We start from the raw sequence: 115,343 nt of genomic DNA, 5'->3' as shown, positions 1-115,343 counted from the left end.
GATTTTCGAAATATATCGACTTACCGACAAAAAACGACAACAAGCGTGACTCCCTCTTCAAACACAAAAAAACCTTGATCCACGCCACGTAGAACCAAGGTTTATCTTATTATCATTGATTAAATGAAAAAACTATGTTAAATTAGAACAGAAACACGTTTTACAAAACAAAAGGAACGTATTTATCCGTATCTTAATTGTACACCAAAACACATCTTCAGTCAACCTCTATTTTTCACTTTTAAAGGAGTGCTTACCGTATGAACAAAAAACTTGATCTAGAGCAAAAAAGATTGGATACCGTAATTGAAACAATTACGGAGCAAATTGATAAACTGGAAAACGAAACTGGCAGACGCCGAGCAGAAGTAATCAATATTCGTAAACACTTTTGGGATGATGTGAAAGTGAATACTGATACTTTCGATGATTATCTTGAAACAGTTATCAACTTAAGACAACAAGCTCAGTCACTAGCTGTCACACAAATTACCCATAAGCACACCTTTAATCGACTTGCCGCATTAAGACGCATGCATAAAGCACCTTATTTCGGACGAATTGATTTCAAAGAAGAAGGAGAATCTGCCGCGGATCAAATTTATATCGGCGTCGCTACACTTACTGATGCAAGCGGAGAAAACTTCCTTATATATGACTGGCGCGCACCTATTTCGAGTGTGTACTACGATTATCCACCAGGACCGGCTGAATACAGTACACCAGGCGGCGTAATCCACGGTAATGTGGAGAAAAAATTACAATACATTATTCAAAATGGCGAGATTGATTCTATGTTCGATACGAGCCTTACAATTGGTGATGAAATCTTGCAGCAAGCGCTCGGAAAAGGGACGAATAAACATATGCAGAGCATCGTTGCTACAATTCAGCGCGAGCAAAATGAAATTATTCGTCACGATGAAGGCCGACTCCTTATCGTGCAAGGAGCTGCTGGTAGTGGTAAAACGTCAGCTGCCCTGCAACGAATCGCCTACTTACTATATAAATATCGCGAATGGTTAAAAGCAGATCAAATTATTCTCTTCTCCCCTAACTCTATGTTCAACAGCTACGTTTCTAACGTACTACCTGAACTCGGCGAAGAAAATATGCAGCAAGTGACTTTCCAAGAATATTTAAACCATAGACTAAGTAAGTCATTTGACGTTGAAGATCCTTATGAACAATTGGAATATATGTTAACTGAAACGAATAGCCCTACCTATAAAACGAGAAATGCGAGCATCCGATTTAAAGCATCCACTCAATTTTTCGAGATGATTAGAGCGTACAGACAATCTCTTGAATCTTCAGGCATGCTATTTAGAGGAATGAAATTTAGAGGGAAACTAATCGCCTCAGCTAAAGAAATTACAGAGCAATTTTACAATACAGACTCCTCCCTCCGTTTCAATAATAGAATTGAAAAGTTAACGGATTGGCTAAATAAGCAAATAGATGCACTTGAAAAAGCAGAACTGAAAAAGCCTTGGGTAGAAGAAGAAATTGAACTACTTAGTAAAGATGAATATCAAAAGGCTTATAAATACTTGCAGAAAAAAGGCGAGTTTGACGATAACTCCTTTAATGATTTTGAGAAAGAAACAAGAGTACTTGGACGTATGATTGTCCGTAAAAAAATGAAGCCACTTCGTAAAGGCGTTCAAACATTGCGTTTCATCAATTTTACAGGCATATATAAACAACTTTTCACAGATGCATCATGGGTTACTGGGGAAAAACCGAAAGAATGGGATGACATTTGCTCATTAACAGTAAACATGCTTGATGAAGGAAAGCTATATTACGAGGATGCGACTCCATTTTTACTTTTAAAAGAATTAATTGAAGGCTTCCAAACGAACAGATCGATTAAACACGTACTCGTAGATGAAGCGCAAGATTACTCTCCGTTCCAGTTCGAGTTTTTAAAACGTCTCTTCCCTGCTGCAAGAATGACGGTACTCGGAGACTTTAACCAAGCGATATTTGCCCATGCGAGTGAAACGGTGAATTTCGATACACTTACGAATTTATACGGGCCAGACGAAACAAACGGCATTAACTTAACTCGTAGCTATCGCTCAACAAAACCGATTATTGAATTTACACGTGCTCTCGTACCGGAAGGGAAGAACATTCACGCCTTTGAACGTGACGGCGCGAAACCTACAGTGACGAAAGTAGCTAATCACAACGAACTACACGAACATATTACTGCTAAAGTTGCTGCACTACAAACAGAGCAGCACAATACGATCGCAATCATCTGTAAATCCGCAGCTGAAAGCGCCGCTGCCTATGAGGAACTTAGTAGCATTGAAGATATTAAACTTGTGAAGAGCACCTCTGCTGAATACGAACAAGGCGTTGTTATTATCCCTGCTTATTTAGCGAAAGGCATTGAATTTGATGCCGTTATTATTTACGATGCTTCTAAAGATGTGTACAGCGATGAGAGCGTTCGTAGATTGTTCTACACTGCTTGTACGCGAGCGATGCATGAATTGCACCTTTATAGCGTTGACGAGGTTAGTCCTTTTGTGCTTGGGGCTGATTCGGATAGTTTTGAACTTATTACAACACCTTGATAACAATCAAGGTGTTTTCTTTTTTATGCAGGACTTACACCTTTAAAGTAGAATATATCAGTTTAGAAAAAAATTAAGGAGCGAAAAGATGAACCACTATTTTATTGCTATTTATGACGGTGAGTTTCCTACCGAAAAATTACATACCATTTTACAATCTAAGCACACTTTTACTGACCTAAACGTCCGCACCATTTCAATCTCCTCACCAAGACCTTTCACATTATTAGTTGGCGAAGAACATCGTGCACTCACAACTGGACTTACAGACAAATACCACTCATTAACGAAAGAGTTGCAAACACTTGAGCAGCAAAAAAAGTACTACTATGTATACGATTATAAAATTAGAAAGACCATCGAGAATCCTATCCAAAAATGCTTTCCATTCGCACAAATCAATATAAGTGTTACGAAATTCCATCAGATGATTCAAAAAGCAAAAGACTTAAAACGACCTGTTTTTGCAGGTTATAACATCGTCTCTCATGATGCAGACATACTTACGATTGATGTACTTCTTTCTTCACCTTTGCTAGATCCTAACACTTCCGAAAAAGATGCGGAAGAATACTCTTATTTACAGCAACTAACTGAATCAATCTCTCGTTCTGAATTATGTATTTCTGTTAAAGAGAGTGCACTTATTTAAACACGAAAAGAGGGTTATTTATCATAACCCTCTACATACTATCTATTTATGTTTTTGAAACAAAACGTACTAAGTGTGCTAGTGTAAAAAATACAGATTGCGATGTCCATACCGTTTTTTTATGAATATTTATTTACTTCTTGTCCCCTGACACTAATGTTCTGCTTAAAAACAGGAATTTTCATCCATATATCTTGTTCCCTATTTTAAAACATAATACAATGAATACGTAACTTAATAAGCTATAACTAGTAGGTGTGGCAGTCATCTCTTCCATTTTGAAAAAAGGGGGAGGTGATAATATAATCGCGATGTTTGTAATTAAATTAGTGTATGGTATCCTAACCGGAGCTGGCGTTGTCATCGGTAGAAGATACGTCGGTCCGTGGCTAATTTCTGTATACAAAAAAGCGAGAACCACCCTGCTTCGTGGAAAAGGTAAGGGCGGTTCTCGGCTAAAACGTTAATGTAATTGTCTTATAACCGCACCTACTACCACCACAATAGCAAGTTAGGTTACACAAGGCAGAAGTTTCTCAGGCTTCTGTCTTTTTTATTTTATGCAAAATTCACACTAAATACTCTATCATCATTGTAACACATTTTATTTATTTTTAGTCAAGAGAAAAAACCACCTAAAGGCTCCCCTTCAGGTGGTTCTCTATTTTATGCTAACGCAGCTGCCTGTTCTTGTTGATCTACAGGAATTACAGCGTCTGTTAATGCTTTTTCTAGTTCAGCTGTATATTTCATTTGTTCTTCTTTGCTCCAGCCTAGTTTCGCAGCCATGTAGTTGATTACTGCTTCTTTCCACTCGTATACCCAGTGGATGTTGAAGAATACAGCGCCTCTGCGGCGTACGAAGAAGTCAACTGGTTTTGCTGTCATTTCGTAATCCATTGCGTATACAAGCGGGATTAGAACGTCTAGTGGCATGTTGTATTCTTTCGCTTCGTCTTTATGTTTTTTCGCTAAATCAAATAGTACGTCAACGTTAGAGCCGTAGAATTTCGCGAATTCTTCTGCTTGTGCTGTTGTTAAACCATATTTCGTACCTTCGCCAGCTTTTTTCGCAACGAATGCTGGGAATCCGTGTGAACCATCTACATGTCCACCAGAGATTGGCATATGTTTCGTGTCGCTCTTCGGATATGCGCTATGACCTTCTTTTTGTAGTAAGTTCGTTACGTAGTCTACTACCATTTCAGCCATTTTGCGGTATCCAGTTAATTTACCACCTGCGATTGTAATTAAACCAGATTCAGAAGTCCAAATTTCGTCTTTACGAGAAATTTCAGATGCACTCTTACCTTCTTCGTAAATTAACGGACGTACACCAGCCCAGCTTGATTCGATGTCTTTCTCTGTAATTTTCACGCTTGGGAACATGTAGTTAATCGCATTAATGATGTATGTGCGATCTTCTGTTGTCATTTGTGGTACAGCTGCGTCTTTATCGTAGAACGTATCTGTTGTACCTACATAAGTTTTTCCGCCGCGAGGAATCGCGAACACCATACGTTTATCTGGTGTATCGAAGTAAATCGCTTGACCTAATGGGAAACGTTTTTGATCAATTACTAAGTGAACACCTTTTGATAACTGAAGTACTTTTCCTTTTTTCGAGTTATCTTTTTCACGAAGTGTATCTACCCAAGGGCCAGCTGCGTTTACAATTTTCTTACCGTAAACTTCGTATACTTCACCGTCTAGTAAATCGATTACACGTACACCGCATACTTTTCCATCTTTATATAAGAAACTGTCTACTTTTGCGTAGTTAACAGCTTTTGCGCCGTGCTCAATTGCTTCTTTCATTACTTCAATTGTAAGACGCGCATCATCTGTACGATATTCTACGTAGTAACCGCCGCCTTTTAATCCTTCTTTTTTTACAAGAGGCTCTTTGTTTAATGTTTCTTCACGGTTAAACATCTTTCTGCGCTCGCTTCGTTTTACACCTGCTAAGAAGTCGTATACACGAAGACCAATTGATGTACTAAATGATCCGAACGTACCACCTGTATGGAACGGAAGTAACATCCACTCTGGTGTTGTTACATGGGGACCGTTCTCATATACGATCGCACGCTCTTTCCCCACCTCTGCTACCATTTTCACTTCAAGTTGTTTTAAATAACGTAGACCACCGTGTACAAGCTTCGTTGAACGACTTGATGTACCTGCTGCAAAGTCCTGCATTTCAAACACAATTGTTGATAACCCGCGTGTTGCTCCATCTAATGCAATACCAGAACCAGTAATACCTCCACCAATTACGATCACATCTAACTCTTGTTTATTTACTCCGTTTAATACGTCTTTACGTTGTTTACTTGAAAATTTCATGGTAATTCCTCCCTTTGATAACGAAAAAAGAGACCACAAACTCCGCTATAGATTTCGCCTCTATAGCGCGTTGTGGTCTCTCCAAATCTCCTACCGAATTATTAACTTGTCACCATTATAACACTGTTTATGATTATTTGAAAGCTTTTGTTGCTTCAATTGCTTTTTTCCATCCAGCATATAGCTCTTCGCTTGTTTTCGCTTCCATCGTTGGTTCAAAGCGTTTGTCCATATGCCACTGTTCTTTAATTTCATCTTGGTTTTTCCAATATCCAACCGCAAGACCAGCTAAGTATGCTGCACCTAGAGCCGTTGTTTCGTTGATTACTGGACGCTCTACAGGAACATCTAAAATATCACTTTGGAACTTCATTAAGAAGTTATTTTTAACTGCTCCGCCATCAACGCGTAATGTTTTCAGCTCAATACCTGAATCTGCTTCCATTGCGCATAATACGTCTTTCGTTTGGTAAGCTAAAGATTCTAGCGTTGCACGAATGAAATGCTCTTTCGTCGTACCGCGCGTTACACCAAACATAGCGCCGCGTACTTCACTATCCCAATAAGGTGTTCCTAGTCCAACGAATGCTGGTACAACGTATACACCGTCAGTTGATTCAACGCGACTCGCATACACTTCACTCTCACTTGCATCTTTAAACATGCGCATTCCGTCACGTAACCATTGAATTGCAGAACCCGCTACGAAAATACTTCCTTCTAATGCGTAGTTTACTTTACCATCTATTCCCCATGCAATTGTTGTTAATAGACCGTGCTCAGAAGCTACTGCTTTTTCACCAGTGTTCATTAACATGAAACAACCAGTTCCGTAAGTATTTTTCGCCATACCTTCACCGAAACAAGCTTGTCCAAATAATGCTGCTTGTTGGTCACCAGCTACACCTGCAATCGGTACATTTTGGCCGAAGAAGTGATAATCAATTGTTTCTCCGTAAATTTCAGATGATGGACGCACTTCTGGAAGCATGCTCTTTGGTACTGTTAACATTTCTAGAAGCTCATCATCCCACTGTAAGTCGTGAATGTTAAACATTAACGTACGTGATGCGTTTGAGTAATCTGTTACGTGTGCTTTACCACCAGATAGTTTCCATACAAGCCACGAATCAATTGTTCCGAATAATAGATCGCCGTTTTCTGCTTTCTCTCTTGCACCTTCAACGTTATCTAAAATCCATTTTACTTTCGTACCAGAGAAGTATGCATCAATTAAAAGACCTGTTTTTTCGCGAACCATTTCGCTATAACCTTTTTCTTTTAACTCATCACAAATTTCAGCTGTTTGGCGAGATTGCCATACGATTGCGTTGTAAATTGGTTTACTAGTTGTTTTATCCCAGACAACCGTTGTTTCACGTTGGTTCGTAATACCGATACCAGCGATTTGTTCTGGTTTTACATCTGCTTCGCTTAAGCAAGTTGCGATAACTGCTAAAATAGATCCCCAAATTTCTTGTGCATTATGCTCTACCCAGCCCGGCTTTGGAAAATGTTGTGTAAACTCTTTTTGAGCTGAATGAACAATTTCACCTTTTTTATTGAAAAGAATTGCGCGTGAGCTTGTTGTTCCTTGGTCTAATGAAAGAATATATTTTTTCATATCGGTTTCCCCCTTATGCTACTTTTCTACTATTTGTATTGCTTCCGCTTTTTTTACTTGTCATATAAGAGATTGCTAGTACAATCACAGTTGCGATAATCACATAAATAAGTGCTGAATTTTGTTTTCCTTCAAATACAACTTGATGGAATAAACCTGCAAGTGATCCACCTAAAATTGGACCAACTACTGGAATCCATGCATACTTCCAGTTTGAACCGCCTTTTCCTGCAATCGGAAGGAAGAAGTGTGCGATACGCGGACCTAAATCACGCGCTGGGTTAATTGCGTATCCTGTTGTCCCACCTAATGATAAACCAATACTTACAATTAAGAAACCTACGATAAATGGATTTAATCCATCTGCAAATTTATTTGCACCAATTGCTAATATACCAAATACTAAAACGAATGTTCCAATCATTTCACTTAAAAGGTTTGCAAATGTGTTCGGAATTGCTGGACCTGTTGCAAATACACCTAACTTTGTTCCTGGATCTTCTGTTTCTTTCCAGTGTGGTAAGTAATGTAAATATACGATAACTGCCCCGATAATTGCCCCAATCATTTGTGCTACGATATAACCTGGTACGTCACTCCATGGGAACGCTCCCTTAAATGCTAATCCTATCGTTAAAGCTGGATTCAAATGTGCCCCACTAATTGATCCAACCGCATACGCTGCAACCGCTACTGCTAAGCCCCAGCCCATTGTAATAACAATCCAACCTGAATCTTTCGCAAACGATTTCTTTAAACTTACACCAGCACAAACGCCGCCACCAAGTACGATTAACAACGCAGTCCCTATTAACTCTCCTAAAAATGCTGACATAGTATCCCTCCACAATCAATTTAAACGCTTTCAAATGTGATAGAGGTAAAATGAATGGCCATTCGTTTTTGTCAAAAGAAAAAGACCCACAGCTTGCACGCTTCTATATAAATTTATATAGAAACAATGAAATGTGGATCTCTACTTTTCTCCGTCACGTTTATTAACTTGTCTATAATGTTAACCGTAAATGAAAGCGGTGTCAACGAAAAAATTCACATTTTCGTCACTTTTTTTGGTAATGTTTCCATAGTTCACGTTTTGATGTCGTAATTGCTGTCGCACCAGCGTTTAATGCTCTTTCCACATCTTCTACAGTACGAATAAAACCACCTGCTAAAATCGGTACACCAGTACGCTCTTTCACTTCAGCGATAACGTCCGTTAATGCTCCAGGAAGTACCTCAATATAATCCGGTTTCGTCTTATCTAAAAGATTGCAGCTCTTCTCCATCGCACTCGAATCGATTAAAAAGATGCGTTGTATTGCCACAACACCTTTTTGCTTCGCCTTCATAATAACGCTCGCCTTTGTTGAAAGTAACCCGTACGGTCTAAACTCCTGACATAAATATTCCGTCGCATGCCCATCACTCTGCAAACCATGAATTAAATCCACATGTAAAAACACCTTTTTACAATATTGCTTCGCAAGCGATATAACACTCTTCAATTGGCCGACATGAATATCTAAAATAACAATATATTCATACGAACTATGTAATAGCTTTTCCAAATCTTTAATTTGCCTCACTGCCGGCAAAATCTTCTGTTCATGAAATTCCATTCTATATGTCCCCTTCTTTATATCATCCTATCCTTTATAGTACACAATTTAAGTGAAAAGAACAGCTAGTGTTGGGGATTTCTTTCAAATCTTTCTCTTATCTATATATTTTCTTCAACTTATCGGAACCTATACCACCTATAATCATGAATGCAAGGGGCAAAAGATTCATTACATATGGCGCATCTGCTACAATTGTAATACTTGCTCCAGCAAACTTATTTAGCATCCATACAACGGTTTTTGCAATAAACAAAAATACTCCTATCATAAATAGACTATCCAAAAACACCTTCCATTTTGGATACGCCAATTGCTTACTATCTTCAATTACTTTCTGCGTCAATTCTTCATCACTCCTTAGCAGTTCATCCATCGTAATACCGAACAGGTCACTTAAATGAATAATAATTTCAATGCTCGGATAGTTCTTTTCCGTCTCCATTTCGAAACAGATTGCCTGTTCACATGAAGTTTTTCAGCCAAATCATTTTGCGGCCAATTTCTTTTTTCCCTTTCTTCTTTTAAACGCTCACTAAAAATCATACTGTGTTTATCACCTCTCTATGCCCATTATGTTCAAATAAATGATGAAGAGTAAAGCGAGTTATCGTTGCATTTCCTGCGCAACTTATGCGTTACAGCTTATAACGGCGCTATTTTATATGTATCTTCCCTATACTATGCTCCAATAATAATTTCCCGAACAATAATACAAAGAATGGATACTAATAAAGTGAAACTTTAATCAGCCCTCACCAATCGGGCTTTTACGGACAGCCCCCCACCTAACTTCTTTACTTCAGCTGAATTTTGAGGTAGGGGGCTTACTACCCGGCAAATAGCGGGATAAAGACTAGATTAGGCATAAAAAATACGCCATCCCTTCTTATCAGTCTCCAGAAAGAATAACGCAAATTTTCATTTTTACTCATCACTTTTCGGACTATATGAAAACCCCGGATATTTCACAACAGGCCACTTCTCCTTACGCAGAGAATCCATTACTTGCGGGCCAACATGTATATTACTCTCCACTATTTCTTTAGGAGTCAGTGCCATCCATTGATTTAACGATACATCTTCAAAACGATTGCTTCTGAACATCTCTAAAAACCATAATGTTTCGGTACCTGTATTTTGAATATAATGCCCCGTCGCAAACGGTACATATCCGACATCGCCAGCTCTATAATCAAATGTACGAGCGGTACCATTTCCAAGAAACACAGTCATTCTCGCTTCCCCTGTCAAATAATATTGCCATTCATCATTATTCGGGTGCCAATGAAGTTCTCTCATTCCACCAGGCTCAACCTCAACGAGCGCTGCTGCGATTGTTTTGGAAATAGGGAAATTTGTGGAATCTACAATTCGAACGCTACCACCAGGCGTCTTAATCGGCTTTTGTTTTAACAATTCATGTTTAAATGTTAAAGGAACTTCTCCTTTCGGTGATTGAACTTCCTGACTTTCAAGCGAACCTGGCACCTCTCCTTGATAAATATAAACTTGATCTGAAGGGATAGAACGAAAAGCACTCTCAGGTACTCCAAAATTAGCCGACAACACCTCTTTTGGCGTATGCGCAAACCAATCAGAAATAGCTAAAGTAGATAAATCAGAAAAATGCCCATCATCGAAAACGAGTAGAAATTCACAATGTTCCAATCCTTGAATGGAATGCGGAATACCAGGCGGAAAATACCAAAGATCACCTGGTCCAACATCAGCAATAAAATTCCGTCCATTTTGATCAACAGCCGTTATGCGTGCCCGTCCTAAAAGCATATACGCCCATTCCGCTTCTTTATGCCAATGTAGTTCTCGTACTCCACCGGCCGTTAAACTCATATTTACTCCTGCAATCGTCGTCGAAACCGGTAGTTCTCGAACAGTAATCTCCCGAGACCACCCCCCTTGTTTCAAAATCATAGAAGTGTCCGAGAATGAAAACTTCAAGTTAGGAACTAACCCTGCATCCGTTATAGGCGGAACAAGCATATTCGGATTTTGAATATCCCGCATAACATTACGAGGTCCAGAATCAATCGCCCCTGCTCCGTCGCTACGGATTGGTTGCGGCACATTCCCTCCCGCTTCACTAACAGTACGTTTCTTCATGATTACACTCCTTTTTCATCCGGTTATGAAGTAAAAAGCCTCCATCATAGTGTATGAATTGGGCTTTAGATGGTTACAGTTACTATGGAGTTACATCATCTGCCTATCATTATCGTTTTGTTCATTTCTCAACTTATACTAGTATGCTTAGCGCTTAGGAAGACAAAAAAATAAACTAGAACTAACAAAAAACCCTGTAAAATTTATTACAGAGTTTTTCACCAATTATTTATTGTTTTACATATCGAATACGAACATTATCGTCCATTTGATAAATTTGTAATGTGTTTCCATAACTAATTCCTAACTCTTCACTTGCACCAACTGCACTTACAAATACCCCTTTAAATACTTTATTTTTAGTTGGTTTTACTACCAATACTCTTCGCTGCTTCTTCAAACAGTTTTGAACCTTCTTGTGCTTTACTTAATGATTGATGCATTTTACTCTCGTCTTCTTGGTCCAATGCATCAAAAAGAAGTTGAAAACAATCCGCATATAGTTCCATCGATTGCTTTATCTTCGCCTGTTCTCCCTGTAACTCAGGGGGCGCTTGTAAATTCTTCAGTTTCTTCGTTGTTGCCTTTGCTCCACCTAAACTTAGTTGTACTTCACTTTTCTTTTGTTTGTATGATTTTACGTCTGAATCTGCTATTCCTTCAATTAATTTCATTGTATCTTCAATTTGAGTAGCACTGTTTATGATATCTGCCTTATACCTTTCAACATCTGAACCAGTTACCTTACCAGGTGAAGAAGTTGAATTATTTGAAGAAGAACTTGGTTGACTACTTGATGAACTACTGTTTGTACCTTCACCTTTCGCTACAGATAAGCTATCCTCTTTCTTGCTATCAGTTGACTTACTCTCTTTTTCAGAAGTCTTATTCTCTTTCTCTACCTTTTGTGTCTCTTCTTTCTTTGTTTCAGCTTTCTTACCATCCGTTTCAATTGTAATACAACCGCTCAATAACATAACTGGTAATGCTAAACTTACTAATTTCTTTACCTTCATGATTACTACTACCCCTTTAGTTGTAAAATTTAATGTGAAAAAGTTAATATACTTAATTAATAAATTTCCCCCGAGTAATTTATTAAAATCTACTACCCATAGATTTCCTGTATATTCATAATCTTTCCATATATAACATTTTACAAAGAATTACATATTTGGTCAAAAGGATTTATGTAGTCCTTAAAAGAAAATTTTAATCACAAAGAAAAGAAGCTAACAATAAATTGTTAACTTCTCAGCTTAAGGAAAAATAGTATCTTTCCTTATCTTCTAATATCTAGGTTGTGATTGAATATTTGTAAGATGAACATCATACATATCAATGATTTCAAGAAATCTATCAGCTTCACGGAAAACATGGTCTGCTAATAATGGATGAATGATACTCTTTATTTTACATTGCTCAATTAAATCACGTGCTGTTTTCTTAAAATCCCGAAGAGATGCAACTGACACGCGATTTTGATCTAAAAATTGATCTAAAAGAGGAGCTGTTTGGGATTGTGGTTTCATAGATTCTAAGTCAATTGCTTGATACATCAATTCATCAAAATCATTGCTAAAATTTCGTGCTGTATCTACAAGCTTTCTTTCCGACGGATCAAGAAGATGGCCAATAAATTTAGCATGGTCTGCCATAATCCGTAAAAAGAAAACATTTTCTTTAATAATAGCATCAGGAAGGGCATCTAATTTACCTTCATTTAATTGTATTAAACGTTTTCTAAAATAATCAGCTTCCCTACTTGTATGGTCAACTAAAAGTGGAAAGTTATTTTGTCCTGGCAATTTACATGTGAGAATTAACCCTAAAATTTTTCGCTTAAATCCCCAAATATTAGTTGCAGCTTGTTGTACTTCTGCATTAAATCTTTTTATTTGCTCAGGATCTGTTTCATTTGTATAGGAATGCGCTATTTGTTCAATATGTTCAAACAATCGATAAAATTGATTCGCCTCTTCGATTAGTTGAGTATCCTCGCATCTAAATCCCAAGCGAAGAAAAAAAGAATGCTCTTTCATGATTCTAGACCAAAAACGAATTTCATTTAATGAACGCTCAACAAACATTACAGACGTAACGCCTGTATCAGGATGTAATGAAGTTTCATCCCTATGCATTGTTAATCCCCCCCAGTAAAATCCCCGCTAGTTCCATTCTTATGAGGAAAAATATATATAAATACCATCAATAAAAGTTTATGATGACTCTCTTATACATGTAAAATTAAACTAATATAACCTTAGCTTGATGAACATATACTGCTCCCCCAGAAGAAAAAAAGCTACCACCTAGTTGTAAAATTTTACCAGGTGGTAGCCTTTCAAAATTTCTATTAAAGCAATACAGAATCCTTATCACTATCCTGATTACGTTTCTCGCGCTCTTCTTCTAAGCGCTTCATATATACTTCGCCTTCTTTTTCGATAAACTCATTATCCATATCTTGCTCTTTTTTCGAAGTATATAAAACCATGTAGCCACTTAGTACAATCCCAACAATTACAAGATACACCCACCATGGTAAAGTTTCCAAATTACTTCATTCCTTTCCTTAGACAAGCCTTATTAGTTTCACTTTATGAGGAAAGAATTGGATTTATGCTTAAAAATTTTATTGTGGATGCTTCGCGAAAAATGCTTGTACATATTCCATAAACTCAATTGGTTCTTGACGAAACGGTGCGTGGTATCCTTTTTCAATAATATGAAACGTACTATTTGCAAATAGCCCATGATACAGTTCACCATTTTTCCAAGAAACACTCTTATCATGTCGTCCCCATATAATTAAAGTCGGTACCTTAATTTTATCAGCTTCCATCGCAATGCGGCGCTCTCTCATTTTCGTAAGCTGATCATAATGCTCTTTATCATCACGACTATTTTTTACTTCATTTTTATTATACTTCGTAATCTCAGTTACAGTTTGTAAGTCCGTCGATAGCGGTGGTACTTCATAACTTTCTTTTTGCTGGAAAGACTCTATCCCTGTAGCATCCGCCAAGATGAGATGCGTCACTGCATCCGGATATAAATACGCTAAATTAAGGGACATCTCTCCGCCCATTGAATGGCCGAGCACCGCAAACTGATCGTATCCTAGCTTCTTCATTAACTTATAATATAAATTCACTTGCGCAGGAAACGAATACTGAAAATCAACCGGCTTAGAAGAACGCCCAAACCCTAAAATATCAACCGCAATAATCGTATGATCTCGCACTAGTTCCGGATAAATATCACTAAACCCATCAGAAGAACCACCAAACCCATGCAACATAAGTAAAGGAGGTTTTCCCTCACCAATTTGTTTAAAATAAATCGTCTGTCCATCAATTTGCGCCATACTCTCTTTCGTATTCAGCTTCATCATAACAGTATCTTTCACTTCTCCAACCTTCGCAATCGGCTTATCAACGAAGTTACATACGATAAGCAAAATAAGCACAATACCGCTAATCAAATAAAACTTAAACCGTTTCAACATTCCCGTCTCCTTTCTCTTGTTGTTATTTAAAGTTTTTACATTTTTTGGTTATTTTATGTCCTCTTTTTAATTGTAACTAAAACAGTTACAATTATACTAAAAAAATATAACTCATTTCTGTTACTAATGGTTATTCTGTAACCATTATAGTTACATATTTAAAGTAAGTCAATTCTTTTCTCTACATGACCTGAAAATAGAAAAAGGGACTTCATGTTGAAGTCCCTTTCTTTATTATTATAGTTGGCTTACTCCGCCGTCGCCTTTATTATCTGCTGGTGCTCCGCCTGTGTCACCAATGTTAACGTAGTCTGGTCTTGCTGGTGCTCCTCCTGTGTCTCCTATATTAACGTAGTCTGGTCTTGCTGGTGCTCCTCCTGTGTCTCCTATATTAACGTAGTCTGGTCTTGCTGGTGCTCCTCCTGTGTCTCCTATATTTACAGCTTGATTTGTAAAAGAACTATTGAACCCAATTGATAATCCCCCTACTAATGCAGTCCCAACAATAGCCAAACGAAATTTCTTCATTATTTTAACGCTCCCTTTTCCAATATATTTTTTTGAGCCTTATTATTCATATAAAAATATTTACTTGCCTTAACATGATCATCAAATTCATAAAATTTCAGTGCTAAAATTTCAGTGTATTCTTGAATACAATCCCATAATCTTTCTCTCTCAAAATAAGAAAGTCCTTCTAAAATTACATCTTCAATAATTGATACTGAAGATTTTCCATTGAGTTCTTTCAAAATTTTAAACCGATGTTGAAATTCTTTTTCTCCTAAATCAACACAAATATTTAAACCTTTTTCAACAATTGGATTCGCTAAATTATATTGTCCTAATTTGTAATGTTCATGTGCTTCTACAAACAAGGCTTTAAAGTGTTCTGGGTAATTTTTGGTCACCTCAGATATATGACGAATCGCTAATTCTGAAAGATTTTGACTAGCATAAAGCCAAGCTAAATTATGCCGAACCATTAGCATATATTTTTTTTGATCTGCTTTTTGCAATACTTCCATAGCAGAATTAAAGTTTTCTTCCGCTAATTCATAGTGATCTATGTCTACACAACATAGTCCAAAAGCATTTTCACATAATCCTACTTTTATTTCATAACCTGGATATTGTAAAAATGCTGCTTTTGCCCTATTCAAGTAATCTATTGCATGAACTTGGTCATATTTTTGATAATAGAAATTCCCCATCCGATAATTAAACTCCGCATGTTCTATCGGATCTGCAATATATTTCAATAACTTCTCAGCTTGCTCATACTGTTCTTTCGCTTCGTTATAATTTGAAATTAATGTGCAATGAAACCCTTTAAAAAAGTGATAGTAATAAGCTAGAACACCTTCTGCCGGGATTTCAAAAGATTCCACTTTATCAAAACTATCTTCTCTAACCCCAATCCAATCCACTAATGCATCATATCTAAAATTCAACAACGAATGATAAAGCAATACATCCTGATCCACGTCCAAACCACTAATCTTACTTTCAATCTCCTCTTTCATTTCCGTAGCTTTCTCTATATTTTGCTGCAACATTACACGATACCAATCATCTAAAGAATGTTTCATTTGCTCCCGCGTTACTACATCTGCTCCCATACACTCCGCATCCCCTTTTCTCCAAAATTAGTATTTTTATACAATTATCAAAATTGTATATTACCACTCCTTTTCTATGCATTGAAAAATAATTATCAGAAAATTTAATATTTTAATTAATTATACCAAAGTTTTCCTTTTTAATAACTTGAGAAACAATTGTCAGAAAACTTACTAGAATAAATAAAAAAGCAAGCAGTTCCAGCACTCCGCTAAAACTACTTGCTCTATTTTTACTCTTTAATAAATTCCTTCGTGCTTCTTACTGTATCAATTGGACGAACTAATTTTTCAATTTCTTCACGTTTTGGCTCTAGGAATGGAGGTAAAGATAATTTCTCGCCAAGTGTTTCGTATGGCTCATCTCCCATAAATCCTGGGCCATCTGTTGCAAATTCAAATAAAATTTGTGGTGCAACTCTTGCATATAATGATTCAAAGAAATGACGGTCTACATAACCAGATGAAGGAAGTCCAACGCTACTGATTCTCTCAATCCATTCTTCTAATACAGCGCGATCTTCTACGCGGAATGCCACATGGTGCACTGTACCAAAACCTTGTTGTGCTTCAGGAAGAACCGTATTATGTTCTACGATGACAGATGCACCGTTTCCGCCTTTATTCACTTCAAATAAATAGAATTCTCCTTCTTGCGCAACCTCTTTAAATAATAAAACTTTTTCTAACACTTCTTTAAAGAAACTAAAGTTTGCGATACGGATGAATACAGGTCCTAAACCAGTAATTGCGTATTCTAATGGTACTGGTCCGTTTTGCCATGGTGTACCTGATTCGATTCCTTTATCAAGTTCATCTGAGATTAATTGATAGTGTTGATCATCAAAGTCAACGAAAGAAAGAGTTTTCTTACCAAATTGCTCTTTAATTCCTGTATGTTCTACTTCAAGACGGTCAAAACGTTTCACCCAATACTCTAATGCTGCATCGGTCGGAACGCGAAATGAAGTTTTTGAAATTTCATTCGTACCGTGTACTCCTTTTGGAATACCTGGGAAGTCAAAGAATGTCATATCTGTTCCTGCACTACCTTTATCATCTGCAAAGAATAAATGATACGTTTGAATGTCATCTTGGTTTACTGTTTTCTTAACTAAACGCATTCCTAAAACGTGAGTAAAAAACTCATAGTTTTTTTCTGCACTACTTGTAATCGCTGTAACGTGGTGAATTCCTTTTAATTGGTTCATTTTATATTCCTCCAATGGGGTTTCATTTATATGTTAAAGTTGTATATTTTCTTCTATTACTTCTCTTCAATCGGTGCTAAATTCGCTTCAATTTCTGCACGCTGACCTTCTAAGAATGGTGGTAAATCAAGTTTTTCTCCTAAATGTTCCACATCTCCATCAACTGTAAATCCTGGTCCATCTGTCGCAATTTCAAATAGGATTCCGTTTGATTCGCGGAAATATAAGCTTTTAAAATAGAAACGGTCGATGATTCCTGAAGAATGGAAGCCTCTTTGTTTCACCTGTTCTTCCCAATAAGCAAGCTCTGCATCGTTTTTCACGCGAATTGCTAAATGGTGAATGCTCCCTCGGCCCGGCTTTTCAGTAGGACCATCTAAATATTTCACAACGATTTCTCCAAAAACCTCTCCTTTAATGGACTGGAAAATTGCTTCTTGATCATTTCGGCTAACCTCTGTATAACCGAACATCTCTGTAAGTGTACTCGCCATTTTATCAAGTCTACGCACTGTCATTTCTACAGAACCCATTCCTTGAATTTGATGCTTTGCAGGAACTTCTGATTTCTCCCAAGTTTCCCAGTGCTCCACTTTTTCCCCGTTTGAAACGAGTAGTACTAAGCGAAGACCTTCAGCATCCTCAAATTGTAAAGCAGGACGATTTGCATATGTTGTTATTGCACTATGTTTCACATCAAATTTCTCAAATCGTTCTTTCCAGTAATGTAAGCTTTCCTCTGAAGGAACGAGTAATCCAATTCGAGTAATCGCATTCGTACCGCGATATGTTCTTCCTACTAATGGAATTTCAAAAAATGATAATTCTGTACCTGGACTTCCTGTTTTATCTCCATAAAATAAGTGGTACATTGACGGATCATCTTGGTTTACTGTCATTTTCACACGACGTAAGCCAAGCACGTTTTTATAAAATTGATTATTTTCATTTGCATTTTTCGTAACCATTGAAATGTGATGATGCCCTTTAATTTCATACATTGGTTATTCCTCCGTTTCGTTTTACTAGTCAAGTGATAACTAAAAAAATAACATTTCCCACAACTAATATGGTTTTTAGCTTTTCAATTTATTCTTAATTATGTTTTTGTAAATTCATCTTAGTTTTTACTGTATAAGTTACTTTGTTTTTAATCGAAAACAACTGAGTGTATGTTTTTCATATGACTCAATCGCTTTCGTTACTATCACTTTACACCTCAAGTGATTAAAAAGCAAGAGATTTATCTCAAATTCGAGATATTTTTTGTATCATACTATTTACTTCCTATAAAAATAGCCTCACTAAGCTTTTAAAACTTAATGAGGCCACTTTATTCACACTATTAATTATGGAACGACGGTTTATAAAACGAACGATTATCAAGCGCAAAGACACGCTCTGTATATTCGCCTGGTTTTGTGCGTCCTAATGCGCGGTCCATCATGTTCATTTTTGCATCTAAGTTATCGATGTAATGCAGAATTTCTGCTTCTTTTACTAATGGTGGTTTTGGACTACCCCATTCTGCTTTTCCGTGGTGAGAAAGGACGATGTGTTGAAGAATTAATACTTCTTCTGCATCGATTTGCAATTCGTCTGCCGCTTTACCAATTTCGTTCACCATAATCGAAATGTGGCCTAGTAAATTTCCTTCTAACGTATACGTTGTAGAAATTGGGCCAGATAGTTCGATTACTTTACCAAGGTCATGTAAAATAACGCCTGCATATAGTAAGTCTTTATCTAACGATGGGTATAGATTTGAGATAGCTTTCGCTAAATCAAGCATTGATACGACGTGATAAGCTAGTCCAGATACGAACTCGTGATGGTTCTTTGTCGCTGCTGGATAGTCTAAAAATTCGTTTTGATGCTTATTTAATAAATGTCTTGTTAGACGTTGAATGTTCGGGTTTCTCATTTCAAATATGTATTGCGTAATTTTCTCAACCATATCTTCTTTTTTCACTGGTGCTTTTTCTACGAAGTCTGAGATGTCTGTTACTTCATTTTCATTCGCAACACGGATTTGTTTCACACGTAATTGAATACGTCCTTTGTAGTTTAAAATATCTCCAGCTACTTTCACGATTGTTTCCGCTACATATTGTTTCTCAACTTCTGGTGATACGTCCCACAATTTTGCTTCAATATCTCCACTTGGATCTTGTAAGATTACTGTTAAAAATGGCTTTCCATTGCTTGCGATACCTTTTGTCGCTGTTTTAATTAACAAGAAAATATCGACTTGTTCACCAACTTCATACTCTGCAATTTTCTTTTTCATTCGAATTCCTCCACCAAATCAGTTACTTTTAGTATAGCACACTACAACTCATTTTCTTTACGCATATGTGTTAATTTTATAATCTGTTTTTCTGTAAAATACGCGAGTAAATGCGCATGACATGTAAAAAATATGACTTGTCTATCCTTTGCAATTTCCTTTATAAGTTCAATCGTTCGATTCGTCCTTACCGCGTCAAAGTGCACGAAACTATCATCAATAATAAATGGATAATCATGCTCAAATGTTTTTGCTAGTGCAAATCTCAGCGATAAATATAACTGCTCCGCTGTCGCTTGGCTTAGTTCATGACTGTAAAAACGCATACCATCGTTACGCTCTACAATAAACGGCTCTGACTCTGACGGTGAAAAGATTTTACTATATCGTCCGCCTGTTAAATAGACGAAATACTCTTCTGACTTTTGTAAAATACGAGGAAGATGTACTTCATGATAATATTGCTTCGTTTTCGTTAACACCGTTTTTGCGGCCGCATAAGCAGCCCACTTCTTCACTTGTTCACGCACTTGCGCTTTTTTCATTTCCCATTCATGCATTAAATCGCCGTACGTACTACCTTCTTCTAAATTCGCAATTTCCATACGATGTTTCGCAATACGCTCTGTCAGTTCTTTCTCTTGTGCCAGACAGTTTTGCACGACTGTCAGTTCTTGCTTTAATTTTCCGTCATAACCGTCAGCTTCGTAATGTTCAGCTAATGATAAACTCGTTAAACGCTGTTCTAACAGATCAATTTGCGGTAATAAACGCCCCACTTGTTTCTCTGCATCTTCACGTTTTTCCGCTAGTTTACCCGCTTCTAAAAACATCTCTTCATCTGTAGACGCTGCAATATGCCATAAACCATCTCGTTCTATTAGTAATTGCTTTAATTGTTCTTGCATAAACTCATATTCTTCTTGCCATTCCGCCAGTTTTTCTTTTAACTGCTTACAAGTTTGGCGCTTCTCTTTCTCATTTTGCATACGGCTTTGTGCCTCGTGTAGCTTACTATACTCCGCACTACCGATAACAGTTTCTAGTTTATGTTCAAATTGCGAAATCATTTCATATAATGAAGATTTTCGCGTGCCTTGTTTCTCTAATTCACGATATAATTGCTGCATTTTTTCCATACGCTCAAACGCCGGCAATATGTGTGCATACGTATAAAATTCAGGAAACATATAGCGCGCTTTATATGCATCGACTTGTTCTCCCGCCTGGAACGTTTCTCTCTCCCATTCCTCATACGATGAAACGACTTTATCATACGCTCGTTCCAACTGCTGTAACTTATAAGACTCGCGCTCAAATAATTTACGTATCTCTTCATCTTTTTCTAACTGATAGCGAACAGACATCGCTTCTTCACTTTGTCTCCCGCCGGCACTTTGCTGAAGTGTAAGGAGCTCTTCTTGTAATCCATTTGATGGATCTTTATATAAAACAAGGGCGAGAACAATCCCTACAAAAACAATGACACTAATAAATAAGAGCGCTCGGTTATCTATAAATAAGCTTGTGAATAAAACGCCTGTGTTAATAAGAAGTAACAGAAGACAAACCCTTTGCCACTGCTTTTTCTTTTGCTTAGCTACTCCTGCTTTTTCCTCATACTTGCGCTTCATTCTCTCTGCGCCCATACCGATAAACGCCGCATCTTGGAACGCTTTCTCTTTCTCAACTAACACATTTCTCTCTTCATCCACTAACATTTGTTTCTTAATCTGTCTTATATTTTCTTCTTGTTCTTCTAATTGCTCTTGCGCTACTTTAAAACGATCATCGAGCTGTGCTTTTTGCGTTTCTAATTCGCGCGCCTTTTGCACTGTTTGCGTAATTAACTCTTTCGTTGCCAAACTCATATCAAATGAAAGAACTGTTTCCTTTTCAAAAGTAGTACCAATTTGCTGTTCTAGTTCTGCGATTTCTTCTTTTATATTCGTAATATTCCCGCTCATATCACGCATTTCTTGGCGTGCATTTTCGTAAGACATATGCTGCATACGAAGTTCTTCTACATAACTTTCTTTTTGTAAAAACTCTTCATCTATTTGAATCGAGGCAATTTCCGATTGCACTGTCTCAATTTTCTTGTGGAGCGAATCAACTTGTAATTGAAGCGGCTCCATCTTCGCCTTCATTGCTTCATAACGCGCCATTCCGTTTACAGGAAACTGCCCGCTCTCGTTCTCTAACACTTTCTCATGCGCACGTTTTTCAATAACGAGTGGCTCAAGCGCTGCTAATATTTCATAATCTTGCTTTCTTTTTTCTGCACTCTCTTTCTCCACGCGAACAGAAGCAAGCTTCTCTTCACTTTCTTTTAACTGCTCTACTTGTTTTTCATACGTGCCAATTTTTCCTTGCCACTCTTTCATCTTCTCTTCAAGTTTCTTCATCTCTTGCAATGACACGTTAATTTCTGGTTTACGCCCGCTCGGCTTAAAGCGCTGATCCATTTCTTTTTCTAGCTTTTTATCTAACTGCAATAGCGCATCACTTCCGACTGCACTTGCCGAAAATAAATAATTGCCAATATCCGCTTCGCCTAGCTGATGAATATTTTGAAGACCATGCATATCAAATGAAAAGACAGATTCAAATAAACTTTCATTCATCCCGCTTAATATATCGTTTAAAATTTCTTCTCCGCCCGTTTTCCCGTCTTCAAAATAAACGGTCACCTCGCCAGCTGCCGTCTTTGGCAATCGCTCAATTTTCAAACGACCGTACTGCTCTGTTTGCACAGTCATCGCGCCGCCATACTTCCCGCCTTCTTTCGGCTCATAACGGCGCTGTCCTCTCGTCGGAAAACCGAACAAAATACTTTTCATAAATGAGCGAATTGTCGATTTCCCCGCTTCATTTTCACCGTATAACACCGTCAGCAAGGAAAGAGCCATTTCCACATTTTCTAATTTTCCGTACCCATAAATATGGAGTTTTTCAATTCTCATTTTTTATCCCTCTCTTGCTGGAATAATTGCTCTAAAATAATATTTTCTGCTTCCTTTTGAATCTCTTTCTTCTCTTCTTCTGTAAAAGATTCAATACTATTACGCGCTACAGGAGATGTCCAAATAGTGCGCAATACTCCGTCCATATTGCTGAAAGCTTCTAACTCCTTTAGCACACTACCTATGAAATGATTTTCCGCTTTCAAACGTTCGATTTCCGCAAAAGAAACCGTCTCATTTTTCCACTTCATCGCATATACAAAATCTTTTCGCTCTTCGCTAGATGCTAAAATGTGAAAAATCTCTTCCACGCGCTTTTCGTCACGCAAATAAGGGGAAAGTGAGCCTTGTCCTGTGAATACGACAGTTAATAGCGTACCTTCCTCTTCTCTTCGGCATTCATTCATCGCAGTAGATAGGCTCGTCATAAGTTCATCAACAGTTTCAAGTCTATCAATACAAACTTCGATTTCATCCCATACAACATCTGCCGTATGGAAAAATGAACACTGCGTTCCTTGTTTCGTAAGTTCAATAAGGTACGCACCCTTCTCGCCTGTTTCCTTACGATGACGACCTTGTATGTTCCCTGGATAAATAATGCATGGTTCTTCTGATAAAATTTCACGTTTATGTATATGGCCAAGAGCCCAATAATCAAACTGTTTTTCTTTCAACTCACGAATTTGAAACGGTGCATAGCGATTATGCTCTGCATCTCCTTCCACACTTCCGTGAAGCATGCCAATATGAAAAGGCGCATCACTCATTTTCGTATACTGCGCTGTCATATTATCTGTTACCGCTTGCTGCAAATAACTAAAACCATAAATAGAAGCTAATAGCTCACCATTTTTATAAAATGATTTCTCTTCTACATAAGGCTCAGTAAATACATGAACATTTTCCGGAAACTCAATTGCTGCCCAGCTTCCCCCTAAATGATCATGGTTACCGTGAATAATAAAAACAGGGATATCGTACTGCGAAAGTCTCTTCATTTGCTCACGCACAAACACTTGCGCCCTCAAACTTCTCGTCTCCGCATCATACAAATCCCCAGCTAGTAATACGAAATCAACGCGCTCTTGAATCGCTTTATCAACAATACGCTCAAATGATTCAAACGTACTTTGCTTCATTCTCTCCCAAACAGACTGCGGTACATTCATCTCCATCCCTTTAAACGGACTATCCAAATGCAAATCAGCCGCATGTATAAACTTTACTTGTTTCACAAATAACGATCCTTTCTATCTTTCAAAAGTTTCATTTTATTAAAATTAACATCGCTGAAAACTAATACTCATCGAGAATAAAAATATTCTCGATGAGTAAAGTTTCATTCTATTTTACCACGCAATGTCATATATTTCTTTGCATATTGTAGCGTTTTATGTCAAAATAATTATAAGATTCTGATTTTGATTATTGGAGGGAATTTTCATGGGAGTATACGTTCTAACAGTCTTTGAAAAAGATGGTTCAAAAGCATTAGACGAATCATTCGAGGCGGCAACTGAAAAAGAAGCAAAAGCAAAAGGTGAATCTATCTTACAAGAAAAAGGATTGTATGAAAAAACACATCGCTGTACATCTACTGCAGGTAAGCTCGTTTTATTCCAGCGCTAAAAAAAAGAAGCGTCATCCGCTTCTTTTTCACTCTACTATATCTTCGTCACACCACGTAAACACCACATCTAGAATGCGATTACCGATACGTACGCGTTTATTCCATTTTCCTGTTTGGATCTGATGTTGCAATTCAGCTTTCATCTTTTCCGTCCAGTCGTGAATCGTTTCACTACCGTCGTACGGATATACGCTCGGAAACTCTTTCTGAAGTAGATGCAAGCTCTCTGCATCAAAATGAAAATGGAAGAAGTAGTTTGCTGTAAGCGATGGTTCTTGCAATCGTAAAAAATGATCATCAATTTGCTTTCTATTTCTATAGAAAGTAAAGATATTCACTTTACCGCTAGTAATTTGGTCAATTTGAATTTCGTGCTTCTCTATAATCACGTCTTGTCCACCTCGTTGTATACTATCTTTAGTATATATGTCTTTTGCAACAAAGTTAACCATTTTCGCGCGAAATTCATTTCCTTCATTATAATTCCTGTACCTCCATATGCAATCAGGATAAATAAAAACAAAGTTGAAGGGGAGCGATCACATGTATTTCGGAAGCAAAGGTTGGTATGTAAAAGAACTTAAAAAATTAGGTATCCGTACTTATGAAGGTAAAAAACTAGAATCTTATCGTACGCATGTGTTGTCTAGTTTACTTGAGAGAATGAAGAGAGCTTCGGCTTAATAGAATAGCAAGAAGTAAACCTGAATATTGGTAAATGATAGAAAACACCTCCTAAATTCGCATACTAAGTATGCAAATTAAATGGAGGTGTTTTTATTAGTCTCACTTTTTCAGGGGCGCTTCAGTTTTCATAAAAGATTTTTTGCTTCCGCTGAAACGGATACGTTTTAATCTCAGCTGTATCTAAATCTTCATTGAATAAATGAATGGCTATAATTTGTCTACAATCGTAAGTATGGTAATAATATGTTCCAGACTCCATACACATTGCACTTGTATAGATCGTATTATCTAATATACCGTCTTCTGTTATTACTGCCCCCTTAGGAACCTCACAATTCGATAAAATATGAAAAATAGCCGATATACCCTCTTCTTCGTTCTCTATACCTTGAATGTTTTGTTTGCCATACGCTGCCCGTACAAATCTTGATGGCGGTGTGAAATCTCCAGGAAGTCCCATCGATCCTGAACCTTGGCCAAAAGCACTTAATGGTACATCGCCCCACTCCGTTGGCGCAAATGGCTGCGATTTAAGACCAATATATTGTCTTAAATTTTGTAAATGCCAACTAAACTCCGGACTATTAGTCATCACTCCTATTGGATTGTCATACACTTTTATTCCATCAGCTGTCGGCTCAAGTACAATACATTCTCCCGATTTATCTGCTAAAATCCAATGTAGCGGTGGAGTAACCCCTAAAATTGGTAATGGCACATCTATAAAGGCAATGCTATCAATAGATTTTCTTAATTCTTCAACAGAATTGAACTGCGTGAGGCTCCAAGTCACAAAATCAAATGGTGCTACATTCGTTTTATTGCTATCTACATGACTACTATAAGTAGCGAATCCTGGGAAATAGAGAGTTGCACATGTCATACCAGCTTCATTTACTCCATCTGCCATCATGACCCTTCCTCCAAAATTAATTCCCATTCCGACAACAGCCTTTTTCGTTCGGATTGTTTCACCAGTTATATTGTTCCACTGATAACGCCGAGGAATGATTATTACTTCCTGATTCATATCTAATGTGAAATCCATTGTTCTCGCAAAAAGATGTTGGAAATTTTTAGTTTGTAACGTCAAACTAGTACACATGAAGAAATCCCCCCATTTTATAGTTATATACACATTTTATAAAATTCTGATAAATACGTAAATTAAAAACCCTTTTTATCACTAACAAAATAACCATCCAAACTAAAAATGCTATAATAAATCCAATGAAACTAAGGGGGCAAATTACTTTGCTTGAAACATGCATTCAATTTCATAAGTTTGGCAATCCAAAAGACGTATTACAAGTTGAATATAAAAATATAGAACCACTAAAAGATAATGAAGTTTTCGTTCATATGCTAGTTAGACCAATTAATCCATCTGACTTAATTCCCATCACTGGAGCATACGCACATAGAATCCCTTTACCTAACATACCTGGTTATGAAGGTGTTGGTATTGTAGAAGATGTAGGAGCTTTTGTTTCTAGAGAGCTTATCGGTAAACGTGTGTTACCGTTACGCGGGGAAGGTACTTGGCAAGAATATGTGAAGACATCAGCTGATTTTGTAGTCCCTATTCCTGATTCCATTGATGATTTTACAGCGGCACAAATGTATATTAATCCCCTTACAGCGTGGGTTACTTGTACAGAAACGCTAAACTTACAACGGAATGATGTTTTATTAGTGAATGCTTGTGGATCCGCAATTGGTCACCTTTTTGCGCAGTTATCACAAATTTTAAACTTCCGACTCATTGCTGTTACAAGAAATAATAAGCATACAGAAGAATTACTGCGCCTTGGTGCTACATATGTAATTGATACTTCCACTACCCCGCTTTATGAAACAGTTATGACATTAACAAACGGCAGAGGTGCAGACGCTGCGATTGATTCTATTGGGGGACCGGATGGAAATGAATTAGCTTTCTCCTTACGTCCAAACGGGCATTTTTTAACGATCGGTCTTCTATCAGGAATACAAGTGAACTGGGCCGAGATTGTCACGAGAGCAAAAGTACACGCAAACATATTTCATTTACGACATTGGAATAATGAAGTGTCACCATATAAATGGCAAGAAACGTTTCGTCACTTAATTCGTTTAGTAGAAAATAAGCAATTGTGTTTTATGACGGTACATTCTACGTATGACTTAGCAGATGTGAAAAAAGCAGTTGATGTTGTGCAATCTGCGGAGAAAACGAAAGGGAAAGTGTTTTTGACGAGTTATTAAATTGAGTACATTCAACTATCAATCCATTTAGTAGCATAGAATTTTAAGTAGCTTATGTAATTTAATTAAAAAAGCGAAAGGAGATTCTAACATGTGGTTACTCACGGCAATTGCGCCTGTTTTAATAGTCGGGGGAATTGTAGTCTATGTAATTGGAAGGCTTAAACATAAATATGACAACGGCACATTAGGTAAGAAAAAATCAAAAGAGGCTCAACTGTTATTAGACAGTTTAATACCTATAGGAATGCTTGTTGGCTGTATGATCGGTTTGATTTTCGGTATATTTTTCCCGAACTTCGCCCTGCTTTCAGTTAGTTTAGGAGCTGGAATAGGCTATTTATTTGGATATTTCGCCTATGAATTTTACAGCAAGACAGGAAACAATTTTTCCTAATCCAAAAGGAATAAGCGGGACAGTACATAGTAATCATATGAAATATGTAACTGTCCTTTATTTTTGCATCAATGTTATCACCTTACCTTTCGCCTACTATACACCTCTTTTATTGATTTTTCTCTCCTCCCCTTTTTGCATATCCGCTTTTTTATTTTCATTGGATCTATATCCAAAGTAAAGTAGCGCACATGTAATAATAGAACCTACAATGTATCCTAAAAAACATCCTAACCAAAACATAGTGTAACCGCCTCCATTCATAATAAATTTTATGTAATATAACTCTTTACATACTCCATCGTTTATTTCTATTAACTATACACTTTCTAAAATTATTCATACCACTAATTCTCTTCGTACCTCAAATAGCAATTTTATTATTTGTCATAAAATTAACACCTTCTTTAAATACAAAAACTTCCATTTATTTGCTTTTTCTTAAGAAATAATATACTACATTTGAAATAAGCGAGCTAGTACATCGGCCCTTCTCTATTTTAACTTTAGTCATGAACAAAAGAAAAATAAAAAACCCCCTCAAAGCATAAACTTCAAGGGGTGAGCCTGTTTTTTATTTACTTATATACGTACAGCTGTACCACTTACAGCAACCATTAACATTCCATCACGAACTACTTCGTAATCTACGTCAACACCAACGATAGCGTTCGCACCTTTTTGTTTTGCAAGTTCTTTCATTTCGTCCATTGCGATATCACGAGCTTCTTTTAGCTTACTTTCATAAGAACCAGCACGACCACCGACAACATCACGAACAGAAGCGAATAAATCGCGGACAATATTTGCACCCATAATAGCTTCACCATTTACAATATCGATATACTCAATAATTTCTTTACCTTGAATTCCAGACGTTGTTGTTACAATCATGACTGACACTCTCCTAATAAGTTGTAGTTTTAATTAGCTTTCTTATGTCTTTATTATGACATGGAACAAACAACTAATCTATTGAATTACCTTACAGGAATGTGACAGTTTTGTAAGAATGAAACGCGCATTATGTTTCATTTTAATAAAGCGCTTTAACATTAGGATACATAAACGACTCTTTATTTTCTTTCCAGTCCTTTTCTACTTCTTTGAAAGTTGGTCGTCCTAATTTTTCATTGTTCTCATGTTTACGAAACCATTTCTTCACATACTGGTCTCCATTTTTATTTTGAACTGTGCAAAGGAAACTATTACTACTATCCTTTAATATTTTTACAATCACGAATAGACACCTCTTCCCTTTTAAATAACAGAATAGAACTTGATCTTTTACTATAAGCCCTTCCTCTCTTATAGTCATACGACTCCTCGGCCGCGCCAAAGTTGTAAGATCAAAAAATGATATTCACTTTGTTTACATTTTATTTAAAGAAATCAGAGTTATAGGCATTATGCTTATCAAATATTTTATAGATTTCTAACTTATCATCTAATTTTGCATCTACTAAAATTAATATATTGCCATCGTAAATATATTCTTCATACTTTTTAGCATGTTCTTCTGGAATTCCTAACCCTATAAATGCTCCTATTAAACTTCCAGCTCCCCCGCCAATACCGGCTCCTCCAATAGCTGCTGCGATCGGTCCTGCTGCTACGATTGGACCCATTCCAGAAACGGCAAGTATACCAAGACCTGTTAATAAACCACCGAGTCCGCCTGCTACTCCTCCTGCCACAAGCCCTGTTGCTGAAAAGATATCTGCTTTATATGCAGTTTCGCTATTCACTTTTTCACCCGATTTTTCTTCAAGGTGTTCAATTTCCTTCTGATCTTTTGCAATAGCTGAAATGTTATCTGCTGAGTATCCTTTATCATTTAATTCATTAATAACGAGTGCCGCATCATCAATTGTTCTAAAAACACCTACTATTTTTCTATCTACATTCATAACTATTAACCTCCTAAAATTTTATATAATGTATTTTTATTTTTCTTCATTTCTGTATACACTAATCTTCTTATTAACATAACCATTTACGAAAAAAGCGAATAGTAAAAGCACTACAAGTGAACTACTTAACAAGTAAATTAAATCAAATGTAATATTAATCATCATTTCATTCATGTATACCAGGCTCCTTTTTATTTAAAGTAAAAGTATATTTTGATAGACTAATCTACTAAACATAGACATCTTACAATTCATCTTCAGTCAATCTCTTTGTAGTATATGTATACCCTTCCTAACCTTTTCTAAACGTAAAAAACTATACTTATATTTTTTCTTATTTATATGTTTAACATTTTTTAAAACGGGTATGTTTATATTGTTATGCTTACTATATGGAAAGGAATATTACGATGAACGCCATTCACTCTACTACTATTTCTTATAATGAAACACCTACAATAACGCAGATTCATCATTTTTATGCTTTAATGACAACATTTCAAACGAATGTATTTATAAGTAAACACGGAACAATGACATCAATCAAAAATTTAAGCACTCTAGTATCCTTTTTCCTTACTGTAAAAAAGAGAGATCTTGTATTATTTATTTTTGAAGGAATAGATGCAAAAAGAGCTTTAAAAACACTCTTCCCTTCTTAGAATGTTTGTTATCCTCTATTCCCTCGTCTACTACCTTTCATATATGTTTTTATATTTCAAAATGATTTCCTCTATTAAAAAAGAACCCCCTAATACAATAGGGGGATTTCTAGTTTGACCTTATGAAAACTGATATAATATATATTACGTTTTTCATTCTTTAAAATAGAAAAGTTTTAATAACCTTGAAGGTAGGAATTTTTAATGAACTCGAAAGCAAAATTTAGTATTCGCTACAAAATTATGGCTGGTTATTTAGTTATCATTTTGTTCTTACTTGTTTCTTTCATTATGTTAAACAATGAGATTTCCAGCTTACAAAAATCTCGTAATTTTATTATTGATCACGATTTTAAAGTTCTCAATTTAACGAATCAAGTGGAGAAAGAGTTACTAACAATTGAAAATAAAGCGAAAGGGTTTATCATTTCTAATAACCCTACTTACGTGCAATCCCTTAACTCTGCGGAAAAGGATTACGAAAAACATTATCAAGATCTTTTTGCTTTATTAGAGGATAATCCCTCTCAGCAAGAAAAATTAAAACAGATTAACGAAAACATTACTAGTTGGATTAATAAAGAGATTCACCCACTCATTACAAATAATAATAGTAATAATGTACAAATAATCGACACGACTCAAATTCAATCATTACAATCGCAGGTAACTAACTTCCGGAGCACTGAGGAGCAACTAACGAAAAAAAGAGCTGCACAATTAGATACTGAAAATAATAAATTAGAGATTTGGTTATACAGTTTATTGTTCTTACTTTCTTGTATTTCTATTATCGTTTCACTCTATATTTCGAATGCCATTACAAAAACGATTAAAAATGTAATTCAAGCTATTAAATCCATTTCTTCTAAAGAAAAAATTACGGAAAGAATTCATGTAAATACACATGATGAAATAAAAGATCTTGCTCATACAACAAATCACCTACTAGACGAAATATCAAAAAGAGAGTGGTTACAAACTGAGCTTGCAGAATTAATTTTAATGTATCAAGGTGTATCTTCTATTGAGATGTTAGGTAAAAAAATTCTTAGTGGCATCATACAAAAAACGCAAACTTCTTGCGGTGCATTTTATGTACGTGAAGAATATGAAGAAACTGTCTACTATGTGAAAAAAGCTTCTTTCGCCGATCAAGGTGCTGATATTGGAAAACAATCCATTAAAATGGGTGAAGGTTTCATTGGACAGTCTGCCTTAGAAAAGAAAAGTTTTATTCTCAGTGACATACCCGAAGAGTTTCGTTATGTCACTAGTGGAGTATTAGAAATACGTCCTAAAAATCTACTAGTCATCCCTATCTTATTTGAGGATGAAGTGATCGCAGTAATGGAGTTAGTAAGTGTAACTGAGATTTCAGATTTACATCAAGATTTAATTCAACAAACCGTTGATAATCTAGGTTTAACAATTCATAGCATTATGGGACGTATGCGAATTCAAACTCTTTTACATGAATCACAAGCAATGACAGAAGAGTTGCAAGTTCAATCAGAAGAATTGCAAACGCAAGCGGAAGAACTACAAATGCAAGCAGAAGAATTACGAACAACGAATGAACAATTAGAGTCTAGAACTGAAGAGGCTGAGCAGAAGACAGCTGACTTACAAATTACCAAATCAGAATTAGAAGAAAAAGCAAGCGAGTTGTTACGCAGCTCAAAATACAAATCTGAGTTCCTAGCAAATATGTCACATGAATTACGCACACCGTTAAATAGTATTTTACTATTATCTGAAATGTTAAGAGAAAATCATGATAACAATTTATCCGACGATGAAATTGAATTAGCAACTGTCATTCATTCATCAGGGAAAGACTTACTTACTTTAATTAATGACATACTAGATTTATCTAAAGTAGAAGCAGGCAAACTAGACATCATTTTTGAGGCAACGAACATAAGTGACATGGCAGCCAATATGCATCAAAACTTTTTACATATAGCTGCACAAAAAAATGTCGAATTTACTATTGAGGACAGTGATACGATTCCTGATCTGTTTTATACAGATGCAAAACGGATTGAGCAAATTATTAAAAACTTATTATCCAATGCATTTAAATTCACAGAAAAAGGATCCGTTTCTTTACATTTTGATTCGATAGAAACAACCAATTTGAGTCATGATATGCAGTCTATAAGTAAAGATTGGATTACAATTTCAGTAAAAGATACTGGTATTGGTATCGCTAAAGAACAGCATCAACTTATTTTCGAAGCCTTTCAACAGGCAGATGGAGCAACGATTCGAAAGTATGGTGGTACAGGATTAGGTTTATCTATTTGTAAAGAGTTTGCGAGATTATTAGGTGGTTGGATTACGTTAGAGAGTAATGTAGGAGAAGGTAGTACTTTCACCGTATATATTCCTAACCTTCCAAATGGATTACATGATATACAGTTATCCAATTTAGAAGTCGCAGCAACGATAGAAGATGTTATTCCTGCTGAAGTTGTTGAAGAAACTATCGTTACTCCAGAAACAAATAACGTCTTCCAAGAGAAAAACATTTTAATTGTCGATGATGATCATCGAAATATATTTGCGTTACAAAATGCATTAAAAAAACAAAATGCCAACATTATTACTGCCCAAAACGGCATAGAGTGTTTAGAAATACTAAAAAGCAATACAAATATTGACCTTATTTTAATGGATATTATGATGCCGAATATGGACGGTTATGAAACGATGGAAAATATCCGAATGAACTTAGGGTTACATGAAATACCTATTATCGCATTAACTGCTAAAGCAATGCCAAATGATAAGGAAAAATGTTTATCTGCTGGCGCTTCAGATTATATAAGTAAACCATTAAATCTACATCAACTCTATTCGGTAATGAGTGTATGGTTAATAAAATAAGTGAGGTTTAGTTGGAGTGGAAAATAAGTATTATAATTTTGATCCATCAGTAGATACGGATGAGCGCACGAACTTAGAAATTGAATTACTATTGGAAGCGGTATTTAAATTATCAGGATTTGATTTTCGCCAATATGCTCGCACATCTATTTATAGAAGGATTTGTAATCGAATGCAGCTCTCTAATATCCCAACCATTTCAAAATTGATTGAAAAAGTAATTCACGAGGAAGGGGTTTTAGAACAGTTATTAAATGATTTCTCGATTAATGTAACTGAGATGTTCCGTAACCCTGCCTTTTTTAAAGCGCTAAGAGAGCATGTTATTCCTGAATTGAAAAAGCAACCTGAAATTAGAATTTGGCATGCTGGATGCGCAACTGGTGAAGAAGTATTATCAATGTCCATCTTACTTCACGAAGAAGGATTAAGTGAAAAGTCGGTTATTTACGCAACAGATATGAATACAAATGTGTTAGAAAAAGCAAAACAAGGCATTCTTCCGTTAAACAAAATGCAAACTTATACGAAAAACTATTTACAAGCTGGCGGTACACAAGCATTTTCTAACTATTATTCAACAGATAATCGTTTTGCTTATTTTAATCCATCACTTTTACAAAACATTATTTTTGCACAGCATAATTTAGTAACCGATCAATCTTTTAACGAGTTTCATATTATACTTTGTCGTAACGTTTTAATTTACTTTACAAGTAAACTTCAAAATCAAGTGCAGCAACTATTTTATGAAAGCTTAAGTCACAATGGATTTCTATGTTTAGGAAATAAAGAAACTCTTCGTTTTTCAAATATAATGCCGCATTATACCCAATTTAATCCTAGCGAACAAATTTATCAAAAAATACAATAAAAAGCGTATGAAATCCTCTGTTTGGATTTCATACGCTTTTTATTTCGCATTCGTTTGTATCATAATGAGACACATATCATCTGATTGCGCTTTCTTTTGTTCTTCCTTGTAAAACCCTTCTATCTCGCCTTCTAAATCTCCCCATTTTCTTTCTGTAAAAGTACGTAATTTCTCTTCAGACTCAAATTCATCATTTGCAATTGCTTCAAGAACACCATCTGTAAACAATAATATTTGAGCGTTCTTCTCAAAAGGTATAACTGTCTTTTTAACTTTTATTTCATCAAAAAATCCTACGGCACAACTCCCGCGATCTAGTTCAACTAAATTTGTTTCATCAACTAAAACATATCCAGAAGGATGCCCTGCATTTACATATTCAACTGTTCTATCTTCTGTATTAACAACTAAGTATATCGCCGTAAAATAATAAGGAATATTATCATTTTCATTATGTAAAAGGGTCATATATTTATTTAATTCTTTAATAACGAGTTCTGGATCAATTAAACATTTAATTGTTTCACGTAATACAGACGAAATAAACATACAAACTAATGAAGCAGATACACCATGTCCCATCACATCTAATAATATAATACCGTAGCGATTTTCATCGATTTTATACCAATAATACATATCTCCAGCTAGTTTAAATGAAGGTAAGTAACTTGCTTCAATTTTTATATGATCTTCTCTTAATGGGCTACTTAATAAGTTTCTTTGTACTTGCGTAGCTAAATCTAGTTCATTCCGAAGATTTTCTTCTTGTTCTTTATGCCAATTTAATTCTGATTTCAAGCGTAACGCTACACGCATACGTGCTAATAATTCAACTTTATTTATAGGTTTCGTAATATAATCCATTGCCCCCATATCAAGAGCTTCGGCCAATTTATTTGCATCCTCTAAAGCTGTAACAAAAATAATAGGAATATCTTTAAACTTCTCCTCTTTTTGTAATCGCCTACAAACTTCAAGTCCATCAATTTCAGGCATCATAATATCTAATAGTATTAAATCAATTTCATTATACCTGGAAGAATCTTCTCCAAATTGAATGTATTCGAAAAGCTCTTGTGCAGAATTCAGCGATACAAGATCCTGATATCCGGCTTGTTTTAAAATTTTTTCAATTACAAAGATGTTAACCGGATTATCATCGACAATTAAAATGGACACAAGTTATTTCCCCTTTTCTTATTTAAAATGTAAATCTATTATCATTTTCTATTTTTCTAGTATTGCATACTCAGTTACAAAATGAAAATTTCCTACTCTAACATAATTTTTATACAGCAAAAGAACAAACCCCCAGAAATGAGAGTTTGTTCTTTCATTCTATAAATTTCCACTATTAATTTAATACCATTGCTTTGTCATTTAAAAGACGATCTAATTCTTCCATATGATTTGTTTCATCTGCAATCATATCTTCTAACTTTACAACTAACTCTGTCATATTTAATTTCGCTGCCTGTTCTTTTCTCGTTTCATAACGCTTAATTGTCTCATATTCTGATTGTCTAGCGGATTCTAACATTTCTCTAACATCTTCTACTTGTTTCACTGGTAAAGGGATTGTAGTAGGTGTACCACCTAGCGTCTTAATTTTCTCCGCTAAATATAGGGCATGTCCTTGTTCATCACTAATTTCAGATTCAAAGAAAGGCTTTAACACTTGTCTATATATACCAGAAACTGTAGCTGCATTATGGTTATACATAATAATTGCTGAGTATTCTCCTGCTAAATCTTCATTCAATCCTTCGATTAGTTCTTTCACATCGTGTGACATTTTCATATCTCCTCCTATACTTAATAAGTACCCCTTTTCTCATGTTTTAAACATCATTATTTTAAATTTTTATGTATCTAAAAATGCGGCTTGCTTCAATTTACTTATCGCTTGTCTTTTAATACGAGAAACGTGCATTTGTGAAATACCTAACCGTTCCCCTGTATCTTTTTGATTTAAATTTTCTCCAAATATATAATGAATAACACTCTTTTCCGTATCATTTAATACGTTAAAAATATCCTTTAAAACGAGACGCCTTTCTGTCTCTTCATATCCTTGCTCTACTTCACCTACAGATTCAATTCTCGCTACCGAACTTCCATCAGATGAATTTTCAACTACATCATCTAAGGAAGATACTCGATAATTATTTTTCGCATCCATAATCTCTAGAACTTCCTCTTCCGATAGTCCTAAATGATTTGCAATTTCTATTATCTTCGGTGAACGTTGCAGATGATCTGTTAACTCCTCTATCGCAAGTTTAATTTTTCCGCCTAAATCTTTAATTCGCCTTGGAACGTGAATGCCCCAAGTTTTATCACGTAAATACTTCTTTATTTCGCCTACTATTGTAGGTATTGCAAAAGGCTCAAAGGCATTCCCTATCGAATAATCATACCTTCTTATTGCGCCTAAGAGCCCTAACATGCCTACTTGTATAATATCCTCATGCATCGGTCCGCCTTTTGAATAGCGATATGCAATGGAATAGACAAGATTTTTATAATGCTCAACTAACCTTTCCTGCGCTTCATCACATTGGTTTTGTTGGAAGTCTGCAATTAGTTTAATAACGTCTTCTTTAGTAAGATTCGTAGGTTGAGATTGGATTTCCATCATTCTCCACCTGCTCTCTTTGTATATATTTTGTCATTAAAACTGTCATGCCCTCATCATGCATGATTTGTATATCATCCATTAACGTATTAATTAAATATAAACCTAAACCATTTTCCGGCAAATGTTCTACTGGTTTACTAATATCATACGGACCAACTTTCCTTTTTAAGTTATTAAAATCAAAGCTAACCCCATTATCCGCAACCATAATTTCTAATCGATTTTCATATAGTCCAAAGACAATTGCAATTTCTCCAACGTCTTCTTTATATGCATGTTGTACAATATTTGTACATGCTTCACTAATAGCAATTTTCATATCTTCTATATCGTCATAAGCAAAGCCCATTCGATTCGCAACACCAGCCATTGTTAAACGAATAATAGCCACATATTCTGCCTTTGCAGGAATTTTCATTTCTATCTTTTCAAATCTCTCCATCATCCCTAGTCACCTTCTTTCTACTTTTTCAAAATCGGAATTCAAATTTAATATTTCTGTTAACCCTGTAATATCAAATAATCTTTTTAATCTTTTAGATACACCGATAAACTCTAGTTTTCCATCATTTTTCTTAACCGCTTTTAATAGAGCTATAAAAACACCTAAACCAGTACTATCCATATAATCTACGTTATGAAAATCTACTACAATCTGAACCTCTTTTTCGCTTGCAATAGGCATAATCTTATTTTTCAAATCTGATGCCGTATACGCATCAATTTCACCATTAAGTTGTACCGTATAACCTACATTATTTTGCAAAATATTTATTGCCAAATTCATCATTTCCGCCCCCTTATCTCGAACTACTACTATGTTAATTACCCATAAAAATTAGTTTTAAACATATTTTTTTATTTTCATTATAAATAAATTTTCTACACCTTTCTTGGCTTAACACTTAAAAAAATACTACCGAATGTTTAAACCTTATAAATCTGTGTATGTATAATGTATAAACATTATTTTTAGGGGGATCTATCTATGGAAGAGCACAACTTTAAAAAGGGAGATTTCGTTCAATTTTCTTATCGACACGATCATGCTACAAAATTAGTTGGTTCTATCATTAACATACTAACGAATACAATTGTAGTTGATATAGGTAATAACGAGGACTTATCTCATATAGAACCGAGGCAAGTCGTAAGAATAAATAATTGTAAAAAGGTAACGATGGCTTAATACATAATAGAAAGTGTAATGTTAATGAGTGGGGGGTTCTTCATCCTCCACTCATTCCTATGTAAAATACATAAAAAAGCATCCAAATTAGTTTAATTGGATGCTTTTTTATGTATTTTTATCAGTTCATTAACTTTATAACTATATATAATAAACTTAAGATTACTATTTATTATCATACTTACGCTTTCCGCAGCATTCTAGAGAAGAATGTAACGATTAAAATAAAGACGATTGCACCTAATAACGCTGGAAGAACAAAAATGCCTCCCCATTCAGGACCCCAATGACCAAATAACGCACTACCTACCCAAGATCCGATTAATCCGGCAATCACGTTTCCAACTATACCTAACGGAAAGTCTTTTCCTGTAATCATTCCAGCTAACGCACCAATAAGTCCACCTACAATACACGTAATAATAAGTCCCACAATTAAACCTCCTATATTCGTTTTATATTGAATTCATCAAGCTTTAGTATGTAACTAAAGCTTGATGAACATATATTATTCTTTATTATCCAATTCATCACTTATCTTTTGTTTCACTTTTCCGACTTTTTCTTTTATCGTTCCCTTCGTTTTTTCCCACTTACCTTCATTTTTCAACTCTCTATCTTCTGTAACTTCACCAATTCCTTCTTTTACTTGTCCTTTTTTCTTTTCAACTTTACCTTTAACTTGTTCTTTTAGTCCGTTCTCACTCATATTTACAATCTCCTTTTCGTAATAGATTTATAGATTTAAAGGATACAAATTTAAATAGAATACATGCATCTTCTTTCTTGTAACCATTCACCGACTCTTTCTAAATCCTTAACGAATAACAAGATTTTCCCTTCATCCAGTTTTTCTTCATAAAAGTTCGCTTCTTCCTCATTAAGCCCTAACTCTTGCATTTTATTTCTTAACTGATCTCCTGTTTTTTGAAAGACGTTAATAATGCTTGTCCCAAGTCCCTCCTCTTTTATCCCAATTGTATTCACGTCTGCATTGTCCGCAATTCTATCTGTCCTATCTTTCTCATGCGTTAATACGTAAATATCTTTTTGGTCTATTCCTTTTTTCACGAGATCATTCGCCGCATTCATGACCTCTTTCTCCGTAATAAATTCATATACAAAAGGTTTACTATACTTCGTTTCCATCTTTAACTTCCTCCTTTAAAATGAATTATTTGTTATATTATATGTAGTACACCCATTTTCGAAATGTTAAACATAAAATATGAAAAAAGTTATGTGAATTTTGATTTTAATAGAGAATGAACATCATCATTTACCACTTTAAAACATCTTCTCCTTACAATAACTACCTAAATTAACAGAAAATTGTTATAATTAAACTTGAGGAGGGATACTATGAAAAAAATCATATCTATATGCGCTCTAACCGCTCTATCTTTCAATTTAATAGGTTGTACAAGCACCTCGGCTACAGATAAAGCTTCACAAGTTAAGCAAGAACATAAACAAAATACCTTTCAATTAAATTCTGCTAATATTACAGACATTGAAATACTGAAAACAACAAATCATACTACTTCCAAATCTCAAACAGACAACGAAAAAATGATACAATCTATCGTTTCAGCAGTCCAAAAAGGCACTCCTAAACAAATCACACTAGATCAAAAAAAGAGAGAATCTGCACATTCTACTATTACTGTTACATATAAAGATGACTCAAAAGAAGAATTTCTTGTGTGGGTTGATAATAAGGAGCAAATTTCGATTGCTAAAGATGAGAAGAAAGATAAGGTAGAAGGTGTGATAGTGAATATTAAAGATGCTAAAATAATGAAGGATTTCTTTTAAAATTCTAATTAACGTTAAAAAAAAGTAGGATTACATCCTACTCTTTTTTTAATCATGCTCAATAAATAGACCTTTATAAAATCTATTTAAGGTCTAATTTTGCTAAATCATGTTGTAAAACATTATTTCCTTCTTGTGGGTTAAATACGATTGCACTAAGACCAAAAACATTCGTAACAACATCTCTATCTTTCGGACGAATGATTCTTACTTCATAAGCAAAAAGTGCTGGAGGAAGAGCTGCTGAACGAAAAGTAACATATCGATTAGGTGGCAATGTTTGTGTTGAAGGGTCTATTAATGGTAATAATACCGGAGAACCTGATGACCAATCAAACATTTCAACTGTTACTCTACGAGTATCATCTGGATCAACATTCATAGCTTCAACAGTAAGAAATAACGTAGCGGAATGTCTACGTAATACACCCGTTGATAAAGTTTCATTATAATGTTCAAAGCATTTTTTTGGAGGGTGACCATAGCCATAACTCATACCAATCCCCCCCTTTCATTTACAATTAAGGACAAGTATTCCTTATAATATATAATGCTATTATTCTTTTATTGAAAGGTATAAAAGCGGATTTCTATCTATATTATTAGATATTTTATTTTTCATTTATTCGCTCTTAAATAATAAAGTGAAACTTTATTCCAAACAATATTGCTATTGCACCAAAGTAAAACAAACTGGACAACCTAGATTTCAAACTGTAAGATTAGATGTTGGTGAAATCGGGCAGCAAAGCATATATAGAAAATAGGTGTTAATGTTGAAAATCAATAAAAAATTTGAACCATTAATTTTTAATATCTTTATGATTTTAGGCATATCTAGCATTATCTCTTTCGTCATGGTTTCAATGAATGTTGGATATACAGCTTTATTTCTCAAATCATGGATGAAAACATGGGGAATTGCTTTCGTACTTGCATTTTTAGCTTCTAAATTATTACCCTTTGTAGTTAAAAAGATAATGAAAATCTTCACTTTTGTTGAGAATGATGCTTAAGAATAAAGTGATGTACTGCGTAGGTTCATTCCAATTAAAAGAGTTTATTATCACAAAAACTTAACCTAGTAAAATGTTTCAAATCGAAGGAAGACACCTTAAAGGTTGTCTTTTCTTTATAAGTAAAAAAAGCCCGCCTATTTCCGTAGGCGGGCTTTATCTTTATTACACAATACGAAAGTATACTCTCTTTTTCACTGAAATTTCATGTAATTATACATATTCATGAAAATAGCAGAATTAAAATATGCCAAAATAAAAAATGAGCTAAATCCCCTAAATAGCTATATAGAGATGAAGTTGTTATGACAACATATTTTCCACTTTCAACTTAGTTATCATTAGAATGTTTTTCTACAAAATCAAGGATCCTAGCATTAACTTCGTTAGAGAACTCACCATTGATTGCGTGAGATGCATTTTTCCAATTAACTATATCAATATCTTTAACGTATTTTTTTCCAGTTTCAACTGCTTTTACCGAATTGTGCATTGTACTTTTTTCAGCTATAAGTGCAAGCACTGGAATATCAATATTTTTTAAGTCTTCTTTACTAAATAAATCAGGCGCTGGCGTTTTCAGTTTATAGTTACGCATACCCGACTCGATTAACTTAGCGATAGGCTCATCGTCACTTGCTTCTGCTCCTCCAGCAACATAGCTTAACATCTTTTCTCTTAAAAACTTAGGGACAATAGGAACGGAAGCTGGAATAGATGCCAGAATCATTTTTATGGATATTTGCGCAAATACAAAGACTGGATCTAATAAACTAGCCGTAGCAATATGCTCAGGATTATATCTGGCCAAGTTCATTGTTGTCCACCCTCCAATGGAGACACCTACGATATGCACTCTTTCTAAACCTAATCCTTCAATTACTTCATTTAACCATTCTGCTTGTTGTTTTTGGTTTTCAATCACCTTCGTTTGCACACTCATCCCAGGTTCACCTAGTAAATCTATCGTATAAACAGGCCTTTTTTCTCTTAGACCTTCTAAATTAGGTACCCACATTGGAGTAGATGCACCACGTCCAGGGAGTAAGAGTATTGGTTCCTTATGTTTGTTTTCCTCTTTAGTAAAATAATAAGCACGAATTGTGCCATATTTCGTTTTTATATTTTTCGTATCGTTAGGTTTTGGAAGGAGTGCCATTGATTCATCGTAGGCAATTTGAAAGTCTTCCTTTCCTTTTTCAGATGTAAAGTGACCAACCTTATTATCATGTCTCTTCATTTGAATGCCTCCTTTCTACAACTATATGGATGAACTTTATCTATATATTCATGGTAATTATCCATTGAATTTTTATCTTCTTTAAGACAAGACTCTCATTTAGAAAAAAGAAAATCGTACGTTTAGATACAATTTGGCAACAAACTAACTGTTTTTTGTACATTAATAGACAACTACTGCAAGAATTATAGTTTTTATGTTTTCACTTATCTTTTTAATCAGATGAATGCTTTTTTAGTACATAATAAAGTGAAACTTTAATCAGTGGGGGGTTCATCGACCACTGATTATTAGCTCACACCAATCGGGCTTTTACGGTCAGCCCGCCCCCCACCTAACTTCTTTGCTTCCGCTGAATTTTGAGGTGGGGGTCTTACTACCCGTTAATGCGAGATAAAAAATATAAAAAAATATCCAGAAAAACTGTCACAAAATCCGTTTTTCTGGTTTCTCTATAATACAGGTATCAAATTGAAAGTGAGGTTTAAACGAACATGTTAACCATAGAAAATGAAGAAAGTCATGCTTCTAATATGACCTTTGAAGATTTATTTAAGCAGTACTATGCTTATGCTGTGAAACAGATTATATGGATTGTTAAAGATCAATCTATCGCTGAAGAGTTAGCACAAGAAGTATTTTTACAATTATATCGTAGCGATTGGAAAGGAATTAAAAATATACCTGGATGGTTGATTAAATCTTCTACTTATGTAGCTTATAACCATTTTCGATTTGAAAAAAGGCAGCAAGCGAAGATTGATAAGGAAATACAATACCATGAAGTACAAAATGTATCATCATTAGACGATGATCGGATAAGAAAAGAAGAAATTACAAAGGTCCAAACGACACTAAATAAAATGAATGATCGAGAACGAACCCTTTTACTAATGAAATTCTCTGGTTTTCAATATAAAGAAATTGCAGAAGTACTTCAAATTGAAATATCTTCTATAGGAACATTATTAGTCCGAGCCAAAATGAAATTCCGCAAGATTTATAAACAAATAGAGGAGGCATAACAAATGAAATGTTATGATATCGGGTTTATTCAAACATATATTGATGGAGAACTTTCTCATGATATAAGAAAGGAATTTACAAAGCACCTAGATACATGTGAAGCATGCCAAGATTTATTAGTAGAAATTAGTAAATTAAATCAATGGGAAAACGTAATGCTAGATGAAGAATCTGCAAATTCACCACAAGAAATCAAAATTGATATAGAACAAGCATGGAAAACATTTGAAAGTCGTTCCAAGTTAGACAACGTTTCTAATATAAATTACAAAAAACAACAAAAGAAAGGCATCTTTACAAACATGAGTAAAAAATCAAAATGTTTCATTTATACAGCAGTAGCTGCAGCTGCACTTTTCATAACAGCAATGATTCCACAAGTACAAGTGGCGGCTACAAATGTCGCTTCATATTTTTCTGATGCAATTACAAATGATAAAGTTGTAAATGAAGGAATAAAAGATGAAAATGGTATCACACAAGATATGATGAAGAATGGTAAATATATTCCTATTGATGAAAAAATTACAGATCAAGGTATTACTGTACATCTCAAAGAATTATTTATCGCAGATTCACGTATATCAGTTCATTATAGAATGGAAAAAGCTGACGGAAGTTTAGTACCATTTGAATTTGATACATCAGGATTAGATCTCCAAAGTGATGGTATAATTAATGGACAACAAGAGGAAAACCCTGAGATTAAACATGATGGGAGACTATCATTTATCCATGATTCAGATGATCGTCTTCCTTTTGAACTTATGGCAGCAGGTAAAAAATTAAATGAAGTGGGCATTCGTGATAATGATAAACCCGAAGGTGTCGCTACATTTGTTATAGTTCCTGGAGGAAAAGACGATTTTAAACAGCCCCTTACTTTAGATGTAAATATAACTAGAATTGGAAAAGTAATTGGATCTTGGAAAGCTCAAATTCCAATTGATACTTCACATTTGAAAAATAATACGAATTAACATGAAAAAAAGAATAGAACAATATGTATCTAATTCTCAGTTTATATGTTTTCTTGTTTTCGTTACATTTATTTCGTATATAGTTTTTACTCTATCTTTTATTTATGATTTAAGACCATTATAAGAAAAAGCCCTCTAAAAAAGTAGGAAAATAAATAACCGGTTTCTTAACGTATAAGGAATCGGTTATTTTGTATTTAAAATGCGTCTAAACGTACAATTTTCTTTTTATAAAAAAGAATAGACACCCTAAGGTGCCTTCCTCCGACTTGAACCATCTTAATTTTAATAATATGTATTGGACTCCCGTCCAACTATTATTTTACCACGTTAAGTTGTTTTGTTTATTGAGAAATACAATGTTTTATTTATGCTAATCTTCTGTATTAGTTCATTTTGTAGTCCGTGCAGCGGTTAACAAGAAAATAATAGCATTGATGACACCTAAAAGTCCCTGCTTAATCCACATAGATAATGCAGCATTTGTGCCAATGGCTAGAAAAATAAGCATTACTGTGTATCTATTGAATCTCAGTATAGACAACCTCCCGATGGGACTATATTTAAGGAAATTTCATTATTTTTTTGTTCCGTAAAACATTGTACTTCCTAGTGAAGAGAAATTCAGTTTTACTTCTATAACTCGCCCTGTTTCCACTCTTTATTATGGATATCTAATCCTTCTTGACCAAAGAAATGGAGAATAAATTCTTTTTCATCACTATCAATTTTTTTAGCTAGTTTAGATCCCTCCATACTTTGCTTTTTTCCTGAACGTAAATAATGAATTTCTTCAAAGTCTTTAACTACAGATTCGAACTCTCCATCATACCATTTGTTCAGAATAGATTCATATTTTGGTCTTTCATCATTATTAATAACATTTAAGTTGTTTTTTAAGTATTGAATGTTTTCTTTCGTCATTTGAAATCGCCCTACATCACGGGTACCGGAAACATGAAGATTATTCCCATTGAATTTGAGTTTTTGTAAAGACATATGTATCATCATATCATTTATAGTTTGCTCGTTTTGAATTTCACCAATCGACTGTGCCGCTTTAGAGAGTTCATCTTCACTTACTATATAACTATCTTTTTGCTGCTTTTGAATGGTTTGAACTTTCGGTTTTTCCTGAACCTTTTCTTCTTGTTTAGGTTTTGATTCAGTTGTAGTCTTCTCATTTGAGCTACAAGCAGCCATTCCCATAAGCAATGTACCGCATGTTAAAGCCATTAGTAACTTTCGGTTCATTTTTTTCCGCCTATCTGCATTAGTTATTTTAAACAGTTTTTTAATGTAAGATTTCTCATCTCATAGTAGCAAAGAATGTATCTATATATTGTCATGTTTTGTCGAAGAATAATAAAAAAACAACCTAGATCCTATAGGATCTAGGTTGCTTTTAATACGTAAACGTAATCGTCACTAAAGAATACCCTTCTTTCGCATTATAAGGCTCCGCTTTATAAGAAACTCGATTTGCCCCTTGCGGATAATCGATTTCGCCAATTGCCTTTTTCACATCTTGCAGTGCACCATTCATTGATTGCTTGTATAGCACTTCAATTTTCTCTGGTTTTGCACTATAGCGTTGCTGCATTTTATTTTTTAATTCGGTATAGTTATTTGCGATATATTCATTTCCTAAATAGTTTAACTTTGTATCTTTTAATATTTGTTGATATGCAGGCGTTTTCGTACTACCTGCCGCAATTTTGTTTGTCAGTGTACTATAATAATTCGTTGTAGCTTGCGGGTAGTCTCCGCGGTTCCACTCATGATTTCTTGCGATTTGTTCATCTGATAAATTGAAATACGAATACGTGACGCGGCCCTGCTCATCTGGCACTGGATCATCGAATGTTGTATCAAGGTGATACCATTTGTTTTCGACTTTCACTAAATTCCAAGCATGAGGTTGTCCGTCCCCAGTTCCTGTCACAAAATGATTTTCAATTCCTGCTTCTTTTAATAATTGATAAGTTAATAGTGCGTAACCTTGGCAAACCGCAGAACGATTTACAAGTGCTTCATATGCTGTGTAAGCTTTATAAGACGTATCATAAGAAACATGCTTTACTACGTAATCATGAATCGCCTTCACTTTTTCGTGATCATCCATTCCAACTTGAGTAATAGAAGAAACGATTGCTTTCGCTTGTTTCATGACATATTCCGTCTGTTCTTTCGTTTCACGATATGTAATCTTAAGCGTAAACGTATAATTTCCAGGTGATCCAGAAAGTCCATATGAAACATTCGATCTATTATTATTTGTATACTCATTTTTACTTGCAACTTCTTTATATGCGTTAAAAAGTGTATTCATCACTTCTTCTGTATTATTATTTTTCGTTTTATATGGAAGTGTAATATTTGTCTCGTATGTATTAATACGCTTTTGTACTTCCTCTTTAAAAGCTGTTAATAATGTCGCATCTCCTGTGTCTTTCACATCGGCATTTTTATATTTCAAAGTTTTATATAAAAACTGCGCATACTGTTCACGTGTTACTGTGCCATACGGTTCAAAATTCCCGTTCCCTGTGCCATCTGCGATTCCATTTGACTGCACCGCACTAATTGCATTTTCTGCCCAAAATGGATTTGGAACATCCTTAAAGGTATGTTTTTGTTTTGCCGCAAGATGGAAAGCATTTGTAAGAATTTGTGCCATTTCCGCACGACTCACAGAAGCTTTCGGTCTAAATTGGCCATTTTCATCACCTTTAAAAACTCCTAAATTCGTTAAAGTTAACACCTCTTCTGGGAACATTGTAGAACTTTGATTAATATCACCGTAAGGATTTTTAAACGTAGATCCATCCTTTAATACGTAACGAGTTCCACCATTACTAAACGAACCGCCTTGTTTATTTGGTACTAACACTCGATAAATTAAAGCCGCAACTTGCTCCCTTGTCGCAACATCTCCAAAACCAAATATCCCATTTCCATAACCGGAAATAATATTCTTACTCGCTAAATCTTTAATCGCAGGATATGACCAATGTGATGTCGGCACATCAGAAAAAACACCCACTTCAGCAGCTTTTACATCGCTGCCATTTGTATATAACAACGCACCACCAATCAGTGATAATGATGTAATTGATTTTAATAGTTTTGTATACATAATGTCTTCTCCCAATACGCTCTCTATTTTTGTTGGTTTATGTCGAAAAATCTAAAAATATGACAAAATATATTATACAATTAAAAGTTTTTGAGGGATATATTGAATTTTAAAATATGCAAAAATTCATATTAATATATTTTTCCGTATTAATATTATGTTGTTTTGCTTGTGAATATATATAAGTAGTCAAGTCAACACAAATAATAAAAAGACAGCTATCCATAGATAGCTGTCTTTTTATTGAATCCAATTTAATTATTTTGAAAATCTAGCATACCCCAAGAAGTGCTTTTGAGTGTATGAACTATTTATCTTACTTTTAATTACACCTGTTGTTTCGTCAGCAGCATGAATATATTCACCATTCCCTAAATATATTCCTAAATGAGAAGGACCCGCTTTATATGTATTCTGTAAGAATACTAAATCTCCTGGTTGAGGATCACTTATTTTTGTAACCATTCCCCAGTATCCTGCAACACTTGTTCTCACAATGTTATATCCATTATTTTTAAATACGTAATAAATAAAGCCACTACAATCAAATCCATTTGGTCCTGTCCCAGCTTCAACATACGGCTTTCCAAGTTGTTTTAAAGCTAAATCAATTACTCCAGAAGAACCAGAATCTGTTTGGTTTAGGTTCATCCACTTGTCGCCTTCCCATGTTTTAATCTTCAACCATCCACTAGTTGTCCCATCTATTACTCTAAAATTCTGCGGACTATATAATGCTCCAGCGTTTGCTTTGCCTGAACTAAATGAAGGCTCGTTATACGCATAGAATGCTTTTTCTATGAACCTTTCTTCTCCATCTAGATTCAGCCATTTCTCGCCTTCCCATGTTTTAACCTTTAACCATCCATTAGGTGTCCCATCCACAACTCTAAAATTCTGCGGATTATATAATGCTCCAGCGTTTGCTTTTCCTGCATTAAATGAAGCTTCGTTATACGCATAGAATGCTTTGTTTATGAATCTTTCTTCTCCATCTGGATTGATCCACTTATAACCTTCATAAGTACTTACCTTCATCCAGCCATTTTCTTTTTTTTCTACTACTCCCCAATTTTGCGGGTTAAATGGTGCTTCATAATTTGCTTTCTGTGCATTAAATGAAGGTTCATTATACGCATAGATTGTTTTGTTGACAGTAATTTGTTCAGCCGTAGGATTCATCCACTTGTCGCCTTCCCACGTCTTAAATTTTAGCCAACCATCTGTTGTTCCATCTACTATTCTAAATGTTTGTCGCCCGTACTTCGCTCCAGCATTCGCAACCTTTGATGAGAAAGAAGGTTCATCATATGCATAGAAATCTCCCATGACACGTTCTTCCCCATTTAAGTTAATCCAAACTGGACCTTCCCATGTTTCAATCTTCCACCAACCATTATCTCTTTTTTCCACGACTCCTACATTTTGAGCACCATACTCTGATCCGCCATTTGTTTTAGCTGAATTAAAAGATGGCTCCTTATACCCATAGAATGATTGATTCACATATTCTGAACTACTAGCAGCGTGAGTTACTATACTAAATGTAGAAATAGATAAAATGAAAATTAATAGCAATGATACGCCTTTTTTAAACATATAAACTTTTCACCTCTTCCTTTTTTTAACAGTATATTACCATAAGTACATTAACATAAATTTCTTTATTTATCTATAATTTACCATATTAATTGGTAAACAATTTAGATTATTATATTTCTTTTAAACCCTCTCTATTCAAGGCATAATTGGGTTCAATGTAATATGAAATACAAGATATGCAATATTGCATATCTTGTATTTTTTATATTAAATTATTAATCTATTCCTTTCTTATACAAAAGTATCTAATTTTTGCTAGTTTCTCTTCTTTTTAAAATAACTATTTAGAGATAGTTTTATTAAATTTTTCACTACTAGCCACAAAAATATCTTATAATCTTTATATAATAAATTAATGTATTAGGGGTAGATAAAATGCCAGTTACACTCGAACTTATTCTTTTCATTCTTATAGCAATTAGTGCTGTTAGCTATTTAATAAAAGAATTTCAAAAAACTAGGAAACGAACACTTGGAATTTCACTAGAATTTTTAGTTCTTTTCTGGTCAATATGGAGAATATCAACTATTATAATCTAATTTATAAAACATAAATTCCTTCGAATGAAGTGAAACTCTAATCAGCGGGAGTTTTATGGGATAAATTTACCAGTATTTTTACCATAACATTCATGTTAAAATCCCTTGTGAGTACGACATAACTCGACCTTATGAAGCTCCGCAGCTTTTATCGCGGAGCTTTTTTTATTAAAATTAACGCTTTTGTTCACTTTTTTGATACATTTACGAAACATTCATATGTTACGTTATATAAGTCCTTTTTTAAATCTTATTCATTCTAGCAAAAAGTCCTAGTCCCCCTAGGGCTTTTTTGCATTCAAACAATGAGTTGTATTTTTTCTCAATAATCGAAACTACTTAACATAGTAAAATAATAATTGGACTGGCATTCAATACCATATTACAATGGATCAAATCGCAAAAAGGCACCTTAGGGTGTCTTTTTTATAGAGAATCAGTTTAAAAACTAAAAATAAAAGAACCTCAATAAATGAGGTTCAAAAAATCTACTATTTTAAATTACCTTCGTAAAAAGCAACTCCATTTTGAACATGTTTTAAGTACCACGTAATCGTCCCGCCACAAACATTTTCATTAAAACTATTAGCATATACTCCATTTGAGTAATAAAGAGTTCTTTTGAATTTACCATTAGAATACTCATAAGGAATTGAGCATGTTGCTTGCTTCGGAGAGCTCACAGCTTTTTGCGTATCAGCTGAAGCTGCCCCAATTCCTCCTGTTAATGCAATACCTGTTGCCAATAGCCCTACTACTAATTTCTTGAACATAATAAATCCCCCTTTAATAGTTTTTATAGCTTACAACTTAAATGTATCATTTTTGTAATTTATGTAAATATCTTGAACATGTAGAAATATTTATTTAATTATTGGTAATATTAGGATTTTATTTTATCAAATGTAAAATAGAGGGATTAGAGAAGCATGTGAAAATACAGATAGGTTTATATTAAATGAACGTGGTCCAAGTCGGCGAAAGGCACCTTTTGGTGTCTTTTTTGTACATAAAAAAATCTCACCATCTTATAGAAACGATAAGACCTTTAAAACAATAATTGCAACTATATTAATTTTACATTACATTAAGGTTAGAGAATGTTCTTATATTAATAAAGTGCTAAATAGTAGGTGGAAAAATGGAATTTAACGATTTGGGTATTACCATTAAAGAACTTAGAATTAAAAAAAATATATCACAATCCGAATTATGTCATGGAATATGTTCACAAAGTCAAATTAGCAAGATTGAAAAAGGTATGATTTATCCATCTAGTATATTGTTATATCAATTATCAGAAAGACTTGGTATTGATCCGAATAACATATTTGCACTAACTCAAAACAAAAGATTAAAATATGTAGAAAATGTAAAATACGTAATAAAAGATTGCTTAAAGCAAAAACAATATAAAGAACTTTATGAAATAGTAAAAAAAGAGAAAAACTTGAATAATTTTCAAACAAAAGATGAGAAACAATTTCTAATGTGGCATGAAGCAATTGCTATATTTATGGTGGATAAATCAATAAAAACTGCTTTAGATTTTTTAAATAATGCATTAAAACTCACTTTAACTAATTCTGATTTTTTATCAGAAAGAGAAATAGATATTATGCAAACAATGGCTATATTTTATGCAGAAAATAAAGAATATGAAAAAAGTATTAATATATTCAAAAGATGTTTAACTAATTTTAATAAATTAGATTTTCCTAGAGATAAAGAAATTAAATTAAAACTCATGTTAAATTTAGCAAAATGTTTCGACTTCACATATCAACATGAAGAGGCAATAAAGTATATTGATAAGGGTATCAAATTAGCAATTAATCTAAATACTTTATACTTACTAGGTGAACTATTCTATTTAAAGGGTCAGTGTTTATTAAAAATGAAACAACATAATGTAGAAGATGTTATTTATAACTGGAAAAAAGCATTATTTATATTTGAACTAACAGAAAAAGAATATTATACAAAAATGCTACCAGATGAACTTATTGAAATACAAAATAAAAAACACTCATAATTTCGTAAAAACTACTTACAAAACCCACAGAAAAAATCCCTACAGCTTTTAAACTTAGATCGATAATATTAAAATTAATTTAAGTCGGCGAAAGGCACCTTTTGGTGTCTTTTCTTTATTTTTACAAGGACCTGCTCAATTAATTCTTAAGAACATACTGAGAAGCATTGTTTTATTTATCTCATTTTCATTCATGCTATATATAAAATTCTTTAATAAATCCACCTCAAACATACTTATATGCATAGGAGTATGTTTGAGGTGGAACTTCTTCAAATACTAGTTCCTTTTATAAACCGTTTTTTGATGTAGATGACATTATTCTCAATACAATAGAATGAATTATGGGAACATATTTAGCAATATATATCAAAAAATAATATTAAAAACCCCCTCCACCTTAAGGTAGAAGGGATCTTCTAATTTCTATTTCAAACTACCTAAAATTTCTGTAAAGATAACCCCAAGCATATGTGCACCTGCATCTGGATATCCTAAACTTCTTTCACCAACTACCGCTCCTCTGCCGAATGATCTTTCAACGATAGATTATATGCCTTGAAGTGCTGTTTGCAACATTTCAATTCAGATATACGACAGTAAAGAATACATTATCACAGTGTCAGCAAGCAAAAGTGTATTCTGCATTTCTGAAAACAGTAGATGGCAGATTATGACCTACTGAATCTGCTAAGAAAGAATATACAAGAACATCCTTAACATCCTCTCTATTTCCACTAATGATGACATCAAGGAAATCTTCTACTTGGAATTCTGGAGTAAACAACACAATCTTAGTTGTTCTGTTTGGTTCTAAAGAAACAAAAGTACGAGAGATTTCAACTAATTCATTTTGAGTTGGGAAAAAGGTGTTTCGACTTCTCTTAACAGTTACCGTTACATTACTAGTATGACAGCGTGAATCATTGTTTAACATAATGTTGAGAGCAGTTGGAATAATCCCATTTTCAGAAACTGGAACTCGAAACACTCCAGTAGATTTATGAGCCATATAATCACATCCTTCCAAAATAAAATATATTTACAATATATTAAATGCAAAAAACGTTCATTTTGATATGGACAAATTACATGATTAATATATCTATAATAACCCTCGGTATTACTAAGCCAATGTTTTAAAAGATTAACAAATATCGCGAGAACCAATCGAATGTATATTAAAAGTAAAAAGAATAAGTTGTCTAAAAGACCCCCTATTTTGAGCCAATAATGAGACATTATGTTAATCTTATATGTATAGTTGCACAAAATTGAGAAACTTAAGGAGACAGATAAATTTTATGAGAAAATTATCTATATTACTTACTTTCATTCTAGTATTAGTCAGTGTTACGGCTGCTTGCACACAAGATAAAACAGATAGTGCCGTTGAAAATGGTCCAATAGAAGAACCAACCGCAAAAAATGAAAATGAAGAATTAATAAATTTTGAAGAAAAAGAAGATATGAGCCGCTTGGAACAAGGTATTTTATTAGTTGGTGAGAGTGTTAAGGGAGGCTATTACTTGACCGCTGTTCAAAGTGCCTATTTAAATGCTAGCAACGATTCCGTAGTTGTTAATGTCTCTGTAAAAAATGTACGAGGTCAAACGATTGGACTATCAGAATTAAAATATAACTTAAAAGATGAAAAAGACGGAAAGATCTATAAAGGAAAGGTGCTTGATCAAAACCCTTCTGATATACAAGTTAAACCAAATGAAACGGTAGAATTGAAAATAGCTTTTGAAGTACCACGTACCGCAGATGAATATATGTTTTATATTGAAAGCTCTTTAGACCCTCTACAAACATACTGGAAAATTGATAAGCTGCAATCACAAACAAACTAAGTCTAAAATAAGCAAAAAGCAATGAAAAATTTAATATAGATACGAATGAATACTATATAAACGTAAGACCATCGATTTAATGAATCGTTGGTCTTTTTCAAAAAATGCCCCATTAAAAACTAAGAGATAAAAAAGAACTAATCTCGAGAAGAGATTAGCTCAATATATCCAAAGCTATTATGGTACATAGTTTTATGAGCAAACGTTATATAATGTTGTATGGGATACATAACCTGTCATCCCTTTATATGTAACTTTTAACCACTGTTTAGAATTACTGTAATGACCTTGAACATATTCACCAGTTACCCATGTTCCAGTAATTTTCGTACCATCATTAAATGTATGTAAGACAGGTGAATCGACAGTATAACCACTGCGCATCTTTGCACCATATACACCTACCGTACCTCCCTTTGCACAAGCTGCTACTACATTTTGATTTTCAGTAGCATTCGTAGCCGCGAAAGCAGAGCCGTTAAATGTAAATAAAGTAAATATAAAAGCTGTTAGTACTGTACAAATAGATAAACGACGTAACAAAATAAATTCCCCCTTTTTTTATAATTTACTTCTTCACAAATGATTATCTTAAATATTCTAACTATTTTCAATATATTAATGTTGAGAAATATTAGTTGTATTTTTGAAATAAGATTTTATCAAAAATAGTAACAAACTCATATTTTACTGAGAAAGAACCGAAAGAAGTCTTCTACATATCAACTATATAAAAGTCCCTCCACCTTAAGGCAGAGGGACTTTCCAATTACTATTTCAAACTACCTGCAATCTCCGTAAAGATAACCCCAAGTGCATGTGCACCTGCATCTGGATATCCTAAGCTTCTTTCGCCAACTGTACCAGCGCGGCCCATGCGAGCTACGATTTCTTTCGTGTACTCTGCTCCTTTGACCGCTGCTTCTGCTCCTTTTTCAAAGGCAGTTTTTACGTCTACTTCGTTTGAGGCGCTATCTAACCAAGAGTCTACACATGGAGCAAGTGCGTCAACAAGTGTTTTGTCACCAACTACTGCTCCTCTGCCGAATGATCTTTCACCGATCGATTGGATGCCTTGCAATGCTGCTTGCAGCATTTCAGCGAATTCTTTCACTGTTAACTCACGCTTCTCGGCTGCTGCTTTACTAGCTGCGCGGAATGCACCGCCCCAAATTGGACCAGATGCGCCGCCGCAATGTTCCATAATAATCATCGAACAGCCGTCAAGGAATGATCCGATCGTTACGTTTTCTTGTTCTACAATAGAGTGCCACTCACGTTTTAATTGCTTAAATCCTTTTGCCACACTCATTCCGAAGTCGCCATCACCAGCATGCGTATCTAGCTCACAGAACGGTACTTCATTTTTAATAATAATATCGCTCATTTTATCAACGAGATAAATCATGTTGTTTAATGTAATAACATTATCTTTAATAACAGCGTGCTCTTCCGCAGTTTCTAGTTCAAATGAAACTTCCTTCTCTTCTGTCTCTTCAAGTACATTTACGTACTCTACACTTTCAACTGGACCGTCTACTTTAAACGCTGGTGTATTACATTCTTTTGATAGTAATGTTTTTAGCTCTTCATCTAACTTCATTACCGTTAAAGACATACCAGCCATATCAATACTTGTCATATAGTTACCGACGAATACTCTATTGATTTTAATGTTTCTTGCAGCTAGTTCTCTCGTAACTGCGTTGTTAAATAAGTAAAGTTCTTGCAGTGGTGTTCCGCCAAAACCGTTAACTAGAATTGCGATTTCCTCGCCATCTTTTACTCCTAAATCTTTTACAAGGTCATTTGTCATACGGTTCGCTAGTTCATCTGCTGACAGCATTTTTTCACGCTTAATTCCTGGTTCGCCGTGAATACCTACACCGTATTCCATTTCATCTTCCGCAAGTGTGAAAGTAGGTGATCCACTCGCTGGAACTGTACAAGACGTTAATGCTAAACCGATTGTGCGCACGTTAGCCGCTGCTTTTTCTGCTACAGCTTTCACCGCTCCTAAATCCATACCTGCTTCCGCTGCTGCGCCGGCAATTTTATGAACTAAAATAACGCCCGCAACGCCGCGGCGTCCTACTGTGTACAGGCTATCTTCTACCGCAATATCATCGTCCACCTTTACGTAGTCGACTTCAATTCCATCTTCCGTCGCTAAATGCGCACCGTTTTTGAAATTCATAATATCGCCGCTATAATTTTTAATAATTAATAACGTACCTTTTTTACTAGCTGTCTCTTTAATCGCTTGGTATACCTGAATTTGTGAAGGTGACGCAAACACATCTCCGCACACTGCCGCATCTAACATTCCTTTTCCGACTAATCCTGCATGTGCCGGCTCGTGACCACTACCGCCTCCACTAATTAACGTTACTTTATTTTCGTTCATTTCTTTCTTCTTAATCACTTTATATTTTTTCAAAAGCTCAAGCTCTGGATGAGCCATAACCATTCCGTTGCACATTTCCATTACTAATGTTTCTGGTTTGTTTATAATCTTTTTCATTGTAGTTCTCCCTCAATTCCTTTAATATATTGTGATATATTTGAAATCTTCTTCTTACTAACCATGTTAAAATGAAAGCGTTTTATAGTAAACGGACAAAATGGACAATCTGTCTAAAGACACCGCTCTCATTTATAGATAGGATTTTCATATTAATAACATTCTAGGGATGATTCAGATGACCTCTTCTATAATTTCTAAAAAGATAATCGCGAACTCATTGAAGTATTTAATGGAAACAGAGTCGTTTCATAAAATATCAGTGAGCGATATTATGTTACACTGTCAAATGCGTAGGCAAACTTTTTATTATCATTTTAAAGATAAATTTGAACTATTAAGCTGGATTTATAGAGAAGAAACGAAGGAAAACATTATCGACTTTCTCGATTATGAAACGTGGGAAAACATTTTCGATTTATTATTTGATTACTTTTATGAAAATCAAAAATTTTACCGAAATGCTTTTAAAGTCATTGAGCAAAACTCGTTTAATCACTATTTATTTGAGCATACGAAAAACTTATATATGAAGATTATCGATGAACTATCTGTGAGCTGTGGATTCAGCCTTTCTGATGAGACAAAAAATACGATTGCCTCCTTTTATAGTCACGGCTTCGTTGGAACGATAAAAGATTGGATTGAAAGTAAGTGCGAAGTAGATCCTTCCATTATGTCTTCTCTTATGAAAAATATGATAAACAATCAATTACTACTATTACTGGAGCAATCAGCAAAGTAATTAAAGGGTGGCAAAAGCAATGAAAAAGATTATAAATGATGTACAAAATATCGTTCAAGATATGCTGCACGGCTTTTATTTTGAACATAACGACAAAGTAAATTACGATGAAACGAATAACATCATTTATGTAAAAGATATCGAAAAAATGAAGCAAGACGTCGCTATTATAAGTGGCGGTGGTAGCGGACATGAACCTGCTGATATTGGCTATGTAGGAAAAGGTATGCTTACAGCGGCAGTAAACGGAAGCATCTTCACTCCGCCTACAGTGGAACAAATTGCGGCGGCAACTCGCCTTATGCCAAAAGATAAAAGTATACTATTCATTATTAAAAACTTTAAAGATGACGTTGAGAACTTTCTTGCGGCAAAGCAGATTGCTAAAGAAGAAGGAAGAAAAATTGACCACATCATCGTAAATGACGACGTTTCAATTGAAGATGATGCTTCTTTTAATAAAAGAAGACGCGGCGTCGCTGGTACTGTTTTCGTTCAAAAAATACTTGGTGCGGCCGCTCTTGAAGGCCATTCTCTAGAAGAACTAACAACACTTGGCCGCTCTATCACTAAAAACTTACACACATTAGGAGTTGCTCTTTCCCCTGTCAACGATCCAGTAAAAGGAAAAGCTTCATTCACATTAAATGACGATGAAGTGTTTTATGGCGTAGGCATTCACGGAGAAAAAGGTTACCGTAAAGAAGCACTATCCTCTTCTGAAATATTAGCGATCGAACTAATGAACAAACTAAAAAGCATTTATCGCTGGAGAAAAGGAGACAACTTCGCTATCCTCATTAATGGACTCGGCGCAACTCCATTAATGGAACAATACATTTTCGCAAACGACATTCGCCGTTTGTGTGAACTTGAAGGATTGCAAGTGACATTCGTAAAGGTTGGTACACTGTTAACTTCTTTAGATATGAAGGGTGTTTCGCTTAGTTTGCTTAAGGTAGAGGATTTGGATTGGGTGAAGTGGTTGAAGGCGGATGTTAGAGTGGGTAATTGGTAAGTAAAAATTATGATGATAAAAGCCTTTAACTATAACAAGTTAAAGGCTTTTTGCAAATTGAAATATCACTCGAGCATTCAAAAGAAATTCGTAATTGCCTCACTGAATGATGACAGGTCTTCCAAATAAAGCTGGATGATAAATTAACATCGCTCCTACAAATGAACATACTAAACAAAAAATAGCCTCGTATTTTATAACTAGAGAAGAGCTGGTATCAAGCTTTTCCCCCTCTCTTTTAAATATCATTTTTAAAGCTCTATATAATAAATACCCAATAATCGCCCCGAGGGTGTTCGTAAATAAATCATCAATATCTGTAATTCTATTATTTAACAATTGATTTAACTCAATTGCCAATGAAAAAAAGAATCCTGCACATACCGTGTTTTTTATTTTTCTAAAATACGGCCAAATCATCGGTAATAAAAAACCGAACGGCATAAACAGTACGATGTTCAAAAGATACGTAGTACTACCTACCGTATCAAATAGAGTCAAGTTAATTTGACTTACACGAATCCACGTTTCATATCTACTTATATCCCATACAGTCGCGATTTGCGTCACCTTATACACAAGCGAAAGGTAAAATAGAAAAACATGCACCCATAGAAAATGCCGAATAGATATATTGTTTTTCGCTTTAAAATAACATCCAATTTGAAATACAATACAAAACATAATTGTAAAAAAATACGTATACAAATAACTCATCAAAACTTCTGTATGCATGTGGAATCCCCTAACTTTACATTTTCATCTATTATTTAGAACATAGTTTAAGAACCAGTACTTTGTTCATATATTTAATCTTTTACTTTGTCTTCGAATATAGGGAATATATTAAAAATAAAAAAATCCCCACTTATTCATTTTCAGTCTCCTCCTTGATGTAACTTGTTTATAGGATAGGAAAAACTTTTAAAATAAAAAGTGGGGGAAATATAAAATTTTCCTTAAATTTTATGTTAGATTTTATTATTACTCTAATTACTAATCCGCTATTCGTTGTTAGGCAACAGTATGCTGAAACTTAGGTTTCACTTTATCCCTTCTCATCCCTCATACTGTAATACCCCAAATTAATAATAACCAAGAAATACCCACCCATAATTCCAGCAGCGAATGTCCACATGAATTCATGGTGTTCAATTTCATACATAATAATCGCGCCGAGTATTGCGGCTGCGAACCGATTTATCATTCCAAGCATCGGTGCTTTTTCTTTTTTTACAATGCTATCTCCGAACTTTTCAATACGCCTTCCTAAAATCCAGGCGCAGTACATACTCACCAAAAGGCCAATGCTTATCCCTACGAACTGGGCTGAAAAAGGTGTCACAAGCCATCCCAATAACATTACGCCTAGCAAACAATACATTTGTATGTTGAATGATCTTAATGCCATACGAATCATGTTATACTCCTTTATCTTTCTCATTGTAATCCCGTATCATCAATCCAATCTTCCAGGCTTCAAGCTTTCAGCTATATCTTTTTTAAAATGAGGGAATTTGATTTTGCTTACCATTAAATAAGCGAGTACGCATGTACCAAACGCCACGGAAACTGGATTCTTTAAAAAACATAAAATGAGGAGACACATTGCCGCGAATGGGATTGGCATGCCGATAAAGGTCGGGAGTTTGCTTTGCTGTGTGTTAAATCTTGCAAGCCGAAGCATGCCGCAAATACTGTAAGTGAGCGCGCATATCATCCCGATAGACTGCAAATCTTTTAACGAGGCACTATATGCAAGAATAGACGGTGCCACACCAAAAGTAACTAAATCCGCAAATGAGTCCAACTCTCCACCAATTTCCGAAACAGAATCAAGTTTCCGAGCGACCATACCATCTAAAAAGTCAAACAACATACCTGTAATAATAAAAACTGCTCCCCAATAAATATCGTGAACGAAAACAGCGTAAATAGCTAAAAGCCCACATACAAAATTTGCTATCGTAATCATATTTGGTATGAAACTCATAATACACTTCTCCTCCTTTCTACTAATTGCTTCATCTACGTTCTTACTCATTACAATCAAGATCTTTCTGTTTTTCTTCCAATATGACTTTATTTATTTTCGTTAACGTATCTGTCATTTGCTCTAGGGCGTTTATATCGATTTTAGAAAAATATTTCTCAATTAATACATCATCTAACTCCGACAACCGCTCTATATACTTACTACCGTTTGGACCAAGTGTAAGAAAATACTCCCGTTTATTATTAGGGTTTACTTGTTTTGAAATCATCTTCTGTTTCTCCAATTTAGACAAAACTTGACTAACGGCACTTTTTGATATATTAAAAGTAGTCGCAATGTGATTTGCTGTCGTGTTTTCATTTAAATTAATATGAAATAGCATGCTCTCTTGCTGTCCTGTAAGACCGAATTCATCTTTTAACTCCTGGAATAGTAAAATGTAGAATTCATTATAAGCTCGGTTCATTTCATTAATTACTTCTTTATACGTTCTAGTCATAGCGTTATTCCTCCATGCTTTTATTTCGTTTTGTTTAATAGTTAAGTTTACTTAACTTAACTATATTATACCGTTATGTTCGTGTAAAGGGAAATATAACTCTACACTTTACTCACAATGATACAAAAAAGAAGACACTCTTCTAAAACAAGTTAAGTCCCTTCTTCCTCACCGCTTCCTTCATCCAAATACCCGATTAATCGTTCTGAATAATCAAAAAGAAAATCAATTAAATTCCATATAGACCCATTACTGGTTAAAATGTTATAATGGAATTACCCTACATAGTTACTCATAGCCAGACTGAGGAACTAGCGTCTTATTAAGTAATGCGCATAACTAAAATAAAAAAGACACTTTACGGTGTCTTTTTTATTTATATTCCTAGGAATCATCTCTTTTATAAACAGACTCTATCAAACAGTAAAGGAGACAAACAGATGGAACATCCTGTTGCAAGAGAATTACGTTTTATACGGGTATGTCTTATCATTTTGATTATTGTCATTGCATTCTGGGATCGTGAGAAAACTGTGGAAATTACTGATCACGGTAGCGATCCTATCTTAAACACCAGCAATATGACCCAAGTTGGTGAGAATACATTTGCATACAAAGACGAATCGAATCAAATTAAAATATTTAAGTTTAATCCAGATACAAATGAAATAAAATTAATAAAAGAGTTTTATGCTAACGAATATTAATTACATGAATTAAATAATTCAAATCTGTAGAAGACACTTTAAAGTGTCTTTTCTTTATGAACTACAAAGTATGAGGACCCAAGCCATTAGCTACAATTACGACTAAGGCTTTTACTATATAAAAAATAAAACATAGTAAGAATAGAATACTCACTTAAATTATTTTTCACTTCACAAACTACATCCAAAAAGTTGGATAACTTCTTTTACTACTCATATTATTAATAAATAAAGCAATAACTACAATAACAACGGAGCCAATTAAAACTGGTGTTACTAAATAACTCCAACTATTTGCTCCTAAAATAACGATAATCGGATCGGCGCCTGCCGGAGGATGCGTCGTTCTCGTTAACATCATAACGGCTATTGCCATCCCCACCGCTAAAGCAATTGTCCAATATTCATTCCCAAACAAATGATACATTGATAGACCAATGAAAGTTGAAATCAAATGTCCTCCAATAATATTACGCGGCTGAGATAATGGCGCATTCCAAACTCCAAACGCTAATACACAACTCGCACCAAATGGAGCCATTAATAATTCTGTAGAGGTTATGCTCGTTAAATATGTTAAGGTAAGAATTGTTAAAAATCCCCCTAGTAGTCCCGTTAAAGAGTCCTTTACATTTACTTGTAATGGGCTTCTTCCTTTCCCTTTCATTTTTGTAAAATATCGTACACTTATTGGTTGAGGATCTTTCTGCTTAGTTGCTGTTATATTATCCATCGTTCTCCTCCTTTATTTACCAACAATTATAACCTGGCATAACTAACCTGTAAATATTAATTTAAGGGGTTAGTTTTAAAATACAAAAAAAGAATCAACTGTTATAAGTTGATTCTCTAAACTTCCTCAAATTTTCGATCCTGAAATTTTGCTACCTTTTTCCGGTTCCCACATATTTTCATAGAACACCATTTTCGTTTTCCACTCTTATCTATAAATAATAAAACACAGTCAGGATTTGAACACCTTTTAAGGGAAATAAGCTTATTTTCTGCTATTAACGTTAAAGCGTCAAATGCAATTAACGATGCGAGTACATCCTCGATTTCTCCAACTGGGATAGATACTAGCTGCTGTTCAATGATTTTATATGTAAATGGTGCCTTCTCAATTTGTTTTTCTAAATACGTAATAAAATCATTAGAAATTTCTTGCTGATCAGCAATTGCCTCAAACTGTTTTCTCAATACTTCTCTTACCTCTAATATGCTAGATGTAACTTGATCCATTCGCTTCTGAATTCCTATAAGTGTTTTTTCATTCCAAAAAGGAAGATTAACCTTTATTACATGTAGCCATTCTAATACATCTTCATCTGTTATTAATAAATCATAACGTTGTCCACGCCTAACTAACTCTGTATTTACTAAATCTAATGAGAGATTTCCCGATATAAGCGGGAATTGTTTTGTTTCCTGCATGTACTCATCACCTTCTCTTTAAATAATCATATTCCAAATTAATACAGAAGTACAACTTTTTTATAAACTACAAAGTATGAAGATTAAGGCCTTTAGCCATAATTACGACTAAAGGCTTTTTGTATGTAAGTAAATGAAAAAGGAGCTAATTTTATGGAACATAATAAAAATGGAGTGCTTGCTTTAATTGTTTTATTTGTAGGACTAGCATTTTTTGTCAGTGGAATGGTTTATCATTTATGGGGCTCATTTTAATTTCAACTTTTAGACAGATAAATAATTCGAATCAGAGAAATGTGCATTTTTCCCTTTTCCTTCCAAAATTAATATAATAAGATATAAAATGTAATACATATAAAGACAAATATATATAGCACTCATTAAAAGTGCTTCTATTTTGGAAGGAAGAAACAAACGATGAACAAAAAGTTATTAGCATCATTATTATGTAGCACATTCTTGTTTGGAGTATCAGCTTGCAGTTCACATGATGCGCCTGCGAAAAATGAGCAGGCGACTTCTAAAAAAACAGAGAATGACAAACTTAGCAACAAGGATTCGCAAAAAGAACTTCCTACCAATGTAGATTCCTCTGATGTATACATGTCAATGGGATCTGCCGAGTCATTAGATGTTCTAGGGACTGGAGAAGTTAAAGCACAAGGTGTCTTTAAAGTATTAGACATCGCAGTTTATAATCGTAAAGAAGAACCCATTACACTAGATATCAACAACTTTAAATTAATTGATGGATTTGGAAGAGAATATCACATTTCCAATGAACATCAATCCGTACTTAAAGCTGCAAATACCTCTACATTTAAATTTGGTATTGTTAACCCTGATGAACATTCGGACGGAAACATTGTATTCGATGTACCGAAAAACACGCGAGGATTAACTTTAAAATTTAATAATGATAAGTTAGATAAAGAGCTCCAATTAAAAGTGGAATTGGAATAGGCAAAATAAATACGTCTCCCTTAACATTCTCTACTAACATAAAAAAGTACAGTCTTTTCTACAGCAGACTGTACTTTTTTATTTATCATTTCACATAACATTCCCTAATTTTTTTGACTAGATGCTCTCCAATCACGAAAAGATGTTGGGCGTCCAGAAAAAGCTCTTTGCTTTGTAACAGATGGTTTTTCTTCAGGAGTCATTGTTTTTTCTTTAAGAGTCGCTGGTTTTTCTTTAAGCGTCACTGATTTTTCTTCAAGAATAGTCACAGCTGTTTGCATTTTCTCTAACTGTTCTTTCAACAATTGTTGTTCAATCTTTAAATCCGTAAGTAAACGTAAAATCATCTCAGAATTAGCCATAAGATCCTCCTTCCCCCAATACACAGAATAAAATACAATATGTAGAAGACAAAATTCCGGTGACAAAAATAAGATCGTCAACTCTTTTTAACTTCCAAAATCCTTTTATTTTTTTAAGGACCTGCTCCATTCACCCTTAAAAACATAAATTAAATTAAATCCATTAATAAATGGTCTTTATGGAAGGAGGAGTTAATATGGGCTATGGCGGTAGTTGTGGTGGTGGCTGTGGTTTCGGCGGCGGATTTGCCTTACTTGTTGTGCTCTTCATCTTATTAATCATTGTTGGCGCTAGCTGTTGGGGCGGCGGATTCGGCTGCTAAGGAGAGGCACTCTTGAGAGTGTCTTTTTTTGATATGTGGCTCGTATACATATTGTTCAAATCTATATATTTTTTAAAAATATAGATTTAAAGCATATTTCTCAATGAATAAAACAATTTAACATGGTAAAATAATAGTTGGATGGGAGTCCAATATATTATTAAAATTAAGATGGTTCAAGTCGAAGGAAGGCACCTTAGGGTGTCTTTTCTTTATGACTTCTATCATCAACAAAGGGTGATACAAACTATTACATATGTTTGTACCACCCTTTATTGATGCGTTTAGACTTCACAGTTGTTGAAGTTTTAGACTTCTCCCTTAGTGTACCCATATTATTAGAACATCCTGTAATCTGTAGACAAAATGTAGCTAATAAAAACAATATTAATAATTTCTTCAATAAATCCTCCTACATGCATAAAACACGATATGTTACAAAACAAACATAACATCAACCCTTTATAAAAACAATATAATCCTCGGTCCTTAAGCTATCTCTTAACATAGGAGTACCGCTACATATTCATCAAGCTAAGATTTTAAAATATCCTTTACTTAAGGAATTTGTAAGTATCAAGTAAGAAAAACGAGAGCTTTGTTTCGTATAATCAAAATATAAAGTGAAGGAAGAAAGATTATTTCTGGGATTAATATGCATGTGACAAGAGAAGAAAGCTACGTTTTTTTAGAATAATAATATGAGTATGTCCAAGTTTTGGAGATTGCTTGCAAATATTTTGAAGTTTTCGCACCAGAATTCTAATTACCATACCTGTTTTGTACCATCACGTATTGGAGGTTAAAACATGAATAAAAAAAAGAAAATACAAAGATCAGTACTTACCTTTCCCCTACTCTTTTCTTTAGGCGTTTCATCTTTCCCGCTTACAACAACTATTCACGCAGATACACGCGAAGAACAATCTGCTGAAAAGAAACTAGTCTCTTTAACGGAGCGTACATCATTATTTTTTGAATATCTCCAGCAAGGTAAGTATGCAGAGGCACTACAGTTGACGTCTACTGCTTTTCAATCCAAGTTTACAGCAACCACATTACAAAACTGGTGGACACAAAGTGGCTGGAGCGGGATAAAAAGCATGGGAACCCCCGTGATAAAAGAACGAAACTTGGTCCATCAGACGGTAGAAATTCCAGCAGCTACCGAAGGAACTACCATACCGCTACTCCTTAAATTCACACCTGGCGGGAAAGTAGATGAAATTGGAGAAAGGCCACCCGAAGAATCTTATACCATCCCACATCCTAGCTATGATCAACCTGACTCCTATCAAGAACGTGAAATCGTCATTGGAAATTCTACCTATCCGTTACCAGCGACATTAACAGTTCCGAAGCATCAGCGTGGTGAAAAGGTACCCGTCGTTGTTCTTGTGCATGGTGCTGGCATCCATGATCGCGATGCTACCTATTTGGGAACAAAAATCTTACGAGACCTTGCGGTGGGCCTTTCATCCAACGGAATTGCAGTGTTGCGCTATGAAAAACGTACCTTAGAACATGCATTAAAGATGAGTGCAGAACCTGTTACATTAGACCGTGATACTACAGATGATGCCATATATGCAGCAAAGTCAGCAGCGCAGCAGGAAGGCATTGATCCAAATAATATTTTCATTCTCGGACATAGCCAAGGAGCTGGCACAATGCCGCGTATACTGAGCAAAGCGCCTTCCTCACTTGTTCGAGGAAGTATCTTACTCGCACCACCTGCACGCCCTTTGACTGACATTGCCATTGATCAGTATGAATACCTTGGGGCATCAAAGGAAGAAATCGATGAACTAAAAAGACAGGCTGCTTTTATTCAGGACCCTACTTTCAATCCTGACCATCCTCCAGCTGGCTACAATTTTGGGTCACCTCATTTTATGTATGATGTTTCTAGGTGGCGTCCAGTTGAAGAGGCAAAATCACGAAAAGAGCCTTTACTCATTCTGCAAGGAGCACGTGATTATCAAGTAACAGTAAAAAATGAATATACAAAATGGCAAGAAGGGCTTGCAAACCGCAGGAATGTTCAGTTCAAAAAATACCCGAAATTGAATCATTTCTTCACGGAGGGTGACGGGGAATTAAGCCTCCCTAGTGAATATGAAATCCCTGCTAATATTCCCGAGTACGTCATCCAGGACATTATTACATGGGTTAACGAGACAAAAAAATAAGAAAACATCAAAAGCCTTCATGCAATCATTATTGCGTGAAGGCTTTTTTGAAGCTAGTGATTTAGAGATAGCTATTATTTTATATAATATTTGCCCCAAAACGAAATTTTTTCTTTTTTTAATTGATTGGATAGTAAACAAGAAAGGGTGGCAAATCACCAACTAAAGAAATTTCTTCAGGTAAGCTAATAAGTAATATATCGAAATGTCCTTTACAAAATTTATTGCGTGCATAATTCAAGAAAGAAACTTGCTATATTACGGCAAGCCAGAAGTAAGTGTAAAGTAATAGTAAAGCCGACTCAACGTGATATGAGTCAGCTTTGTTAATTGCAACTTTACTCTTTCCTTTTTATAGCTTCTTTTAGTATTTTAAGGGTTTGCTGTAACCATTCTATAGGTGTCATATCTAAAATCCCCAAAAGAATTCCATCTGCACAACGCTGAATGTAGATATTTTTCACTATCTTCATAATCGCTTTTAATAAAGTCAGTAAAAAATGATAGTATATTGTAAATATTCCGTATTGAATTCTTCAAGTAACTCTTGGAGTTCTTCTTCGTAAAATGTATCTTGATGAAACGTTGCTGCTAAGAACTGATAAACTGGATCTTCTGGATTCTATTTTAATTGTATATATTTTTTCCTCTTATTGGTAAAATTAATAACCTGTTAAAATGAAATTACTATTTCTGTCTTTATTAAGACAGTTTTGGCATTTTTCATTTCACAAGCTATTGATATGTAACAGAAAAATGAAGCTTATATACATATGAAATAATAATAAAAGTTTAAATAACAATATCTTGATAACCAACTTCTACAACTTGTTCATTTTCAAATTTCACCCCAACACCGTCCTCTTCCCAGGTACAATTGAATATTAATCCAACTCTTCTAATTCCATCTTCAAAATCTGGTAGTATAATTAGTCCAACAGGTTCTACCAATTTCCCTAGTTCTTGAATAGTTGTAATAATCGGTGCTATTTCATCAGCAGATTCATCACCTGCCATATCTCTATATTCCATGTATTCCTCTTTGTAATACTCGAATATTGCTTGTTCAGCTTCTTTTGTAAGTTTGTTTATATTGGTAATGAACTTCTTATATGCTTCTTCTTGAATTTTAGGAATTAAATCATCTTCTTCACCATCAATAGTTAGAGAAACAATTTTCACCTGTCCAAAAATAGTTATCTTTTGTTGCCCGCTCCAATATAAATCGTGAACAATTTCACCAAATAATTCATGGTTTATTTTTTTCATAATTTTATTCTCCTAAACTATTTTTTTTCTTAATTTCTCCAACTCCACCGAAATGTTTGAAGGTGCTATTTATATCTGTAGGTACTAACTGTATTGTTTCACAATCGTTAAGTTCATGCCATGTGTAACGATTCTCAGTTCGCCATTTTTTGATATCTGTTCTGGTTATTTTCAATTCATCAGTTGATAGTTTCTTGGCCAATGCTTCATCGGCTTTTGCGAAATTCCCTTTTTTTCCATCACGAATTTCAGTCATATCAATTTTTATTTCAGCTCTAGATAAAGCTGAAAAATCTGGCATTGCATTTTTATATTCTACTCCATCAATCTTAATTTTATCTAGATATTTTTTTACTTTTTCTTTGTTAGAAATAAATTTAGATTCTCCACGGTCACCTTCCCATTCACCATGGTTTTTATTTGATACTTTAAGTCTTTCCTCATAAGAACTGTATTTTGGTGTAACGGTTCTGCCGTCTGTCATTTTTTGTTTATTATTCTTCAATAAATCGCTAATTTTTCCTAAATCAATTTTACTTTTAGCGAATTGATATATTGATAGTGCCTGATTTAAATCAGATATACCAAATTTAGAGCGTATATTATATCCACCAGCAAAAGCAAATCTATCTTTTAATGGTAAGTGGCTTGAAATATAAGGTATATCACCTGAAAATTTCGTTAACTTTACAGAGTCTCCAAGGGAAGTTACTTTTCCAATTTGGCCTGCTCCTTTATCTCCCATCCATCCTAAACCAAACTCCATAAAAATATTTGTTCCCCATTGTGTACGACTTTCAGCATCGCCATGCCAAAATTCATTCATAAAAGTGTCTGAAAAAGTATTTATCATGGTATATGCGGTTTCTATAGGATGACCTGCAGCATACTTTAGGTTCTCCTTTGTCACTGTATCGTCTAACGAATTGTATGTCTCTACTAAACCACCAATAAATTTTCCAGATCCATTCCAAACCCCTTTTATAAACTTTTCTAGTAAATTCTTTTCCGAAGAACTATCTAATAGTATACCAGATTCGATTAGATTATTTGTTTTTATACTATTATCTAATCGAATATTATTGTCTAAATATTCATGAATAGAATCTGCCCATTCCATATTTATTCTTTGTGTACTAAATATACCGCTTGCAGGGCTAAAGCCTTTTCCACTTTGAACTTCAGCAAGGCCTAAAGCGATACTAGCCGCTAATTGAATCGCGGTAGCATAGTTATTACTAGATGTTTGATTAAATTCATATAGATGTTCTAACTTTTCTTGGATTTTACGGCGCATCTCAATAAAAAGGTTAACCATTGCATCCATATCCGGTAGTGGCATAACTTGTTTCGTAGCTTCAATACTTGCTATCATTCGGTCAATCTCTTGGATTTGTTCTAATAGTTCTTGTTCAACTACATCTGTTGAGGCGACTCTTGATTGAAATTCAGCAGGAAAAGCTTCATTCTGACGGAGTAATTCTTCACATAGATAAATAATTCCCTGTGCTAAAGGAAGAAACGTTTCTGCAAAATACATTTTCGCACTATCATAAGTCTGACCCTGTAGGACAGGATCACCAACAAAACTGTCGATAGACTGGATTACTTGCTCCATACTTTGTATAGTAGCAGTACAAAAAGCATGCATAGTGTTTGTTTGGGATTGTACTTCTCCAAGATACATATTTAAACTCATAAATGGGCCTCCCTAGCAAGTTTTTGTTTTTGATGGGCGAGGTCATTTTCTAGATTGTATAATTTTTGTTTCTCTTGAAATAATGTTTCTTTTCGTCCTTCTAATTCATAAGAGAGCTTTCTTTCAATTTGTTGAGTTTCTAATTGTATATTGGTAAAAAAGCGAGAGAGTTCTTTATCACCATGCCATGTTTCTAAAATACGATAAAAAAAACGATGGCTGCGCATTTTTAATTCTTGAAAGTCTGCTTCTGCTTGTTCTTGTGTTTGTATTGCGCGTTGATTTTGGTATTGTTCCTCGGATATATTCATTAGATTTTGATTTAAGACCTTCATTTTTTGTTCTATTTCTTGATCCATTCTTTTCCGCCTACCTTTTGCTTATATATAAGTTAACAGAAGGGATAAATGAAAATTTGTTGAAAAAGCTAAAAATTCTTTTGAAGTTCGTTGTCCATTCGTTCAAACTCTTTTGCTACAGACTGTATATTGTCAATTGATTGCTGAAAGGCAGTAAGAAATTGTCTAGTTAATTCTAATGCTTGCTGATTTGCTTCCTGTGCTTTGGAATTCACGGTTAAAGTTGTACGTGTTGCGTGTGTTATTGATTTACTTGTTGCATTTTGAATTGCGTCAGAAGCTGCTCTCATTTGAGTAGCAATTTGTCCAGCTTTTTGAACATTACTTTGAAAGATTGCCATTATAATATAACTCCTTACTTTAATATGTTTTTTTAAATTGTAAAAGGAAGGTGCTATGTATTTTGTTATGCCTAATCATTTTTATATTAAATAAGTAGTTCTATATATATCATAAAACATAGCCCAATCTATAAAATAAAATGTAGTATTAATTATACCAATAAATCCCTGCATTTACTTAGGAGAATTTTAACTTTAATACAAAATTATCCATATCATATTGTACGATAGAACAAGGGTAGCAATATGGAAATACAAAATTTTATAAAAAGTTTGAAATAGATTCTAACTCTGCTGCTAACGGGGTAGTTTTTCCCTGGATATCGAGCAATAGATGTTAAATATCTAACTACGGAGGCAATGCATATAGATGATCATTGATTAGAGTATATAGGGTTAGTATATGATTCTCTGACAGAGATTAAAAAATTTGCGGGTACTCAGGCTGATTCTTCACTCCCACTGTATGGCTGCATCCTCCTGCACCCGGATAAACGAATGAAAAGAGATCTGGGAGTTGAAATTCAGTTGATACGCTTGAAAACAAAAGTATATGGAGAAGAAATAGACATAGATGAGGAGAATTTTTGGTTTAGTAGTTCAGCTGGTATATATTGTAAAAATTGGGCGGCTGTTCGATTAAACCGTTGATTCAGTCCTTCAGAACTGATGAGTACTTCTGTTGATGCTTCTAAACAATTAGATAACTGAGTTAAAGGCTAAGAAAGTTCTTATATCTTCTGGTGTTAATCTAATTGTTTGTGGAGTTGTGAAATTAAATGTTCTACTAGTCAATGTGACGAACGCAGCAAATATAGGGCTAAAACTAAAGCGAATAAGAGTTTTATTGTGGTTAGTTGTAAAATTTTCAAATAGAGTAATCGTAGAGTTAAATGGAATTTCAAGACTTGTAGGGTTAGTTTCTGATCCAAACATTGTAAAGGTCTCTATAAAACAGTTGGTAAAATTTGAAGAGTTACATGATTATCTTTATTGAGATCAAAATAAGCTTACACATCCAAGTCGTTGATAATAGCTAATATTTGATGATCTGTCCATTTGCCATTAATCCTTATATTTTCTTTCGCTATACCTTCTTTTTTAAATCCCACTTTTTCTAATACGCGAATAGATGCTATATTATCAAGCATCGCTCCTGCTTCAATTCTATGTAGCTTTAATTCCCTAAAAGCAAAATCTACAACAAGTTGAAGAGCCTCTGTTGTATAGCCCTTTGCATTATGCTCCTTATCTAAAGTAAATCTCGTATAACAGCTTTGGAGGTCTCCCCTAACAATTTGAGTTAATGAAATGTCTCCGATAAGTTTATCATTTTCTCTTAAAAAGATTCCAAAAGGATATACTTGCCCTTCAGCTTTCTTTTTAATACTTGTTCAAGACGTATTTTTTGATGTTATTCTGTATAAAAAACTTCTGAGAGCAACGGGCAAACTCGTTGAAAAAATTCGCGATTTCTAATATGTAAGTTAGCTAACTCGTTAGCATCAGCAGTTTTATAAAGCCGAATATAAATGTGCTTCCCTACTAGTTTCATAACATCCCTCCAACATTTTTATATATCTAATGAGGAAAAAATATACCGTATACTATATACAGTTGGATATTATCAGGAATCATTTTGCACGAAAGAAAAGACACTCCATATGAGTGTCTTTTCCAATAGTTTTTAGCAGAAGCAAGAAGCTCCAACGATGATTAATAAAATGAATAACACGACTAATAAAGCAAAGCCTCCCGAGAAGCCACAACCGCCACAACTACCACCATAACCCATAATAGTTCCTCCTTTAGATAAGAGGGGAAAACTAAGGTTCACTCATGTATTTTAATGGATTCGTTTCATCTTATGTTTTTCCGCATTGATTGAGCAGGTCCTTTCGAAAACTATTCACATATTAACTATATTTTTAAAAATGAATAATTTAACTATATCAATAAATAGATTAATTAATATAATGTATTAATTCTAAAAGAAGGGAGGAATAGCCATGCAAGTAGTTTGTTTTAAAATAGTGAGTGGTCAGTATTTCTTGTTTGTAGAAGGTATTCAAATTCCTGTACCAATTCCAGCAGTTGCTGCAGCTTTATTAATTGGTTTAGGAGTAATTCCACTTTGTTCTTAATGTAAGGAATTCGGATCATTCCTATCTTTCCATTGGAAAAGCCTCAAGTATATGAATACTTGAGGCTTTCTTTATATCAAAGAAAAAAACACCTTACAGCGCTTGAAGATCTCCTGATTTAAATAATGCGGCCGTTACATCATCACCGAAAGTATTGAAACAGAATACTTGCTTGTCTACCTTATCCATTACTGTAGCTTCACCTATCTTGCCACCTTGAAGTTTAATAAAATAGTTATGTTCTTCTAAAATTTCACTAAAATCTCTATTTGACCATCTTTCAGTAATTGCTAATAGCTCTTCTTTGTTCTTGAAATTGTTTCCGTTTAGAATGTTTCTTACTTTCTCTGCATTCTTTTTGGACATAGGGGTTGCTCCCTTTCCTTCACACGCTTTTACTTTTTGATGAGTCATGCTATGCATAGCTGAAATAACTTCTTCTTCAGTAGAAGTTACTGTAATGTGAAGTTGTGCATTTGAGCCTTTCACTTCTGCTTCATTCGATAGTGTGTCTTCTTTATTAACCTCTGCAAAAACATGGTCCTCACTCTCAAGCGGGACTTCAGCAAACTGTAACATTCCATAAGTCATACCAGTTGCAAGTACTACTCCCCCTATAATAGATGCTAGCCAATACGTTAGCTTTTTGTCCATCTTCATTTCCCCTGTCTTCGTTTAAATATCTTAACTAAAGAGTACCATATTTAATTCCTTTTTATTGAAGTGTCTCTAATTTTTACTATAAAAAACGTATAAATCATTTAATACCAATATAACAACTTCACAATCATGACTATGCCTATTCTCATAACAGGATCTATATACGATGTCACTAAATCATCTGGTGAACTATTAGTTATTAGTACGGCTTTGCATCCTTATTCTCAAAAAGGATAATTATTGTACATACCAATTCTTATGTATGAAGACACCCAAAACAAATGTTACGAAAAAAATATAAAAAAGACATCTTTTCTAGGAAAAGATGTCTTTTTTATATAAACCTTAATGTTCGTTCTGTAAAACTCTCGCTTCCTTTACTCCTTCTTTGTCTTCTTTTAAGAATAACGATACGATAAATGCAACAATGATAAAGACTAACCCAAGTGCAAATGCACCTTGGAACCCTGAAGTTAAACCGGTTAACTTCTCTACTGGATCCAGTGGATTTGCGGAGCTTTCCATATACTTAGTTGTTCCTGAAGACATTTTCGAAATAAAGATAGCTGTACCAATTGCACCAGCTACTTGTTGCAACGTACTAAATAGTGCTGTTCCGTGCGGATATAAATCTGGTGTTAATTGATTTAAACCGTATGTTTGTGCTGTCATGACAAACATGAGTCCAACCATTAATACGCTATGCATGATAATAATTTGTACCATTGATGTATCAGGAGTAATGCCTTTAAATAAGAACATTGCAATTCCTACTAAGACAATGCCGGGAACGATAATAACTTTCGGACTAAATTTATCAAATAGTTTACCTGCGATTGGTCCCATTATGGCGCTAATAACACTTCCCGGAAGCATGATAATTCCTGATTTAAAAGCTGTAACGAGTAAAACGGTTTGCAGGAACATCGGTAATAAAGTCATCGTTGAAAATAACGACATCATCACAATGACAATTAATCCAACTGATAATGTAAACATCGGAACTTTAAATGCTCGTAATTCTAAAATTGGATTCTCAATTTTCAATTGTCGAACGGCAAAAATACATAATGAGATAAGCCCAACAATTAAAGTGCCATACACTTTTGCATCGGACCATCCTAAATCACCCGATGCACTAAAGCTATACACAAGCCCGCCAAATCCTAATGTCGATAAAAGGATAGATGGGTAATCTACTTTTGGCCTTGTTAACTCTGAAACATTTTGAATGTACTTCATCCCAATCATAATGGAAATAATCACGATAGGAATAACAATATAGAATAACCAGCGCCAATTTAATGAATCCACAATTACTCCAGATAATGTAGGGCCAATTGCCGGAGCTGCCATCATCACGAGTGCGATTAATCCCATTGTCGCACCACGTTTTTCAGGTGGACAAATGATTAAAATCGTATTCATTAATAACGGTGTAATTAACCCCGTCGCTACAGCTTGGACGATACGGCCAATTAATAAAACGGAAAATGTCGGTGCGAATCCCGCAATTAATGTACCGACTAAAAACGTTACCATAGCGATCAAAAACATTTGTCTCGTTGTGAGCCATTGCTGAAGTAACGCTGTAATTGGAACTAAAACCCCAACTACTAACATGTATGCTGTAGAAAGCCATTGAATCGTTGAAGCCGTTACGTCAAATTCTTTCATTAATACCGTTAACGCATTTCCAAGTAATGTTTCATTTAATAATGCAACCATTGCACCTAAAAGTAATGCAATTAAAATGGGGGTATGTTTCAAATTAGAAGTATCAACTTTGCCACTTGCTGGGCTCTTAGTTGTCATATTCATTTACAGATTCTCCTCCTGTTTCTTACTTAAAAAACTTTAAATACACCGGAACACATGTAATATAATATACATATGTAGATTAAAAAGGGAGAATCAATTTTCAGCCACTGTATATTTAATCTACAAAAAAGGAGAATTGTAGATGAACGATAATGAAAAACAACTTGATTTACGTATTAGACGTACACATAAATTACTGTGGGATTCCTTATTTGAATTAATGACGCAATCAAAACAGAAATATAGTACGATTACGATTAACCAAATATGTGACCGCGCAATGGTACACCGAACAACCTTTTATAAACACTTCGAAGATAAAGATGCTTTATTAGCATTTGGATTTAAACGATATAGCAAGATGATTGCTGAAATACCGGTTTCAGATCGATTAAGTAAACCATTTCAAGTAATGGAACAATTTCTACACCATGAAGAAATCGGTAAAATATTAGAAACGCAAATGTCTGATGAACAATTTATTAACCGAACACAGCATTTAAGTCACGAAACGAGAAAACAAGAAATAGAAGCGTTAAATCAACTGCACAAAAATCATACGATGCCCAATGATTTAATCATTGAATTTTATTCAGGGGCAATCACCTCATTAAGCGCATGGTGGTTTAAAAGTGAAAGAAAAGTTTCTGCTGCTGAAATGGATAGGTATCTCCATCAACTTATTAATCGGGATATTTTTCAGTTTGAAAAGGAATAAGACTACACCTTTTCAATCATGCAATAAAGTGAAACTTTAATCGGCCCTCACCAATCGGACTTTTACCGACAGCCCGCCCCCCACCTAACTTCTTTGCTTCCACTGAATTTTGAGGTGGGGGTCTTACTGCCCGTTAAAGCGGGATCAAATTGACCACAAAATAGGAATATGATATATTTTCCGTAGAATACTATATAAGTGTAACAGCGAATAAATTGGCATATAATAAAAAGAAGAGATGCGCTAACATCTCTTCCTTAACTGCTACCGCTTAGGGTGGTGGTTATTATAAGCTATTTCTTTTTGCGGAACCCACCCTTTTGCTTGTGACGGCGCGGAGTGGGTTTTTTGTTGTCCTTACCCAGAAGTTGCTTCCGCAAAAAATACGCTGAAACTTCGCGTACATCGTACGTCTTGATTCTGTACTGTCTGTTCCGCTACCAGATACGTAAATAAACGTCATGTTTGGATTTAACTCCGCTAATGTTTTCGCGGCGGATAACATTAAATCAATGAAATAAAACGTCGATAAATTTAAGTTACAAATATTCAGAATTAATATTAAAATAAAAAATGAGGATAGGGGTATGGGATTATAAATTTTATACATAACGAGGGAATAAAAATGAAACTGCAATTAAAAGCGGATTTAGGGCTACTACTAGTTACATTCTTTTGGGGTGCATCCATCCTACTTACAAAGCTTGGACTTGATGGCATAGAAGAATATAATTTAATCGCATTACGATTTATTATCGCTTTTCTTTTATCAGGTTTAATATTTTACAAACATTTATTTAAGATCGATTTTAAAACTGTAAAATATGCATTTATACTCGCTTCTGTCTTATTTATCGTTTACATTTTCGCGACTTTCGGTACAAAGTATACAAGTGTTTCTAATGCTGGTTTCTTACTATGTCTCACAGTCATTTTCATTCCGATATTATCAGCTATATTTTTAAAACACATTCCAGAAAAGAAAGTTATAGTAGGAATCATTTTAACGATAATAGGAATCGGCTTATTAACATTAACTAGCGAATTCAAAATCGGTAACGGCGATATATTTTGCATACTGTCTGCCCTGTTTTATGCCATCCACGTCATCATTACTGGAAGCGTAACGAAACATGTGAATTCCATTGCACTTGGAGTAGTGCAACTCGGTTTCGTCGGCCTATTTAGTCTTATTTTCTCATTCATTATAGAAACACCAAAACTTCCTAGCACGATCGACTCATGGCTAATCATATTAGCTTTAAGCATATTTTGCACCGCAGTCGCATTCATCGTGCAAGTAATTGCCCAGCAATACACGACACCTACCCATACAGGTCTTATTTTTTCATTAGAACCTGTCTTTTCCGCAGGCTTTGCTTTCGTCTTCACAGGTGAAACGCTGACAGGGAAAGGATACTTAGGGGCTACGCTTATATTATTGAGTGTGTTAATTGCTGAGTTGGATTTTAAGAGTTTGTTGAGGCCTAATTATAAGAAGAATATAGAGTAAACATTTCAATATAATCAATAAACATACCCCAGAAAAATATGAGTTTATATTATTTTCATTCTCTTCACTTAGATTTTCTTTTTAGATGCTATCTTCAAATAAGGTAGCATCTAAAAAATGTTAAAAGGAATTTTCTCCTGGTATCTTCTTATATTCTATGTAGGCATCTTTGACCTTTTCTACGTTCTTTAATTACTTACAGAATATAGTCATACAGATTCTTCGCTAATAATAAACAAGTTACTGTAATGAAAAGAGCACGAACATACCCGCTTCCTTTTTTTATAGCAAATTTGGAGCCAACAATCCCTCCAGCAATTTGAGCAATCCCCATTATAAAACCATATGCATAGTTTACTTGCCCTACATACATAAACATCAACAATGCACCAACATTACTTCCTAAATTAAGAAGCTTCGCATTACCTGCTGCTTTTAAAAAATCATATCCAATAAATAAAAGAGAAAACATTAAAAACGAGCCTGTTCCAGGACCTAGAAATCCATCATAAAAACCAATAGCAAAAATAAAAAAGGTAAAAATAATGACGTGTCGACCAGACAATTTCTTATGAGTGGAAATACTACCCCAATCCTTTTTGAATATCGTATAAATAGCGACCACACCAAGCATAATCAACATCAATGGCTTCAGTACTTCTGGATTCATTAAATGAACGGTCCATGCCCCTATTATGGAACCTATGAAAGTGAGCGGAACTAATTTAAACGCCGATTTCAAATCAAGATTACCAGAACGATAAAACACAATATTACTAGTTGCACTTCCCATTGTCGATGCTAGTTTATTTGTGGCTACTGCACTTGCTGGATTCAGTCCTGTAAATAATAAAGCTGGTAAAGCAATGAGTCCACCACCACCTACAACTGAATCAATAAATGCAGCTACAAATCCAAAAACAATCAAAATCATTAATACAGATGGGTCTAAATAAAAATCCATACTATTAACCTCCCCTTTAGTCACTATTCGAATAGTAACTAATAATTTGCTAAATGTAAATAGTTATTGTAACGTTGAAATATAAAGTGAAACTTTAATCAGTGGGGGGGTTTGTTCACCCCCACTGATTATTAGCCTTCACCAATCGGGCTTTTACGGGCAGCCCGCCCCCACCTAACTTCTTTGCTTCCTCTGAATTTTGAGGTGGGGGTCTTACTGCCCGTTAAAGCGGGATAAAAGCAAACATCGGAGGACGAAAAAAGTGGACTACATAGTGCAACAGCTTAAAAAAATTGGTTTCAATGAATATGAAGCTAAATCTTATGTATCTCTTGTTAAACAGGGGCCTGTCACAGCCTATCAAGTGAGTAAGGATTCGGGTGTCCCAAGAGCGCGAATTTATGAGATTTTAGGTAACCTTGTAGAAAAAGGAATTGTCATGAAGGAAGAAATAAATGACACCACTCGCTATTCACCTCTACCTGTTGAAATCTTTTTACAAAAGGCGCAATCAGAATGGCAGTCTACTTACGAAGGAATAAGTGATTCATTAAAAAAACTAGAAACTTCCGAGGAAAAAACGGATAATCGAGTCATTACTTTAAAAGACAATCAAACAATCATTAGCTATTGTCAGGCATTAATAAAAAAAGCAGAACGACGTATTGTCATTTCAATGTGGGATGAGATGTATGAAGCATTAAAAGAAGATCTATCTGAAGTAGCTGATAAAGTTACAATACAAGGTATTACCTTGCATGTTGAAAATCCCATTAAAAATCTAGAAGCCCATCGCATAACACCTTATACAGAAACCTTGTCTACAGAACATTGGTTTATTGTATCGATAGATTCTAAAGAAATGATTTATGGACCATCACTTGCAGAGCGTAATATTGCTTTTTATACAGATGACCCCGTCCATATATACTTATTAGAGGATTATGTATGGCATGATGTGTTAGTAAATCGACTTGTCCGACGTAACCAAGATGATTTGCAGCAGTGGATTACTGCAGAGAGAAAGTCTTTCTTTATGGGGAAATAAGAAACATATTCAAGAGCAAATAAAAAATTTTGCGTATTAAACCTAACAACTTCTCCGTACAAAAATAGCCGACTATTATATAGTAAATATTCGGCTATTTTTGTATAAATTTATACAGACGCTGCCATTACCCCAGCGATTAATGAGATAAACGCTTCTCCCACTCTTTCACCTTTTCAATTGTTACATCTAATTTTTTAGCTATTTCTTCTACACTCATTCCTTTAAAAAGCATTCCAGCTGCCGAAAGTGCTTTATCAATTTCTTCTTGCTTCTCTTGTTCATATAAACGACCTACTTTTGTCATCCGTAACCACTCCTTTACCTTTTTATATGCCTTCTTCTATTTTATCATCCAATCTCCACAAACCGCCCAAACTCCTTCAAAAACCTCAGCTTAAAACTCCCCACAGGCCCATTCCGGTGCTTCGCCACATGAATCTCCGTCATCTCTTTCTGCACTGTTTCCTTATCGTAATAATCCTCTCGATACATAAGCATAATGACATCCGCATCTTGCTCAATTTGTCCGGTCTCTCTTAAATCTGATAAAAGCGGACGCTTATCTTGCCGCGACTCTACAGAACGAGATAACTGTGACAGTGCTACTACACAAACATTTAATTCACGTGCTAATAACTTAAGCTTACGAGAAATCTCACTAATCTCTTGAAATCGATTGCCCTTATGCTTCGGATCGCCCGTAATGAGCTGCAAATAATCTACAATGACTAAAAGCTTTTTATCACCGTGTTTCCGCTTTAACTTACGGGTTTGCATCCAAATATCTTGCACCGTAACACCTGCATTGTCGTAAATCTCAAATGGCAACTCACCAATCTCCGCAAACGCCTTACTTACCTTCTCCCAATCTTCCATCGCAAAACGATGCTTCGGATTTTTCAGCCTACCTCCTGACACTTCACCTATGCAAGAAGCCATCCTTTTTAACAATTGCTTACTACTCATCTCTAACGAAAACAATCCAACCGCCGCTCCAGACTTCGCCGCATGCAGTCCAACATTAAGCGCAAACGCAGTCTTCCCCATAGAAGGACGCGCACCAAGAACGACAAAATCTCCTTCCTGAAGTCCACACGTCATCTTATTTAACGATGTATAACCAGTCTCAATACCAGTAATCTCTTTCACATCTTGATGAAGCTCCTCATACAAATCAACTAACGCATCCTTCAAATCAAACTCACATACAGAGTCTTTTTCCTCTAACTCACAAAGTGCCGTAATCGTCTCACCGATAACTTTCTCACTCTTCTCCGCAATAAGACGCTCTCCCATCTTGTGCCCGAGAACACCGGCCTGATACATTTTCCACGCACCTCGAACAAGCCCCTCATAATAAGAGAAATTGCTAGTAGTAGGCACACCATCCATTAACCCTATAAAATACTCCATTCCCCCGATCCCCTCTAAAAACTTCGGATCTACCCGAGAAATGAACGTCACAAGATCAATCGGTTGCCCCTCTCCTTCCATCTTTCGCATTAACTGAAATATAGACTTATGTACTGACATAGAAAAATACTGCTCCGTCAAACGGCACTCCTTAATAAGCTCTCCATCAATTAATAGAGAACCTAACACCGTCTTCTCCGCCTCCACATTTTGAATACTCATGGCCGCCACCCGCGCTCCGCTAAAAAGCGCTGCAACTCTTCCTCAGACGGTGCATTCTTCTCCCACTCCTCACACCTCGCCAAAAACTCCTCCGTATCCCCCGTACTAACAGACGACTCCTTCTTCCTAAACTTAACCGTATCCGCCTCAACCTCAGAAACTTTCGTAAATCCTTTCCCGTGCCACCCACGCAGAATCCCCTTCACATAAGCAATCGTCCGCTTATTATTCTCAAACGCAATTTGAAGAGCCTTTAGCACAAGCTCTTCTGACAAATCTTCCATCCACGCACTCAGTTCCTCCACCGCAAACGGAGACAAACTACCAAAATGTTGCTCATAAAAAGAAAACACACGACTCCCCGTTTCCTCCTCTATAACCTCTTCTTCCTCTGTCTCCTCACAAACTGGCTCAACATCATCCACAGCCAAATCACTCGGCATACCGAAATGCGCTAAAAGCATCGGAACATTCAGCTCCTCCTCCACGCACTTCTGAAGAAACATATGTACAAACTCCTTATTCTTCACACCCTTAAGCTCACGAAGCACACACTTCTCCACATTCGTATTCGTCACCGGATTATAACGAAGCCAATTTAATACGAATAACTCCCGCGTCTCCGCATCATAAAGAATCTTCCCATAATCAATGAAGCGCTGCACAAGCTTATCAACAGTCTCCCTGTTATAACCCGTCTCCATCTCAGCTAACCGCTTCGGAAAAGGAAAAATCCCACACTGCGTCGTCTTCGAACAAGTTAATAAGTAAACATAAAAATACCGCTCCTCCGGCGTCAAATCCAAAACAAAATCATCCTGCCAAAAATTCACCTGCACATTACGATACACCGCCATCCTAATTCCTCCCGTCTCCGTTCAAAAGTAAAAACCTCTTCATAATATATATGGGAGGATGGCCGGGTTTTTGGCGTATTATTTCAAAATTTTTTTCGACTCCTACTACGGTGTTTGTTGTCGTTTTTGTTTTTGTTATGTTTTTTCTTAGTGATTTATTACTTGGTAGGGGCTTGTAAGGGGCTTCGGAGGGGTTAGTTATCGGTTACTTCGATTAAGAAGACTCGATCTGAGAAGCCGCCTCGTTCTTCTGCTTTCTTTTTACGGATGTTGTTGATTTCTTCTAATGTTGCGCCTTCGTGTTCGGCTAGGGCGTTTATTAGTTCTAGTAGGTCGGATAGTTCTTCGAGTTTATCGGGGTTTGTTTTTGCTTCTAGGTATTCGGTTAGTTCTTCTTGTGTTTTCTTTCAGAGTTCTTTTATGTATTCGTCTTCGGATAGGATTCTTGTTGTTGGTGTTTTTCCGTTAGCTTTTATTATTTGTGGGATTTTGTTTCGGATTAGTTTGTTGTAGGTTGGCATGGGGGTTCCTCCGTTGTTTTTTTTTTATGTACACTGTCTAAATCCTTTTGAAAAACTCTGATACGATTCATCATTCCTTCTATCAAATTGCCCCCCTCATAGCACCTTGAACATTTGGAGAGCTAAATATTTGTTTTCCCCCTCTTTCTCTCTAACTCTAAAAATGGATAAACAACTTCGATTTTCAATCCTAATTTTTATAAAAACTTGAAATATCCTTTTTAAAACACTGTTCTAACCACTCTTTATTTCCTATCTTACTCATAAATTTTTACAAAAAAATAGGGTGACGATGTATTTTTACATTATCCCCCATAGATAAACTCTATCCTATCCCATATATGCAAGCCCCTTCATAATTTCCCACACCATATCCATAAAACCTTTATAAATAAAAATACAAAGATGTTAAATTGTAATTTTAGAATCACTATTTTATTTATATATCCAAAAAATCTAATTTTCACATACCAAATTAACCTATCTTTCTTTATCTGTCTAACTTTTTAAACCTTGTATCTCTCGGACTTCATTCATAACTTGATGAAGGTTATTTTTTAATACCCATTCCCAATAATGCATTGCTAGAAACTGACCAGGAAAAACCGTTGCAAATCTTTTTGAAGCCTGCCATTCACTTTCAATTTTATGAGTTAATTCTTCTAAAGTAAAATTGGATCGCAAATCCGCAGCAAAAGCTTCAAGTCTTATTAGTCTAATACGCTCTAATCCACTAGTCCAATTCTGCTCAATTTTAAACAATCTGTTCATATTTTTAATCCGTTCTTCTTGTTTAAGATTTGATGTTTCTTTAGGTATAACAGTAACATTATTCCCACTAAAATCTAATTTAATCTGACTCATTCCAGTCCCCTTATAAGGATAAAAAGCGCTGGAAACACAGTAATTTTCACTTTCATTAATTGGGTTTTTTGTATGCTTAAGACTTTGATTACAAGCTTTACACATAGGAATAAGATTATCAGGAGAAACTGAAAGAATAGGATATTCAGATTTCAAAAAATAATGATCTACATCTCCTATTATCTCGATAATTTCCTCTTCTTCTTTATTAACTATATTTTTTAGATTCTTCATTTCATCTAAACAAGCTGGACAAATGGCTGTTTGCTTTGGATTTGCTTTTACATAACTACTCAAGAAACTTTTTCTATTGAGCCTTCCAGTTAATCCCTTGATATTTTCAAATGCTCCTTTTGAAAATATAATATCATAAAAAGGCTCTAAAAAAGACTTTAAAGCTTGTAATAGGTGCTTACTTAATTTTCTAGTTTCAAACTCATACTTTCCTTCACTTACTATAATTTCAGAAAATCTATAATCCTTTTCAAAAGCTATTCTTACTTTTTTACGCTCACTCAGTTTTAATTTAAATAACTCTTTCATTCCTTGTTGAACTTTATTTTTATTAGCCGTGTTTTTGGTCAAAAACCATATCCCTTCCGTATCAAATTCCTTTAAAAAATCTTCTTCATCATAATCACACGATCCTTTGCTTTCAACATATTTTAAAATTCTAAGCGCAAAATTTGATACTGCATCCATTTCATTTGCACAATCAGATTTATTGGTCATAAGTAGCATTAGTCTTCTCCCTTTTTATGCATCTTATTTTTTCGTTCAATTTCTAATATTCTATCTCTTATGCGAAACTTATGTATACCGAACCCTGTACTATGATAAAGCTCCTCCAAGTCTTCTATAGATAATTCACTTTCCTTATTTAGTGCATCATGTAACAAATCCCTTGAATATCTCCCAATCGAATCTTTAGTATTAAATATTCTTATAGATATTTCATCTCGACTAGCCGCAAAAGAAGACATGTCATCAAATTGTCTTTGCGGTTCTCCATTTTCATTAGCTACAAAATGATACAGTTGATCCGGGGCAGCATCTGTAATTAGTAGAGTTGAATGAGTGGCAATTAAGAATTCATGGGTACTCCCTTCCTCATTGATATTAGTCATCTCATGTAATGCTTTCACAAAATCCACATTCCATGATTCATTCATATGAACATCAGGTTCATCAAACATAAATAAACAGTCTTGCTCATATCGAAGAATTAGGATTAATCCCAATCTTGTAAGCCATAGATACTCTCCATCGCTTAATGCCGTTTCCATTAGAAGTTCTGGTTGTTTTTTTATTTTAAAAGATAGGTGAGCCTCTAGCAGCAATTTTTCACGTTTTGCTATTAAAAGAACAGTTAATAAATCCATTGGATTTCGTCCCTCGTTAATATTAGGACAGTAAGAAGTATAGTAATCATTTTCTAACTTTTGCTTAATATCAAATATCGCTACCCTCTCCGACCTCGGATTAGTTTGAAAATTAAAGTCTTTCTTGTAATCTTTTCGTTCTTCCCTACATGAACGATAGCTCACCCAATTATTACAAGATTGATAGCCATACTTCTCTGCTTCTCTTTGAGACAACATTAACTCTAAGAACTGCCTTTGAGGAGAAGTAAGCTTTCTATCTTCAGAGTGAAGAAGCTTTTGTATTTTCTCTTCATCCGCAATTAAGGAAAAAGATATAGGCAACAGCCCCCCTAACATTTCAAACAAATTACGACGTAACTGTTCATATTTTTCAACCCCCAGCTTATCAACCTTTGGTATGACAGCACAAAGGACCAATAACACTAGAATAGCTGTTTTCCCATTAATAAATAAAAATTGAGACTCTTCATTTAATCTCATTATCTTTTCGATCGTATCTTTAATCTCATATGTTCTTTCATTATAATCTTTCTTTGTACTAGCCCCCTCTTGTACGTCATAAATATCACTTTTCAATGAATCAACAGGTGAAATTATTAATACATCCTCAAGACTATTAGTAGGACCTGAAGACTGCGCGACTATTCTCTTTGGATGATACATAAAGCGTTGACTAAACTTCTCTTGTTGTAAATCCAACCTTTTTTTATACCCTCGAGGATCTTGAACCCAGACCATAATTTTTGAAGTAAGGTCAAATTCCTTTGAAACTTTTTCTTCAATAGATATATCCTGTTCAAGGTCGCTATTAGGCCGAACTGTTACTTCAAATTCTTTTCCTTTAATATTAATACTATATACTATTTCAAATGGGAAGCCTGGAGATTCATCATGTAAAATACGCGTAAAAATCAAACCAATTGCTTCAAAGATAATAGACTTTCCTACACCATTCCTTCCAATAAAAAAGCGAAAGGGAGTTTTATGGACCAAACCATCAACGTTTGCGAATGAAATCTTAAAATCACGTAAGTGTTTGTATTTTCCAATATATATCTTCTTTAATTTCATTTTTCATCGCTCCTCTTTTTTTCAATACTAGGAACTTTCCATAAGTCAATTAATTGCTCTTGATCGAAGACTTCTATTTTTCTTAACAATGCATTAGAAGACTCTTTAGGATAGCACATTGGATCAGATCCTACACGTTCTAATAATCCAAACGCTTGAAACAATTCAATCGATTGCTTTGCTTCTTGCACACCCAACTTATCCTCTCCAGTAAGTTTATATTTGTTATTAACGTATTTTACTGCTTCATGACAGGCTAAAGGGCTTCTAATCTCATAAAATACATTTATAAGCTTTTCTTGCAACCGGGATAACCCTCTAAAAAAACCAGGAATCCCACTCCCGATTTCTTCCAGAGACTGAAAATCATTTCTTTTCTCCTCTAGATTATCTATATCTCTTCTTTCTCTATTCAAATCCTTTTCTTCCATACAACTTAATAATTCTCTAAAATCATTTTCTATCTCTTTTTCTTGCTCCATAATTTGATATAGTATTTCAACCGGATTATGATTTTTTTCTTCATTAACCTCTTCCTTTTCATCCGTCTGATATAATGACATCAGTAAACTATATTCATTATTCCTTAAATCATTAACAGAGACAAACAATCCATCATCACGTTGACCCCACTTTTCTGTAAGCTCTCCTATTGCTTCTACACTTGTAATGCTTCCTTTATTTTCAATTTCATAAAACCAAACTTTTTCAGTCAACCGTTGTTTCTCTTTAGGTTTTGTTACAAATAAAATAAATGTTTTTACACCCGTTGAATAATCCGACAGTTCACTAGGAATAGAAATAACCGCATCTAATATGTTTTCCTCGATCAAAGCTTTCCTTAAATTAATATAATCGTTATTCAACGTAAATAATGTTCCCGCAGGTACTACAATTGCCGCTCTTCCCCCTGGTACCATTAAATCTATAGCTAAATATACAAATAACAATTCTGACTTTTTAATTTGAGGGCTAAAGCGGTAAGACAAATCTCCATCGTATTTTCCAAAGGGAGGATTCATCAAAACTATTTCATACTGCTCATTTTCAACATATTTTTGAGAAAGCGTGTTAAATTGCGAAACTTCTGGACTTTTTATTCCATGAAGCAATAAATTCATATAAGCAATCCTCGCCATAGAACCGTCAATATCATATCCTGTAAGGTTTAAATTCTGAGTATCTTTTTGTAAATACCTTTGAATAGCTGTCAGGAATCCACCGGTCCCACATACAGGATCAACTATCCTTTCATCTGGTTTCGGACTCATTATATTTATAATCTCCTCAATTAATGGACGTGGAGTAACATATTGTCCACCCTGGGGTTTTATAATCATAGGCAGAAGATACTCAAACAGGATACCAGAAACCATCCTATTTTCAGCGTTATTATCTTCCAAATCTTTATAAATATCATCAATTAGCGTAATTATTAATCGTAGCTTCTCTGGACCAGGAAGGTCTATTATTGTATCCGCAAGCGCTCTATCTAAGGGGGTACCATTTAACGATTCATGAAATACCTCATTAAATAAATATTCTGTTAAATCGTTTTCAAAATAAGATTCTTTTAATGCCGTCCAAGGTCTACTACTAAACTCCCAACTCTCTTCCTCTAATTGACGCAAGTAAAGTAAAAAGAAAACCTTTTCAATAATTTTTATAGGACTAGTTGTTCCCCCTGACCAAATCATATCTACTAATTTAGCCAATTTTGATTTTACTATATCTGGCAGCATAGCCTTCCTCCATTCATAATTTCAACATTCATTTCTTTATATATATATTTCCAAATAACCCTTTATTCACTAATAATAAATGCTATTATAAAATAAATTTCTAAAAATATATATTAATTTATTTTATAATTTGATTAAGATATAAGCAAAACCTTCTCTATTATTTAGAATCTACTAAGGAAATCGCTAAAAGCCTTCTAGTGAAATATTTACTTAAAAAATTAAAATTACATAAGCTAAAGAACTAAGACTTGCTATATACCTAAGGATTTTTTACATAAACAAAACTCAAACAACGTAGTACTTTTAATTCCCCATAATATATAGCTTTCTTAAGAAAACTATTCTATTTAAAACTACGAAATACACAGAAAAGCCCACCAAGATAAATTAAAATTCTTCGTGGGCTATTTTTATTTTAAACTCTTTTGAAATAACTATTTTCTTCTATAACTTCTAAAAATTTAACCTTTAAATAAACTATTCAATAGCACTTTAAAAAGCTTATTTAATTCTTCTTGCGATTTCTTTTGTTTTACTTTTAATTCATTAATTCTGTCAACAATCATTTTTAGCTTTCTCTGTAATTCAATAGGAGGTACTGGTACAGGGAAACTTTTCAATTGCTTAGAATTTATAGTAGCTATACCTGTTGTTTGCTTGGCTGATTTCAAGAAGTATTTTTTACCATAATTACTTCCTGCACACATACTTAAATACTCTGGTAATAGAAATTCCCGATCTACTCTTACCCTAAAAATATGATTCTGATGTATACAGTTAGATATTTCATTTCTCCAAACTGTACCTCTTCCTAATTTATCTGGATCCCCTCCTTCAGTTAATAGTACATCCCCCTCTAATAAACGATACTTTTGAATGTCTGATTCTAAAACCTCTATTTCTTTAACATCATTTAAATCTAGAAAGCCATCTTGAACATTAGCAACTCTCATATAAGGAACTTTCACTAATTTTTTATCCTTTAGTTTTCTCCCTTTTGTCACACCAGATACTACATCAGATAACTCACCTAATTTACGCACTTCCCAATTATATAAGTTATCATTTAGGTTTCCAAACAAATTAAAAAAAACAGCATTTAAATAGTCATCTGTTAAAGCGTTAGCTTCTATACGCTTTGAGATCGTTTTCTCTATCATGCTTAAAATTTTCACAATCTTTTTTTGTTCTCCTAAACTAGGATAGCATATTGTTATATGAGGGATACTTTTACTGGCATGTAATATAGTAGCACCTGTTGTATACTTTTGAATTATTTTTTGTACATAGTCAGTTTTCAAAAAATATTTAAGATAGTCTTTCTCTACTTCATTATTAGTAATTACTATTTTACGAATCCCCGAAGATATTGCACCTTCAAATCCATCAGCAACAATTCCAGGTGATCCATCGAAAGTCATTAATAAATCCTCTTTATTAACAAGTACTATCTTCTCACTATTAGTGTATACGATGTTTTTTCGTTTCTTTGAGATATCTCCCACTCTTAAAAATCTATGGTGTTTTGGATCTTCTGTGTAAGAACTACTTCCTGGCTCAGTACCACGAATGATCTGGGCCATATCTATTAACTTCAATATCTTCCATCCCTTAGGCACACTCCACATTACTGATTCATCATCTCCCTTATTTCTTTTATATCTTCAATAATTCCCTTTTCAAATGAATCAATTTTATTTATCAAAACATCGGGTTCCTCATACACAACCTCTTCAAACTCAACATTTTTATATGCGATAATTGATAAATTCAAATCATTATTTAAGATTTCTTCTCTATCAACGTAAAACCATTTTTCACCTTTAACAGGCTCTAAATCTTTATTCTTCTTACAATTCCTCCAGCTCTCAATAATATCTGGAATATCATTATCAATAATAGGCGTCCGTTTATCATCTAAACTAAAACCATCTGATTGCATTTCATAAAACCATACTTTATCAGTTTCTCCACCTTTAGTAAAAATCAATATAGCTGTAGAAACCCCAGCATATGGTTTAAACACCCCTGAGGGTAAAGATATAACCCCTTCTAATTGATTCTCATTAACTAATAAATTTCTGATATCTTTATGTGCCTTACTAGATCCAAATAAGACTCCATCCGGCACAATGACTGCGCCCCTTCCACCAAGATCCAATATTCTATTTATTAGTGCCATAAAAAGTAATTCTGTCTTCTTAGTATTAACTACTTTTTTTAATGTGGGGTTAATATCAGATTCATCCAATGTCCCCTTAAACGGGGGATTAGCTAGAACTAAGTTGTATTTCTGTTTATCGTTATAGTTAGAAGACAAAGCATCTGCATATTCAATATTAGGATCCTCAATACCATGAAGCATAAGATTCATAGCAGATATCCTTAGCATAGAGCTGTCAAAATCTGTTCCAAAAAACATATTTTCATTAAACACTTTCTTTTGCTCCCGACTTAAAAGATCACCTATTTTATCATGCAAAATACCTTCTTCATCTTTAAAAACACTTTGAGGATCCGTATATTTCTTTAATACATATTCCGAAGCTGCTACTAAGAAACCCGCTGTTCCACAGGCAGGATCACATATTTTCTCACCAATTTTTGGGTCCATTAACTCTACCATCATCTCGATAATATGCCTCGGTGTTCTAAATTGACCATTCACACCTGCTTGCGAAAGCTTTGATAAAAGATATTCGTATAAATCACCCTTTGTATCTTTATTATCCATATTTAATTGAGAAATCAATTGAACTGCTTCATGAAGAATACTCGCCTTAGGTATAAGGAACGTCGCATCTCTAATGTAATGCGAAAAAACTGAACTTTCATCTTTATAATTTTTAATAAACGGAAATATTTCTTTTGAAAATAGTTCAAAAAGAACTTCTGGATTGGCTTCATGCTTAAATGTTGACCACTTATATACATCTTCTGGAAAAATAGATGTGTATTTAATCCCGGTCCTTTTAGCTTTTTTAAATTCTATATTATCTTTATCATCTAATCCCTTAATAAATAGCAAATAAGATATCTGCTCGATTACGGTCAAAGGGTTAGATATTCCTCCAGACCAAAAACTAGTCCATAATTTATCAATTTTATTTCTTTCTGTATTAAGCATAACTCTCTCCTATTTTTATTTTGTATGGCTCTATCAATGCAAAAATCTCATCGGTCATTATTTCATTGAATACTCCATCAACCCCGTCACTACTAATAGATGTATATGGAGATTCATATAAAGCTGCAAAAGAAATCCCACGATTTTTTATTATATCACGCTTTATCATATCCAGTACTTGAATTTGAGTTGCAGACATCTTGTCATGATTCTTTTGAACGAAACTTTGAAACCGTTCATTTATCTCTTCTACATCAACTCCAACAAACTTCCTTAATAACCCTTGTATATCCTCAATTGAGACCTTTACTCTCTCAGATAATTCGAATAGATTAAATTCTAGCTTCCTACTTTCAAAAACCTCATGAATTTTTTTAAAATCATCCTCCTTTAACAAAATACCTTCCCTTATTTTCTTTATGAAAGGCTGCATTTCAAATTCTTTTTCTAAAGCTTCTTTCACACGTATCCTATAGTTATCAACATCATATATGTCGGATACAAATGGATCTTTAACATCCTGAATAACTGAATCTGTATCTGAAATATTCAGCTCTACAACCCCTCTTGAAACACCCTTTCCACGATATTTCATTAAACTTCTTAAATTCTTTCGTGATTCTTCAATCTCATCATATTGTGATGTAATCCATTTTTCATTATGCATCCAACTAGAAATATATTCACGTTTACCTTCAAATTGATTAAGCTCAATTCTTAATCGACTAAATTCTCCAATCAACTTGTCCACTCTGCTAAGGGCCCTTGGATAGTCCTTATTTAACTTCTCAATCTGTATTCTATATACTTCATTATCAAACCATATAGTATCTTGCTGACTCTGTGTATCAATCCACTGCATAAGAGGGGCAACTTCTTTTCTAAGGATATCAATTAGTTTACTATTTACTACATTCCATATCGAATCTTCTTTTAATTTCTCTAGGTTTTTTCTCTTTTTCTTTATTTCGATGGATTTTTCAGGAAGATTTGCAATATCTTCACGAATAAAATCAATCATTTCTCTCGCCTGTTTTTTAAAATTTTGATTAATTAATATTTCAAGCAACGTAACTCTTAAATCAAAACGAATTTGCAAGGGAACTTTAGAAGCATGATTTATATATCCTTCAGGATTCATATCAAAAAACTCAAAATTATTCCAGTGATCAATAATAAGAAAATATTCTTTATCCCTCTCTGCTCCAAATAAATTCTTACAAAGTCTAGTCCCTCGACCTATCATTTGCAAAAATTTAGTTTTGGAGTAAATTGGCTTTGCAAAAACAAGATTCACAATTCCTGGGATATCAATTCCTGTATCAAGCATATCAACAGATATAGCTATCCTTGGTCTATCTTTGAAACGAAATTCATCTAAAATTGCTTTAGATTGGATTTTCCCAAGTCCAGAATGTATTATAGTAGCTAATTCCCCTTTATACTGCGGGTACATTGCATCAAACTCTTTTACTAAACGTTTAGCATGCTCTATATTTCTCGCAAAAATAATTGACTTCCCAATAGTGTCTCCTACCTTTATCCCTTCATTCATTAGAGACCTTAATATAAATTGGGTCGTTTCTTTATTAGCTACAAATTTATCTAAAGTTTCTTTGTCAAAATCGATATTCGATTCAGAGTATCCTGCTTCAATAAGACTTCTTTTTTGCTCTTCATTAAGATTATTCCACTTGATCCCACCCCTCATAAATTGTGTAGTTGCATTTTTCACTTTATATTCTAATAAAAAGGGAGGATTGTGCTCACATGCCTCTTCATAAGAAAACAGAAACGTTGGATCTCCATTTTCACAATCAAATAAATTAAAAGTGCTCCTTTCAATGAAATTAATAGGTGTTGCCGTTAACGCAAGCAGGTATGCATCAAAATATTCAATAATTTCTCTATAACTCTTATATATACTTCGATGAGATTCATCTACAATTATTAAATCAAAAAAACCTACATTAAACTGAGAATAATAATTTTTCATTGCACTGTAAGTCGAAAAATATAAGCTTTTAGAACTATCCCCATACGTTTTTGATGACACGCGCATGCGTGTGGCTTCCGGTAGAAATGTTTTAAAACTACTTGGTCCTTGCATTGCTTGATCAACTAGTTCATCCCTGTCAGCAAGAAATAATATTCTCTTAGCCCATTTACTTTCAATCATCCCTTTAACTAATGCGATTGCAGTACGTGTTTTTCCAGATCCTGTAGCCATAACCATTAAAGAACGCCTTTTTCCTAACTCATACTTTTCATACACCCTTTTAATACCTTCTATTTGATAAGGCCGCCCTGCAATATTATAGTCAAGTTTTGTAGTTACTAATGATTTCTTATAATTTCTTTGTATTACTATAAATTCAAGTTCGTTTAACGCATACATTCCCCATACTTCCCTTGGCCGATCAACTAAATCGTCCCAAATCCAAGACTCGAAGCCATTAGTATAAAATATAACTGGCCGAGTACCATGCATTCTTTGAATGCAATCTGCATATAATCGTGCTTGAATCCTACCATCCTCAGCACCTCTAGAAGTTTTCTTAGCTTCTATAAGAGCTATAGGATTTCCTTTCTTATCAAATAACACATAATCTACTAAACCCTTCCCAGATTTACTTGGATACCCTTCAACCTCATACTCTAGTTTTACACTCTCTTCATCGTTAACTTTCCATCCAGCCTCTTCGAGCATTACATCTATAAGTTTTTTTCTTGTATCCGCTTCTGTTAATTCCAAATTATTAATGGCTATTTTTTCAATTCCTTCAAATGTTTTTCCATTTCGTTTCCATTGATCCAAATGTTTTTTTAATCTTTTAGCTTCTTCCTGAAAGGAATTTTTTAGACGCTCTATTTCTCTCCTAGAGCCCTCCTTTTCGTTTACCACCGTTAAATTATTCGTTGAAATACTAAAAACATTTGGAAATGATTCACACCCTCCCGTTATCTGGGAATAAAACCAGCATGTTATATGATACAAACTCTCCAAGCTTCTTTCAGCAGCTTTTATAGGACTATAATCTTCATGTAAAGCCATATTACCCACACGTCTAATGTAATCAAATACATTAATAATTGCAGGATTTACTTTAGATTTTTTTAAAAGCTCTAATTTTTGATATTGTGATAGCTTTAAATTCCCCTCACTATCTTTCCCTAATACTACAAATACAAGGTCTATTAATTGTTCAGCTGCAATCTTAATTTTTAATAGAGCTACTTTAGGATCACTGTATAAATAATTTTCAGCTAACATAATGATATTAGTTAGTTCCGGATATTCTTTCTTTAAGAAAATAAAATTTGACATATTATCCCCCTTTGTTTTTTTGTTATTGCCATTCAACCACTCCATATAATTACACACCTTTTCGAAAGAAGCATATTCAATAAATACTTCTTCATTAAAGTAATGAAAATTGACTTTTCACATTATAATATTAAAGTTTAAAAATAATCTTTCTTAGATAATCAATCCTAATTACATATTTATACAAACTATATCTCTTTCTAAATAAAGTTCATCCCTTCTTCAGTTAACACTTGATTCATTTCTTTATATCTCGGATTCTTCCACTCTGCCAACAAATAAAAGAACCCTGCAACAACTCACTTTTTCCATATAAAAATAAATTCAGTCTCTTCTCCATCATTCCCCCTTTGCATCTAAACTCTATTCCCCAACATTTAATACTTCTAAAACCTCCCTAAACAACACCGAACCTCTCCCAACAATCAACTCCAAAGGAACCTCTTTAATTCGCCCATCTCTCCCAACCATAACAACCCCATTCTCATAATCAACCCAAATCTGAACATCCTGCACATAATAACTCTTAATAGAAGAAGCCTCATCTAAATTACGGTGATCCAACTCAACCTTAACTTGCTTTGTAAAACGACGCAGCGTTTTCCAAAGAGTTCGTTCTTCTTTTGATTTCATGAAGAGTTCTGGGAGTTCTTGTACTTCTTTTAATAGCGACATAGTTGTTATTGTGTATGTTTGAATGCCGTATCCGACTGGGCGGATGAGGTGGTCTAGTTTTTTCCATGGCTCTAGTTCGAAATGTACATACTCATCGTTTTGTTGCATTTGAATGTGTTTGATTTTAGCTACGTGTTGAATGCCACCTTTTTCTCTGTGCCATTTTTTCGGTGCATATAATGCTATGTACTTTGCCTCTTGCCATCCTGGTTTTAGTTGTGTAACTGGTAGCTGGTATAAGCCATTCTTTCTATATGTTTCATAGTCATTTTTAGTTTTCACACTTCCTACTAATACTTTTTCTTCTAGTGAGGAGTGCCATTCTTCTTTTGTTCCTCGTGGAAGGATGCCTTCTCTTATAATTTCTTCTGGGCTTTTTTCAATGAGATGGTCTAGAAATTGTTCGACTAGTCTTGTTGCGTTTGGTAAGAATGGAAAGCCACCGATATTTACTTTTTCGATACTTTTATAAAATGGATGGTTCTCGTATGCTTCCTCTTGGTTCCACGGGAATAGTACGTACGCTCCGTAGGCTGTTCGCTCAAAAGGCCCCTCTTGTTCTACTACTAGTGCGTCTCTGTAACGATGCATTGTGTTAATATCTTCTTCCATTGGACCAGGAGTGCCATACTTCCTTTTATAATGGGATGTTTCAGCAAAATCAATTCGGTATTTTGCATCAAAAATGTATTGATATTGATAGTTCTTTCCCTTTTTCTCAATAGCGAGCATCGTATCTGGTTTTTGTGTAACTGTTGGTAGTCTACCGTTTCTTTTCTGGAAATAAAGTTCTATTACTTCATCAGTGACTGGATGCTTGAACGTTCTTTTTGCAGTTTTACTTTCATCAAGCGTTACGTATAAACCATCTTGTTTTACTTGAATGACATCTTGATGGAACGGTATATACTTTTTCGATAAAATTTGTCCGAGTTTTAAATATGTCCAGTATTCATATAATCTAGCAACATCTTTTACCGACATTTTGAAAATTTGTCCTCGTAATGTTAAACCACGCGATAGCATTAAGAAGATTTGATACGCATCTCTATATCCTGCTGCCATTTGAATAACGAGTGAGAAGACTGAGCGATCCAATTTTCCGATTTCTCTCCAAAATGGATCGTTCAATTCATTTTTCATTCGATACTTCATATTTTTTACACGTTCCAGCAAATCTTCATCAGTTTCACCACGTGTATATCTAGACTTTTCCTCTAGCGCCTTAAGCAAATCATCGATTTTATGTATAACTCTTTGAATCATCCATTTAACAAATCGATTTTCCAATGTATCATAAGAAACTTCCTTATAAGCTGTAATGCCTTTAGTCGGTATACTGTTTTCTCCTTGCAGCAAGTGTGGTCGCTTTCGTAAATAGTTCATTCCGACAGAATCCAATTTACGAATTTTTTCTCCTCGTACTAGTTGATGTCTAGTCATAAGTGTATGATGCGGTTGTCTTTTAATATGAGAAATCGACTTCATAAATCGCTCAAAGGAATCATTTAAAATACGATAGAACTCACTCTTCGATGGATTTGTGGCGTAAATTGTAGATGCTCCTAAGTAAGTTCTCTTTAGTAAATGAAACGCTAAATTATAAATTTCATCATTTACTTCATCTAATAAGGCTCTGTAATCATCCTTATAATCAAGTTTTGCCGGGAAAACTTCAAATGTAACAGTTAGTAAAGTATCTTGATCATCTTTAATTTCAAACATTGTATTTCCTACTTCATTCGGAAACGAAAGATTCCCCATTAACACATGAAGTGATCCCATTTGAATAGAACTAACTTGTTTTCTAAAACCCGGATGTTCATGATAAAAAGAGAGTTGCTTGTTATTTTTCGGAACAACAACAAGCTGATAACTTCTATTCTCAAAAAAGATTGGCGGGTGTTCGTTCCATTCATCTAGCCTCTGCAATCCCGCATCAAATACAGAAACGGATTCCGTCTTCCCATCTACATGAAAATACATCATTTCATCCGCACTCATAGCGTGATACTCTTTTAAACTCTCGTATTTTTCATGATAAGGATTTCCCTTAATCGTCAATGATAGCTCCTCTGTTTCAATCTTAACTAGCTCTATTTCATTATTAGATCCAGAAAGAGGTGAAACCATCATACTCGAACCTCCTTAACATATGAGACAACTTGTTAGCAGAACGAGGATATTTAGCATATGAAGCATCATTGTTGCCACTATCATATTCCTCATTTGCACATAATATATACAACTGCTTTAATACCTCTTCTGTTCTTCCATCGCTACCTGCAAGACGTGGTAAAATCTTTTGATATATTTGATAATCAAGTGCTTCATCAAACGATAATAACTTTCCTTTTTCGTTGTATGCCATATAGAAACAAATTTCATCTCGTATACGATATCCAACTTGAGCCCCAACTGATTCCAGTGATTTATTTATTTCTATTAAAATAGTCGATATATTTCTCACAAGGTCTTCATTTTCTTTAAAGCATTCTTTTAAATGAAGATACTCGGTTGCTAAAGAGCTATTAGAAACAACTTCAGCTTCCTTCTCTTCTATATCCATTAAGAAATTAAAATAATCTAAGTTAACGGTATTAAACTCAATTGTATTCGCACGATCTAATACTTTCTTACTTAAAGGATGTGTCGTTTCGTCCATGTTTACCGTTCCGATAATATATACATTTGATGGGATAGTAATGTGCTTATTCGTAATTGCTTCTGGAAGTACTGGTGACGTAACAATTTTTCCATCTTTCCATTTACGACTCTCAATTACACTTAAGAAATCACTAAAATAGTATTCCACTCGGGCTAAGTTCATCTCGTCCAATACTACAAAATAAGGCCTATTTGGGTTTGCATTTGCATTTTCAAGAACTTTAATTAACGGTCTTTCTTGAAACTCCCCTTGGAGGTTCACATAACCAAGCAAATCAGAACTGTCACTCCAATCCGGCCGAACCGGAATAAGCGTAAATTGTCCATTCTCTTCCGTAGCCCCTAAACTCTCCGCAAACCACTGAACAATTTTCGTTTTCCCTGTACCTGAAATACCTGATAAAATTACAAATGGCTTTGTTTTTAATGAAAGGAAGAAATTAATAAGATCCTTTTTCTCATAAAAGAAACCTTTACTTTGAATATAAGAAGACACATGATCGATAATTGATTGTTGATCTAGATACACTTCTTTTCTCTCATAGATCATTTCATATTTCGTTCCTTTCTCTTTATAAGCTATGAATCCCTCATAATAGCGAAGCATTCCTTCTAGATCCTCTACTAACTCTTTTTCACTTGGCATTTTATTAGCATCATACGCAATATAAGCCGCTGTTGAATTCGCATATCCTTTTGCTTTTGAACTTGTTCCTAGGAAAATCTCATCATCTTTTTTCACCTTTTGGGACATATGTATTTGTTCACGAATCTCTTCTTTAATTTTTTGCATCTCTTCTTTAGTCGTTTCTGTCACACCTTGCGCCAGCGTTAAATATAATCGCTCCATATCTTCACTAAACAAATAAACGATATAATAACCTCTCTGCGTAGATGTCGTAATATCTTTATTCATAATCGCAAGCCATGGAACAGCAGCCCAATTCCCTTGTCCAACTGACCCTGTAACAACATACTGACTATGATCAATAAATGGTAATCTCGTTATTTCCGTTGTCATCTCATTCCTAACAAACGATCCCATTTTATGACCCGCAAATCTTTCTGTTCTTGCCTGTAAATACTCATTCAGAACCGTTAAAAACTTTTCACGCAAATTACTGTCCATACTACCGCCCTTTTCTCCATCGTCTTTTGCATATTGTTCAACAGGAATCCATTCACCATTAATTAGCCCTACTTGTTCAAGCCAATCTAGTAAGTTACCCGTACGCCTCTTCGCTACCGATTCAACCATTAGATTATCACCTAAAGAATTTCGAACAATCGTCATTCCCAAACCTACTAAAGCTTCTTTCTTTTCATCCTTTGAATACTTCTCTAACAATCCAAGAACAAATAAAGCATGACGGAAATATTCCTGCCTTAAAACTAGCTGTGCTATATAAGCATTCTTATCTTCCGATTGAACATATTCATTTAATAAAAGCTGATTCATTTCATGAGATTCATTCAAAAATCCCAATAATCTCAAATCTTGGCGTGCATTCGATTTTACTCTATATAAATTCTCATCCGTTTGTTCACGTAACGTACTTGGATTATATGTACCATTCATTATCTCTTCTAAAAAGAGCATGACTTTATCATATTTTTCACTTGGTAGGTTATCGGTTTTGAATTCTTTGAATGTAATAGCTCTTTCTCCATTAATCGTTGTTACCTTTACAAAAGGTAACTCTGCAAATAGCGATATAAGAAAAGCATTCCGTTCCTCTTGCCGTACAAAATCGTTAACATTAACTAATTGAACATTTATTAAGTCTCGCCAAATTTGTTGGATCTCTTCACCATTCACACTAAATTCTAAATCCAACTCTTCTTCTATTCCAAATTCCCTTTCTACATATACTTCATTATTTTTTATCGTCGTAATCCAATTACATTTACTATCAATGATATGAGTAATCCGCTGTTTTACTTTAATAAATTCAATCATTATTTTATCTAGCATCTTTATCCCCCGTAGATACAATTAATTACAATTACTGTTATTTTATCAAACTAGCATGAAACAACACATTATTTGTATAAATTAGTATTTATTTAATTAGCCAATACAGAAATTTTTTAGGATTAATTACTAACGATTATACAATCCCAACATCCTCCGCCCCTCTTCAACAATCTCATCCCTCATTCCTTCAGGCCTAATAACTTTCACAGAACTCCCCATACCCAAAATCCATTTCTTAACCGAACTTTTCCCACTCATTATTGCTTTGAAATTGATACTACCATCTGAATTTTGTTCTATTTTCTGCTCTTCTCCCAAAATCGATTCTGGTACAGAATTAGCAAATGGCGGATAAATAATTAATGCTACTTCAAATGTCTCGTTTACTATACCTAACTTTGGACATATCCCTTCCAAATCAAAATTTTCCGGGATAGTATATCTATCAAACAATACTTGAATATCCTTGATTCGCACTAATTTGAACTTACGAATGTCATGTTTATCATTACAGAAAGCTACACAATAAAAAAACTCGTTATAATGTACAAATCCATACGGCTCAATAGTGCGTTCTGATTTTTTACCATGGCTATCTTCATATTTAATTCTTACCTTATTCCCTCTACTAAAAGCCTCTTGCAGCTTTAAATATTTCCTATTTTCTCCCAAAAACTCATAATTTGGTCTAGATCGCTGAACAAAATGAATATAACGTGCTTTATCCGCTTCAATTTTCCTCAGGGCTTTTAATTTATCGAGAGCTACTTGTGCATCATTCGAATAGATAGGATTGCCCTTAGCAACCAATTGCTCAACAGAAAATGTTAACGCAGATAATTCCTTTGGAGATAAGTTCTTAATCGGAAATAGGGATGTATTAGAAATATAGTACCCGCCATATCTCCCACGTTCACTTTTAATATCAATATTTGCATCTGCAATGTCCTTTTTATAATCACGAACCGTTCTTGCATCTATTTTTAATTCGTATGCTAGTTCACTACTTTTCATTTTCCCCCTTGCATGTAGCAATTCAATCATACGGAGGGCCTTACTTATCTTACTCATCAATCTCTCCCTTATCTATAAAAAAGTTGGCATAAAATTCATGCCAACTTTCTTTGAATTATTCATATTGATAAACACCCTCGCATTATGTATACAATATTAAAATACAACGGCAAGCTGTCCATCTTCTTCCAAAATTATATCATCTTCCCAATCATCTTGTTGTATATATACATCGTCCTGTGCAATATATTTTTTAATAGACCTTACCATATGCATCGGCAAAGGTAATTGCGTATGCTTTTCAAATGTAACTACCATCCGTCGCAAGTAATCTACCATGCATGCTAGTTCATCCCTTTCATTTTCTTCCGCTCCTGAAACAATAATCTCAACAGCACGTTGTTGGAATATCATTTTTGTAGGTGCATCAATTTTTTTAGCGGTATTGGCAACACCTTTCATTGTGGAAGGACGTAAGCCAACGCTATAATATATACCTGTTTCATCTCGATATAAGCCCGATTTTTTATTAATATAGCTGTCTTTTTCATGGATAAAGTACTGTGGTACATCACTTGTTTGATTGATTCGAATTACACGAAGGTTCGGGAATGTAGCAAGCATATCATCGAATTGCGTTATTCCCTCCAACTTCATTTTAGGATTCGCTAATTCCGGAATCCAGCCATATCTTAAATTAGCTTCTGCAATAAAGCAAACTTGCTCGTCTGTTCTATTTAAAATATGTAATAACTCATTTACAATGAATGGTTTTAGTTTCTCTTTTTCTTTGTATTGCAAGAATTTTTTATGATTGTATACATTTAAAACACTATCATCTAGTGATCTCCACTTATCATCACCATACAATTTATATTCAAGCTTTTCCCCTTGAATTTTTGTGAGAACAGGTAAAAATTCCGTCCCTCTTCCCCTTTTAATCCTCATTAATGACAAGCTTAAAATGGTTCCCTTATAATGAAACTTATTCCAATTTCGTTTTCGAAATCCTTTATCAGCCAATAAGTCTAGTATTGCTTTAAATATTCTTTCTTCCCCCGCAGTATCATACTCTAGCGGATGAATAAACTGCGTAATTCTTCCCGTACGCGCTAACCCTTCACGTATTGCATGTTTCGGATCAATTTTCTTATTTTCATATGCATCTATTTCTATTAACGATACAGTGTTCTGTTCACACCTCTCGATATTACGTACTAAAGTTTGTATATGCCTAGCAGCTGCTTTTTCTTTATACTGATCATAGTCTAAATCCTGTACAATTCCTTCCGGTGATTTTGCTACTATTTTCAAGGTCACTTCAGGCTCTGTCTTTAATACAAAACAATTATCATCATCTATTTTTACTGCCAATTCTTTTTTTACTAAAACCTCTTTCACTTTATCTACCATATGGTGAGAACATATCTCGAGTTGTAGCTCTTCTACCCCACTAGGAGCATATAAAGGTAAAATGTGATCGTTAAATGAAGTTTTCACTTCTTTACCAGGATTAACAATTTCAAAATTCGGAAATTTATTCATAAATACATTTAATAATTCCTCTTTTTCAGGCAATCCAATCCCTCGTTGTACTTTTGTTCCCACAATTGAAAATGTACTTTCATTGTACACACATAATATTTGCTTATCTGCTCCCTCAATATATGATTTCGGATCCTTCGTCACCTCGTTTAATTCTGGAAAATCTCCTAAGATTAAATCATCTAGTAACTTAAACGAATTCTGCTCCCATTTCACCCCGGATTTCCCTTGTTCTATCTTCAATTTTGCAAAGGTTCTTTTTTCCTCATTAATGAACGGATTCGGAATAGAGACATACACCGTGACATTTTGCCTATTACGAATTAAATTTACTAATTTCGTTCCTTTTTGATAGTAACGTCTAATTCCAAATGATACTTTTAATAAAGGTTTATTTTCAACTCCGCGTGTAATGGCCTCAAATCGATATACGTAAGAAAAATAATCTTGTCTATTATTTTTTCTAATAGGCTCTGATATCGCTTCAAAGGCTTTCCCGGATTGAATTCTATAGAATGTAACATCACTCGCTATTTCTCGCGACACAGATAAATGAAGTGGTTCCTCGCATATTTTATCCGTAACTATAGCTGGAACCCATTTGAAATGTGCATTATCATCTCCTTCAAATACGTCCTTAACACTACCATTATGCCATTTCATTTCACTATCTATTAACATAGGCATTTCATTATTCTCATCAAGGACTTTAAGCCATGCCTTACATACGTATTCAAATTGCTCTTGATGTAAAGGACGTTTCGTCACAATCCAAGGTCTTTTGCCCATTAATGCTTGTGCATCGTTTTGAATAAATAAAATGTCAAAGAACATAACGAACAATCTCTCCGTCAATCCTTCTAACTTCTTTTTTAATTTCCATTGTTCTGCAGGCTTTCTGAGTAAGTTAATCCAATCCTCAGGCCAATATGTATAAAAGACGTTTTCTTTTTCTAAGACAGATACTACATCCTTAAACGCTAACAATTGAAGTTGCTTCATTATAAATCAATCCTCTACTTTCCACATATTCTCTATACTCGTAACAAAAGGTCCATATAAAGCCATAAAAGTCTCATCATCTTTGTATTTTTGCATCTTCATTCTCCAAAATTCCAGTAACGATGGTACATTAGGTTTTTTATTATGGAAGCTCCCATCACAGTAATATACACGAGCATTCTTTCCACCACGTAATAATCTACCAATCATTTGTCAAACTGGAATAAAAATAAACCAAGATAAAACTTCTCTTTCTTTCGGCTTCAGTACCGCCCAAAAATCCGATCGTTTATACATTGACTCGAAGCGCCCCATACTAAGTTTGCGTAACTGCTTTATAGCCTTACCGTAATGAAGACCTCTACTTTCAATCTGATTCATAAAAACTGGAAATGCTGCATGTAAAACTTGAATCATATAATTAAAGTCATTTGGTACCGGATAAGGCCTTACAAGAAAGAATACTGAGCCAAATAAAGCACCTGTACCTCCATCTAAAATATTAAAACCACGTCCGACAGACATTAACGGCACAATTAGTATTTTCTGTTCTTCTTTCCTAAACATTTCAATTTGACTCCTAGGAAAGGCATTTTTTAATTTATCATTTTCCCGTGTTAATACACGATATTGTTTTGATAATCTCGGAATCATTTCTAATGTATTCGCAACATTTTTAGCATCCTCATATGAATTAACTACAAGTAAAATCCGCCTGTTTTCTACTTGTAATGTTTTCAACTCAACTAACAATCTATCTTCTAAAGATGCTGTAAGTTTACTTAAATTTTCAGCCCTCTTCTGTTCACGTTTTCCTGAAATACATAGAAGTTCTCCATCTTTTTCATCAAAAGTTGGTACGTATGACTGTTTAATTTTAGAAGGAGGTAATTCCGATTGAATTAACCATTTAGGTTTCATTGCTATATCATAATGATCTGACCCTGGCGCTAAGCTTGTACCAGAAAGTAAAACAACCGCTGGACCCTTTTTCTTAAAGGCTATTTCATACATATTAGACCAGTCATATAAGAACTTTCTTCCAATCCCTGAATATTCAAGGATTTTAAAATTACCAAACTTATCATCTTCAGTTTGTTCATATCTATATCCAAACAACTTTCCAGTCATAGCATCAAGTAAAAAGGGCTTATACTGTTTTGCTTTTGTCAAAAGAGGTGATACATCATATCCAATTCCTAATCTACTTTGCACAGCAGGATAATAAGAAAGTAGAAACTTAATATTATAGTCTAGGTATGAAAAGTATAGATAAAATTCTAGTAAGTCTACCGCATCACGTGTAATTTGATTATCCATTTTAAAGAGCTTAGCTACTTCTTGTAAAATTTGATTTTTATTCGGTTCTTTCGCGAGTAACTGATCCAACTTACGCTTTATTTGAACAGTTTTCCTTGGATCTACACCAAATTTCCTTAACTGTTTTTCAATTTTTCTTTGTTCCTCTTCATCTTTTGTAACTTTTTTAGATAATTCATACGCTAGCTTATTAGGAAATAACAGTTTATTTTTCAAAGAATTCCGTATTTTTGGTGTATGACTCAATTTTGCATATAATGACCAAACAGCTTTCTCTAACTCCCTGGAATTGAGTTGCCAACGCTGAATAAGCTTATCATTAGCAAACTCAGTATATCTTCCTGTAATGTTATTACTCATTGCATAAAGTGATTTTTCAAAAAAAGAATTATTATTACCAAAAGCATCGATTTCAACCGTAAATTGCTCATCGAACTGCTTTTGAACTGCATCTGCTTCATCCACAAAAATAATATCTAATAAATCATACATTGCTTCATAAATTGTTCTTTCAAGGGGATCTATAACCACAGGAATACTAGAAGTTATTAAACTTGCAGTTGTTGCTACCCATACATCGGCATCTATTAGCTCTGTCCACTCCTTATATACACCACATGTATTAGCTAAAGGACATAAAACCGTTTTATCACCTTGCTTTATAGACTTACATGGATAATAATTATTACGTTCAAAATCATTAGCTAAAGCTTTTAATGTACATGAATCCGAGATAGAAGCTAACGAATGAAACGTCTGTGTTAAGAACTGCGACACGTCTTTAGAGGGATCTACATAACTTTCTAAAAAACGTTTTTCATGATTTGCCCGACTTCCTTTTCCAATAATAGGAACCGCCTTAATACCAAGATCACGTAATTCCTGTACACGATCTAGAACTTGAAAAACGCTATTTTCAATAAAACCAACTTTGGCCCCTTTTTCTTTCACTTGATGATAGGTTTCTAACATCATCCAAGTTGATTTTCCAGCTGCTAATCCACCTGCAATATGCTGCGTTTCATGATAATCAAACGTATTTTGCTGATATACGTGGAGACTTTGAAACTTAATCCTTTTAGCACGGTCTACATAGGATTTTTTTGATATCAGCTCCATCTCAGTAGCTGTATTTACCCAATTAGTATTTAAATCTGAGGAGCACTTAATTTTTTCACGATACTTCGGCAACATAGGATATTTCACTTTAATTTTTGGAATTGAACCTGTGTATTTGTGTAACATGGTTTCCACCGTCCGGGAATATGAAAAATCTCCCTCCACAGCGAATTCATAATCTTTCTCTTCTTGCTCTAATACATCAAGTATTAATTTTGCATATACCTTCGTTCTATAAGTTACTATCTGAGGGATTACTTGTATGATTTTTCCATTCTCTTCATGAAATAAACGGTATTTCTTTTCTATTTGAAAATAAGATGCAAGATTGTCCCTCCATATTCTTTCATTAGAAAACTCAGCTAGTAACAACCTTAGATTCATAACAATAGACTTATCTGTATACTTTTCTAATACTGGTTCATTATAACCAACTAATAATGCCCATGCTTCCTCAATAGGCACTTGATGATCTGCTGTTTTCCCACCATATATAAGGAGTTCCGTTTTAATAATTTGGAGCGCTTCTTCTTTTTCTACATTGAATTCTTCAAACTGTTTTTGAAGATCATATATTAATTTGTGCTGCATAAGGTTTCCTCCTTTAAACACTTAAACAGTTCACGCTCCGTCATAATTTGTATATAGACACTAGATTCTTTGCTTAAAGAAGAACATACTAATTCTTTATAGTTAGGATTCATTTTCAATCGATAATTTGGAATAATAACATAAGCATTTTTATGATACTTCTCCAAATAACCTGAATTCTTATTATTAAAAGCATTCGCAAGCATTCTTGGCGATCTGTAATCTTTTACATCTAAATCTATTAACGTATCATTTACATTAATCCTTATATCAAACTCGTCAACGTTCGGATATAATACTGCATCATACCCTTTTAGGCGTTTACATATTTTCTCTTCTATTATTCCAGTTAATAGTACATACCGTTGTATACCCGGCCGAACTCTATACACCGATTCATCCTCCGAAAATTTATACGATTCTAAACGCTCAAACGATTGAAAGTGGCCACATATTTGTTCCTTATTACATCTCCAATTTCCTTTTACAAATGATACCGTCCACCCACAATGAGGGCATTTTTTATAATTATCTATGTTATGCGGAACCTGTTCATAACACCTTTCAAACAGCTGATGTAACACGTTATCTTTAATTGAAAATAATATTTTACGCAGTCGCACATATGTTAAAACTGCATTATCCGGACTCGCTATAATAGAACGAATTTTTCTATATTCCTCATCTAAACTATTGTCCCTACAATAATTTAATATCTCCTTCATTACAGATTGATCAAATTCTGCTGGGAATTTATATTCTTCAAGAAAATCCTCTATATCAATAGACAGACCAAACCCTTTAACTAAAAAGGTGGAATCACCCGGGAGTAACTTTTCTATTCCAGCCATTCCCCATTTTTCAACAGGTTCGTGAAGTACCTTGATTAAATCAAAAATATTATTCGGATGCATATTAGACTGCAATGTATTTTTCATAAACAGTAAATGCCCTTTATGCAATGTCTCAGGAATTTCTCTCCATCCCTTCTCCTCCCATTGCTCCAGCCCCTTTGCAATAAAATAAATCATTTCTTTTATTTCTCTTGTTTGCAATACTATCTCCCTTCCTTTCAATACATTTTCACAAAAAAATTGAAATTGGATAAATTTCCTATGTGACAAATAAATCGTAACATTAATTGTGGCGGTATTTACGGTAATTAAAATATTTTTCTATTTAATTTACAAAAAAGGGAGTGACTGATTGTCACCCTCTTTCTAGCTTATTACTAAAGTCTATAATTCCCGCTAACCATCCCCCACCCTAATAAGCCATTACAATTACTACGATTTCATCAAACTATTTATATGTACAAAAGAATAGTCATACACCATACCGTATAATTTACTAATTCCTACTATTCCCCACTAACTCCCCATACTCCTGACTACTCTGCTCAAGAAATATCATACTCTCCCCACTATCCTTATAATAAGAATTCCAACCCCGCTCCCTCAAAATCCCCTTCCAACTATCACTCTCCACCATCCTCTTAATAACACCATCCCAATAAGCAACCTCTTCCTCCGTCATATCTTTCGGGCCCATAATTCCTTTCCAGTGCTGGAAGATGACGTTGATTCCTTGTTCTTTCCATGTTGGGATTTGTGGTAGTCGGTCTAGCCGTTTTGGTGCGGATACGGCCAGTATTTTTATTTTGCCGGCTTTGTATTGTTTTTCGGCTTCGGATAGGGTCATGGTTGCGGCGCCTATTTGTTTGTTCGTTAGAGCATTTATGATTTTTCCTTTGTTTTCGTAGACGAAGAATTGTAGTTCGGCAGGGTTTATGCCGAAGGCTTTGCTTACTTGTACGAAGGATAGGTGATCGTCGTTTCCTAGGCCGGGGGCAACACCGATTTTGAAGTTTTTCTTGTTTTGTTTTAGTTGTTCCATTAGTTCGTTTGCATTTTCTATGTTTGAGTCTTGTGATACGACAACGACTTCCCAGTCCGATGCTAATGTTGCGAGCGGGGTGAAGTCTTTATATGTTAGTTTACTGTGGCCTAGTAGGTTGTTCGTTATGAGTAAGCTTGAGTTGATCGCGAGTACGTGACCGCCTTTTTGTTTCGTATATTTCCAACCGACATCACCGCTGCCGCCTACTTTGTTTGTGACAGTGATTGGTTTTGTGAAGATTTTTTCTTCCGTTAGTGTTTTTTGCATCGCTCGTGCCGTTAAGTCCCATCCTGCTCCTTGAACGTTTGGCGCAACGATTTCTACTTTGTCTATGTTTACTTTATTTGTGTTCGTTTTTTCTACGGAACAACCAACTAGTACTCCTGTCATGATCCATATACATAGTAATAATCGTTTTTTCATAGTCCTCGTCCTATTCGGTATTTTCGTTCTGGTCGTCCGATAATGCCGTATTTGTACTCTACTGTGCATTCGTTTGTCGCTACTAAGTATTCTAAGTATCTTCTTGCGGTTGTTCTGGAGGCCCCCATTTGTTCGCCCATTTCTTCTATTGTAATGCCCTCTTCGAATCCTTTTATAATCCCTTTCACTTTTTGCAGTGTTAACGGATCAACACCTGTCGGTAAGTTTTTTATGTCTTGTGTTTGCGAAGTCCCGAAGAAGTTATCGATGAGTGCTTGATTTACTTCATTGTTACTATGTAATAGTTGCTTCTTTCTTTTATAGTCTTCAATTGTGCGAACAAATTTTTCTAACGTGACTGGTTTTATAAGGTAGTTGCTTACGCCGTTTCGAATTGCTTTTTCTAGCATATAGTTTTCATTCGCCGCCGTTACCATAATGACGTCAACACTTGGAAAGTCAGCATGGATTTTTGGTAATAAGTCGGTTCCGATCCCATCTGGTAAGTAATTATCTAATAGAAGCAAATCGATTTCTTCTCTTTGTAGTAATTCCATCGTTTCTTTCGCATTCAATGCTTTTCCAATCACTTTTACGTTCTTTATTTTCGATAAAAACTCCTCTTGAATTTGCGCGACGCGGAAATCATCTTCTGCAATTGCAACCTTCAACATATGTCCATCCCCCTGTTTGTCATGTACTTTCTTTCAATGTTTTTGGAAGGTAGATTGTAAAAATAGCTCCCCCATTTTTCTCGTTTTGAATTTCAATTGTTCCCTCTAGTAGATCTACCATTTCTTTCACATTCGCTAGCCCGTAACCCCGATTATTTCCTTTCGTTGAAAATCCTTTTTGAAAAATGGTCGTTATTTTTTCTGCCGGTATCCCTATCCCGCTATCTATCACTTCAAATACAATATCGTGTCCAATATCCGTAACAAAGAAGGAAACACTCTTTTCCTCTCGTTCACTCACCGCATCAAATGCATTGTCGATTATGTTTCCAAGAATCGTAATAAGGTGCGAAACTTTTATATGGTCTGGTAACGGATGCAGCGCACTATCTCCTTCAATATGAAAATCGATTTTCTTCTCAGATGCTGTTCCGATTTTTCCTAATAAAATTGCTTGTACTTTTGCATCATGAATTTGATGGAATAAAATATGGTTTTGACTTTGATGAATATTAGATTCTTGCTGAATGAATTCAATAGCTTCTTTATAATGCCCTAACTGCAATAAGCCGGATAAGACGAAGAGCTTATTTGTAAATTCATGTGTTTGAGCACGTAAGTCCTCAGAATACTTTCTTACCTCAGATATCGTATTCACTAAGTTTTGCAGTTCTGTTTTATCTCTAAAACTACATACAACGCCTACCGTACTATTATTTTCGAGTATCGGTGTCATGTTTAAAATAAACACTTTATCTTGAAACGCGATTTCTTGATCGTTTTCTAGCACTCTTTCCATATTAAAATTCGGTAAAACTTTTGAAATGTGCTGCTGCATATAATCATCATTTACATGAAGCATTTCTTCTGCTGAGGTGTTCATCATCGTAATAAAACCATTTTGATCAATGGCGATGATCCCTTCTTTTATAGATAGTAGTATCGCGCTTCGTTCCCGGTATAGCGCTGCGATTTCATTCGGCTCTAAACCGAGTGTATCTTTCCTAATGCTACGCGCTAAAAGAATGCCACCAACAATGCCGGCTAATAATACTGCTAATGAAAAGAGGATAATTTCTTTCGTTCTACTCAATATGTTAGATTCAATTCCTTTTATTGAAAACTCTACTGTCACAACGCCTACTACTTGATCGTAATCTCCGTTATGAACAATAATAGGTGCCTTTGCCATTAAGGCTGGACCACTTACACCATTTCCTTCGAGCGTATAATAGCCACCAAAAGTGAGTGCTTCATAGTTATACGGGTTGTTACTCTTTGTTCCAATCAACTCAGAATTAGAATGGGAATACATAACCCCATAGCGATCTTCCACAATTACATAATCTGCACCAGCTTGCTCACGAACTTGTTCCGCAATGGATTGGATAGTACTTTTATGCTCGTTATATTGAAAAGCATCTTTTATAGCTGGCATAAAAGAAAGAGATTTAGCCGTTTGCAGTGCTAGTTGCTCCACTTGGCGCTTCGTATCAACGGACTGAATGTAAACAAATATTCCCGTTAATAGGAGAACGACAAATAAAATTAACGCGATAATTAAGCTTACTATTTTCGTTTGTAATGATACTTTGCGTGATTTTTTCATGCTTCATATCCTTTGATAAAATATTCAAAACTATCAATCTCCTTTTCTATTATTATGACAAAACTAAAAATGAAGCAACTATTAAAAATATCCATGTACATAAAGTACAAAAAGAATAAAATTGTCATAATATTGAGATTTCATTTAAAGAACAGTACAATTCAACTACAATGAACACGCTTTCATAATTATTATTTTATTTATAAGCAAGAGGAGGAATTAGTATGGCTCAAGTAAAATCAAACCGAGTCGCCGGCAATATTTTCAAAGGTTCTGTCGGCAATTTAATTGAATGGTATGACTGGTACGTTTACTCTGCTTTCGCTGTTTATTTCTCAGCAGAGTTCTTTCCTAAAGGAGATCCAACGAGTCAGTTACTGAACACAGCGGCTATTTTCGCAGTTGGATTTTTAATGCGCCCTATCGGAAGTTTATTAATGGGACGTTATGCGGATCGGCACGGACGCCGGGCAGCATTAACGCTTTCGATTACGGTTATGGCGGGTGGTTCTTTAATTATTGCCTGTACACCGAGTTACGAAAGTATCGGTATTATGGCGCCAATTATTTTAGTTCTTGCCCGTTTACTACAAGGATTATCACTTGGTGGAGAGTACGGAACTTCCGCAACGTATTTATCTGAAATGGCTAGTAGTGGACGCCGTGGTTTTTATTCAAGTTTCCAATATGTAACGCTCGTTGCTGGACAGATGGTTGCGTTAGGCGTTCAAATTGTTCTTCAGCAATTACTAAGCGAACCAGATATGAAAGCTTGGGGATGGCGTATTCCATTCATTATTGGAGCGATGGGCGCAGTAGCTGTATTATGGCTTCGCCGCACGATGGATGAGTCGGAGCAGTTCTCAAACGTAAAATCACAAAAACGTGAAAGCGCAGGAACCATTCGCGCTCTTATGAAACATCCGAAAGCAGTATTAACAGTAGTCGGCCTAACATTAGGAGGCACTGTTGCATTTTATACGTACACAACATATTTACAAAAGTTCATGGTAAACACAGTCGGCCTTCCGAAAGAAGTTGTAAGCTGGATTAACTTTGTCGCACTACTTATATTCGTCGTACTTCAGCCAATTGCAGGGCTATTATCCGATAAAATTGGACGCCGCCCACTATTAATGGCATTCGGTATTCTCGGAACATTACTAACAGCACCGATCTTCTTCTTCATGGAAAAAACGACAGAACCAATCGTAGCATTTTTACTCATGATGGTCGGTCTCATTATCGTTACTGGTTACACATCAATTAATGCAATTGTAAAAGCAGAACTCTTCCCAACTGAAATTCGCGCACTCGGCGTAGGTTTACCATATGCACTAACAGTCGCGATATTCGGCGGAACAGCTGAGTTCATCGCATTATGGCTAAAAAGTATCGGAATGGAATCACTCTTCTACTTCTACGTAGCTGGATGTATCGCGATCAGCTTTATTACGTATTGGCGTATGGATGAGTCATCGAAGACTTCGCAGATTGAGGCAGAGCTTGGTGGTGGGGATACACTAGTTAATAATAAGTCTAGTTAAAATTATGTATTCTATGTTTTTCGTTAATCTGAACTCGATGAATCTCTTTCTTGGCAAGGTAAAGATGTTGTTGGTGCTTTAGAGGTAAGATTAGGATTTACCATTGATGTAAAGGTAACTGTGAATGGAGCGCCACAATACAAAGTACATAACAGCAAGGATAAAAGATACTATGTATCAGCAATTGAAGCCTATTTGTATGTAAAGTAAGAGGTACAAAAGGGCATCCACTTAAATGATACTTTTTAATTTAAATCAACAAAAGAGACCGCAAATGTTAGGTCTCTTTTGTTGATCATTCTCCATATGTAACTTTCTCTTCACTTACTCCAAGCTAGATAACATGGTTCATTGAAATATTCAACCTTAAAGAAGGCTTGTTCTTCAAAAAATTCATTTCTTGCCCTCAGAATCTAGCAAAGTAGCTATTCAATAAATTTTTTCTCTGAATCCAAAAATTTATAAAACCTATTTAACAAATCTTCCTTCGTAGTTGGGGTATCTTGGGGCATATAAGTAATAAAACTTGTCATATCTTCAGGATAATCATGTCTATCATAAAACTCTGCAATTCTATTTAATAGTTCATCCTCATCAGTAATCTTTTCTTTTAACTTAGATAAGTAAACGAATCTGAGTTTACTTATCTCATTCTGTAATTCTTCACTATTTTCTTCTAGATTAGGAAAGTGGAAATCTTTAATTTCAAACAAAATTTTATCTAAATCACTAGAATCTATTCCCCAAGCTAGTTCATTAACAAAAGCTTCATCATCACCGGCTTCCATTAGTTCCACCGCATAATCAGAAATGACATTCGGTTCGAAATATTTTTTATTTACACCGGTATAAATAGTTTTCCAATCATACTTAAGACCTTTGTTCTTAAAATCTATTAAATCCATATAATTCTCCTTTTACTTTTTTGGAACTTGATTTGGTTTCCCTGTAACAGTACCATTTTCAATAAATCTTCTATGACTTACATTTCCATTTGGTTCAACAATCCACTCAAAGACGCCTTTTTTACCACCATTGCTTCCTTCGATTTGGAAGAATCTTCTACTAATGCGATCTCCTCCCACTAATGGAAATTCATCAGCAAATCTTGAGTAATTATCAACAATATCAGAAAAGCCATGTTCCTTAGGGACATGAGGAAACTCTTTTACTATGATAGGCTTTCCTTTTTCATCTCTTCCCCAAATAGGTTTTACTTTATCAACCTTTTCTCCACTTCCAACTCGCTTTCCATCAATAACAGGTCCCTCTAATTCCTCAATTACTTTTGGATTATCTCCGCTGGTTTTATTACTGGTATTATCCATCCCTTTAGTAGCATTTTCCTCTTTATTAAGTTTACCATTCTCTTTAACTTTATTAATACGCTCACCAGAAGATGGAGAAGACTCGAATTTTTGAAGAGTATCCTTAGCATTTTGAATCGATTTATCCCAAACCAATCCACCATGTACAACAACACCAACACCAGCCACTGTAGCAACTGCATCTAATGGAAGAACAATTGGTGATGCTAACCCACCACTTCCTACTTCTGCGACGAATGTTAAGAAATTAGCCCCACCTATGACTGAAATACCTTCAAAAATTTCTACAATAGATCCTGCCGTTGATATAACATGTCCAGTAAATCTTCCAGCTTGATAAGTTGCTTTGCTTTCTAATTTATCATTATCAAGTGGTGTTAGTCCAATATAGTCTTCAGCTACTGCACTGCCAGCGCCTTGTATAAACTCCAAAGCACCTTCATAAATATCTTCGACACCATGTTTAAACGTATCTAGTAAAGATTCATCTTTTTTCTCACTATTTAACGGACCACACATTGTTCCTTCTTCAATTGAACTACCATTTAAATGATTATCGGCCTGACGCTTCCTATCTTCATTAATCGCCTGAATAGAAGTTGTCCATTCCATATTCAACCCTTGCGTACTAAATGTACCACTTGCAGGACTAAAGCCTTTCCCACTTTGAACTTCCGCAAGACCTGCAGCAATACTAGCTGCTAATTGAAGGGCTGTACTATAATTATTACTAGAGGTCTGATTGAATTGATACAAATGATCTAGCTTTTCTTGCAGTTTTTTCCTCATCAGAGTAAAAAGATTCGCCATAGCGTCCATACCTGGGATTGGCATAGCTTGACTGATGGCTTCCATACTTGCTTTCATTCGGTCAATTTCTCGAATTTGTTCTAATATTTCTTGTTCAATTACATCTGTGGAAGCGACTTGTGATTGAAATTGACTTGGAAAAGCATCGTTCTGGCGAATTAACTCTTCACACAGATAAATGATTCCTTGCGCTAAAGGACGAAAGGTTTGTACAAAAAATGATTTTGCACTGCTATAAGTTTGTCCTTGTAGAACAGTATCAATTGCAAAGGCATCAATTGACTGAATGACTTGTTCCATACCTTGAATAGTAGCGTTACATACAGCATTCATACTTTGAGTTTGGCTTTGTACTTCTCCTAAATACATATTTAAACTCATGCATTGACCTCCCTCGCTAATTGTTGTTGTTGATAGGAAAGGTCGTTTTCTAAATCACTAAGGTTTCGTCTTTCTTTAAGCAACGTTTCTTTTTTGTTTTCCAATTCAAATGTGACTTTTCTTTCAATATGTTGTGCCTCTTGATATGTATTCATAAAAAACTGAGACATTTCTCTATCACCATGCCAAGTTCCTAAAATTCGATCAAACAAACGATGGTTTCGACCTCTCCATTCATAAAAATCTGCTTCCGCTTGCTCCTGAATGTGAATCGCGGATTGATTTCGGTCTTGTTCTTCAAATACACTTCTTAACTTTTGATTTACTTGATTGATTTGTTTTTCAATATCTTGACTCATTATATTCCTCCTACTATTTTACCTTTACGTAGGTTTTCACATTAGCGAAAAGTGTTGTGAAGTTCGTTATCCATTCTCTCAAACTCTTGGGCTACTGAATGAATATTATCGACCGCTTGTTGAAAGGCAGTGGAAAATTGTTTCGTAAAATCTAACATTTGTTGATTCGCTTCTTGTGCTTTGGAATTAACAGATAGTGTTGTACGCGTCGCCTTTGTTATAGAACGATTTGTTGCACTTTGGATTATATTCGAAGCTGTTCTCATCTGCGTAGCAATTTGTTGTGCCGTTTGAAAATTACTTTGAAATTGTCCCATCACTCAAATCCTTTCTCTAATTTTCAGAACATGCCAAAGAAATCCCAATAAATATATGAAAATTCCCTATCAATATCACTCTTTTTAAACGTGTGTCCAGCTAAGTTGGGCATGCAATCAAATGAGCCATACAATATAAGCTGTATGGCTCATTTAAAATGCTTGTTATATAGAGTATGACAATTTTTATTTCAAACCGAAATTACGTGATAATTCTTCATCATGAGAAGCAACAGCCTCTGCAGTTTTATTAAGCTGCATATTAATTTCTTGTAATAGCTGTGCAAAGTTTTGTACCTTTGGCTTTAATTGATTGAACTGTTGGTCAAAGCCTTCAAAAGCACGTCCTTCCCATTCTCCTCTTAATTCATTTTGTAAGTTTTGTAGTTGACTTAAAATATCCTCAATTTGATTTGCACCTTGTCCATATCGAGCCGCTTTCGATTTAAGCTCCTCTGGTGACATACGAATTTGTCCAGCCATTTTCATTTCCCCCTTAATACATAATGAGCAAAATATATATTGGTTAATTTTACTAAATATATTATAATGTATTATTCTGAACTTTTGAATGTTTTATCTTTCTATTGAATATTAGAATATTAACATTCTACTTTTTCTTGCTTTACAAGATTTTATGCAAAAAAGACCACCAAAGGGCAGTCCCTCAAAACTCAATTCTATCCCGCGCTCCACTGCTTTTTCATACAAATAATTCGCAACAATAATATCTACTACAGCCAAACCAACTGATTTAAAAATAGTAATCTCTTCATCATTTTCGTGACCAGCTTTTCCCCCTTATAATTTAACCAATTTCGGCGTGGAGATTGCTAGTTTTATCAAAATTTGAAAATCACCTGTTTCTAGATCCTATTCAATTAAGCAATCCTATAAATGCCTCTTCTTCCTCATTTATAAAACCTACAAATATAATTCCTTCAATATCCTCATGATTAAATACAAATGTATAATCAGGATTCATGTATCCTTCTGGATAAAAACAGCCAATATAGTCATACATCACAAGTTTTTTAACCATAAGTTTTTGTTTTCTTCCATCGTTATTTATGTGAATTTAGCTCGTTTTTTTGTTTTGGGTGAAAAAAATTTTTAACTTGATAGCAATGTGGTGCTGCCCCTATTAGGCAAATTCGACAAAGAAAAAACACCCAAAGGTGCCTTCCTCCCACTTGAACCATCTTAATTTTATTGTGTTGTTATTATATAAGAAAAGAAGACATCGCTTAAGATGTCTTCTTTTACTTGTACACTTGGTGTTAAGAAGGTAT

Annotated in this window: 107 protein-coding genes and 8 pseudogenes; 29 read left to right on the top strand and 86 right to left on the bottom strand. The window is 34.7% G+C overall.

Annotated features, from left to right (window positions below; translation table 11 throughout):
- The first annotated feature begins 260 nt into the window (after positions 1–260).
- The 3 genes from helD (at position 261) to MR112_RS21095 (ending at position 3,713) form a co-directional block, all read left to right on the top strand.
- Entirely contained in the window at positions 261–2,594 is a 2,334-nt protein-coding gene (gene helD, locus MR112_RS21105; protein ID WP_242245269.1) for an RNA polymerase recycling motor HelD, read from the top strand.
- 88 nt (positions 2,595–2,682) lie between these two features.
- A complete protein-coding gene (locus MR112_RS21100; RefSeq protein WP_242245268.1) occupies positions 2,683–3,246 on the top strand; it encodes a hypothetical protein in 564 nt (187 codons plus the stop codon).
- Between the two features lie 278 nt (positions 3,247–3,524).
- The gene (locus MR112_RS21095) at positions 3,525–3,713 is read left to right on the top strand and encodes a hypothetical protein (RefSeq protein WP_063246215.1); all 189 of its coding nucleotides are present in this window, start codon (positions 3,525–3,527) and stop codon (positions 3,711–3,713) included.
- A gap of 199 nt (positions 3,714–3,912) precedes the next feature.
- Here the strand turns inward: MR112_RS21095 and glpD are convergent, their stop codons facing one another.
- The 18 genes and pseudogenes from glpD to MR112_RS21005 all read right to left on the bottom strand — a co-directional run bounded on the left by glpD (position 3,913) and on the right by MR112_RS21005 (position 23,803).
- The gene (gene glpD, locus MR112_RS21090; RefSeq protein WP_000672831.1) at positions 3,913–5,595 is read right to left on the bottom strand and encodes an aerobic glycerol-3-phosphate dehydrogenase; all 1,683 of its coding nucleotides are present in this window, start codon (positions 5,593–5,595) and stop codon (positions 3,913–3,915) included.
- 133 nt (positions 5,596–5,728) lie between these two features.
- Complete coding sequence (gene glpK / locus MR112_RS21085; RefSeq protein ID WP_000760011.1) at positions 5,729–7,219, bottom strand: glycerol kinase GlpK; 1,491 nt, start codon at positions 7,217–7,219, stop codon at positions 5,729–5,731.
- A 13-nt stretch (positions 7,220–7,232) separates the two neighbouring features.
- Complete coding sequence (gene glpF / locus MR112_RS21080) at positions 7,233–8,054, bottom strand: glycerol uptake facilitator protein GlpF (protein ID WP_001272200.1); 822 nt, start codon at positions 8,052–8,054, stop codon at positions 7,233–7,235.
- Between the two features lie 226 nt (positions 8,055–8,280).
- On the bottom strand, positions 8,281–8,841 hold the full coding sequence (gene glpP, locus MR112_RS21075) for a glycerol uptake operon antiterminator GlpP (protein ID WP_000394285.1): 561 nt from the start codon (positions 8,839–8,841) through the stop codon (positions 8,281–8,283).
- 97 nt (positions 8,842–8,938) lie between these two features.
- Positions 8,939–9,387, bottom strand: a pseudogene (locus MR112_RS21070) (helix-turn-helix domain-containing protein).
- Between the two features lie 381 nt (positions 9,388–9,768).
- Positions 9,769–10,965, bottom strand: a complete 1,197-nt coding sequence (locus MR112_RS21065) for an oxalate decarboxylase family bicupin (protein ID WP_226369014.1) — start codon at positions 10,963–10,965, stop codon at positions 9,769–9,771.
- A 229-nt stretch (positions 10,966–11,194) separates the two neighbouring features.
- The gene (locus tag MR112_RS21060) at positions 11,195–11,344 is read right to left on the bottom strand and encodes a hypothetical protein (protein ID WP_000260576.1); all 150 of its coding nucleotides are present in this window, start codon (positions 11,342–11,344) and stop codon (positions 11,195–11,197) included.
- Positions 11,325–11,981 (bottom strand): DUF7018 domain-containing (lipo)protein, encoded by a 657-nt coding sequence (locus MR112_RS21055; RefSeq protein ID WP_226369013.1) that lies wholly within the window; start codon positions 11,979–11,981, stop codon positions 11,325–11,327. Before MR112_RS21055 ends, MR112_RS21060 begins: the two co-directional genes overlap by 20 nt.
- A gap of 273 nt (positions 11,982–12,254) precedes the next feature.
- A complete protein-coding gene (locus MR112_RS21050; RefSeq protein ID WP_000554479.1) occupies positions 12,255–13,106 on the bottom strand; it encodes a DUF2935 domain-containing protein in 852 nt (283 codons plus the stop codon).
- Positions 13,107–13,321: 215 nt separating this feature from the next.
- On the bottom strand, positions 13,322–13,522 hold the full coding sequence (locus MR112_RS21045) for a sporulation YhaL family protein (RefSeq protein ID WP_000449223.1): 201 nt from the start codon (positions 13,520–13,522) through the stop codon (positions 13,322–13,324).
- A gap of 78 nt (positions 13,523–13,600) precedes the next feature.
- Positions 13,601–14,476 (bottom strand): alpha/beta fold hydrolase, encoded by an 876-nt coding sequence (locus tag MR112_RS21040; RefSeq protein WP_086409440.1) that lies wholly within the window; start codon positions 14,474–14,476, stop codon positions 13,601–13,603.
- 237 nt (positions 14,477–14,713) lie between these two features.
- Complete coding sequence (locus MR112_RS21035) at positions 14,714–15,004, bottom strand: Phr family secreted Rap phosphatase inhibitor (RefSeq protein ID WP_242245267.1); 291 nt, start codon at positions 15,002–15,004, stop codon at positions 14,714–14,716.
- Positions 15,004–16,098, bottom strand: a complete 1,095-nt coding sequence (locus tag MR112_RS21030; RefSeq protein WP_226369012.1) for a response regulator aspartate phosphatase — start codon at positions 16,096–16,098, stop codon at positions 15,004–15,006. Before MR112_RS21030 ends, MR112_RS21035 begins: the two co-directional genes overlap by 1 nt.
- Before the next feature lie 233 nt (positions 16,099–16,331).
- Positions 16,332–17,309 carry a ring-cleaving dioxygenase gene (locus tag MR112_RS21025; protein ID WP_001072552.1) on the bottom strand — a complete coding sequence of 326 codons (978 nt, stop codon included), beginning with the start codon at positions 17,307–17,309 and terminating at the stop codon, positions 16,332–16,334.
- Positions 17,310–17,365: 56 nt separating this feature from the next.
- Positions 17,366–18,310 (bottom strand): ring-cleaving dioxygenase, encoded by a 945-nt coding sequence (locus tag MR112_RS21020; RefSeq protein ID WP_000272988.1) that lies wholly within the window; start codon positions 18,308–18,310, stop codon positions 17,366–17,368.
- Positions 18,311–18,654: 344 nt separating this feature from the next.
- Positions 18,655–19,599 carry a 3'-5' exoribonuclease YhaM gene (gene yhaM, locus MR112_RS21015; RefSeq protein ID WP_000726638.1) on the bottom strand — a complete coding sequence of 315 codons (945 nt, stop codon included), beginning with the start codon at positions 19,597–19,599 and terminating at the stop codon, positions 18,655–18,657.
- Between the two features lie 41 nt (positions 19,600–19,640).
- Complete coding sequence (locus tag MR112_RS21010; protein WP_242245266.1) at positions 19,641–22,565, bottom strand: ATP-binding protein; 2,925 nt, start codon at positions 22,563–22,565, stop codon at positions 19,641–19,643.
- Positions 22,562–23,803, bottom strand: coding sequence for a metallophosphoesterase family protein (locus tag MR112_RS21005; protein WP_121868499.1), 1,242 nt, complete (start codon positions 23,801–23,803; stop codon positions 22,562–22,564). The genes MR112_RS21010 and MR112_RS21005 overlap by 4 nt, the downstream gene beginning before the upstream one ends.
- A 208-nt stretch (positions 23,804–24,011) precedes the next feature.
- Between MR112_RS21005 and MR112_RS21000 the strand changes: the two genes are divergently transcribed.
- Positions 24,012–24,197, top strand: a complete 186-nt coding sequence (locus tag MR112_RS21000) for a YhzD family protein (protein ID WP_000539552.1) — start codon at positions 24,012–24,014, stop codon at positions 24,195–24,197.
- A 27-nt stretch (positions 24,198–24,224) separates the two neighbouring features.
- Here the strand turns inward: MR112_RS21000 and MR112_RS20995 are convergent, their stop codons facing one another.
- Positions 24,225–24,587 carry a hypothetical protein gene (locus tag MR112_RS20995; RefSeq protein WP_000582785.1) on the bottom strand — a complete coding sequence of 121 codons (363 nt, stop codon included), beginning with the start codon at positions 24,585–24,587 and terminating at the stop codon, positions 24,225–24,227.
- Positions 24,588–24,741: 154 nt separating this feature from the next.
- On the opposite strand from MR112_RS20995, the gene MR112_RS20990 reads away from it, so the two are divergent.
- Positions 24,742–24,882, top strand: a complete 141-nt coding sequence (locus tag MR112_RS20990) for a YflJ family protein (RefSeq protein ID WP_000273537.1) — start codon at positions 24,742–24,744, stop codon at positions 24,880–24,882.
- Positions 24,883–25,003: 121 nt separating this feature from the next.
- Here the strand turns inward: MR112_RS20990 and bsh are convergent, their stop codons facing one another.
- Positions 25,004–25,990 carry a choloylglycine hydrolase gene (gene bsh, locus MR112_RS20985; RefSeq protein ID WP_000337598.1) on the bottom strand — a complete coding sequence of 329 codons (987 nt, stop codon included), beginning with the start codon at positions 25,988–25,990 and terminating at the stop codon, positions 25,004–25,006.
- Between the two features lie 149 nt (positions 25,991–26,139).
- Here bsh and MR112_RS20980 point away from each other — a divergent pair, with 149 nt between their 5' ends.
- Positions 26,140–27,132 carry a zinc-dependent alcohol dehydrogenase family protein gene (locus MR112_RS20980; RefSeq protein ID WP_242245265.1) on the top strand — a complete coding sequence of 331 codons (993 nt, stop codon included), beginning with the start codon at positions 26,140–26,142 and terminating at the stop codon, positions 27,130–27,132.
- 91 nt (positions 27,133–27,223) lie between these two features.
- Positions 27,224–27,529, top strand: coding sequence for a hypothetical protein (locus MR112_RS20975; protein ID WP_000266566.1), 306 nt, complete (start codon positions 27,224–27,226; stop codon positions 27,527–27,529).
- A 582-nt stretch (positions 27,530–28,111) separates the two neighbouring features.
- On the opposite strand, the gene MR112_RS20970 is transcribed toward MR112_RS20975, so the two are convergent.
- The 4 genes from MR112_RS20970 to MR112_RS20955 all read right to left on the bottom strand — a co-directional run bounded on the left by MR112_RS20970 (position 28,112) and on the right by MR112_RS20955 (position 29,616).
- Positions 28,112–28,423, bottom strand: coding sequence for a YbjQ family protein (locus MR112_RS20970; protein ID WP_000637511.1), 312 nt, complete (start codon positions 28,421–28,423; stop codon positions 28,112–28,114).
- A gap of 142 nt (positions 28,424–28,565) precedes the next feature.
- Positions 28,566–28,769 (bottom strand): DUF4028 family protein, encoded by a 204-nt coding sequence (locus MR112_RS20965; protein WP_002023439.1) that lies wholly within the window; start codon positions 28,767–28,769, stop codon positions 28,566–28,568.
- A 139-nt stretch (positions 28,770–28,908) separates the two neighbouring features.
- On the bottom strand, positions 28,909–29,439 hold the full coding sequence (locus tag MR112_RS20960; RefSeq protein ID WP_242245264.1) for a general stress protein: 531 nt from the start codon (positions 29,437–29,439) through the stop codon (positions 28,909–28,911).
- A 36-nt stretch (positions 29,440–29,475) separates the two neighbouring features.
- The gene (locus MR112_RS20955) at positions 29,476–29,616 is read right to left on the bottom strand and encodes a hypothetical protein (protein WP_001004571.1); all 141 of its coding nucleotides are present in this window, start codon (positions 29,614–29,616) and stop codon (positions 29,476–29,478) included.
- Between the two features lie 236 nt (positions 29,617–29,852).
- On the opposite strand from MR112_RS20955, the gene MR112_RS20950 reads away from it, so the two are divergent.
- The 3 genes from MR112_RS20950 to MR112_RS20940 all read left to right on the top strand — a co-directional run bounded on the left by MR112_RS20950 (position 29,853) and on the right by MR112_RS20940 (position 33,873).
- Complete coding sequence (locus MR112_RS20950; protein WP_242245263.1) at positions 29,853–30,104, top strand: hypothetical protein; 252 nt, start codon at positions 29,853–29,855, stop codon at positions 30,102–30,104.
- Between the two features lie 204 nt (positions 30,105–30,308).
- The gene (locus MR112_RS20945; protein ID WP_242245262.1) at positions 30,309–32,999 is read left to right on the top strand and encodes an ATP-binding protein; all 2,691 of its coding nucleotides are present in this window, start codon (positions 30,309–30,311) and stop codon (positions 32,997–32,999) included.
- A gap of 16 nt (positions 33,000–33,015) precedes the next feature.
- The gene (locus MR112_RS20940) at positions 33,016–33,873 is read left to right on the top strand and encodes a CheR family methyltransferase (protein WP_000429046.1); all 858 of its coding nucleotides are present in this window, start codon (positions 33,016–33,018) and stop codon (positions 33,871–33,873) included.
- A gap of 39 nt (positions 33,874–33,912) precedes the next feature.
- Here MR112_RS20940 and MR112_RS20935 read toward each other — a convergent pair whose 3' ends face one another.
- The 5 genes from MR112_RS20935 to rsbV all read right to left on the bottom strand — a co-directional run bounded on the left by MR112_RS20935 (position 33,913) and on the right by rsbV (position 37,307).
- Positions 33,913–35,055 (bottom strand): SpoIIE family protein phosphatase, encoded by a 1,143-nt coding sequence (locus MR112_RS20935; RefSeq protein ID WP_242245261.1) that lies wholly within the window; start codon positions 35,053–35,055, stop codon positions 33,913–33,915.
- A 175-nt stretch (positions 35,056–35,230) separates the two neighbouring features.
- Positions 35,231–35,671, bottom strand: a complete 441-nt coding sequence (locus MR112_RS20930; protein WP_000017755.1) for a ferritin-like domain-containing protein — start codon at positions 35,669–35,671, stop codon at positions 35,231–35,233.
- Between the two features lie 69 nt (positions 35,672–35,740).
- The gene (gene sigB, locus MR112_RS20925; protein ID WP_002183358.1) at positions 35,741–36,517 is read right to left on the bottom strand and encodes an RNA polymerase sigma factor SigB; all 777 of its coding nucleotides are present in this window, start codon (positions 36,515–36,517) and stop codon (positions 35,741–35,743) included.
- On the bottom strand, positions 36,480–36,962 hold the full coding sequence (gene rsbW / locus MR112_RS20920) for an anti-sigma B factor RsbW (protein WP_000970576.1): 483 nt from the start codon (positions 36,960–36,962) through the stop codon (positions 36,480–36,482). Before rsbW ends, sigB begins: the two co-directional genes overlap by 38 nt.
- A 6-nt stretch (positions 36,963–36,968) precedes the next feature.
- Positions 36,969–37,307, bottom strand: a complete 339-nt coding sequence (gene rsbV / locus MR112_RS20915; RefSeq protein WP_002182514.1) for an anti sigma b factor antagonist RsbV — start codon at positions 37,305–37,307, stop codon at positions 36,969–36,971.
- Positions 37,308–37,505: 198 nt separating this feature from the next.
- Between rsbV and MR112_RS20910 the strand changes: the two genes are divergently transcribed.
- Entirely contained in the window at positions 37,506–37,706 is a 201-nt protein-coding gene (locus MR112_RS20910; RefSeq protein WP_166689210.1) for a methyltransferase, read from the top strand.
- Positions 37,707–37,887: 181 nt separating this feature from the next.
- Here MR112_RS20910 and MR112_RS20905 read toward each other — a convergent pair whose 3' ends face one another.
- The 3 genes from MR112_RS20905 to MR112_RS20895 all read right to left on the bottom strand — a co-directional run bounded on the left by MR112_RS20905 (position 37,888) and on the right by MR112_RS20895 (position 38,855).
- Complete coding sequence (locus tag MR112_RS20905; RefSeq protein WP_000522903.1) at positions 37,888–38,139, bottom strand: GlsB/YeaQ/YmgE family stress response membrane protein; 252 nt, start codon at positions 38,137–38,139, stop codon at positions 37,888–37,890.
- A gap of 75 nt (positions 38,140–38,214) precedes the next feature.
- Positions 38,215–38,415 carry a CsbD family protein gene (locus MR112_RS20900; protein WP_001293468.1) on the bottom strand — a complete coding sequence of 67 codons (201 nt, stop codon included), beginning with the start codon at positions 38,413–38,415 and terminating at the stop codon, positions 38,215–38,217.
- A gap of 50 nt (positions 38,416–38,465) precedes the next feature.
- The gene (locus MR112_RS20895) at positions 38,466–38,855 is read right to left on the bottom strand and encodes a YflT domain-containing protein (protein ID WP_000448802.1); all 390 of its coding nucleotides are present in this window, start codon (positions 38,853–38,855) and stop codon (positions 38,466–38,468) included.
- Between the two features lie 213 nt (positions 38,856–39,068).
- On the opposite strand from MR112_RS20895, the gene MR112_RS20890 reads away from it, so the two are divergent.
- Positions 39,069–39,524 carry a hypothetical protein gene (locus MR112_RS20890; protein ID WP_226369009.1) on the top strand — a complete coding sequence of 152 codons (456 nt, stop codon included), beginning with the start codon at positions 39,069–39,071 and terminating at the stop codon, positions 39,522–39,524.
- Positions 39,525–39,606: 82 nt separating this feature from the next.
- On the opposite strand, the gene MR112_RS20885 is transcribed toward MR112_RS20890, so the two are convergent.
- Positions 39,607–40,020, bottom strand: coding sequence for a hypothetical protein (locus MR112_RS20885; protein WP_226369008.1), 414 nt, complete (start codon positions 40,018–40,020; stop codon positions 39,607–39,609).
- A gap of 280 nt (positions 40,021–40,300) precedes the next feature.
- Here MR112_RS20885 and MR112_RS20880 point away from each other — a divergent pair, with 280 nt between their 5' ends.
- Positions 40,301–40,540 carry a DUF2798 domain-containing protein gene (locus MR112_RS20880; protein WP_000700224.1) on the top strand — a complete coding sequence of 80 codons (240 nt, stop codon included), beginning with the start codon at positions 40,301–40,303 and terminating at the stop codon, positions 40,538–40,540.
- A gap of 331 nt (positions 40,541–40,871) precedes the next feature.
- Here MR112_RS20880 and MR112_RS20875 read toward each other — a convergent pair whose 3' ends face one another.
- Positions 40,872–41,780 (bottom strand): alpha/beta fold hydrolase, encoded by a 909-nt coding sequence (locus tag MR112_RS20875; protein WP_002023421.1) that lies wholly within the window; start codon positions 41,778–41,780, stop codon positions 40,872–40,874.
- A 494-nt stretch (positions 41,781–42,274) separates the two neighbouring features.
- Here MR112_RS20875 and MR112_RS20870 point away from each other — a divergent pair, with 494 nt between their 5' ends.
- Positions 42,275–42,805: an RNA polymerase sigma factor SigX gene (locus tag MR112_RS20870; RefSeq protein WP_242245260.1), complete on the top strand. Its 531-nt coding sequence runs from the start codon at positions 42,275–42,277 to the stop codon at positions 42,803–42,805.
- 3 nt (positions 42,806–42,808) lie between these two features.
- On the top strand, positions 42,809–43,786 hold the full coding sequence (locus tag MR112_RS20865; protein ID WP_000650417.1) for a DUF4179 domain-containing protein: 978 nt from the start codon (positions 42,809–42,811) through the stop codon (positions 43,784–43,786).
- Between the two features lie 636 nt (positions 43,787–44,422).
- On the opposite strand, the gene MR112_RS20860 is transcribed toward MR112_RS20865, so the two are convergent.
- The 4 genes from MR112_RS20860 to MR112_RS20845 all read right to left on the bottom strand — a co-directional run bounded on the left by MR112_RS20860 (position 44,423) and on the right by MR112_RS20845 (position 49,840).
- Entirely contained in the window at positions 44,423–45,040 is a 618-nt protein-coding gene (locus MR112_RS20860; RefSeq protein WP_001080422.1) for a DUF6241 domain-containing protein, read from the bottom strand.
- Between the two features lie 151 nt (positions 45,041–45,191).
- Positions 45,192–46,925, bottom strand: coding sequence for an S-layer homology domain-containing protein (locus MR112_RS20855; RefSeq protein ID WP_226369006.1), 1,734 nt, complete (start codon positions 46,923–46,925; stop codon positions 45,192–45,194).
- 258 nt (positions 46,926–47,183) lie between these two features.
- Positions 47,184–48,524: a C40 family peptidase gene (locus MR112_RS20850; protein WP_242245259.1), complete on the bottom strand. Its 1,341-nt coding sequence runs from the start codon at positions 48,522–48,524 to the stop codon at positions 47,184–47,186.
- 1,034 nt (positions 48,525–49,558) lie between these two features.
- Entirely contained in the window at positions 49,559–49,840 is a 282-nt protein-coding gene (locus tag MR112_RS20845) for an LCI fold-containing protein (protein WP_000473837.1), read from the bottom strand.
- Positions 49,841–50,208: 368 nt separating this feature from the next.
- Here MR112_RS20845 and MR112_RS20840 point away from each other — a divergent pair, with 368 nt between their 5' ends.
- Positions 50,209–51,102 carry a helix-turn-helix domain-containing protein gene (locus tag MR112_RS20840; protein ID WP_000395467.1) on the top strand — a complete coding sequence of 298 codons (894 nt, stop codon included), beginning with the start codon at positions 50,209–50,211 and terminating at the stop codon, positions 51,100–51,102.
- 426 nt (positions 51,103–51,528) lie between these two features.
- Here the strand turns inward: MR112_RS20840 and MR112_RS20835 are convergent, their stop codons facing one another.
- Together MR112_RS20835 and MR112_RS20830 are read right to left on the bottom strand one after the other, a co-directional pair.
- Positions 51,529–51,648 (bottom strand): DAK2 domain-containing protein, encoded by a 120-nt coding sequence (locus tag MR112_RS20835; RefSeq protein WP_071740898.1) that lies wholly within the window; start codon positions 51,646–51,648, stop codon positions 51,529–51,531.
- Between the two features lie 76 nt (positions 51,649–51,724).
- A complete protein-coding gene (locus tag MR112_RS20830; RefSeq protein ID WP_000940664.1) occupies positions 51,725–52,114 on the bottom strand; it encodes a hypothetical protein in 390 nt (129 codons plus the stop codon).
- A gap of 292 nt (positions 52,115–52,406) precedes the next feature.
- Between MR112_RS20830 and MR112_RS20825 the strand changes: the two genes are divergently transcribed.
- Positions 52,407–52,958: a DUF4352 domain-containing protein gene (locus MR112_RS20825; protein ID WP_001228902.1), complete on the top strand. Its 552-nt coding sequence runs from the start codon at positions 52,407–52,409 to the stop codon at positions 52,956–52,958.
- Between the two features lie 192 nt (positions 52,959–53,150).
- On the opposite strand, the gene MR112_RS20820 is transcribed toward MR112_RS20825, so the two are convergent.
- Entirely contained in the window at positions 53,151–53,501 is a 351-nt protein-coding gene (locus MR112_RS20820) for an SH3 domain-containing protein (protein WP_000946193.1), read from the bottom strand.
- Positions 53,502–53,730: 229 nt separating this feature from the next.
- Positions 53,731–55,482: a dihydroxyacetone kinase subunit DhaK gene (gene dhaK, locus MR112_RS20815; RefSeq protein ID WP_071740853.1), complete on the bottom strand. Its 1,752-nt coding sequence runs from the start codon at positions 55,480–55,482 to the stop codon at positions 53,731–53,733.
- Between the two features lie 178 nt (positions 55,483–55,660).
- Between dhaK and dhaS the strand changes: the two genes are divergently transcribed.
- Both dhaS and dhaQ read left to right on the top strand, forming a co-directional pair.
- Positions 55,661–56,227 carry a dihydroxyacetone kinase transcriptional activator DhaS gene (dhaS, locus tag MR112_RS20810; RefSeq protein ID WP_000204220.1) on the top strand — a complete coding sequence of 189 codons (567 nt, stop codon included), beginning with the start codon at positions 55,661–55,663 and terminating at the stop codon, positions 56,225–56,227.
- A 19-nt stretch (positions 56,228–56,246) separates the two neighbouring features.
- Positions 56,247–57,245 carry a DhaKLM operon coactivator DhaQ gene (gene dhaQ / locus MR112_RS20805; protein ID WP_086401240.1) on the top strand — a complete coding sequence of 333 codons (999 nt, stop codon included), beginning with the start codon at positions 56,247–56,249 and terminating at the stop codon, positions 57,243–57,245.
- Positions 57,246–57,344: 99 nt separating this feature from the next.
- Here the strand turns inward: dhaQ and MR112_RS20800 are convergent, their stop codons facing one another.
- The 4 genes from MR112_RS20800 to MR112_RS20785 form a co-directional block, all read right to left on the bottom strand.
- Positions 57,345–57,980 (bottom strand): VanZ family protein, encoded by a 636-nt coding sequence (locus tag MR112_RS20800; RefSeq protein ID WP_000556720.1) that lies wholly within the window; start codon positions 57,978–57,980, stop codon positions 57,345–57,347.
- Between the two features lie 313 nt (positions 57,981–58,293).
- Entirely contained in the window at positions 58,294–58,665 is a 372-nt protein-coding gene (locus MR112_RS20795; RefSeq protein ID WP_000620607.1) for an ATP synthase subunit I, read from the bottom strand.
- A gap of 39 nt (positions 58,666–58,704) precedes the next feature.
- On the bottom strand, positions 58,705–59,238 hold the full coding sequence (gene pssA, locus MR112_RS20790; protein WP_226368378.1) for a CDP-diacylglycerol--serine O-phosphatidyltransferase: 534 nt from the start codon (positions 59,236–59,238) through the stop codon (positions 58,705–58,707).
- A gap of 43 nt (positions 59,239–59,281) precedes the next feature.
- Positions 59,282–59,740: a MarR family winged helix-turn-helix transcriptional regulator gene (locus MR112_RS20785; RefSeq protein WP_000198939.1), complete on the bottom strand. Its 459-nt coding sequence runs from the start codon at positions 59,738–59,740 to the stop codon at positions 59,282–59,284.
- 440 nt (positions 59,741–60,180) lie between these two features.
- On the opposite strand from MR112_RS20785, the gene MR112_RS20780 reads away from it, so the two are divergent.
- The gene (locus MR112_RS20780; protein WP_000400965.1) at positions 60,181–60,447 is read left to right on the top strand and encodes a YmzC family protein; all 267 of its coding nucleotides are present in this window, start codon (positions 60,181–60,183) and stop codon (positions 60,445–60,447) included.
- 178 nt (positions 60,448–60,625) lie between these two features.
- Here MR112_RS20780 and MR112_RS20775 read toward each other — a convergent pair whose 3' ends face one another.
- Positions 60,626–61,180, bottom strand: coding sequence for an HPP family protein (locus tag MR112_RS20775; RefSeq protein ID WP_226368379.1), 555 nt, complete (start codon positions 61,178–61,180; stop codon positions 60,626–60,628).
- A gap of 116 nt (positions 61,181–61,296) precedes the next feature.
- Positions 61,297–61,881 (bottom strand): CGNR zinc finger domain-containing protein, encoded by a 585-nt coding sequence (locus MR112_RS20770; RefSeq protein ID WP_001158435.1) that lies wholly within the window; start codon positions 61,879–61,881, stop codon positions 61,297–61,299.
- Between the two features lie 417 nt (positions 61,882–62,298).
- Here MR112_RS20770 and MR112_RS20765 point away from each other — a divergent pair, with 417 nt between their 5' ends.
- Positions 62,299–62,844, top strand: a complete 546-nt coding sequence (locus MR112_RS20765; RefSeq protein ID WP_001035576.1) for a DUF4352 domain-containing protein — start codon at positions 62,299–62,301, stop codon at positions 62,842–62,844.
- 104 nt (positions 62,845–62,948) lie between these two features.
- Here MR112_RS20765 and MR112_RS20760 read toward each other — a convergent pair whose 3' ends face one another.
- Positions 62,949–63,206, bottom strand: a complete 258-nt coding sequence (locus MR112_RS20760) for a hypothetical protein (protein ID WP_000013694.1) — start codon at positions 63,204–63,206, stop codon at positions 62,949–62,951.
- A gap of 197 nt (positions 63,207–63,403) precedes the next feature.
- Between MR112_RS20760 and MR112_RS20755 the strand changes: the two genes are divergently transcribed.
- On the top strand, positions 63,404–63,529 hold the full coding sequence (locus MR112_RS20755) for a YjcZ family sporulation protein (protein WP_000540377.1): 126 nt from the start codon (positions 63,404–63,406) through the stop codon (positions 63,527–63,529).
- 809 nt (positions 63,530–64,338) lie between these two features.
- A complete protein-coding gene (locus MR112_RS20750) occupies positions 64,339–65,721 on the top strand; it encodes an alpha/beta hydrolase (RefSeq protein ID WP_025686910.1) in 1,383 nt (460 codons plus the stop codon).
- A 338-nt stretch (positions 65,722–66,059) separates the two neighbouring features.
- On the opposite strand, the pseudogene MR112_RS20745 reads toward MR112_RS20750, so the two are convergent.
- The 8 genes and pseudogenes from MR112_RS20745 to MR112_RS20710 all read right to left on the bottom strand — a co-directional run.
- A pseudogene (locus tag MR112_RS20745) lies at positions 66,060–66,343 on the bottom strand (hypothetical protein); the annotation flags it as partial.
- Positions 66,344–66,513: 170 nt separating this feature from the next.
- The gene (locus MR112_RS20740; protein WP_086404423.1) at positions 66,514–66,990 is read right to left on the bottom strand and encodes a DUF6985 domain-containing protein; all 477 of its coding nucleotides are present in this window, start codon (positions 66,988–66,990) and stop codon (positions 66,514–66,516) included.
- Between the two features lie 4 nt (positions 66,991–66,994).
- Positions 66,995–68,689, bottom strand: coding sequence for an HNH endonuclease (locus MR112_RS20735; protein ID WP_086404422.1), 1,695 nt, complete (start codon positions 68,687–68,689; stop codon positions 66,995–66,997).
- A complete protein-coding gene (locus tag MR112_RS20730) occupies positions 68,686–69,048 on the bottom strand; it encodes a DUF3958 family protein (RefSeq protein WP_242245258.1) in 363 nt (120 codons plus the stop codon). The genes MR112_RS20735 and MR112_RS20730 overlap by 4 nt, the downstream gene beginning before the upstream one ends.
- A gap of 68 nt (positions 69,049–69,116) precedes the next feature.
- Positions 69,117–69,389, bottom strand: a complete 273-nt coding sequence (locus tag MR112_RS20725; RefSeq protein ID WP_086404420.1) for a TIGR04197 family type VII secretion effector — start codon at positions 69,387–69,389, stop codon at positions 69,117–69,119.
- A 436-nt stretch (positions 69,390–69,825) separates the two neighbouring features.
- Positions 69,826–70,105 (bottom strand): annotated as a pseudogene (locus tag MR112_RS20720) (IS4 family transposase); the annotation flags it as partial.
- Between the two features lie 294 nt (positions 70,106–70,399).
- Positions 70,400–70,944: pseudogene (locus MR112_RS20715) on the bottom strand (GNAT family N-acetyltransferase).
- 132 nt (positions 70,945–71,076) lie between these two features.
- On the bottom strand, positions 71,077–71,184 hold the full coding sequence (locus MR112_RS20710) for a YjcZ family sporulation protein (RefSeq protein WP_000540375.1): 108 nt from the start codon (positions 71,182–71,184) through the stop codon (positions 71,077–71,079).
- 214 nt (positions 71,185–71,398) lie between these two features.
- Between MR112_RS20710 and MR112_RS28795 the strand changes: the two genes are divergently transcribed.
- Positions 71,399–71,533 (top strand): hypothetical protein, encoded by a 135-nt coding sequence (locus tag MR112_RS28795; protein WP_001198456.1) that lies wholly within the window; start codon positions 71,399–71,401, stop codon positions 71,531–71,533.
- Between the two features lie 93 nt (positions 71,534–71,626).
- On the opposite strand, the gene MR112_RS20705 is transcribed toward MR112_RS28795, so the two are convergent.
- Both MR112_RS20705 and MR112_RS20700 read right to left on the bottom strand, forming a co-directional pair.
- Entirely contained in the window at positions 71,627–72,187 is a 561-nt protein-coding gene (locus tag MR112_RS20705; RefSeq protein WP_242245257.1) for a PRK06770 family protein, read from the bottom strand.
- A gap of 351 nt (positions 72,188–72,538) precedes the next feature.
- On the bottom strand, positions 72,539–74,014 hold the full coding sequence (locus tag MR112_RS20700) for an MDR family MFS transporter (protein WP_242245256.1): 1,476 nt from the start codon (positions 74,012–74,014) through the stop codon (positions 72,539–72,541).
- A gap of 142 nt (positions 74,015–74,156) precedes the next feature.
- Here MR112_RS20700 and MR112_RS20695 point away from each other — a divergent pair, with 142 nt between their 5' ends.
- The gene (locus MR112_RS20695; RefSeq protein WP_053565121.1) at positions 74,157–74,732 is read left to right on the top strand and encodes a TetR/AcrR family transcriptional regulator; all 576 of its coding nucleotides are present in this window, start codon (positions 74,157–74,159) and stop codon (positions 74,730–74,732) included.
- A 625-nt stretch (positions 74,733–75,357) separates the two neighbouring features.
- A complete protein-coding gene (locus MR112_RS20690; RefSeq protein WP_059304083.1) occupies positions 75,358–76,245 on the top strand; it encodes a DMT family transporter in 888 nt (295 codons plus the stop codon).
- Between the two features lie 196 nt (positions 76,246–76,441).
- Here the strand turns inward: MR112_RS20690 and MR112_RS20685 are convergent, their stop codons facing one another.
- Complete coding sequence (locus MR112_RS20685; protein ID WP_242245255.1) at positions 76,442–77,209, bottom strand: TSUP family transporter; 768 nt, start codon at positions 77,207–77,209, stop codon at positions 76,442–76,444.
- Positions 77,210–77,471: 262 nt separating this feature from the next.
- Here MR112_RS20685 and MR112_RS20680 point away from each other — a divergent pair, with 262 nt between their 5' ends.
- Complete coding sequence (locus tag MR112_RS20680; RefSeq protein WP_086388851.1) at positions 77,472–78,257, top strand: TrmB family transcriptional regulator; 786 nt, start codon at positions 77,472–77,474, stop codon at positions 78,255–78,257.
- 139 nt (positions 78,258–78,396) lie between these two features.
- Here MR112_RS20680 and MR112_RS20675 read toward each other — a convergent pair whose 3' ends face one another.
- The 19 genes and pseudogenes from MR112_RS20675 to MR112_RS20585 all read right to left on the bottom strand — a co-directional run bounded on the left by MR112_RS20675 (position 78,397) and on the right by MR112_RS20585 (position 109,309).
- Positions 78,397–78,564, bottom strand: a complete 168-nt coding sequence (locus tag MR112_RS20675; protein WP_000169783.1) for a hypothetical protein — start codon at positions 78,562–78,564, stop codon at positions 78,397–78,399.
- 44 nt (positions 78,565–78,608) lie between these two features.
- Positions 78,609–79,895 (bottom strand): replicative DNA helicase, encoded by a 1,287-nt coding sequence (gene dnaB / locus MR112_RS20670; RefSeq protein WP_242245254.1) that lies wholly within the window; start codon positions 79,893–79,895, stop codon positions 78,609–78,611.
- Positions 79,892–80,752 carry a DnaD domain-containing protein gene (locus MR112_RS20665; protein WP_242245253.1) on the bottom strand — a complete coding sequence of 287 codons (861 nt, stop codon included), beginning with the start codon at positions 80,750–80,752 and terminating at the stop codon, positions 79,892–79,894. The genes dnaB and MR112_RS20665 overlap by 4 nt, the downstream gene beginning before the upstream one ends.
- A 194-nt stretch (positions 80,753–80,946) precedes the next feature.
- Positions 80,947–81,273: pseudogene (locus MR112_RS20660) on the bottom strand (nucleoside triphosphate pyrophosphohydrolase).
- A 498-nt stretch (positions 81,274–81,771) separates the two neighbouring features.
- Positions 81,772–82,878 (bottom strand): hypothetical protein, encoded by a 1,107-nt coding sequence (locus MR112_RS20655; protein WP_242245252.1) that lies wholly within the window; start codon positions 82,876–82,878, stop codon positions 81,772–81,774.
- On the bottom strand, positions 82,878–84,593 hold the full coding sequence (locus MR112_RS20650) for an AAA family ATPase (protein WP_197323519.1): 1,716 nt from the start codon (positions 84,591–84,593) through the stop codon (positions 82,878–82,880). The genes MR112_RS20655 and MR112_RS20650 overlap by 1 nt, the downstream gene beginning before the upstream one ends.
- Positions 84,590–86,335: an N-6 DNA methylase gene (locus MR112_RS20645; protein ID WP_197323518.1), complete on the bottom strand. Its 1,746-nt coding sequence runs from the start codon at positions 86,333–86,335 to the stop codon at positions 84,590–84,592. The genes MR112_RS20650 and MR112_RS20645 overlap by 4 nt, the downstream gene beginning before the upstream one ends.
- Before the next feature lie 464 nt (positions 86,336–86,799).
- On the bottom strand, positions 86,800–87,966 hold the full coding sequence (locus tag MR112_RS20640; RefSeq protein ID WP_255772746.1) for a restriction endonuclease subunit S: 1,167 nt from the start codon (positions 87,964–87,966) through the stop codon (positions 86,800–86,802).
- Positions 87,966–89,465, bottom strand: coding sequence for a class I SAM-dependent DNA methyltransferase (locus MR112_RS20635; RefSeq protein WP_197323516.1), 1,500 nt, complete (start codon positions 89,463–89,465; stop codon positions 87,966–87,968). The genes MR112_RS20640 and MR112_RS20635 overlap by 1 nt, the downstream gene beginning before the upstream one ends.
- On the bottom strand, positions 89,458–92,838 hold the full coding sequence (locus MR112_RS20630; protein ID WP_197323515.1) for a DEAD/DEAH box helicase family protein: 3,381 nt from the start codon (positions 92,836–92,838) through the stop codon (positions 89,458–89,460). The genes MR112_RS20635 and MR112_RS20630 overlap by 8 nt, the downstream gene beginning before the upstream one ends.
- 318 nt (positions 92,839–93,156) lie before the next feature.
- Complete coding sequence (locus MR112_RS20625) at positions 93,157–95,601, bottom strand: DUF2357 domain-containing protein (protein WP_242245288.1); 2,445 nt, start codon at positions 95,599–95,601, stop codon at positions 93,157–93,159.
- Positions 95,576–98,110 (bottom strand): MrcB family domain-containing protein, encoded by a 2,535-nt coding sequence (locus tag MR112_RS20620; protein WP_242245251.1) that lies wholly within the window; start codon positions 98,108–98,110, stop codon positions 95,576–95,578. The genes MR112_RS20625 and MR112_RS20620 overlap by 26 nt, the downstream gene beginning before the upstream one ends.
- A gap of 129 nt (positions 98,111–98,239) precedes the next feature.
- The gene (locus MR112_RS20615) at positions 98,240–99,184 is read right to left on the bottom strand and encodes a helix-turn-helix transcriptional regulator (protein ID WP_242245250.1); all 945 of its coding nucleotides are present in this window, start codon (positions 99,182–99,184) and stop codon (positions 98,240–98,242) included.
- Positions 99,185–99,283: 99 nt separating this feature from the next.
- A complete protein-coding gene (locus tag MR112_RS20610) occupies positions 99,284–101,674 on the bottom strand; it encodes a pPIWI_RE module domain-containing protein (protein WP_242245249.1) in 2,391 nt (796 codons plus the stop codon).
- A gap of 213 nt (positions 101,675–101,887) precedes the next feature.
- Positions 101,888–104,704: a pPIWI_RE_Z domain-containing protein gene (locus MR112_RS20605; RefSeq protein WP_242245248.1), complete on the bottom strand. Its 2,817-nt coding sequence runs from the start codon at positions 104,702–104,704 to the stop codon at positions 101,888–101,890.
- Positions 104,689–105,759 carry a restriction endonuclease-related protein gene (locus MR112_RS20600; RefSeq protein ID WP_200458652.1) on the bottom strand — a complete coding sequence of 357 codons (1,071 nt, stop codon included), beginning with the start codon at positions 105,757–105,759 and terminating at the stop codon, positions 104,689–104,691. Before MR112_RS20600 ends, MR112_RS20605 begins: the two co-directional genes overlap by 16 nt.
- A 295-nt stretch (positions 105,760–106,054) precedes the next feature.
- The gene (locus MR112_RS20595) at positions 106,055–107,026 is read right to left on the bottom strand and encodes a tripartite tricarboxylate transporter substrate binding protein (RefSeq protein WP_242245247.1); all 972 of its coding nucleotides are present in this window, start codon (positions 107,024–107,026) and stop codon (positions 106,055–106,057) included.
- The gene (locus MR112_RS20590; protein WP_242245246.1) at positions 107,023–107,700 is read right to left on the bottom strand and encodes a response regulator; all 678 of its coding nucleotides are present in this window, start codon (positions 107,698–107,700) and stop codon (positions 107,023–107,025) included. The genes MR112_RS20595 and MR112_RS20590 overlap by 4 nt, the downstream gene beginning before the upstream one ends.
- A 19-nt stretch (positions 107,701–107,719) precedes the next feature.
- The gene (locus MR112_RS20585; protein WP_242245245.1) at positions 107,720–109,309 is read right to left on the bottom strand and encodes an ATP-binding protein; all 1,590 of its coding nucleotides are present in this window, start codon (positions 109,307–109,309) and stop codon (positions 107,720–107,722) included.
- A gap of 224 nt (positions 109,310–109,533) precedes the next feature.
- On the opposite strand from MR112_RS20585, the gene MR112_RS20580 reads away from it, so the two are divergent.
- The gene (locus MR112_RS20580) at positions 109,534–110,856 is read left to right on the top strand and encodes an MFS transporter (RefSeq protein WP_086404855.1); all 1,323 of its coding nucleotides are present in this window, start codon (positions 109,534–109,536) and stop codon (positions 110,854–110,856) included.
- A 39-nt stretch (positions 110,857–110,895) separates the two neighbouring features.
- Positions 110,896–111,066: pseudogene (locus MR112_RS28935) on the top strand (N-acetylmuramoyl-L-alanine amidase); the annotation flags it as partial.
- A gap of 215 nt (positions 111,067–111,281) precedes the next feature.
- Here the strand turns inward: MR112_RS28935 and MR112_RS20575 are convergent.
- The 7 genes and pseudogenes from MR112_RS20575 to MR112_RS20545 form a co-directional block, all read right to left on the bottom strand.
- Complete coding sequence (locus MR112_RS20575; protein WP_000364132.1) at positions 111,282–111,761, bottom strand: DUF2247 family protein; 480 nt, start codon at positions 111,759–111,761, stop codon at positions 111,282–111,284.
- 12 nt (positions 111,762–111,773) lie between these two features.
- Entirely contained in the window at positions 111,774–113,375 is a 1,602-nt protein-coding gene (locus MR112_RS20570) for a T7SS effector LXG polymorphic toxin (RefSeq protein WP_242245244.1), read from the bottom strand.
- Positions 113,372–113,734, bottom strand: a complete 363-nt coding sequence (locus MR112_RS20565; RefSeq protein ID WP_046945326.1) for a DUF3958 family protein — start codon at positions 113,732–113,734, stop codon at positions 113,372–113,374. The genes MR112_RS20570 and MR112_RS20565 overlap by 4 nt, the downstream gene beginning before the upstream one ends.
- Positions 113,735–113,775: 41 nt before the next feature.
- Complete coding sequence (locus MR112_RS20560) at positions 113,776–114,051, bottom strand: TIGR04197 family type VII secretion effector (RefSeq protein WP_000529655.1); 276 nt, start codon at positions 114,049–114,051, stop codon at positions 113,776–113,778.
- A gap of 186 nt (positions 114,052–114,237) precedes the next feature.
- The gene (locus MR112_RS20555; protein WP_000918591.1) at positions 114,238–114,534 is read right to left on the bottom strand and encodes a WXG100 family type VII secretion target; all 297 of its coding nucleotides are present in this window, start codon (positions 114,532–114,534) and stop codon (positions 114,238–114,240) included.
- A gap of 198 nt (positions 114,535–114,732) precedes the next feature.
- Positions 114,733–114,852 (bottom strand): annotated as a pseudogene (locus tag MR112_RS20550) (ornithine cyclodeaminase family protein); the annotation flags it as partial.
- A gap of 76 nt (positions 114,853–114,928) precedes the next feature.
- Positions 114,929–115,111, bottom strand: a pseudogene (locus tag MR112_RS20545) (DUF4176 domain-containing protein); the annotation flags it as partial.
- Between the last annotated feature and the right edge of the window lie 232 nt (positions 115,112–115,343).

Source organism: Bacillus cereus group sp. BfR-BA-01330, assembly GCF_022663885.1.
GTDB classification, from domain to species: Bacteria; Bacillota; Bacilli; order Bacillales; family Bacillaceae_G; genus Bacillus_A; species Bacillus_A cereus.
Note: the sequence above shows the minus strand (reverse complement) of the source record. Positions and strands in the feature narration are given on the sequence as shown.

Excerpts from the sequence above, each read along its gene's own strand:
- MR112_RS21010 (WP_242245266.1), bottom strand. The coding sequence starts at position 22,565 with ATGAGAATTGAAAAACTCCATATTTATGGGTACGGAAAATTAGAAAAT.
- MR112_RS20655 (WP_242245252.1), bottom strand. The coding sequence starts at position 82,878 with ATGCTACTTATGACCAATAAATCTGATTGTGCAAATGAAATGGATGCA.
- dhaS (WP_000204220.1), top strand. The coding sequence starts at position 55,661 with ATGACCTCTTCTATAATTTCTAAAAAGATAATCGCGAACTCATTGAAG.
- yhaM (WP_000726638.1), bottom strand. The coding sequence starts at position 19,599 with ATGAAAAAGAAAATTGCAGAGTATGAAGTTGGTGAACAAGTCGATATT.
- MR112_RS20635 (WP_197323516.1), bottom strand. The coding sequence starts at position 89,465 with ATGCTTAATACAGAAAGAAATAAAATTGATAAATTATGGACTAGTTTT.
- MR112_RS20610 (WP_242245249.1), bottom strand. The coding sequence starts at position 101,674 with ATGAAGCAACTTCAATTGTTAGCGTTTAAGGATGTAGTATCTGTCTTA.
- MR112_RS20850 (WP_242245259.1), bottom strand. The coding sequence starts at position 48,524 with ATGTTTAAAAAAGGCGTATCATTGCTATTAATTTTCATTTTATCTATT.
- rsbV (WP_002182514.1), bottom strand. The coding sequence starts at position 37,307 with ATGATGAATTTGGCAATAAATATTTTGCAAAATAATGTAGGTTATACG.
- glpF (WP_001272200.1), bottom strand. The coding sequence starts at position 8,054 with ATGTCAGCATTTTTAGGAGAGTTAATAGGGACTGCGTTGTTAATCGTA.
- MR112_RS20695 (WP_053565121.1), top strand. The coding sequence starts at position 74,157 with ATGAACGATAATGAAAAACAACTTGATTTACGTATTAGACGTACACAT.
- MR112_RS21035 (WP_242245267.1), bottom strand. The coding sequence starts at position 15,004 with ATGAAGAAATTTCGTTTGGCTATTGTTGGGACTGCATTAGTAGGGGGA.
- MR112_RS21020 (WP_000272988.1), bottom strand. The coding sequence starts at position 18,310 with ATGTATGAAATTAAAGGGCATCATCACATTTCAATGGTTACGAAAAAT.
- MR112_RS20590 (WP_242245246.1), bottom strand. The coding sequence starts at position 107,700 with ATGTTGAAGGTTGCAATTGCAGAAGATGATTTCCGCGTCGCGCAAATT.
- MR112_RS20575 (WP_000364132.1), bottom strand. The coding sequence starts at position 111,761 with ATGGATTTAATAGATTTTAAGAACAAAGGTCTTAAGTATGATTGGAAA.
- MR112_RS20955 (WP_001004571.1), bottom strand. The coding sequence starts at position 29,616 with ATGAATGAAATGATGATTAATATTACATTTGATTTAATTTACTTGTTA.
- MR112_RS20555 (WP_000918591.1), bottom strand. The coding sequence starts at position 114,534 with ATGGCTGGACAAATTCGTATGTCACCAGAGGAGCTTAAATCGAAAGCG.
- MR112_RS20585 (WP_242245245.1), bottom strand. The coding sequence starts at position 109,309 with ATGAAAAAATCACGCAAAGTATCATTACAAACGAAAATAGTAAGCTTA.
- MR112_RS20625 (WP_242245288.1), bottom strand. The coding sequence starts at position 95,601 with ATGGTTTCACCTCTTTCTGGATCTAATAATGAAATAGAGCTAGTTAAG.
- MR112_RS20580 (WP_086404855.1), top strand. The coding sequence starts at position 109,534 with ATGGCTCAAGTAAAATCAAACCGAGTCGCCGGCAATATTTTCAAAGGT.
- MR112_RS20775 (WP_226368379.1), bottom strand. The coding sequence starts at position 61,180 with ATGGATAATATAACAGCAACTAAGCAGAAAGATCCTCAACCAATAAGT.
- MR112_RS20570 (WP_242245244.1), bottom strand. The coding sequence starts at position 113,375 with ATGAGTTTAAATATGTATTTAGGAGAAGTACAAAGCCAAACTCAAAGT.
- MR112_RS21100 (WP_242245268.1), top strand. The coding sequence starts at position 2,683 with ATGAACCACTATTTTATTGCTATTTATGACGGTGAGTTTCCTACCGAA.
- MR112_RS21030 (WP_226369012.1), bottom strand. The coding sequence starts at position 16,098 with ATGGGAGCAGATGTAGTAACGCGGGAGCAAATGAAACATTCTTTAGAT.
- MR112_RS20645 (WP_197323518.1), bottom strand. The coding sequence starts at position 86,335 with ATGCTGCCAGATATAGTAAAATCAAAATTGGCTAAATTAGTAGATATG.
- MR112_RS20895 (WP_000448802.1), bottom strand. The coding sequence starts at position 38,855 with ATGGAAACGAAGTATAGTAAACCTTTTGTATATGAATTTATTACGGAG.
- rsbW (WP_000970576.1), bottom strand. The coding sequence starts at position 36,962 with ATGATGGAGAGATTTGAAAAGATAGAAATGAAAATTCCTGCAAAGGCA.
- MR112_RS20565 (WP_046945326.1), bottom strand. The coding sequence starts at position 113,734 with ATGAGTCAAGATATTGAAAAACAAATCAATCAAGTAAATCAAAAGTTA.
- MR112_RS20560 (WP_000529655.1), bottom strand. The coding sequence starts at position 114,051 with ATGGGACAATTTCAAAGTAATTTTCAAACGGCACAACAAATTGCTACG.
- MR112_RS20630 (WP_197323515.1), bottom strand. The coding sequence starts at position 92,838 with ATGGAGTGGTTGAATGGCAATAACAAAAAAACAAAGGGGGATAATATG.
- MR112_RS20845 (WP_000473837.1), bottom strand. The coding sequence starts at position 49,840 with ATGTTCAAGAAATTAGTAGTAGGGCTATTGGCAACAGGTATTGCATTA.
- dhaK (WP_071740853.1), bottom strand. The coding sequence starts at position 55,482 with ATGAAAAAGATTATAAACAAACCAGAAACATTAGTAATGGAAATGTGC.
- MR112_RS20620 (WP_242245251.1), bottom strand. The coding sequence starts at position 98,110 with ATGCTAGATAAAATAATGATTGAATTTATTAAAGTAAAACAGCGGATT.
- MR112_RS20855 (WP_226369006.1), bottom strand. The coding sequence starts at position 46,925 with ATGTATACAAAACTATTAAAATCAATTACATCATTATCACTGATTGGT.
- MR112_RS20755 (WP_000540377.1), top strand. The coding sequence starts at position 63,404 with ATGGGCTATGGCGGTAGTTGTGGTGGTGGCTGTGGTTTCGGCGGCGGA.
- MR112_RS20770 (WP_001158435.1), bottom strand. The coding sequence starts at position 61,881 with ATGCAGGAAACAAAACAATTCCCGCTTATATCGGGAAATCTCTCATTA.
- MR112_RS20640 (WP_255772746.1), bottom strand. The coding sequence starts at position 87,966 with ATGTGGAGTGTGCCTAAGGGATGGAAGATATTGAAGTTAATAGATATG.
- bsh (WP_000337598.1), bottom strand. The coding sequence starts at position 25,990 with ATGTGTACTAGTTTGACGTTACAAACTAAAAATTTCCAACATCTTTTT.
- glpK (WP_000760011.1), bottom strand. The coding sequence starts at position 7,219 with ATGAAAAAATATATTCTTTCATTAGACCAAGGAACAACAAGCTCACGC.
- MR112_RS20970 (WP_000637511.1), bottom strand. The coding sequence starts at position 28,423 with ATGATTGTAACAACAACGTCTGGAATTCAAGGTAAAGAAATTATTGAG.
- MR112_RS20900 (WP_001293468.1), bottom strand. The coding sequence starts at position 38,415 with ATGAGTGAGAACGGACTAAAAGAACAAGTTAAAGGTAAAGTTGAAAAG.
- MR112_RS20785 (WP_000198939.1), bottom strand. The coding sequence starts at position 59,740 with ATGACTAGAACGTATAAAGAAGTAATTAATGAAATGAACCGAGCTTAT.
- MR112_RS20705 (WP_242245257.1), bottom strand. The coding sequence starts at position 72,187 with ATGGACAAAAAGCTAACGTATTGGCTAGCATCTATTATAGGGGGAGTA.
- MR112_RS20960 (WP_242245264.1), bottom strand. The coding sequence starts at position 29,439 with ATGAATGTAGATAGAAAAATAGTAGGTGTTTTTAGAACAATTGATGAT.
- MR112_RS20665 (WP_242245253.1), bottom strand. The coding sequence starts at position 80,752 with ATGGCGGTGTATCGTAATGTGCAGGTGAATTTTTGGCAGGATGATTTT.
- MR112_RS20605 (WP_242245248.1), bottom strand. The coding sequence starts at position 104,704 with ATGCAGCACAAATTAATATATGATCTTCAAAAACAGTTTGAAGAATTC.
- MR112_RS20840 (WP_000395467.1), top strand. The coding sequence starts at position 50,209 with ATGGAATTTAACGATTTGGGTATTACCATTAAAGAACTTAGAATTAAA.
- MR112_RS28795 (WP_001198456.1), top strand. The coding sequence starts at position 71,399 with ATGCAAGTAGTTTGTTTTAAAATAGTGAGTGGTCAGTATTTCTTGTTT.
- MR112_RS20870 (WP_242245260.1), top strand. The coding sequence starts at position 42,275 with ATGTTAACCATAGAAAATGAAGAAAGTCATGCTTCTAATATGACCTTT.
- MR112_RS20990 (WP_000273537.1), top strand. The coding sequence starts at position 24,742 with ATGTATTTCGGAAGCAAAGGTTGGTATGTAAAAGAACTTAAAAAATTA.
- MR112_RS21040 (WP_086409440.1), bottom strand. The coding sequence starts at position 14,476 with ATGTTGAAACGGTTTAAGTTTTATTTGATTAGCGGTATTGTGCTTATT.
- MR112_RS20685 (WP_242245255.1), bottom strand. The coding sequence starts at position 77,209 with ATGGATTTTTATTTAGACCCATCTGTATTAATGATTTTGATTGTTTTT.
- MR112_RS20690 (WP_059304083.1), top strand. The coding sequence starts at position 75,358 with ATGAAACTGCAATTAAAAGCGGATTTAGGGCTACTACTAGTTACATTC.
- MR112_RS20780 (WP_000400965.1), top strand. The coding sequence starts at position 60,181 with ATGGAACATCCTGTTGCAAGAGAATTACGTTTTATACGGGTATGTCTT.
- MR112_RS20730 (WP_242245258.1), bottom strand. The coding sequence starts at position 69,048 with ATGGATCAAGAAATAGAACAAAAAATGAAGGTCTTAAATCAAAATCTA.
- MR112_RS20865 (WP_000650417.1), top strand. The coding sequence starts at position 42,809 with ATGAAATGTTATGATATCGGGTTTATTCAAACATATATTGATGGAGAA.
- MR112_RS20800 (WP_000556720.1), bottom strand. The coding sequence starts at position 57,980 with ATGCATACAGAAGTTTTGATGAGTTATTTGTATACGTATTTTTTTACA.
- MR112_RS21055 (WP_226369013.1), bottom strand. The coding sequence starts at position 11,981 with ATGAAGGTAAAGAAATTAGTAAGTTTAGCATTACCAGTTATGTTATTG.
- MR112_RS20860 (WP_001080422.1), bottom strand. The coding sequence starts at position 45,040 with ATGAACCGAAAGTTACTAATGGCTTTAACATGCGGTACATTGCTTATG.
- MR112_RS20885 (WP_226369008.1), bottom strand. The coding sequence starts at position 40,020 with ATGAGTTATGGCTATGGTCACCCTCCAAAAAAATGCTTTGAACATTAT.
- MR112_RS20825 (WP_001228902.1), top strand. The coding sequence starts at position 52,407 with ATGAGAAAATTATCTATATTACTTACTTTCATTCTAGTATTAGTCAGT.
- MR112_RS20750 (WP_025686910.1), top strand. The coding sequence starts at position 64,339 with ATGAATAAAAAAAAGAAAATACAAAGATCAGTACTTACCTTTCCCCTA.
- MR112_RS20760 (WP_000013694.1), bottom strand. The coding sequence starts at position 63,206 with ATGGCTAATTCTGAGATGATTTTACGTTTACTTACGGATTTAAAGATT.
- MR112_RS21065 (WP_226369014.1), bottom strand. The coding sequence starts at position 10,965 with ATGAAGAAACGTACTGTTAGTGAAGCGGGAGGGAATGTGCCGCAACCA.
- MR112_RS20945 (WP_242245262.1), top strand. The coding sequence starts at position 30,309 with ATGAACTCGAAAGCAAAATTTAGTATTCGCTACAAAATTATGGCTGGT.
- MR112_RS20700 (WP_242245256.1), bottom strand. The coding sequence starts at position 74,014 with ATGAATATGACAACTAAGAGCCCAGCAAGTGGCAAAGTTGATACTTCT.
- MR112_RS20725 (WP_086404420.1), bottom strand. The coding sequence starts at position 69,389 with ATGGCAATCTTTCAAAGTAATGTTCAAAAAGCTGGACAAATTGCTACT.
- glpD (WP_000672831.1), bottom strand. The coding sequence starts at position 5,595 with ATGAAATTTTCAAGTAAACAACGTAAAGACGTATTAAACGGAGTAAAT.
- MR112_RS21000 (WP_000539552.1), top strand. The coding sequence starts at position 24,012 with ATGGGAGTATACGTTCTAACAGTCTTTGAAAAAGATGGTTCAAAAGCA.
- MR112_RS20595 (WP_242245247.1), bottom strand. The coding sequence starts at position 107,026 with ATGAAAAAACGATTATTACTATGTATATGGATCATGACAGGAGTACTA.
- MR112_RS20875 (WP_002023421.1), bottom strand. The coding sequence starts at position 41,780 with ATGAAGAGACATGATAATAAGGTTGGTCACTTTACATCTGAAAAAGGA.
- MR112_RS20975 (WP_000266566.1), top strand. The coding sequence starts at position 27,224 with ATGTGGTTACTCACGGCAATTGCGCCTGTTTTAATAGTCGGGGGAATT.
- MR112_RS20735 (WP_086404422.1), bottom strand. The coding sequence starts at position 68,689 with ATGAGTTTAAATATGTATCTTGGAGAAGTACAATCCCAAACAAACACT.
- dhaQ (WP_086401240.1), top strand. The coding sequence starts at position 56,247 with ATGAAAAAGATTATAAATGATGTACAAAATATCGTTCAAGATATGCTG.
- helD (WP_242245269.1), top strand. The coding sequence starts at position 261 with ATGAACAAAAAACTTGATCTAGAGCAAAAAAGATTGGATACCGTAATT.
- MR112_RS20795 (WP_000620607.1), bottom strand. The coding sequence starts at position 58,665 with ATGATTCGTATGGCATTAAGATCATTCAACATACAAATGTATTGTTTG.
- MR112_RS20710 (WP_000540375.1), bottom strand. The coding sequence starts at position 71,184 with ATGGGTTATGGTGGTAGTTGTGGCGGTTGTGGCTTCTCGGGAGGCTTT.
- MR112_RS20615 (WP_242245250.1), bottom strand. The coding sequence starts at position 99,184 with ATGAGTAAGATAAGTAAGGCCCTCCGTATGATTGAATTGCTACATGCA.
- MR112_RS20910 (WP_166689210.1), top strand. The coding sequence starts at position 37,506 with ATGGAAGAGCACAACTTTAAAAAGGGAGATTTCGTTCAATTTTCTTAT.
- MR112_RS21050 (WP_000554479.1), bottom strand. The coding sequence starts at position 13,106 with ATGCATAGGGATGAAACTTCATTACATCCTGATACAGGCGTTACGTCT.
- MR112_RS20765 (WP_001035576.1), top strand. The coding sequence starts at position 62,299 with ATGAACAAAAAGTTATTAGCATCATTATTATGTAGCACATTCTTGTTT.
- dnaB (WP_242245254.1), bottom strand. The coding sequence starts at position 79,895 with ATGAGTATTCAAAATGTGGAGGCGGAGAAGACGGTGTTAGGTTCTCTA.
- pssA (WP_226368378.1), bottom strand. The coding sequence starts at position 59,238 with ATGAGTTTCATACCAAATATGATTACGATAGCAAATTTTGTATGTGGG.
- MR112_RS20830 (WP_000940664.1), bottom strand. The coding sequence starts at position 52,114 with ATGGCTCATAAATCTACTGGAGTGTTTCGAGTTCCAGTTTCTGAAAAT.
- MR112_RS20740 (WP_086404423.1), bottom strand. The coding sequence starts at position 66,990 with ATGAAAAAAATAAACCATGAATTATTTGGTGAAATTGTTCACGATTTA.
- MR112_RS20950 (WP_242245263.1), top strand. The coding sequence starts at position 29,853 with ATGAACGCCATTCACTCTACTACTATTTCTTATAATGAAACACCTACA.
- MR112_RS20650 (WP_197323519.1), bottom strand. The coding sequence starts at position 84,593 with ATGAAATTAAAGAAGATATATATTGGAAAATACAAACACTTACGTGAT.
- glpP (WP_000394285.1), bottom strand. The coding sequence starts at position 8,841 with ATGGAATTTCATGAACAGAAGATTTTGCCGGCAGTGAGGCAAATTAAA.
- sigB (WP_002183358.1), bottom strand. The coding sequence starts at position 36,517 with ATGATGGAAATCCAATCTCAACCTACGAATCTTACTAAAGAAGACGTT.
- MR112_RS20890 (WP_226369009.1), top strand. The coding sequence starts at position 39,069 with ATGAAAAAAATCATATCTATATGCGCTCTAACCGCTCTATCTTTCAAT.
- MR112_RS20930 (WP_000017755.1), bottom strand. The coding sequence starts at position 35,671 with ATGTCACACGATGTGAAAGAACTAATCGAAGGATTGAATGAAGATTTA.
- MR112_RS20675 (WP_000169783.1), bottom strand. The coding sequence starts at position 78,564 with ATGACAAAAGTAGGTCGTTTATATGAACAAGAGAAGCAAGAAGAAATT.
- MR112_RS21025 (WP_001072552.1), bottom strand. The coding sequence starts at position 17,309 with ATGAACCAATTAAAAGGAATTCACCACGTTACAGCGATTACAAGTAGT.